General features: G+C 72.7%; 94 protein-coding genes and 4 pseudogenes (2 of these 98 running past the window's edge). 47 read left to right on the forward strand and 51 right to left on the reverse strand.

Translation table 11 applies throughout. The features are described from left to right. The 3 genes from ACWCPW_RS01200 to ACWCPW_RS01210 form a co-directional block, all read right to left on the reverse strand. Positions 1-711, reverse strand: the beginning of a protein-coding gene (locus tag ACWCPW_RS01200; protein WP_449759488.1) for a discoidin domain-containing protein. The gene continues 3,282 nt to the left of window position 1, outside the view; only the first 711 of its 3,993 coding nucleotides appear in the window; the start codon lies at positions 709-711; its stop codon lies off the left edge, out of view. Between the two features lie 1,116 nt (positions 712-1,827). Then, positions 1,828-3,189 (reverse strand): sensor histidine kinase, encoded by a 1,362-nt coding sequence (locus tag ACWCPW_RS01205; RefSeq protein ID WP_449759489.1) that lies wholly within the window; start codon positions 3,187-3,189, stop codon positions 1,828-1,830. 233 nt (positions 3,190-3,422) lie between these two features. Beyond that, positions 3,423-4,100 carry a response regulator transcription factor gene (locus ACWCPW_RS01210; protein ID WP_449759490.1) on the reverse strand — a complete coding sequence of 226 codons (678 nt, stop codon included), beginning with the start codon at positions 4,098-4,100 and terminating at the stop codon, positions 3,423-3,425. An 87-nt stretch (positions 4,101-4,187) separates the two neighbouring features. Here ACWCPW_RS01210 and ACWCPW_RS01215 point away from each other — a divergent pair, with 87 nt between their 5' ends. Then, a complete protein-coding gene (locus ACWCPW_RS01215) occupies positions 4,188-4,757 on the forward strand; it encodes a hypothetical protein (RefSeq protein WP_449759491.1) in 570 nt (189 codons plus the stop codon). Positions 4,758-4,790: 33 nt separating this feature from the next. Here ACWCPW_RS01215 and ACWCPW_RS01220 read toward each other — a convergent pair whose 3' ends face one another. The 5 genes from ACWCPW_RS01220 to ACWCPW_RS01240 all read right to left on the reverse strand — a co-directional run bounded on the left by ACWCPW_RS01220 (position 4,791) and on the right by ACWCPW_RS01240 (position 9,268). After that, on the reverse strand, positions 4,791-5,339 hold the full coding sequence (locus ACWCPW_RS01220) for a type 1 glutamine amidotransferase domain-containing protein (protein ID WP_449759591.1): 549 nt from the start codon (positions 5,337-5,339) through the stop codon (positions 4,791-4,793). 199 nt (positions 5,340-5,538) lie between these two features. Further along, a complete protein-coding gene (locus ACWCPW_RS01225; protein ID WP_449759492.1) occupies positions 5,539-6,213 on the reverse strand; it encodes a hypothetical protein in 675 nt (224 codons plus the stop codon). A gap of 30 nt (positions 6,214-6,243) precedes the next feature. After that, complete coding sequence (locus tag ACWCPW_RS01230; protein ID WP_449759493.1) at positions 6,244-6,945, reverse strand: LutC/YkgG family protein; 702 nt, start codon at positions 6,943-6,945, stop codon at positions 6,244-6,246. Then, positions 6,942-8,531, reverse strand: a complete 1,590-nt coding sequence (locus ACWCPW_RS01235) for a lactate utilization protein B (protein WP_449759494.1) — start codon at positions 8,529-8,531, stop codon at positions 6,942-6,944. The genes ACWCPW_RS01230 and ACWCPW_RS01235 overlap by 4 nt, the downstream gene beginning before the upstream one ends. Continuing rightward, positions 8,528-9,268 (reverse strand): (Fe-S)-binding protein, encoded by a 741-nt coding sequence (locus ACWCPW_RS01240; RefSeq protein ID WP_449759495.1) that lies wholly within the window; start codon positions 9,266-9,268, stop codon positions 8,528-8,530. The genes ACWCPW_RS01235 and ACWCPW_RS01240 overlap by 4 nt, the downstream gene beginning before the upstream one ends. A gap of 243 nt (positions 9,269-9,511) precedes the next feature. Here ACWCPW_RS01240 and ACWCPW_RS01245 point away from each other — a divergent pair, with 243 nt between their 5' ends. After that, a complete protein-coding gene (locus ACWCPW_RS01245; protein ID WP_449759496.1) occupies positions 9,512-10,255 on the forward strand; it encodes a FadR/GntR family transcriptional regulator in 744 nt (247 codons plus the stop codon). A 317-nt stretch (positions 10,256-10,572) separates the two neighbouring features. Beyond that, positions 10,573-11,760 (forward strand): phytanoyl-CoA dioxygenase family protein, encoded by a 1,188-nt coding sequence (locus ACWCPW_RS01250; RefSeq protein ID WP_449759497.1) that lies wholly within the window; start codon positions 10,573-10,575, stop codon positions 11,758-11,760. 169 nt (positions 11,761-11,929) lie between these two features. Here the strand turns inward: ACWCPW_RS01250 and ACWCPW_RS01255 are convergent, their stop codons facing one another. Further along, positions 11,930-12,325: an STAS domain-containing protein gene (locus ACWCPW_RS01255; protein WP_449759498.1), complete on the reverse strand. Its 396-nt coding sequence runs from the start codon at positions 12,323-12,325 to the stop codon at positions 11,930-11,932. A gap of 281 nt (positions 12,326-12,606) precedes the next feature. On the opposite strand from ACWCPW_RS01255, the gene ACWCPW_RS01260 reads away from it, so the two are divergent. Then, positions 12,607-14,337 (forward strand): SpoIIE family protein phosphatase, encoded by a 1,731-nt coding sequence (locus ACWCPW_RS01260; RefSeq protein WP_449759499.1) that lies wholly within the window; start codon positions 12,607-12,609, stop codon positions 14,335-14,337. Beyond that, complete coding sequence (locus tag ACWCPW_RS01265; protein ID WP_449759500.1) at positions 14,334-15,329, forward strand: cobalamin B12-binding domain-containing protein; 996 nt, start codon at positions 14,334-14,336, stop codon at positions 15,327-15,329. Before ACWCPW_RS01260 ends, ACWCPW_RS01265 begins: the two co-directional genes overlap by 4 nt. A gap of 174 nt (positions 15,330-15,503) precedes the next feature. Here ACWCPW_RS01265 and ACWCPW_RS01270 read toward each other — a convergent pair whose 3' ends face one another. From ACWCPW_RS01270 to ACWCPW_RS01280, 3 genes are all read right to left on the reverse strand, one after another. Next, on the reverse strand, positions 15,504-15,884 hold the full coding sequence (locus ACWCPW_RS01270) for an STAS domain-containing protein (protein ID WP_406295176.1): 381 nt from the start codon (positions 15,882-15,884) through the stop codon (positions 15,504-15,506). Positions 15,885-16,225: 341 nt separating this feature from the next. After that, the gene (locus ACWCPW_RS01275; protein WP_449759501.1) at positions 16,226-16,900 is read right to left on the reverse strand and encodes a peptidyl-tRNA hydrolase; all 675 of its coding nucleotides are present in this window, start codon (positions 16,898-16,900) and stop codon (positions 16,226-16,228) included. Between the two features lie 180 nt (positions 16,901-17,080). Then, positions 17,081-17,959 carry an alpha/beta hydrolase gene (locus ACWCPW_RS01280; protein ID WP_449759502.1) on the reverse strand — a complete coding sequence of 293 codons (879 nt, stop codon included), beginning with the start codon at positions 17,957-17,959 and terminating at the stop codon, positions 17,081-17,083. Between the two features lie 323 nt (positions 17,960-18,282). Between ACWCPW_RS01280 and ACWCPW_RS01285 the strand changes: the two genes are divergently transcribed. Both ACWCPW_RS01285 and ACWCPW_RS01290 read left to right on the forward strand, forming a co-directional pair. Continuing rightward, a complete protein-coding gene (locus ACWCPW_RS01285; protein WP_449759503.1) occupies positions 18,283-21,795 on the forward strand; it encodes an ATP-binding protein in 3,513 nt (1,170 codons plus the stop codon). 112 nt (positions 21,796-21,907) lie between these two features. Continuing rightward, positions 21,908-23,170 carry a phytanoyl-CoA dioxygenase family protein gene (locus ACWCPW_RS01290; protein ID WP_449759504.1) on the forward strand — a complete coding sequence of 421 codons (1,263 nt, stop codon included), beginning with the start codon at positions 21,908-21,910 and terminating at the stop codon, positions 23,168-23,170. An 83-nt stretch (positions 23,171-23,253) separates the two neighbouring features. On the opposite strand, the gene ACWCPW_RS01295 is transcribed toward ACWCPW_RS01290, so the two are convergent. Together ACWCPW_RS01295 and ACWCPW_RS01300 are read right to left on the reverse strand one after the other, a co-directional pair. After that, entirely contained in the window at positions 23,254-24,369 is a 1,116-nt protein-coding gene (locus ACWCPW_RS01295) for a hypothetical protein (RefSeq protein WP_449759505.1), read from the reverse strand. Positions 24,370-24,598: 229 nt separating this feature from the next. Further along, positions 24,599-25,090, reverse strand: a complete 492-nt coding sequence (locus ACWCPW_RS01300; RefSeq protein ID WP_449759506.1) for a hypothetical protein — start codon at positions 25,088-25,090, stop codon at positions 24,599-24,601. 661 nt (positions 25,091-25,751) lie between these two features. On the opposite strand from ACWCPW_RS01300, the gene ACWCPW_RS01305 reads away from it, so the two are divergent. The 3 genes from ACWCPW_RS01305 (at position 25,752) to pssA (ending at position 29,347) form a co-directional block, all read left to right on the forward strand. Then, a complete protein-coding gene (locus ACWCPW_RS01305; RefSeq protein WP_449759507.1) occupies positions 25,752-27,452 on the forward strand; it encodes an N-acyl-D-amino-acid deacylase family protein in 1,701 nt (566 codons plus the stop codon). Between the two features lie 394 nt (positions 27,453-27,846). Further along, a complete protein-coding gene (locus tag ACWCPW_RS01310) occupies positions 27,847-28,512 on the forward strand; it encodes a phosphatidylserine decarboxylase (RefSeq protein WP_406300211.1) in 666 nt (221 codons plus the stop codon). Next, a complete protein-coding gene (pssA, locus tag ACWCPW_RS01315; RefSeq protein ID WP_395869092.1) occupies positions 28,499-29,347 on the forward strand; it encodes a CDP-diacylglycerol--serine O-phosphatidyltransferase in 849 nt (282 codons plus the stop codon). The genes ACWCPW_RS01310 and pssA overlap by 14 nt, the downstream gene beginning before the upstream one ends. 121 nt (positions 29,348-29,468) lie before the next feature. On the opposite strand, the gene recD2 is transcribed toward pssA, so the two are convergent. Beyond that, the gene (gene recD2, locus ACWCPW_RS01320) at positions 29,469-31,724 is read right to left on the reverse strand and encodes an SF1B family DNA helicase RecD2 (protein ID WP_449759508.1); all 2,256 of its coding nucleotides are present in this window, start codon (positions 31,722-31,724) and stop codon (positions 29,469-29,471) included. Between the two features lie 160 nt (positions 31,725-31,884). On the opposite strand from recD2, the gene ACWCPW_RS01325 reads away from it, so the two are divergent. From ACWCPW_RS01325 to ACWCPW_RS01335, 3 genes are all read left to right on the forward strand, one after another. Next, positions 31,885-32,313 carry a type II toxin-antitoxin system Rv0910 family toxin gene (locus tag ACWCPW_RS01325; protein WP_395869094.1) on the forward strand — a complete coding sequence of 143 codons (429 nt, stop codon included), beginning with the start codon at positions 31,885-31,887 and terminating at the stop codon, positions 32,311-32,313. A 179-nt stretch (positions 32,314-32,492) separates the two neighbouring features. After that, entirely contained in the window at positions 32,493-33,830 is a 1,338-nt protein-coding gene (locus tag ACWCPW_RS01330) for a M16 family metallopeptidase (protein WP_449759509.1), read from the forward strand. Continuing rightward, positions 33,827-35,194, forward strand: coding sequence for a M16 family metallopeptidase (locus ACWCPW_RS01335; protein ID WP_449759510.1), 1,368 nt, complete (start codon positions 33,827-33,829; stop codon positions 35,192-35,194). The genes ACWCPW_RS01330 and ACWCPW_RS01335 overlap by 4 nt, the downstream gene beginning before the upstream one ends. Before the next feature lie 33 nt (positions 35,195-35,227). On the opposite strand, the gene ACWCPW_RS01340 is transcribed toward ACWCPW_RS01335, so the two are convergent. After that, complete coding sequence (locus ACWCPW_RS01340; RefSeq protein ID WP_449759511.1) at positions 35,228-35,899, reverse strand: hypothetical protein; 672 nt, start codon at positions 35,897-35,899, stop codon at positions 35,228-35,230. A gap of 77 nt (positions 35,900-35,976) precedes the next feature. Continuing rightward, complete coding sequence (locus ACWCPW_RS01345; protein ID WP_395869101.1) at positions 35,977-36,390, reverse strand: ankyrin repeat domain-containing protein; 414 nt, start codon at positions 36,388-36,390, stop codon at positions 35,977-35,979. A 168-nt stretch (positions 36,391-36,558) separates the two neighbouring features. On the opposite strand from ACWCPW_RS01345, the gene ACWCPW_RS01350 reads away from it, so the two are divergent. Together ACWCPW_RS01350 and ACWCPW_RS01355 are read left to right on the forward strand one after the other, a co-directional pair. Further along, a complete protein-coding gene (locus ACWCPW_RS01350; protein ID WP_449759512.1) occupies positions 36,559-37,404 on the forward strand; it encodes an arylamine N-acetyltransferase family protein in 846 nt (281 codons plus the stop codon). Between the two features lie 4 nt (positions 37,405-37,408). After that, positions 37,409-38,080: an O-methyltransferase gene (locus tag ACWCPW_RS01355; protein WP_449759513.1), complete on the forward strand. Its 672-nt coding sequence runs from the start codon at positions 37,409-37,411 to the stop codon at positions 38,078-38,080. 99 nt (positions 38,081-38,179) lie between these two features. Here ACWCPW_RS01355 and ACWCPW_RS01360 read toward each other — a convergent pair whose 3' ends face one another. Both ACWCPW_RS01360 and ACWCPW_RS01365 read right to left on the reverse strand, forming a co-directional pair. Beyond that, on the reverse strand, positions 38,180-41,023 hold the full coding sequence (locus ACWCPW_RS01360; protein ID WP_449759514.1) for a hypothetical protein: 2,844 nt from the start codon (positions 41,021-41,023) through the stop codon (positions 38,180-38,182). After that, positions 41,020-42,417, reverse strand: a complete 1,398-nt coding sequence (locus tag ACWCPW_RS01365; protein ID WP_449759515.1) for an SWIM zinc finger family protein — start codon at positions 42,415-42,417, stop codon at positions 41,020-41,022. The genes ACWCPW_RS01360 and ACWCPW_RS01365 overlap by 4 nt, the downstream gene beginning before the upstream one ends. Before the next feature lie 487 nt (positions 42,418-42,904). Between ACWCPW_RS01365 and ACWCPW_RS01370 the strand changes: the two genes are divergently transcribed. Then, positions 42,905-43,771, forward strand: coding sequence for a helix-turn-helix domain-containing protein (locus ACWCPW_RS01370; protein ID WP_026219056.1), 867 nt, complete (start codon positions 42,905-42,907; stop codon positions 43,769-43,771). A gap of 60 nt (positions 43,772-43,831) precedes the next feature. On the opposite strand, the gene ACWCPW_RS01375 is transcribed toward ACWCPW_RS01370, so the two are convergent. The 3 genes from ACWCPW_RS01375 to ACWCPW_RS01385 form a co-directional block, all read right to left on the reverse strand. Next, entirely contained in the window at positions 43,832-44,068 is a 237-nt protein-coding gene (locus ACWCPW_RS01375; protein WP_020554482.1) for a DUF397 domain-containing protein, read from the reverse strand. Between the two features lie 419 nt (positions 44,069-44,487). Then, complete coding sequence (locus ACWCPW_RS01380; RefSeq protein WP_402238949.1) at positions 44,488-44,943, reverse strand: ATP-binding protein; 456 nt, start codon at positions 44,941-44,943, stop codon at positions 44,488-44,490. Between the two features lie 384 nt (positions 44,944-45,327). Next, complete coding sequence (locus tag ACWCPW_RS01385; RefSeq protein ID WP_449759516.1) at positions 45,328-46,398, reverse strand: hypothetical protein; 1,071 nt, start codon at positions 46,396-46,398, stop codon at positions 45,328-45,330. Positions 46,399-46,686: 288 nt separating this feature from the next. Here ACWCPW_RS01385 and ACWCPW_RS01390 point away from each other — a divergent pair, with 288 nt between their 5' ends. From ACWCPW_RS01390 to ACWCPW_RS01415, 6 genes are all read left to right on the forward strand, one after another. After that, entirely contained in the window at positions 46,687-47,706 is a 1,020-nt protein-coding gene (locus ACWCPW_RS01390; RefSeq protein ID WP_449759517.1) for an acyl-CoA dehydrogenase family protein, read from the forward strand. Then, entirely contained in the window at positions 47,706-48,863 is a 1,158-nt protein-coding gene (locus tag ACWCPW_RS01395) for an acyl-CoA dehydrogenase family protein (RefSeq protein WP_449759518.1), read from the forward strand. Before ACWCPW_RS01390 ends, ACWCPW_RS01395 begins: the two co-directional genes overlap by 1 nt. A 183-nt stretch (positions 48,864-49,046) precedes the next feature. Then, complete coding sequence (locus ACWCPW_RS01400; RefSeq protein WP_449759519.1) at positions 49,047-51,485, forward strand: serine/threonine-protein kinase; 2,439 nt, start codon at positions 49,047-49,049, stop codon at positions 51,483-51,485. A gap of 147 nt (positions 51,486-51,632) precedes the next feature. Next, positions 51,633-53,273, forward strand: coding sequence for an extracellular solute-binding protein (locus ACWCPW_RS01405; protein ID WP_449759520.1), 1,641 nt, complete (start codon positions 51,633-51,635; stop codon positions 53,271-53,273). Between the two features lie 291 nt (positions 53,274-53,564). Then, positions 53,565-54,728, forward strand: coding sequence for an FAD-binding oxidoreductase (locus ACWCPW_RS01410; protein ID WP_449759521.1), 1,164 nt, complete (start codon positions 53,565-53,567; stop codon positions 54,726-54,728). A gap of 86 nt (positions 54,729-54,814) precedes the next feature. After that, complete coding sequence (locus ACWCPW_RS01415; RefSeq protein ID WP_449759522.1) at positions 54,815-57,091, forward strand: FdhF/YdeP family oxidoreductase; 2,277 nt, start codon at positions 54,815-54,817, stop codon at positions 57,089-57,091. 68 nt (positions 57,092-57,159) lie between these two features. On the opposite strand, the gene ACWCPW_RS01420 is transcribed toward ACWCPW_RS01415, so the two are convergent. Further along, positions 57,160-58,347 (reverse strand): FAD-dependent oxidoreductase, encoded by a 1,188-nt coding sequence (locus tag ACWCPW_RS01420; RefSeq protein WP_449759523.1) that lies wholly within the window; start codon positions 58,345-58,347, stop codon positions 57,160-57,162. Between the two features lie 175 nt (positions 58,348-58,522). Here ACWCPW_RS01420 and ACWCPW_RS01425 point away from each other — a divergent pair, with 175 nt between their 5' ends. Both ACWCPW_RS01425 and ACWCPW_RS01430 read left to right on the forward strand, forming a co-directional pair. Further along, complete coding sequence (locus ACWCPW_RS01425) at positions 58,523-59,731, forward strand: carboxylate--amine ligase (RefSeq protein WP_449759524.1); 1,209 nt, start codon at positions 58,523-58,525, stop codon at positions 59,729-59,731. 18 nt (positions 59,732-59,749) lie between these two features. Then, a complete protein-coding gene (locus ACWCPW_RS01430) occupies positions 59,750-60,553 on the forward strand; it encodes a glycoside hydrolase family 16 protein (RefSeq protein WP_449759525.1) in 804 nt (267 codons plus the stop codon). 34 nt (positions 60,554-60,587) lie between these two features. On the opposite strand, the gene ACWCPW_RS01435 is transcribed toward ACWCPW_RS01430, so the two are convergent. From ACWCPW_RS01435 to ACWCPW_RS01465, 7 genes are all read right to left on the reverse strand, one after another. Continuing rightward, positions 60,588-61,427, reverse strand: a complete 840-nt coding sequence (locus ACWCPW_RS01435; RefSeq protein WP_449759526.1) for a polysaccharide deacetylase family protein — start codon at positions 61,425-61,427, stop codon at positions 60,588-60,590. Next, positions 61,424-61,768 (reverse strand): hypothetical protein, encoded by a 345-nt coding sequence (locus tag ACWCPW_RS01440; RefSeq protein WP_449759527.1) that lies wholly within the window; start codon positions 61,766-61,768, stop codon positions 61,424-61,426. Before ACWCPW_RS01440 ends, ACWCPW_RS01435 begins: the two co-directional genes overlap by 4 nt. Beyond that, positions 61,765-64,698, reverse strand: coding sequence for a glycosyltransferase (locus tag ACWCPW_RS01445; RefSeq protein WP_449759528.1), 2,934 nt, complete (start codon positions 64,696-64,698; stop codon positions 61,765-61,767). Before ACWCPW_RS01445 ends, ACWCPW_RS01440 begins: the two co-directional genes overlap by 4 nt. Beyond that, complete coding sequence (locus ACWCPW_RS01450) at positions 64,695-66,071, reverse strand: hypothetical protein (protein WP_449759529.1); 1,377 nt, start codon at positions 66,069-66,071, stop codon at positions 64,695-64,697. The genes ACWCPW_RS01445 and ACWCPW_RS01450 overlap by 4 nt, the downstream gene beginning before the upstream one ends. Beyond that, positions 66,068-67,549 carry a glycosyltransferase family 2 protein gene (locus ACWCPW_RS01455; protein WP_449759530.1) on the reverse strand — a complete coding sequence of 494 codons (1,482 nt, stop codon included), beginning with the start codon at positions 67,547-67,549 and terminating at the stop codon, positions 66,068-66,070. The genes ACWCPW_RS01450 and ACWCPW_RS01455 overlap by 4 nt, the downstream gene beginning before the upstream one ends. Next, on the reverse strand, positions 67,546-68,355 hold the full coding sequence (locus tag ACWCPW_RS01460; RefSeq protein ID WP_449759531.1) for a glycosyltransferase family 2 protein: 810 nt from the start codon (positions 68,353-68,355) through the stop codon (positions 67,546-67,548). The genes ACWCPW_RS01455 and ACWCPW_RS01460 overlap by 4 nt, the downstream gene beginning before the upstream one ends. Before the next feature lie 328 nt (positions 68,356-68,683). Continuing rightward, positions 68,684-69,988, reverse strand: a complete 1,305-nt coding sequence (locus tag ACWCPW_RS01465; RefSeq protein WP_449759592.1) for a DUF5685 family protein — start codon at positions 69,986-69,988, stop codon at positions 68,684-68,686. Positions 69,989-70,122: 134 nt separating this feature from the next. Here ACWCPW_RS01465 and ACWCPW_RS01470 point away from each other — a divergent pair, with 134 nt between their 5' ends. Then, positions 70,123-70,665, forward strand: a complete 543-nt coding sequence (locus ACWCPW_RS01470; RefSeq protein WP_449759532.1) for an arsenate reductase/protein-tyrosine-phosphatase family protein — start codon at positions 70,123-70,125, stop codon at positions 70,663-70,665. 125 nt (positions 70,666-70,790) lie between these two features. Next, the gene (locus tag ACWCPW_RS01475) at positions 70,791-71,672 is read left to right on the forward strand and encodes an acyl-CoA thioesterase (RefSeq protein ID WP_449759533.1); all 882 of its coding nucleotides are present in this window, start codon (positions 70,791-70,793) and stop codon (positions 71,670-71,672) included. A gap of 13 nt (positions 71,673-71,685) precedes the next feature. On the opposite strand, the gene ACWCPW_RS01480 is transcribed toward ACWCPW_RS01475, so the two are convergent. After that, the gene (locus tag ACWCPW_RS01480) at positions 71,686-72,030 is read right to left on the reverse strand and encodes a YkvA family protein (protein WP_449759534.1); all 345 of its coding nucleotides are present in this window, start codon (positions 72,028-72,030) and stop codon (positions 71,686-71,688) included. A gap of 17 nt (positions 72,031-72,047) precedes the next feature. Continuing rightward, positions 72,048-73,427 (reverse strand): NADP-dependent succinic semialdehyde dehydrogenase, encoded by a 1,380-nt coding sequence (locus ACWCPW_RS01485; RefSeq protein ID WP_449759535.1) that lies wholly within the window; start codon positions 73,425-73,427, stop codon positions 72,048-72,050. A gap of 164 nt (positions 73,428-73,591) precedes the next feature. Between ACWCPW_RS01485 and ACWCPW_RS01490 the strand changes: the two genes are divergently transcribed. Next, complete coding sequence (locus ACWCPW_RS01490) at positions 73,592-73,927, forward strand: glyoxalase superfamily protein (protein ID WP_449759536.1); 336 nt, start codon at positions 73,592-73,594, stop codon at positions 73,925-73,927. 32 nt (positions 73,928-73,959) lie between these two features. Here the strand turns inward: ACWCPW_RS01490 and ACWCPW_RS01495 are convergent, their stop codons facing one another. Next, the gene (locus ACWCPW_RS01495; RefSeq protein WP_449759537.1) at positions 73,960-76,959 is read right to left on the reverse strand and encodes an NACHT domain-containing protein; all 3,000 of its coding nucleotides are present in this window, start codon (positions 76,957-76,959) and stop codon (positions 73,960-73,962) included. Positions 76,960-77,224: 265 nt separating this feature from the next. Then, entirely contained in the window at positions 77,225-77,875 is a 651-nt protein-coding gene (locus ACWCPW_RS01500; protein WP_449759538.1) for a TetR/AcrR family transcriptional regulator, read from the reverse strand. 98 nt (positions 77,876-77,973) lie between these two features. Here ACWCPW_RS01500 and ACWCPW_RS01505 point away from each other — a divergent pair, with 98 nt between their 5' ends. From ACWCPW_RS01505 to ACWCPW_RS01535, 7 genes and pseudogenes are all read left to right on the forward strand, one after another. Beyond that, positions 77,974-78,633 carry an FMN-dependent NADH-azoreductase gene (locus ACWCPW_RS01505; protein WP_449759539.1) on the forward strand — a complete coding sequence of 220 codons (660 nt, stop codon included), beginning with the start codon at positions 77,974-77,976 and terminating at the stop codon, positions 78,631-78,633. Continuing rightward, positions 78,633-78,953 carry a DMT family transporter gene (locus tag ACWCPW_RS01510; RefSeq protein WP_406295243.1) on the forward strand — a complete coding sequence of 107 codons (321 nt, stop codon included), beginning with the start codon at positions 78,633-78,635 and terminating at the stop codon, positions 78,951-78,953. The genes ACWCPW_RS01505 and ACWCPW_RS01510 overlap by 1 nt, the downstream gene beginning before the upstream one ends. Positions 78,954-79,359: 406 nt before the next feature. Then, the gene (locus tag ACWCPW_RS01515; protein WP_449759540.1) at positions 79,360-81,924 is read left to right on the forward strand and encodes an ABC transporter permease; all 2,565 of its coding nucleotides are present in this window, start codon (positions 79,360-79,362) and stop codon (positions 81,922-81,924) included. Between the two features lie 10 nt (positions 81,925-81,934). Next, a pseudogene (locus ACWCPW_RS01520) lies at positions 81,935-82,339 on the forward strand (histidine kinase); the annotation flags it as partial. A 142-nt stretch (positions 82,340-82,481) separates the two neighbouring features. After that, complete coding sequence (locus ACWCPW_RS01525) at positions 82,482-82,799, forward strand: ATP-binding protein (RefSeq protein ID WP_449759593.1); 318 nt, start codon at positions 82,482-82,484, stop codon at positions 82,797-82,799. Further along, positions 82,796-83,446: a response regulator gene (locus ACWCPW_RS01530; protein ID WP_449759594.1), complete on the forward strand. Its 651-nt coding sequence runs from the start codon at positions 82,796-82,798 to the stop codon at positions 83,444-83,446. The genes ACWCPW_RS01525 and ACWCPW_RS01530 overlap by 4 nt, the downstream gene beginning before the upstream one ends. Before the next feature lie 126 nt (positions 83,447-83,572). Next, positions 83,573-85,045 carry a TerD family protein gene (locus tag ACWCPW_RS01535; protein WP_449759541.1) on the forward strand — a complete coding sequence of 491 codons (1,473 nt, stop codon included), beginning with the start codon at positions 83,573-83,575 and terminating at the stop codon, positions 85,043-85,045. A gap of 57 nt (positions 85,046-85,102) precedes the next feature. Here the strand turns inward: ACWCPW_RS01535 and ACWCPW_RS01540 are convergent, their stop codons facing one another. Together ACWCPW_RS01540 and ACWCPW_RS01545 are read right to left on the reverse strand one after the other, a co-directional pair. After that, the gene (locus ACWCPW_RS01540) at positions 85,103-85,792 is read right to left on the reverse strand and encodes a hypothetical protein (RefSeq protein ID WP_449759542.1); all 690 of its coding nucleotides are present in this window, start codon (positions 85,790-85,792) and stop codon (positions 85,103-85,105) included. A gap of 51 nt (positions 85,793-85,843) precedes the next feature. Next, on the reverse strand, positions 85,844-86,446 hold the full coding sequence (locus ACWCPW_RS01545; RefSeq protein WP_449759543.1) for a TetR/AcrR family transcriptional regulator: 603 nt from the start codon (positions 86,444-86,446) through the stop codon (positions 85,844-85,846). A 135-nt stretch (positions 86,447-86,581) separates the two neighbouring features. Here ACWCPW_RS01545 and ACWCPW_RS01550 point away from each other — a divergent pair, with 135 nt between their 5' ends. Together ACWCPW_RS01550 and ACWCPW_RS01555 are read left to right on the forward strand one after the other, a co-directional pair. Next, positions 86,582-86,893 carry a 4a-hydroxytetrahydrobiopterin dehydratase gene (locus ACWCPW_RS01550; RefSeq protein WP_449759544.1) on the forward strand — a complete coding sequence of 104 codons (312 nt, stop codon included), beginning with the start codon at positions 86,582-86,584 and terminating at the stop codon, positions 86,891-86,893. 182 nt (positions 86,894-87,075) lie between these two features. Further along, on the forward strand, positions 87,076-87,624 hold the full coding sequence (locus ACWCPW_RS01555) for a hypothetical protein (protein WP_449759545.1): 549 nt from the start codon (positions 87,076-87,078) through the stop codon (positions 87,622-87,624). 75 nt (positions 87,625-87,699) lie between these two features. Here ACWCPW_RS01555 and ACWCPW_RS01560 read toward each other — a convergent pair whose 3' ends face one another. From ACWCPW_RS01560 to ACWCPW_RS01570, 3 genes and pseudogenes are all read right to left on the reverse strand, one after another. Next, positions 87,700-88,734, reverse strand: coding sequence for an agmatine deiminase family protein (locus tag ACWCPW_RS01560; protein ID WP_449759546.1), 1,035 nt, complete (start codon positions 88,732-88,734; stop codon positions 87,700-87,702). A gap of 125 nt (positions 88,735-88,859) precedes the next feature. Further along, positions 88,860-89,144: pseudogene (locus ACWCPW_RS01565) on the reverse strand (urease subunit gamma); the annotation flags it as partial. 125 nt (positions 89,145-89,269) lie between these two features. Next, positions 89,270-89,887 carry a TetR/AcrR family transcriptional regulator C-terminal domain-containing protein gene (locus ACWCPW_RS01570; protein ID WP_449759547.1) on the reverse strand — a complete coding sequence of 206 codons (618 nt, stop codon included), beginning with the start codon at positions 89,885-89,887 and terminating at the stop codon, positions 89,270-89,272. A gap of 215 nt (positions 89,888-90,102) precedes the next feature. Between ACWCPW_RS01570 and ACWCPW_RS01575 the strand changes: the two genes are divergently transcribed. Both ACWCPW_RS01575 and ACWCPW_RS01580 read left to right on the forward strand, forming a co-directional pair. Next, complete coding sequence (locus tag ACWCPW_RS01575) at positions 90,103-91,605, forward strand: APC family permease (protein WP_449759548.1); 1,503 nt, start codon at positions 90,103-90,105, stop codon at positions 91,603-91,605. Next, positions 91,602-93,194, forward strand: coding sequence for an amidohydrolase (locus ACWCPW_RS01580; RefSeq protein ID WP_449759549.1), 1,593 nt, complete (start codon positions 91,602-91,604; stop codon positions 93,192-93,194). The genes ACWCPW_RS01575 and ACWCPW_RS01580 overlap by 4 nt, the downstream gene beginning before the upstream one ends. A gap of 109 nt (positions 93,195-93,303) precedes the next feature. Here ACWCPW_RS01580 and ACWCPW_RS01585 read toward each other — a convergent pair whose 3' ends face one another. After that, entirely contained in the window at positions 93,304-93,963 is a 660-nt protein-coding gene (locus ACWCPW_RS01585) for an HAD family hydrolase (RefSeq protein ID WP_449759550.1), read from the reverse strand. Positions 93,964-94,041: 78 nt separating this feature from the next. Next, entirely contained in the window at positions 94,042-94,542 is a 501-nt protein-coding gene (locus ACWCPW_RS01590) for a VOC family protein (protein ID WP_449759551.1), read from the reverse strand. Positions 94,543-94,851: 309 nt separating this feature from the next. Here ACWCPW_RS01590 and ACWCPW_RS01595 point away from each other — a divergent pair. Next, positions 94,852-95,283: pseudogene (locus ACWCPW_RS01595) on the forward strand (helix-turn-helix transcriptional regulator); the annotation flags it as partial. A 126-nt stretch (positions 95,284-95,409) separates the two neighbouring features. Here the strand turns inward: ACWCPW_RS01595 and ACWCPW_RS01600 are convergent. Beyond that, positions 95,410-95,919, reverse strand: a complete 510-nt coding sequence (locus tag ACWCPW_RS01600; RefSeq protein ID WP_406295275.1) for an inorganic diphosphatase — start codon at positions 95,917-95,919, stop codon at positions 95,410-95,412. A gap of 246 nt (positions 95,920-96,165) precedes the next feature. Here ACWCPW_RS01600 and ACWCPW_RS01605 point away from each other — a divergent pair, with 246 nt between their 5' ends. Both ACWCPW_RS01605 and ACWCPW_RS01610 read left to right on the forward strand, forming a co-directional pair. Next, positions 96,166-96,948 (forward strand): enoyl-CoA hydratase/isomerase family protein, encoded by a 783-nt coding sequence (locus ACWCPW_RS01605; RefSeq protein WP_449759552.1) that lies wholly within the window; start codon positions 96,166-96,168, stop codon positions 96,946-96,948. Between the two features lie 193 nt (positions 96,949-97,141). Beyond that, positions 97,142-98,608: an amino acid permease gene (locus tag ACWCPW_RS01610; RefSeq protein ID WP_449759553.1), complete on the forward strand. Its 1,467-nt coding sequence runs from the start codon at positions 97,142-97,144 to the stop codon at positions 98,606-98,608. 21 nt (positions 98,609-98,629) lie between these two features. On the opposite strand, the gene ACWCPW_RS01615 is transcribed toward ACWCPW_RS01610, so the two are convergent. Further along, positions 98,630-99,622 carry a DUF5996 family protein gene (locus ACWCPW_RS01615; protein WP_449759554.1) on the reverse strand — a complete coding sequence of 331 codons (993 nt, stop codon included), beginning with the start codon at positions 99,620-99,622 and terminating at the stop codon, positions 98,630-98,632. A 154-nt stretch (positions 99,623-99,776) separates the two neighbouring features. Between ACWCPW_RS01615 and ACWCPW_RS01620 the strand changes: the two genes are divergently transcribed. Continuing rightward, positions 99,777-100,859 (forward strand): FAD-dependent monooxygenase, encoded by a 1,083-nt coding sequence (locus ACWCPW_RS01620; protein ID WP_449759555.1) that lies wholly within the window; start codon positions 99,777-99,779, stop codon positions 100,857-100,859. 231 nt (positions 100,860-101,090) lie between these two features. Here the strand turns inward: ACWCPW_RS01620 and ACWCPW_RS01625 are convergent, their stop codons facing one another. Then, positions 101,091-102,071 carry a zinc-binding dehydrogenase gene (locus ACWCPW_RS01625; RefSeq protein ID WP_449759556.1) on the reverse strand — a complete coding sequence of 327 codons (981 nt, stop codon included), beginning with the start codon at positions 102,069-102,071 and terminating at the stop codon, positions 101,091-101,093. A gap of 207 nt (positions 102,072-102,278) precedes the next feature. Here ACWCPW_RS01625 and ACWCPW_RS01630 point away from each other — a divergent pair, with 207 nt between their 5' ends. Both ACWCPW_RS01630 and ACWCPW_RS01635 read left to right on the forward strand, forming a co-directional pair. After that, entirely contained in the window at positions 102,279-102,995 is a 717-nt protein-coding gene (locus ACWCPW_RS01630) for a DNA alkylation repair protein (protein WP_449759557.1), read from the forward strand. 179 nt (positions 102,996-103,174) lie between these two features. Further along, a pseudogene (locus ACWCPW_RS01635) lies at positions 103,175-103,676 on the forward strand (Type 1 glutamine amidotransferase-like domain-containing protein); the annotation flags it as partial. Between the two features lie 266 nt (positions 103,677-103,942). Here ACWCPW_RS01635 and lysA read toward each other — a convergent pair. The 5 genes from lysA to ACWCPW_RS01660 all read right to left on the reverse strand — a co-directional run bounded on the left by lysA (position 103,943) and on the right by ACWCPW_RS01660 (position 109,727). Next, positions 103,943-105,274 (reverse strand): diaminopimelate decarboxylase, encoded by a 1,332-nt coding sequence (gene lysA, locus ACWCPW_RS01640; RefSeq protein WP_449759558.1) that lies wholly within the window; start codon positions 105,272-105,274, stop codon positions 103,943-103,945. 37 nt (positions 105,275-105,311) lie between these two features. Next, on the reverse strand, positions 105,312-105,962 hold the full coding sequence (locus ACWCPW_RS01645) for an SAV_915 family protein (protein ID WP_449759559.1): 651 nt from the start codon (positions 105,960-105,962) through the stop codon (positions 105,312-105,314). Between the two features lie 241 nt (positions 105,963-106,203). Beyond that, positions 106,204-107,013: an aldose epimerase family protein gene (locus ACWCPW_RS01650; protein WP_449759560.1), complete on the reverse strand. Its 810-nt coding sequence runs from the start codon at positions 107,011-107,013 to the stop codon at positions 106,204-106,206. A gap of 10 nt (positions 107,014-107,023) precedes the next feature. Then, the gene (locus tag ACWCPW_RS01655) at positions 107,024-108,565 is read right to left on the reverse strand and encodes a class I adenylate-forming enzyme family protein (protein WP_449759561.1); all 1,542 of its coding nucleotides are present in this window, start codon (positions 108,563-108,565) and stop codon (positions 107,024-107,026) included. A gap of 202 nt (positions 108,566-108,767) precedes the next feature. Continuing rightward, complete coding sequence (locus tag ACWCPW_RS01660) at positions 108,768-109,727, reverse strand: hypothetical protein (RefSeq protein WP_449759562.1); 960 nt, start codon at positions 109,725-109,727, stop codon at positions 108,768-108,770. 247 nt (positions 109,728-109,974) lie between these two features. Between ACWCPW_RS01660 and ACWCPW_RS01665 the strand changes: the two genes are divergently transcribed. After that, on the forward strand, positions 109,975-110,403 hold the full coding sequence (locus tag ACWCPW_RS01665) for an SRPBCC family protein (protein ID WP_449759563.1): 429 nt from the start codon (positions 109,975-109,977) through the stop codon (positions 110,401-110,403). A gap of 141 nt (positions 110,404-110,544) precedes the next feature. Here the strand turns inward: ACWCPW_RS01665 and ACWCPW_RS01670 are convergent, their stop codons facing one another. Next, positions 110,545-111,462 (reverse strand): YncE family protein, encoded by a 918-nt coding sequence (locus ACWCPW_RS01670; RefSeq protein WP_449759564.1) that lies wholly within the window; start codon positions 111,460-111,462, stop codon positions 110,545-110,547. Positions 111,463-111,650: 188 nt separating this feature from the next. On the opposite strand from ACWCPW_RS01670, the gene ACWCPW_RS01675 reads away from it, so the two are divergent. Then, the gene (locus ACWCPW_RS01675; protein WP_449759565.1) at positions 111,651-114,026 is read left to right on the forward strand and encodes a transketolase-like TK C-terminal-containing protein; all 2,376 of its coding nucleotides are present in this window, start codon (positions 111,651-111,653) and stop codon (positions 114,024-114,026) included. Positions 114,027-114,110: 84 nt separating this feature from the next. Here ACWCPW_RS01675 and idi read toward each other — a convergent pair whose 3' ends face one another. Then, a complete protein-coding gene (gene idi / locus ACWCPW_RS01680) occupies positions 114,111-114,662 on the reverse strand; it encodes an isopentenyl-diphosphate Delta-isomerase (protein WP_449759566.1) in 552 nt (183 codons plus the stop codon). A gap of 221 nt (positions 114,663-114,883) precedes the next feature. On the opposite strand from idi, the gene ACWCPW_RS01685 reads away from it, so the two are divergent. After that, positions 114,884-115,343, forward strand: partial view of a hypothetical protein gene (locus ACWCPW_RS01685; RefSeq protein ID WP_449759567.1) — the 5' portion only. The gene runs 122 nt beyond the window's last position; 460 of the gene's 582 nt are visible here — the first part of the coding sequence; it begins with the start codon at positions 114,884-114,886; the stop codon falls past the right edge of the window.

A 115,343-nucleotide genomic window follows, 5' to 3' on the forward strand; every position in this document is an offset into this window, starting at 1 on the left:
CTGGGTCCGGCGCTCCCACCCGGCGGGCAGCTTGAGCACCACCTTGTTCACCCCGACCGAGGCGCCGAGATCGGCCCGGATCCATTGCGGCAGCGCGTTGTTGGCGCTCTCCCAGTAGCTCGCCTGATCGCCGTCGCCGGCCTTGGCCGCCGTGTACGGCGAGTTGGCGCTGCTCGCGGTCAGCGTCCCGGCGAGGGCGAGGTTGGTCGTCGAGTCGGCCGCGGTCTCGACGCCGAGTTCGGCGAGTTGCGCGGCGGGCGCCTTGCTGTTCCCGGTGACGTCGACCCGGACGAATCTGGTCCGGGTGGCCGGGAAGCGGATCCGCACGGTGTTCGCCGAGGCGGGCTCGAAGGTGTAGGCCGCCCGGCCGACGATGGTCTTGAAGCTCGTGCCGTCCTCGCTGCCCTGCACGGCCAGCGTCTGACTGCGTGCGGCCCAGTCCTCGGGCAGCTTGAGGACGACGCCGTCGACGCTCGTGCTGCGGCCTCGATCGACCTGGACGGCCTGGGGGAACGTCGAGCCGGTGCCCTGCCAGTAGGTGTCCTGGTCGCCGTCGGCGACGGCCGCGACATCGGTATTCGCGAGCCGGGCCCGGTCGCCCGACCCGGCGGACGTCACGGCGCCGGCGGGCCCGACGGCGACGGCGAGCGCGAGCAGGCCGGTCGCCAGTGCGGCGGTGGCGGTTTTCGGGATCGGTGGTCTCGTCCTCATCGCATTCCTCTGTTCGGTTCTCTCGCGGGGGACTTGCACGGGAGGTACGGGAGGAGCCGCGCGTGGTCGGAGAGCGGGCCGGTGCGTGCCGGGGCAGGCCGAAGGCCGGGTCGGCATGTGCTCGACCGGATCGGGGTGATGGTGGAGCCGGTCCCGCCGGCGGTGGGCAACGCCTCCGGGAAACCGGCGCGTTCGGGTCACGGATCGGAATTTGCGGCCCTAGGCCGTAAGTTCCCAATAATCTGTGAGTTTTTTGCACTGCGCGAGATCAGAGTTACAGACGCGTTACGGACCCGTCAACGCTCCGATCCCGGCCGAGCGGACCCGGGACACGGCCTCGCGGGATCGACCGTCGCGCGCTGTCGACGCTTGCGTTCCACGGCCGCCGAGACCGCGCTGGCCGGCGGCCCGAACCGAGCCGCGACACCGCTCGGGCTCGTAAGCGGCCCGCAAGATTGCGGCGAAATTACGTTCCGCTTCCGCGAGTCGGCGATCTTGCCGGGGCCGCCCGGACCCGCCGAATCAGGCTGCGGTTCGGCGCGTTGGCGCCCACGACACCGGCGAGACCTCGTGATCGACGCGCGAAGCGCGGAGAGCGGCGGAGCCGCAGAAGTTGGGCTTCGTGGCCCGGAGCGAAGCGGAGGGACACGAAGCCCCGAGCGAGGGGCCGGCTTTTTTCTCGGAGGAGCTTGCGGGGGAAAGAAAAAGCGGTGCCTCGCGAGCCGGCGACGAAGTCGCCCCAAAAAAAGTCCCGACCCGAGAGTTTTCGCTCTCGGGTCGGGATGCCGTCGTGCCCCGGGTGGGGGTGGGGACACGAGCGGCCGGGGATGCGAGATCCCCGAACGGCTACAGACCCTGGGGGGGATTGGGCTGCGCCTGGGCCACTCGGAAAGGGGGGAGTCCCGTTGGTTCCGAATGGACCGTCGTTCTGAAGGCTAGTGAAAACCGTGGCCGAAGAACACCTGTCCACCCAACCCGATTCGACCCGAGGCAAGGGTTTAAGGCCCACATAAGGTTGGATCAAGGTCCAGGTGCCGGCGGGCACACGCGCCGTGACTCACAGTGAGAAAATCCCCGTTCGACACCCACGCGAACGAGTGGCGACACCGCCACCGCTCACCCCGCCCCCGGCCTCCGTCGCCCCCGCCGGCTCTTGCCCGCCCGCCGGCTGCGCCGGACCACCGACTCGGTCGTGCCCCCGCCCAGCCGCACGCTGATCTCCGCGCCGCCCAGTACCGAGCGGCCCAACCCCACCTCGCCGCCGGTGGCCTCCGCGAGCCGCCGGACGATGTCCAGGCCGAGCCCGGTCGAGCCGTCACCGCCCTGGCCGTGTCCGCGCCGCAGGGCGCTCACCGGGTCGGCGATCCCGGGACCGCCGTCGGCCACGAGCAGAATCACCGCGTCCCGGCCCGAGTGCAGGGTCACCGAGAACGGCACGCCCTCCTCGGTGTGCCGGAACACGTTGCCCAACATCGCGTCCAGGCCGGCCGCCAGGTCGCCCCGGGGCACCGGGACCCGCACCGGCTCGTCCGCGCCCACCAGTTGCCATGGTCGATCCTCGTCCTCGGCCAGCGCGGACCAGAAGTCCATGCGCTCGCGGACCACTTCGGCCGCGTCGCAGCCCACCGCCTCGATGGTCGCGCTCGATCGCCGCGCGGTCCGGATCAGTTCGTCGACCTCGCGCTCCAACTGCGCCACCGCGTTGCGGGTCTGCTCGGCCACCGGGTCCTCGCCCAGCGCCGCCGCGTTCAACCGCAGCGCGGTCAGCGGCGTACGCAGGCGATGCGACAGGTCGGCGGCCATCTCCCGTTCGTTGGCCAGCAGTTGCTCCACCCGGTCCGCCATCGTGTTGAACGACGTGGCGGCCTCCTGGAGTTCGGAAGGCCCCTGGGGCACGATCCGCGCCGCCAGGTCCCCGGTACCCAACGAACGGGCCGCCGCGGCCAACCCCCGGGCCGAGCGCACCACCTGCGCGCCGAGCCGGTCGGCGACCACCACCGAACCGCCGACCAGGACCACGGCCACCCCGGTGAGCACCAGCCAGGCCGTATTCACGCCGTGCTCCAGGTCGTCGTCCGGGACGTACACCTCGATCACGGTGATCCTGCCCTGGTCCAACAGCAACGGTTGCAACAGCGCCCACCCGCCGCCCGCGCGGACCCGGAACGAACGGGCCGACTCGCGCGCGGTGGCCACACTGTGCTCGCTCGCGCGCGGCCGACCCAGGACCGAACCGTCCGGGAGATGGATCGCGATCCGGCCGCCGGAGCCGGCCGGCACGCTCGCGATGGCCGGCTCCAGCGTCGCCCGGTCGGTCGTGATCACCAGCGCCGGCTGCAGCGCGGCGGCCTGCCGCTCGGCGTCGGTGAAGGTGCGGTCCGCGGCGATCTCCCGGATCACCAGGACCAGCGGAATCAAGAACGCGAGAGCGACCATCGTGGTGACCGCCAACGAGACCCGCACGAGCGTGCCCCGCACGCCCTTCGGCGCCCGCGGCGGCTTCTCCTCCCGCCCCGCCGGCCCACCCGCTCGACCGGAGGCACCCGCCCGACCCGAGGGGCCGACCCGGCCCGAGCCACTCGCCGGACCCGAGGCATCCACCGGGCCCGAAGCACCCGCCCGACCCGAGCCACCGGCCCGGCCCGAGGCTCCCGTCCGGCCCGCCGCGTCCCCCCGCCGACCCGCCGCCCCACCCCCGCGCGGGCCGAGCCTCACGCCGGCGGCTCCAGTTTCACCCCGACACCCCGCACGGTATGCAGATACCTCGGCTCCCGCGCCTTCTCGCCGAGCTTTCGGCGCAGCCAGGACAGGTGTACGTCGATGGTCTGGTCGTCGCCGTAGGACTGGCCCCACACCTCGGCCAGGATCTCCCGGCGCGGCACCACCGTCCCGGCCCGCGCGGCCAGGAACGCCAACAGGTCGAACTCGCGTCGGGTCAGTTCCAACTCCCGATCGTCCAGCCGTGCCTCCCGGCGCCGGACGTCGATGAGCAGACCTCCGACGCTGAACACGTCCGCCGTGGTCCGCCCGCGCGCACGGCGCAGCACCGCGGACAACCGCGCGCCCAGGTGTTCCCCGGAGAACGGCTTCGTCACGTAGTCGTCGGCGCCCGCGTTGAGCAGCCGGACCACCTCGGCCTCGTCGTCCCGGGCGGTCGCGATGATCACCGGGACGTCGGATATGCCGCGAAGCATCTTCAACGCCTCGGATCCGTCCAAATCCGGCAGACCGAGGTCCAGAATGACCACGTCGAAGGGGTAATGGGCGACTTCGCGCAGCGCCTCCAGGGCCGTTCCGACGCTGCGCACGGCGTGGGAGGACGACGTGAGGTATCGGATCAGCGCCGAACGTACGAATTGATCGTCCTCGACCACGAGCACCTGTGCCATGGTTCGGAACCGTACCCGTACTCTCCGCCCCGGCCGGCCCGGGAGGGGAAACACCGGGCCGGGGGCACAGGCGAGAGGATAGGGCTCGTGCGGAGGACCATCACGTCGATATCGGTGTGGCTCGCGGTCACCGCGATGGCCGTCGCGCTGTCGTGGTGGGGCGTGCGCAGCGTGCTGCGCGACACCGTGTTCGAGCCGCCGCGGGCGCCGACCCTGGTCGCCGGGGACGAACCGCCGCCTCCGGTGGACACCCCGTCGACGGCGTCCGGCACGGTGCCGACCACCGAGGAGCCGGACCTGATCTCGGCCGTCAACCGCACGCCGCCGCCGACCTCGTCGTCCCCGTCGCCGTCCGCGTCCTCGGCTCCGCCGTCGCCCAAGGCCGCGACGACGCCGGCCGCTCCGCCGGTCCGGTTCCGGGAGGGGCCGCCGGTCGCCGCGGTGCAGAGTTTCGAGGTGCGCGGCGGGCGGGCCTCGTTCCGCTACCAGGGCACCACCGCGACCCTGATCGCCGCGACCCCGAACTCGGGGTGGGCGGTCAAGGTGTGGCCGGGCAACCAGTGGATCCGGGTGGACTTCGTCAGCCGTGGGCGGACCTCGTCCGTGTTCGTGGTCTGGAACGGGCACGACCCGATCGCGTCGACCTACGAGGCCTGAGCACCCATCGCCGGGCCCGGGCGGCCCCGCGCGCTACCGGCTCTTTCCGGCCCGGGCGAACTCCGCCACCAGCGCCTTGTCGAACGCCGCCAGGTCGTCCGGCTTGCGGGAGCTGATCAGCGTGTTGGTGCCCGCCGTGCACACCACCACCGCCTCGTCGACCCAGATGGCACCGGCGTTCTCCAGGTCGGTGCGCAGGCTCGGCCAGGAGGTGAGCTGCCGCCCGCGCACGACGTCGGCCTCGACCAGGGTCCACAGCGCGTGACAGATCGCCGCGACCGGCTTGCCCTCAGCGAAGAAGCGCCGGATGAACTCCACCGCCTTGGGCTGGGTACGCAGGAAATCGGGGTTGGCCACCCCGCCGGGCAGTACGAGCGCGTCGAAGTCGCCCGACCCGACCGCGTCGATCCCGGCGTCGACGTGGAACGTGTCGCCCCGGTCGTAGCGGTCGAAGCCCTGTGCCTCGCCGGCCTTGGTGGAGATCAGCTTGGGCGATCCGTCGGCCCGTTCCACGGCCAGCCACGGCTCGGTCAGCTCCACCTGCTCGAAGCCCTCGGGGGCGACGAGGAATGCCACGGTCAAGCCCTGCAGCTCGGATGCCATGCGGGCACGCCCCTCCGTACGGAACGGTTGCAACGGTCGGCTCTCCGCCTGCCCGACCACCTCGGCCATAAACCCGGCCCCCACCTGCCCCCACCGGCCCCGGCAGGGTCGGCGGGGCCGGGCGAGCCCCACCCCAGGGCGTGTCTTCGATCCCCCGACGGGCGATCGAAGACACGCACTAAAGGTCTTCGAGCACCTCGGCCGCGGTCGCCCGCAGGCCCCGGGCGGCCCGCGTGGCCGTGTTGTACGCCTCGTCGCCGCGCCCGTCGGTGAACGCGTTGGCCGCCTGGATCAGGCCCTGGGCGCCCTTGAGCACGTCGACCGCCGCCGCGAGCAGCGCCTCGCCGCGCGCGTCCCGGCCGGCCTCGCCCGCCATCGCGGCGAGCTGCCGGGTGAGCACGGTCAGCCGCATGTCCACACCCCGCGCACCGGACAGCGGCGCCGGACGCGGGTCGCGCACGCTCGGCACGCCCTGGCGCGGACTCGACACGCCCTCCGGCCCCCCGCACAGCGCACACACCTCGCCCAACGCGAGCAGCCCACGCTCCGGGTGCCTGGGGCACGGCGCCGAGCGCGGCCGCGCGTCGGCCGCGTCCCGGGCCCGACCACGCCGCCTGCGGTTCTCGCAGAACAGACACTTGTCCCGCGCGTCCTCGTCGACCGGACCGTACGGATGCTCGTTGCACAACGTGGTCGGTACGGGCGCGGCCAACTGGCCGAGGAGTCGGCGGGTGTTCGCCAATTGCTCGGCGATCGCGTCGTATGCCTCGGGCGGGCTGGTGTTGCCCAGGAGGTCGACCATCTCCATCAGGTTCTTGGTCGAGCGGACGAGTGCCTTCGTATCAGGTGCCACGCCTATGGACTGTAAATGATCGGCGGGACATCACCGCACGATCAGGACTTCGAGGGTCCTGGGCCCGTGTACACCCTCGACCCGGTCCAGTTCGATGTCGCTGGTCGCGGACGGTCCGGAGATCCAGGTCAGCGGTCGGCCCGGGGTCAGCCGCTCCAACGCCTGCGGCACCGACGCGACCACGTCCCGCGCCCGAACCACGCACAGGTGCCAGTCCGGTACCAGGGTCAGCGCACGCCGACCCTGCCCGGGTCCCGCGTCGAGCACGATCGTGCCGGTCTCGGCGATCGCGACGGCCGACGCGGTCAGCACGCCGTCGGCGGCGTCCAACTCGGCGGTGGTGAGGTGGGGAGCGTGCGACCGGGAAGGAGGCAGAGGCCTGTTATTTGTAGGATCATCTGACAATTCGCCGATCGGGCCGTACGTCCAGCCATCCGGTACGCACACCCCCGCCGCCAACCCGGCCGTCCACGCCGTCGGCAGTCCGGCCGGCGTCACCACGCGGTGTGCCCCACGTCGCTCGACCGCGCCGGCGACGGCGTCCGCGAGCCCGCTCTCCGCGACCTCGTGCACGATCGCCCGGTAGTCGCGCAGGTGCTCGACGAACAGTTCGAGCACGCCCTCGACCACGTGGGCGCGCGCGTAGTCGCGCGGCACCGGGAACACCTCGTCGCGCGGCACGTCCACCAGCGCCCGCCGCACCCGGGCCAGAATCACCTCGCGCGAACTCATCGCCCCTCCCCCTCGCTCTCGTCCGCCCCGACACCCGGAGCGGCCTCGACACCCGGAGCGGCCTCGACGCCCGGGGTCGCCCCGACACTCGGAGCGGCCTCGACGCCCGGTGCCGACGAAGGCACCGGCCCCGCCGGACCGCTCCGCTCGCGCACCCACCAATCCCGGAACGACTCCGCCGGCACCGCCGGGATCGACCGGCTGTCCGTCCAGGCCGCGCCCGGGCCGGGCGCCCGCTTGGGGATCAGCCCGCGCGCGCGGGACGCGGCCCGCTGTACCCGGCGCAGCCGGCCCGGTTCGTCCAGCACCCACTCGGCCGCCCGCATCGCCGCCCGCTCGGCGCGGTGACCGCCGCCGTCGACCACCTGCTCACGCAGGTGCACCAGCACCTCGGGGATGTCGATCGCGACCGGGCACACCTCGTAGCACGCGCCGCACAGCGAGGAGGCGTACGGCAGGGACGCCGTCTGCTCGTCCACCCGGTGTTCGGCGATCCCGCGCAGTTGCGGCACCAGGATCGCGCCGATCGGCCCCGGGTACACCGAGCCGTACGCGTGCCCCCCGGTGCGCTCGTACACCGGGCACACGTTCAGGCAGGCCGAGCACCGGATGCAGCGCAGCGCCTGCCGGCCGGTGCGGTCCGCGAGCACGTCGGTGCGGCCGTTGTCGAGCAGGACCAGGTGGAAGTCCCGCGGCCCGTCGCCGGGCGTCACCCCGGTCCACATCGAGGTGTACGGGTTCATCCGCTCACCGGTCGAACTGCGCGGGAGCAGTTGCAGGAACACCTCCAGATCGGCCCAGGTCGGCACCACCTTCTCGATGCCGACCACGGAGATCAGCGTGTCCGGCAGGGTCAGGCACATCCGCCCGTTGCCCTCCGACTCGACCACCACGAGCGTGCCGGTCTCGGCGACCACGAAGTTCGCGCCGGAGACCGCGACTCGCGCGGACAGGAAGCGCTCGCGCAGGTGGCGGCGCGCGGCCTCGGCGAGCGCGGCCGGATCGTCGGTCAGGCCCGCCGGTGCGGGAACGCCCCACTCGCCCATCTCGCGCACGAAGATCTCCCGGATCTCGGCCCGATTGCGGTGGATCGCGGGCACCAGGATGTGCGACGGCAGGTCCTCGCCCAATTGCACGATCAACTCGGCCAGATCGGTCTCGTAGGCCCGGATGCCCTCGGCCGCGAGCGCCTCGTTCAGGGCGATCTCCTGGGTGACCATCGACTTGACCTTGACCACCTCGGTCTCGCCGGTGGCCTTGACCAGGTCGGCGACGATCCGGTTCGCCTCGGCCGCGTCGGCGGCCCAGTGCACGGTGCCGCCGGCGGCGGTGACCGCCGCCTCGACCGCGAGCAGGTGTTCGTCGAGTCGGCGCAGCGTGCGGTCCTTGATCGCCGCGCCGGCCGCGCGCAGTTCGGCCCAGTCGTCGAGTTCCTCGACCACCAGGGCCCGCTTGTCGCGGATGGTGCGGGTGGCCTTGCGCAGGTTGTGCCGCAGTTGCGCGTCGCCCACGGCGGCCCGGGCCGCCCGCGGGAACGGGGGCATGCCGACGAACGTGGCGCCCTTCGGCGGGACTGCCTTGCTCATGCCGGCTCCTTCTCGGTGGAGGCGAGGATTTCCGCGAGGTGCAGGACGCGCATCCCGGTGCGCTGACGGTCCATCAGGCCGCCGATGTGCATCAGGCACGAGTTGTCCGCGGCGCACAACACCTCGGCGCCGGTGCCGGCCGCGTGCCGGACCTTGTCGGCGCCCATCGCGGTGGACACGTCCGGGTTCTTGACCGCGAAGGTGCCCCCGAAGCCGCAACACTCCTCCTCGCCGGGCAGGCCGAGCAGTTCCAGGCCGCGCACCTCGCGCAGCAGCGCGGTCGGACGGTCGCCGAGCCGCATCAGGCGGCGCGAGTGGCAGGTGGGGTGGTAGGCGACCTTGTGCGGGAAGTACGCGCCGACGTCGGTGACGCCGAGCACGTCGACGATGAACTCGGTGAGGTCGTACACCTTCGGGACCACCGCGGCGACGGCGGCCGCGAGGGTGGGGTCCTCGGCTCGGGCCGCGGCGCGCGGGTGGTTGTCCCGGATCATCGCGCCGCACGACCCGGATGGGGTGACCACCGCGTCGTAGCCCGCGAAGGTGTCCGCGAACCGGCGGACCATCGGCTCGACGCGGGTGCCGTAACCGGTGTTCCAGTGCATCTGCCCGCAGCAGGTCTGCGCGAGCGGGAAGTCGACCGCGCAGCCCAGCCGCTCCAGAAGACGCACGACGGCCTGACCCGTGCGGGGGTACAGCGTGTCGTTCACGCAGGTGATGAACAGCCCGACGCGCATGCGGGCGGCCTCCTCGCGGATCGGCGGGTCCGACTCGGAGCCCGAGGTGGGGTCCGAGGCGGAATCCGACGCCGAGTCCGACGCCGAATCGTGTGGTCTGACCACACTGTGGTGTGCACACGCTAAGGGCATGTCATGCTGTGCCACAAGGCACGAGCGGCGACCCGGGCTGTGGAGCCCGACAAAACCCGCTGATCCGCTGAAACCCGCCGAAGTACCCCGAAACCGCCGAGGAGCCTTCCAGTGAACGACGGCCCGGACTGGCGACCGGTCAAGCGCGTGCGCGCGTTCGAGGAGGTCGTCGCGCAGATCGAGGAGCAGATCGCGACCGGCCGACTGCGCGCGGGCGACAAGTTGCCCGGCGAGCGCGCGTTGGCCGCCGCGCTGGGGGTCAGCCGACCGTCGGTGCGCGAGGCGATGCGGGTCCTGGAGGCGATGGGCGTCCTGGTCGCCAACACCGGCAGCGGTCCGGAGGCGGGCGCGATCCTGGCCGGATCCGCCGGGCCGGCGCTGACCGGCGTGCTCGGCCTGCACCTGGGACTGGCCAACTTCGCGGTGGACGACGTGGTGGAGACCCGGCTGCTGATCGAATCCTGGGCGGTCGAGGCCGCCGCGCGGCACGCGAGCGAGGCCGATCTCGACCGCTTGCGCACGATCGTGGCGGCGATGGACGAGCCGGACGTGTCGGCGGAGCGGTTCAACGAGCAGGACACCGAGTTCCACACCGCGATCGCCGAACTGTCCGGGAACGCGCTGGTCGCCACCTTCATGCGCGCGCTGCGCGACACGGTACGCCGGCACCAGCGCCGCGCCGTCGCCGAACTGGGCCCGGACACCGGGGCGTTGCGCGCGGACCACCGGGCGATCCTGGCCGCGATCGAGGCCCGCGACCCACGCGCGGCGGCCGAGGCGTTGGCCGTGCACCTGCGCCGCGCGTATCCGAACGTGGCCCGGGTGCGTCGGGACGCGAGCCCCCACGAAGGCTGACGAGTCGCCGTACCTCCGCCCCGGAGCCGACCCGTGCCCGCGCGTCACGTCGGGAGCCGACGCGTCGTGCCGTGTGCGTCCGGGGCCGGGCCGTCCTCGCGCGCCCGTCCCCGGCCGACCCGCCCCGGCCCGACCACCCGAAACTGACGAATCGTCACCCACCTTGTGGGTCAAGGCGATCCGCCCGAACGCAGCGGTGTGCCGGCGCGATCCGCCCGCCTCGGGCACCCGTTCGGGCAAACCTCGAAACGCTCTGGTAACCCACCTCGTTCGCCCGGCATACTGCGCGGCAACGTACAGCGCAGGAGGTCGCGAGGATGCTCGGGCACGACCGGATCGACGCGGAAACGTACCACCGGGACATCATCCCCGGATTGCTCATCGGCGAGCACGGCAGACGGGCCGAGGCGGGCCTGGCCGGGCTCGATCCGATCGGCATGCGGATCGGGGACGGCGCGTGGACGTATCGCCCGCACGATTCCCGGTTGCGGATCGTGGAGGGGATCGACGCGGACGCCGGCTGCGTGATCCGGCTGTCCCCGGACGCGTGGACCGATCTGGTCACCCTGCTGCGCACCGCGGCGGCACTCGCCATCGCGGGCGACGTGCGCACCGAACGCGGCAGCCTGGCCGACCTGTTCCGCTGGGAACCGGCGCTGCGCGCGCTCTATCAGGGCATCGAGATCTATCTCCCGCGTGGTACCGAGGTGTTCGACCGGCAGGGCCGAAAGGTGGACCCGGCCGCCGAACTGACGCTCGATCACTCGGATCGCGAACTCGCCGAGCACTTCACGGCGACCGGGGTGATGCGCGTGCGCGGGGTCTTCTCCGCCGCCGAGATCGCCGTGTTCGAGGCCGAGGTGGACCGGCTCGCGGCCGAGGCCCGCCCGGACGACGACCGGTCCTGGTGGGCGGAGCGCGAGAGCGGCGAGCCGGTGTTGTGCCGGATCGTCTACGCGAGCGAGCGTTCGGCTCCGATCGGCGCGCTGGCGCGCGATCCGCGGCTGGTCCGCCTGGCCACGCTGATCCACCCGGACCTGGCCGCGTCCACCGACCGGATGGAGGGCATCTCGGTCCTGCTCAAGCCGCCCGGCCGGCTCAAGGGCCTGGCGAACATCCCGTGGCACACCGACTGCGGGCTGGGCGGCCACCACATCATGTGCCCGTCGGTGGCGATCGGCATCCAACTGACCGGCTCCAGCGCCGACACCGGCTACCTGGAGGCGATTCCGGGCTCGCACGGCCGCACCTGTCCGCAGCCGAGGGCCGAGGACCTGGCCGACCTGCCCCATCTCGCGGTGCCCACCGATCCCGGTGACGTGACGGTGCACATGGCCGACGTTCTGCACGCCTCCCCCGCTCCCGCCGGCGAGGGCGGGCGGCGCACGATGTACGTCACCTTCCACCCGCCGACCCTGTTCGAACACGTCGGCCCGGGCGAGGCGGTCAACGACCTGATCCGCAGTCGTACCGCGAGCGAGCTGGACGCCGGGCTGGGCCGCTGAGTCCGGACGCGTCGGCTCCGGCGCGGGCGGCCGGGGGCGGGCGCGAGGGGATCGGCCCGGCCGATCGGGCAGCCGTGACAGGCCCCGCGCGTGGCGCGAACACGCGTTCGGGGCAACCGACTTCACCGTTACGGGATCCGTCCGCGGCCGGATCCGCGGCGGCCCCCGCTCAGCGGTTCGGCGTGGCGTGCACGGTCGCGCATTCCACCCGGAGGATGCGGTCCAGATGGGTGATCCGCAACACCCGTGCGGGTTGCGGTCCGACGCCGCACACCACGATGTCGCCGTCCCGATCGCGCAGGCGGCGGTAGCCGTACACCAGGCTGCCCAGACCGGACGAGTCGATGAACGGCACGCCCGTCAGGTCGATCCGCAGGCTGTGCGCGCCCTCGTCGACGAGGCGGTCCACCGCCTGCCGGAACATCGGCGCCGCCGTCATGTCCATGTCGCCGTACACGGACACCGTGCCGCCCAGGTCGGCCTCCAGCGCGACGTGCACGACGCAGGGTCTGGCCGTGAACGATGTGTGATCGACGTCGTCCGGTGGGAGATCGTCAAGGCTCATATGGAGCGCTCCACCTGATCAAGTGTCGGTTTCGGTCGCGCGCCGCACGACCGCTCGGTACGGTTCGCACGTCTCGGGAGGAAACCCCACATCCGTCCCGAAACAACAAGACCGCATCGGCACCCTACTCGCCGAGTCGGCCCCTCGTGGACCGTCTTCCCCTATAGGTGTGATTCCGCCGGAACCCACACACCGGCGCCCGTCGCGGTCGTACCTTGAAGGTTGCGCGAGCGCCGGCGCGAGCCGGCTCGAAACGCACGGACGCAAGGGATTCCGTAGCCATGACCGGACAACGCCCCTCCGGCGACGAGCGGGGCAGCGACACGCAGGATCCGACCGCCCGTCGACGAACCAACGGTTTCAAACCGCCGGGTGCCCCGGACGAGCCCGCGCCGCCCGCGTGGTCGCCCGCCGAGGTGCTGGACGAGAGCGATACCGGCGTGGTCGTCTTCACGGCCGAGGGCACCGTGCGCTATCTCAACGCCGCCGCCGTACGGCTCCTGCCGGAGTGCGTCGTGGGCACGGCCTATCCCGCGCTGCCCGCGACCGGGACCGCCTGGCACGGCGAGCTGGACGACCGGCGCGTACGCGGCCGACGGGCGGTGCTGGGCGACGGCCACTACGTGTGGTACGTCCAGGACACCACCGCCGAACGGCGGCGCGAGGACACGCTGTTGGCCGAGCGCAGGCGCAAGGTCTTCCTCGCCGAGGCGGGCCGGATGTTGTCCGCGACCACCAATCCGCGCCGGCTCACCGATCTGGTCACCACGCTCCCGGCGGGCGAACTGGCCGACTGGGTCGCGCTGTCCGTGCCCAGCATGGAGGACGGCCGGCTGCGCACCACGTACGCGCCCGGCTCCGGCACCCCGATCGCCCGGGTGACCGGCGGCCTGGGCACCGCGTGGACGGCGCCGGCGGGAGTGGGCCGGGTACTGCGCACCCGACGCCAGGAACTGCATCCGCTGATGGACCGCGCGTTGCTGCACCGACTGGTGCCCGACGAGGCGGTCGCGGGCCTGATCGCGGTGGACGCCCGGTGCGCGCTGGTGGTTCCGGTGCCCACCGACGACGACGCGCCCTCCGTACTGACGTTCGTGCGCTCGGCGACCTCCGACCCGTTCACCGAGGAGGAGATCTCGCTCGCCGTCGACTACGCCGAGCGGGTGGGCGTCGCGCTGCGCACGTCGCGCCTGTACGTCGAACAGGACCGGCGCACCATGCTGTTGGCCCAGGCACTGGTGCCCGGCCCGTTGCCGGAGGTGCCCGGCGCACGAATCGCCGCGCGCTACCGACCGGTCTCGCTGACCGACGGCCTCGGCGGCGACTTCTACGCCGTGCACCCGACCCCGGTCGACGGGACGTGGGCGTTCTCGGTCGGCGACGTGTGCGGACGCGGCACGCCCGTGGGCATGTTCAGCTCGCGATCGTTGCTGATCCTGCGCACGGCGGCGAGCGCGGGTTGCGCACCCGCGCATCGCATGGCGCTGCTGGACGCGGAGCTGACCCTCGGCGACCCCTCCCTCGTGCTGACCGCGATCACCGGCGACTGCTCGGTGCACCCGGACGGTTCGGCGCTGGTCCGGTTGACCTGCGCCGGGCATCCGCCGCCGCTGTGGATGGATCCGGCCGGTCGGGTGCAGGCGATGGAGTTCACCGATCCGCTCGTCGCGGGCATCCCGGGCACCGTGTTCGGGATGCGCGAACTGCCGCTGGCGCCGGGCTCGACGCTGCTCTTGTACAGCGACGGCGTCACCGAGGCCCGCGACCCGGACGGCGAGGCCTACGGCGTACGGGCGTTGCGGCACGACCTGGCGTCCTGCGCGGGCATGCCGGTGGACGCGCTCGTGGAACGCCTGGAACAACGGTTGATGGCACACCTGGGCGACGCCCCCGTCGTGGACGACGTGGTCCTGCTGGGCATTCACATCCCCTACCGGGACGACGACGAGACGTTGCCGAACCTGGTCGAGCCCGACGGCCCGACCCCACCCGAACACCCGGACGGCGAATGACACATGTGGTCTCCGACGAACTCGACCTGTTCCTCGCGTACCTCGGACGGGCGGACGAGGTCGAGGCGCTGACCCTGGTCCGGAACCTGCTCGGCAAGGGCGTGCCCGGCGATCGGGTGCTGACCGAGTTGGTGATCCCGGCGCTGCGCGAGGTGGGCGAGCGGTGGGCGACCGGGGAGTGGACGGTGGCGCGCGAACACTCCGCCTCGCACGTCGCCGGTCGTGTCGTGCGCCTGGTCACGGACGCGACGCCGCGGCCGCGGTCCGAGGCCCGGGTCGTGGTGTGCTGCGCGCAGGGCGACTGGCACGGGCTCGCGACCACGATCCTGGCCGCGCTGTTGCGGGTGCGCGGGATCGACACGACGGTCCTGCCCCCGGGCACCGGCGCGGGCGAACTGGCGCGCATGTTGCCGGACTCGGGGGCGGGTTCGGTCGCGCTCGGCTGTACGGTCTCCACCGCGCTGCCGGGCGCGCGGGCGATGGTGGAGGTGGCCCGCCGGGTCGGTGTACCGGTCCTGGTCGGCGGCCCCGGCTTCGGCCCGGACGGCCGCTGGGCGGGCCTGATCGGCGCGAACGGCTGGGCGGCGGACGCCCGAGGGGCCGCCGACACGCTGGCCGGCCCGAACTGGCCCGCGGTCACCACCCCGGCCCCGCGGCTGCGCCACCTCCCGGACGCGGCGCACGACGGCGTCGGCCTGCTCCGTACACCGCTGGTGGCGGCGGGCATGTCGGCGCTGGTGCAGATCGAGGGTGAGCGCTCGGACACCACGATGCGCGACGGCCTGGCGACCGCCGTCGACGCGCTGGCGGTCTCCCTGTTCGTCGACGACCACGTGCTGTTCGTCGACTTCACCCGATGGTTCGCCGACGTCCTGGGTCACCGCCACGTCCCCGGGGAGGCCCTCGCCGCCGCGTACCGCGCCTTCGCCGCGCGCCTGACGCACGTCCCCGGAGCCGGCGCCACACTCACGGCGGCGGGCACGGTGTTGTAGGCCCGGCCGACGGCCGAGACGGCCCGAGTGCCGGCGGATACTCGCCCCAATCCGGCTCTTTCCGCTGTCGATGCACGACCCGGACAACTCCCGGAACCCGCCCGGTACCGCGATGCGCCGGGCACGGCGGCCTCGCGAACTGCTCGGCCGGGCAGGGCGTCACCCGGCGTCGGGTCAGCCCGCGGCGCTCAGGTCCTCGTCCGTCGGGGCGTCCTCGCACAGGGCCTCGTCCAGGTCGGGGTGCACGTCGAAGAGCCGGCGCAGGCCCAGGGCGGTGAAGACGCGGTTGACGTGGTGGTCGTTGTTGCTGGGCATCACCAGGCGCAGGGTGCCGCCGGTGGAGCGGAGCAGGCGGCGGGCGGCGACGAGCGTGCCGATGCCGGTGGAGTCGAGGAATTCCACTTCGGTGAGTTCGAGGACGATCCGATGGTCGCCGTCGGCGACCGCGTGTCTGACGTGTTCGCGGAGCTCGGGGACGACCGCGTAGTCGACCTCTCCGAGCACATGCAGCACGGTCCAGCCCTGGAGATCTTCCTTGATCACCTGAAGAGTCACGCGCCGGCAGTCCCCTCGCCCATGGTGTCCCGTACTCGCGCGGCAGGATGCCCGGAACGCTCGGCGACCCGTCCCCCATCGGATGCGCCGACGGATCCGGGAGGGTCCTGGACGCGGCTCGGGAGCCGGGTGGTCGGCCCGGCCTGTGACCTACCGTAGTGGGCCGCGGGAGCCGAGGCAGTGACGATCCGGTCACGTACGGATCTCGGTTGCAGCGTACACGGATCATCCGACGCCACTCCGGCAACAGCGCCCTCCGCCCCATCGGTACGCACGTGATGACGCAACGTCACATCCGACTGCACGTCAGCACCCGCCCACCGCACGCACGACGGCGCGGCTCAGCGCGGCGGCCACGGTACGTCCGCGACCACCGTGCACGAACCCGGCGCGATCTCGGTGAAGCCCGCGTCCCGGACGACTGGCCGACCGCTCGTGGTCAACGCGGGCCACGCGGCCGGGTTCGCGGTCCGCACCGCGAGGTCGAAGTCGCGCGCCGCCCACTCCTCGCGCCCGGCCGGGTCCAGCCCCAGCCACGCGAGATGGCTGCCGTGCCCCACCTGGGCCATGGCCTTGCCGGCGGTCATCTCCAGCGCCGGGTTCAGCCACAACACCGGCTGCCCGGGCGCGGCCGGCGGCGGCGCGGCGGGCTCGTCCAGGTCGGTGCCGGAGACCTGCAACTTGGCCAGGTCCTTGGGCCACGCGTCCAGCGGGATCGGCGGGTACACCCGAACCTCCGCCGTATGCCGGGCCACCGTGATCCCCGGCAGCGTGTTCGCCCGCCGCCACTCGCCGCCCCGGGCCCGCCGGACCACCTTGCGGATGCGGTGGCCCTGCCAGGCCTCGACCACCTCGTGCCACTCGCCTTCGGGGTCGGTCGACCTCGGGTCGGCCAACAGGACGAGGACCGCTCGCGCGGCGGCCTCCAGGGCGTCGGTTCGGGCCGGCGGGTCGTCCTTCTCGATGTGCGCCACGAGGGGGAGGACGTATTCGATGGTGCTCACGGGGTCGATCATGCCTTGCTCGGGGCCGCACGGCCTCGTCGGGAGTCCCGGGTTTCGTGGACGGGTTGCCGTTGCGGGTTGGTTGCGTCGGGTGTTTTTGCCCACCTGCCCAACCGTTGCGTCGGGTGCGGATGGTCGCGTTTCATCGGCCTCGGGGCCGAACCGGTGGCGCCCCGAGGCCGGTGGGTTTCGTCAGGCTTCGAGGGCTCTGGTGGTCAGGAAGCGGGCGATGATGCCTATGGCCTCCTGGGATTCGGGCATGGTGGGGTCGATGGCGGGCCAGGCGTGCGGGACGTCGGGGACCAGGTGCGCCTGCACCGGGACGCCGGCCGCGGCCGCCCGGCCGGCGAAGGCGGTGGCGTCGCCGAGCAGCGCCTCGTGGCACGAGGCCAGGAGCAGTACCGGCGGGAGCCCGGACAGGTCGGCGAACAGCGGGGACGCCAACGGGTCGCCCGGATCGTGCAGTTGCAGGTAGACCTCGGCGGCCTCGCGCAGCGCCTTCTTCGAGATCAGTTGGTCGGTGGACGCGTTCGAGTCGTACGTGGGCTTCGTCACGGTCAGGTCCACCCACGGGGACAGCAGGACCACGCCGGAGGGCAGCGGTACGCGGGCGCCCCGGGCCGCGACCGTCAGCGCCGCCGCGAGCCCGCCGCCCGCCGAGTCGCCGCCCACGAACGGGGCGAGGTCGCCGTCCTCGCCCGCCGCCACGATCGCGTCGTACACGCTCGCCACGTCGTGCAGCGCGGCCGGAAACGGCTCCTCCGGTGCGAGCCGGTATTCCACCAGTACCACCCTGGCCCGCGCCGCCAGCGCGATCCGCGAACCGACGCCCAACCAGCCCGCGGCGTCGCCCATCCGGTAGCCGCCGCCGTGGAAGTAGAGCAGCGTCAGCGCGGGATCGGGCACCTCCAGGAACGTGCACGGCACGCCGCCCACCAACTCCTGACGCACCGTCACCCCGGGCTCCGGGTCCTGCCGATACGCCACCGTGCCGCGCCGCCGCGCGTCCAGTTCGTCCGACGCCGCCCGCCCCTCGCGCACCGGTGGCAGGTTCCAACCGTCCAGGCTCATCCGTACCCCTCCCCAACCGAAACCCGGGTGCCCACGCGCCCGATGACCACCTGACGGGTGCCCCGATACCGGATCACCCACGCCCCCGGGAGGATCGGCCGCGCCGATCGGCGCGCGAGAAGTCCCATGGGGCTGGAAGCCTCCGGCAAACCCGGGTACGGATCAAGCGATTCGCCGGGTTGTGACATGGGGCCGGCGCAATTGGCCGCCGGGTGCACCCTTCGGTTCGTACCATGTGGCGCGCGGGGTCCTTCGAACCGCTCCCGGACAGGCGCCGGGGAATCGGTTGTCGCGAAGACGACAGCAGGAGGGGGGTCCGTCACATGGTGGTCCGGGTACGTGTTCTCGGCCATGTCTGCGTAGACGGCCCCGCGGGCCGCGCCGCGGAGGATCTCCTGGGCGGACCGCAGGCCCAACTCGTATTCGCCGCGCTGGCCCTGGGCCGCCGGCATCCGGTGCCGCGCGAGGAGTTGGCCGCGCTGTTGTGGCCCGAGCAGGCGCCCAAGTCGTGGGAGGGCGCGCTGCGCGGCGTGCTCAGCCGGGTGCGCGGCTTCCTGGGCCAGGCCGGGTACGACGCGTCCTCGGTGCTGCGCCACCGGGCCGGCTGCTACGTGCTGTCCCTGCCCGAGGGCACCGAGGTCGACGTGGAGGCGGCCGAGAGCGCGCTGATCGAGGCCGAGGCGCTCGCCGTGCACGGCGCGTTCGCGCAGGCCCGGTCCCGGGCGCACGACGCGCACGAGATCCTGGCCCTGCCGTTCCTGCCCGGACAGGACGGCGACTGGGTCAACGAGCGGCGTACCCGCTGGCGCTCGGCCCGGCTGCGCGCGCTCGCCGTGTCGGTGACCACCGAACTGCACCTGGGCCGGGCCGACGCGGCGGTGACCCGGGCCGCCCAACTCGTCGACCTGGACCCGTTCCGGGAGAGCAGCCATCGCCTGCTGATGACCGCGCACGCGGCCGGCGGCGACCGCGCGGCGGCGCTGCGCGCGTACGAACGATGTCGACGGCTGCTCAACACCGAGCTGGGGGTGGGGCCGTCGCCGGAGACCGAGTCGGCCTTCCTGCGCCTGCTCGGCGACGCCACGCCGCAACCGCTGCCGGTGCCCGCGCCCGCCGCGCGCTTCGCGTCGCCCACGCCCGGCGGGGACGCGCCGCCCGCCCCGGCCCCCACCCGCTCGGCGCACGACGTGTTCCCGCACGGCGCGCCGGGGCCGATCGTGGGCCGCTCGGCCGAACTGCGCCTGCTGGAGGAGTCCGTGCGGGCCGAGGTCGGCTCCCGCGTGCTGCTCGTCAGCGGCGACGCCGGGATCGGCAAGTCGTTCCTGTTGAGCGAGTTCGCCACCCGGGCCGGCCACGACGCGCTGGTGCTGACCGGGCGCAGCGACGAGGGCGTGGCGGCGCCGTTCCAACCGTTCGTGACGATGTTGCGCGCGCACCTGGCCGAGGTCGCGGCCGAGGAGCTGCGCGAGCGGGTCGGCGACCTGGGTGGCGAGTTGCACCGGCTCCTGCCCGAACTACCGCTGGAGCCGGCCGGCCTGATCCAGCCTCAGGGACCGCCCGACTCGGACACCGAGCGCTATCGGCTGTTCGAGGCGGTGGCGGGGGTGTTCCGGCACGCGGCGGCCGAGCGCGATCTGGTGCTGCTGCTCGACGACGTGCACTGGTCCTCGACCTCGACGATGCTGATGTTGCGGCACGTGGCGCGGGCCCTGATCGGCACCCGCGCGGTGATGGTGATCGCCTACCGCGACACCGGGCTCGGCTCGGTGCATCCGATGACCCGGCTGATCGCCGACCTCTACCGCGACCTGCACCCCGTGCACGTGCCGCTGGGCGGCCTGGACGTGGCGGCCCTGGTCGAACTCGCGCACGTGCTGGCCGGCCCGCTGCCGCCGCGCGCCGAGGGTGTGCGGGCGCACGTGCTGCGCGAGCTCAGCGACGGCAATCCGCTGCTGGCCACCGAGTTGTTGCGCCAGTGGGCGGATGTCAGCGACTGGTCGGCACTGGGCAAGAGCGTGCCCGCGGACGTCCCGCGCCGGGTGCGCAACGTGCTCCGGCAGCGGCTCCTGGGCCTGCCCCAGTCCACCCTGGAGGCGCTCACCGTGGCCGCCGTGGTCGGCCCGGCCTTCGACATCGACCTGGTCGCGGCGGTGCACCCGGGCGGTTTCGACACCGTCGTGGACGCCCTCGACGACGCGGAGCGCGCGCACGTGGTGCGGGCCGAGGAGACCGAGCGTCCGGGCCGCTTCACGTTCGTGCACGCCCTGGTGCGCTCCACCCTCTACCAGGAGTTGCCCACCGCGCGTCGGCTGCAACTGCACCGCAAGGTCGGTCTGGCCCTGGAGGCCCGCGGCGACCGGGACGCGCATCTTCCGGAGCTGGCCCACCACTTCCGGCTGGCCTGCCGGTTCGGCGAGGCCCGGCGCGCCTTGGACTACGCGTGGCGCGCGGGCGACGAGGCGCGGGACGGCGGCGCGTTCGAGGTCGCCGCCGAGCACTACCGGCAGGCCCTGGAGGTGCTGCCGATGGTCGGCGATCCGGCCCCGGAGACCCGCTGCGACCTGCTGCTCTCGCGCGGCGCCGCGCTGGACCGGTGCGGCGATCGGCGCTGCCGGGAGGTGCTGCGCCGGGCCGCGGAGGAGGCCCGAGCGCTGGCCGATCCGCGCCGGCTGGGCCGGGTCGCGCTGGCCATGGTCCGCCTCGGGCAGGTCTATCAGGTGGGCGTGGACCTGGAGTTGGTCGCGCTGTTGCGCGAGGCGCTGGCGGCCCTGCCGATCGCGTCCGGGCTGCCCGCCGACAACGCGCTGCGCTCGCTGCTGCTGGCCGCGCTCGCGGTGGCGCTCACCTTCGGGCACGATCGCGAGGCCCGGCTGACCATGCTCTACGAGGCGCTGGACGCGGCCCGCGAATCGGGCTCGCACGACGCGCTCGCGCAGGGTCTGGAGGCGCATCACCTGGCCGCGTCCGGGCCGGACCTGGTCGACGAGCGGCTGCGGATGAGCAGCGAGTTGACCGTGCTCTCCGGGCTGACCGGGGATCAGGAGTCGCTGTTCCGCAGCCACTTGAACCAGGCCTACGACCTGGTGGTGCGCGGTTCGATCCCGGCCGCCGAGCGCGAGTACGCGCAGGCGCAGCGGGTGGCCCGGCGGTTGCGGCACCCGTGGTTCACGTGGGAGGTGCTGATCTACCGCTGCGGCCTGGAGTTGCTGCGCGGGCGGACCGCGCGGGCGAGCGACGTGCTGGCGGACGCGCTGCGGCTGGCCCGGCGGTCGGCGCTGCCGCGCGAGGCGGTGCGCTCGTTCAACCTGTCGCAGATCCTGGCGGTGCGCTGGGAGCAGGGCCGGTTGGGCATGATGGCGCGCCGGGCCGGGGTGGCCGCCGGGTGGTCGCGGGACGTGTCGTGGTGGCGGGTGCAGGCGTGCTGGGCGGCGTCCGCGTCGGCCGATCCGAAGTCGGCGCGCGAGGAGTTCCACACGTTGTGTGTGCCGGGCTTCGCGACGATACCGGTGGACCTGTTGTGGACCGGCTCGCTGATGCGGCTGGGCGAGGTCGCGATCGAACTGGGCGATGTGGAACGCGGCCTGCTCGTGAGCGAGGCGCTGAGCCCGTACGCTGAGCATCTGGACTGGACCGGCTCCTCGCTCGGCCCGGTGCGCCGGGTGCTCGGCGGGCTGGCCGCGATCGTCGGCGACGGGGTCGCGGCCCGCGCGCAGTTCGAGGCCGCGTACACCCGATGCGTCGAACTGGGGCTGCCCGGGCACGCTGAGCGAACGCTCGGGGACGCCGTGCGATTGCTCGGCGAGCCGTTGGACACCGGCGCCTCCCCGCTTCGCTGACTGGCTGTCACCTTGCGCTTTCGCGCTGCTCTGACGCTGTTCTGACGCTGTTTGCCTACCGTTGGTGACGACCCGGCCGGTGTGCCGGGTGCGGAACGGGGAGGACGGGGCAATGGGGATTTCGGGCGCCGGATCAGCGGTGGCGCACGACGCCGACCGCGGCACGTTCAGTGTGTTGGGTTGGCCTGTCGTGTGCTTCGAGTCGTTCCATCGTGTGGAGTTGCCACGCCGCCTGGAGGGCGGTCTCGGCGAGCGGGTCGCGTGGGACGTGGCCGGCCGGGCCCCGATCGCGCTGTGCATGCCCGACGGGCAGGCGTACAGCTATGTCGAGGATCGCGGCGAGGTGCGGATCGTGCCCGGGGTGAGCGCGGACGCCGAGCTGGTGGTCGAGCTCGAATCCGGCGCGTGGCAGGACTACCTCTACGAGTTGCGCACCAGTCGGGGGCTGGTCGAGTCGCACGCGGTGCGGTTCGTGCGCGGCGAGTTCGCCGACTGGGACGTGTGGGAGCCGGCCATCCGCTGCATGTACTCCGGCACCCCGATCTATCACCCCGAGACGTTGGACCTGCGCGACCTCGCCGATCGTCCGATCGACCTGCACCGCGACTTCACCACCCGGGACGAGCCCGACGACATGGCGCATTTCCTGCGCGCCACCGGCTACCTGGTGGTGCGTCAGGTCTTCGACGCGGACCGGGTCGAGGAGTTGGCGGGCGAGGTGGACCGGATCCGGGGCCTGTGCCGCGAGGGTGACCGCGGCTCGCTGTGGGCGGACGGCCCCAACGGGCTGCGCTCGCCGTACCGGTTGACCTACCTGGGCATGCGCTCGCCGCGGATCGCCGCGCTGGCCGACGACCCGACGGTGCGCATGTTGTGCGGCCTGGCCGGCCAGGACGTGGTCGCGGTGACCGACCGCGACTCCGGACAGATCGCGGTTCTCAAGGAGTTCGGCACCGCGCCCGAACCGCTGTCCATCCCGGACCTGCCCTGGCACAAGGACTGCGCACTCGGCGGTTGTCCGATCACGTGTCCGCGGGTGCACGTGGGCATCCGCCTGGACGCGGTGAGCCAGGACAGTTCGCAGTTGTACGCGCTGGCCGGCTCCTGGGGCACGGTCGCGCACGAGCGGTACACGCCGGCCCAGTGGGAGAACCTGCCGGTGGTCGGCATCACCACCGAACCGGGCGACGTAACCGTGCACATGGGCTGCGGCCTGCACGCGGGCCCCGCCGCCACCGGCACGGCCCGCCGCCGCACCCTCTACGTCCAGTTCGACAACCCGCGGATCTTCGACGTCACCAACCCCTACGAGACCTACGAACAGGTGATCCCCGGCTACGGCAGCGGCGACCTGCTGACCATGTCCCGCATGTAGCCCGCGGTCGGGCTCGCGAGCGGCCCGCGGACGGTGCGGGCGCACCTCGCCGGATTCGCCCGGGCCGGGCCCGTCGACGGTGGTCAGCGGGGGTGGCGGGCGGTGACCCTGGCCTCGATATCGGCTTCCAGGGAGGCTTTGGCGCCCTCCCGGTCGGTGACCGTGACCTCGATGGTGAGGGCGCCGGTCTTCGGGTCGAGGTCGAAGGTGATGCGCCAGGAGGTGGGTTTGGTGATGCCGAGTTCGCTCTGGGCCTCGCGGACCAGGGCGGGCAGGCGCTCGTAGGGGATGGCGTCCAGGTCGATCGCCGCGCCGGGTCGGGCCGGGGTGCCCGGGATGCCGCGTACCGCCATGACGTGTTCCTCGATGGTGAGTTCGGAGGCGCTGCCGGTGCGCATCCCCTTGATCAGCGATCCGGCCGCGCGCCGCATCTCACCGTCGTCCAGCATCGCCCGCGAGCTCGCCGTCCCGCTGACCGTCGAGGTCGACGTCGAGATCGTCGGCCACGAGAAGCTTTCGGACGTGGTCGTGGTCGTGGAGGAAGTCGAGGATGTCGTCGTGGACTCGTCGACCGCGGCGAACAGGTCGGCGCGCAACGGCAGGACCACGAGCGCGGCGCCCAGCAGCAGGCCCACCGTGCCGAGCAGACAGAACGAGCCCGTGTCCCGGGGGCCGGCGACCAACGCCGACTCCGGGGCCGAGTCCACCGATTCGGTCGCCGCCCGGCGCGCCCACGCCTCGGTCGGCTCGGTGACGATCTCGACGTCCCACGGCTCGTCGGGGCGGTAGCGCACCACCACGACACCGCGTGGCCGGTAGTCGGGGATGTCGACCAGGTTGATGTCCTGGCGCGTCTCGACCCGGTACGCCGACCGCTCGTCCGGTGCCACCGTCAGCACGAACTCGACCGGCACGTTGGCCGACTCGCCGCCGATCGCCCGGCGGCTCTCGATCACGGCCAGCGCGGGCCGGGCCGGCGTGCGCGGATTCCGCGCCCGGTGGATGCGCCCCGCGACGGAGACGCCGATCACGTTGAGCACGAACAGCGCCACACCGAACGCGGCCACGGGCCACCGCTCGAGAATCGCCCCGACCACGAAGCAGGCCAGCGCGACGCCGATCACCCCGCCGGACAGGAATCCGGACATGGCGGCCTTGAGCCGCACGCGTGCGGGACCGCGGGTCTCGATGATCGCCATGGCGGCGATTGTGCCGGGCCCGGATGGACGGCGAAAGGCGCGCGGGCGAACTGCGGATCGGCGTCCCCGGGACGTGGGGAGATCCCCCGATTCCGCCCCGGGCGGCGGTGAGTCGGCTCACGACCTTCTGGTGCCCGCCGCCGCGGCCTCGGCCGAGTTCCGCGCGTCCGCGCCGGTCGGCCGCCGCGCCGCCCGCGCGCCCGGCCGACGACCTCACCCGCCCCCCGGATCAGTGCCGGACCGCGTGGCCGATCTCCGCCTTGTTCGCGTCGGTCAGCTTCCGGTTGCTCTTCGCGGTGCCCTTGGCCTGGGTACCGGCCTCGACGTCCTCGATGTTCATCACGATCGCGTCCAGCAGTTTGCCGCCCGCGTCGCGGAACTCGACCGAGAGCGTGTAGTCGACGGTCTTGGCGGTGTTGTTGACGACGGTGACCTCGGCGACGGTGCGGTCGCCGTCGGTCCGGATCGGCCCGACCGAGGCGTCCGCCGTCGCGTCCAGGCCGCCCTTGATCTCCTTCAACTTCGAGGCCGCGGCGGCACTCGCGGAGGACAGCGCGTCCTTCGCGTCCGAGCCCGCCGAGTTCAGCGCCGACTCGATCGCCGTGGGCACCGCCTTGCCGTCGCCGCCGCCGTCGTTGTCGTCGCCGCACGCCGCCGAGGTCAGGACCAGCGCGGCGGCGATCGACAGCGCGCCGACGGTACGGACGTACTTGCTCGCCATGTTCGTCGCTCCTCGCGTGGGTCGTCGCGGGGCCGACTCGGGCACCCGCGTACGAACAGCACGAATGTCCGCGTATCGGGCCGGCTAAACGCGCGGTCGGGCCGCCGAGCTTCTCGGTTCGGCCTTTGCACGGGATGCCTGCCCGAATGCCGGCACCTGACCGCGAACTGCCGGAACTGCTCGGCGGCGCCCGCTGGTTCGGCACCGACGCGGGCTCGGCGTCGCGGTACGACCCGGCCCTGCTCAAAGCATCCGCCGCCCGATCCCCCGCGCCCGACCCAAGGCGGCATCGGCGGGCCGGTGCTCCGGTCGACACGCCCGACCCGACACGCCCGACCCGCCACGCCCGATCCGGCAAGCCCGACCACCAAGCCCGATCCCGCCGCGCTCGGGTCACGCGGCGGGATCGGGCGTCGTCATGCCCGGCCGAACACGCCCGAGTCGACTCCGACACCCACGCTCGGGCCCACGTCCACGCACCCGCACCCGCACCAACCCGACGCTCCCCTTGAATAGTTCACCAGGTTAAGTTACAACACGTAACGTAAATCCCGAGGAGCGCGCCCGTCCCCGAGACTCGCCGCCGGCGCTCGCCCGCCCGGAATCGGTGGCACCGATCCGGCATTCGTGATTCCGGCACAAGTAATAGGGAGAACAGCCCATGGCCGATCTGCTGGTACGCGGAGGAACCGTCGTGGACGGAACGGGGGCCGCCCCGATCCGAGCCGACGTGCGGATCAGGGACGGGGTGATCGTCGAGGTCGCCCCCGACCTGGCCCCGAACGGCGGCGCCGAGCGCGTCGTCGAGGCCGCCGGCGCCTACGTCGCCCCCGGCTTCATCGAGGCCCACACGCACGTCGACGGCGCCATGTGGTGGAACCCGGACCTGGACCCGCTGCCCGCCTACGGCACCACCACGGTCGTCTTCGGCAACTGCGGCATGTCGGTCGCACCCCTGCGGGAGAGCGCGCGCGGACCCGTACTCGACCTGTTCTGCTTCCTCGAGGACCTCCCGCTCTCCGCCTTCCAGGACCAGGTGCCGTGGACGTGGGAGCGCTGGCCGGAGTACAGCAGCGCGGTCAAGGGCCAGGCCGTCGCGGTCAACGTGGCCGGCTTCGTCGGGCACCTGACCCTGCGCACCACGGTGATGGGCGCCGAGGCGTCCTGGTCGCGCGCGGCGACGCCGGAGGAGATCGCCGAGATGGCCGCACTGCTCGACGAATCGTTGACTCATGGAGCAATTGGTTTGTCGACCAATGTGTTCGACAAGGACCGCTACCTCGAACCGGTACCGACCCGGTTGGCCGAGGACGACGAGTTCGAGGCGCTCGCCGACGTACTCGCCCGACACCCCGGCGCGACGCTCCAGATGATCACCCGGTTCAACGAGCCGGAGAGCATCGACGCCGATGTGGAACGATTCGCCCGAATCTGCAAGCCGCGCGGGATCCGCGCCCAATGGACCGCCATCCCGTCCACCGTGCGCGAGGACTACCTGCGGGAACAGACCATCGCGCTGCACCGCCGGCTGCGCGCGGACGGCGTCGACTTCTGGCCCAATGTCCCGCATAAGCCGCTGGAGCCGTTCTTCAACTTCGAGCGCGCGCTCACCTTCCAGCGGGTGGCCGCCTGGAACCACTGGATCAACGGTCCGGCCGAGACCAAGCTCGCCACGCTCGCCGATCCGCAGTGGCGGGCGCGGGCCCGCGAGGACTGGGACAACCGGGTCTCGTCGTCGACATCTCGACTGGATCGCCCCGAGTCGCTGATCTTCGCGATCTCCGAGACCGGCCACGGCCCGCTGGACATCTCGCTCAAGGAGTACGCGGACCGGGAGGGACTGCACATCTCCGACGCGCTGGCCACCTGGATCGGCAACAACGGCATCCTGTCCTGCCTGCGCGGCATCCCCGACGCGTTCGACGAGCCGGTTGTGGCCGGCCTGTTCAACGAGCCGCACACGCTGACCAACATCAACGACTCGGGCGCGCACCTGCAGCTCTTCTGCGGTTCGGGCGAGAACGTGTACCTGCTCACCCGGTACGTGCGCGACACCGGCCTGATGCGGGTCGAGGAGGCGGTGCACAACCTGACCGGCAAGCTCGCGGGCTTCTTCGGCCTGGGCGACCGCGGCGTGATCGCGCCGGGCCTGGCCGGCGACCTGGTGGTGTTCGCGCTCGACGAGATCGAGGTGCGGCCCGAGGAGAAGCGCTACGACAACCCGGACGGGTCGTGGCGGTTCACCCGGGGGCCGGCCGGCGTACGGGCCACCATCGTGCGCGGGGTGCCCACCGTGCTCGACACCGAGCCCACCGGAGAGCGGCCGGGCACCATGGTGGGACTGGTTTCGCGGCCCGACTGACGGAACGTCACACAAGCGCGCTTACCCTTGAGGTACGGCGGTGGGTTCACCGACCCACCGCCGTGTCACGTTTTTGTGACGATCCACCCTAGGCGGTGTCAAGCGACACGAGCCGACGGGACGCTACGGCCAACGTGATCGATGCCACGGACCGCGTACGGGGAGCGGACCCGGGGCCTCTTCACAGCAGGCATGCGCGGAGGGCAACCTTGTGGACACGGGCAACCGCTTCCACGGCCGAAAAAAGCTCGAACAGCGTCCGAATTGCGCTGTTTTGGGCGGAACCGGCACGCCAGGAGCGATCACCGCCGGAAGCGCGATGGCCCTCCGTCTAGGTAGCATCCGCCGAGTGCCGCCCGTTACCGACGGGCACGCCCCCCGACAAAGGTTCTCGATGAGTGACGATTCCCCCTCGCCGGCATCGGCGGGGTACGCGCAGAGGCAGCAGCCGCGCCTGGCAAAGGGAGCTTCTCCCTGGCTCGTGCCGACGGCTGTGACCGGCGCGTTGACCGGCTTGGCAGCACTGCGCAACCGGCGCTGGGCCTTCGCGGCCGTGCCGACGCTGGCGCTCACCGGTGGCATGCTGTGGTTCTTCCGTGACCCGGAGCGCACCATCCCCACCGACGGCGTGATCGCCTCGGCCGATGGCGTGGTCCAGAGCATCGACGCCTGGCCCGACGGCCGCACTCGGATCGCGACGTTCATGAGTCCGTTGAACGTGCACGTGAACCGTGCGCCGCTCGACGGCGTCGTGAAGTCCGTGGAGCACAAGGCCGGCGGGTACGTCCCGGCGTTCAACAAGGAAAGCGAGCACAACGAACGCGTTGTGTGGATCTTCGACACCGCGATCGGCGACGTGGAGCTGGTGCAGATCGCCGGCACCGTGGCGCGCCGGATCGTGCCGTACCTGGAGCCGGGTACCGAGGTCGCCTGCGGCGACCGGATCGGGCTGATCCGGTTCGGTTCGCGCGTGGACGTGTACCTGCCGCCGGGCATCGAGCCCGCGGTGACCGTGGGACAACGGACAACGGCGGGAGAGACACGTCTTGACCGGGACTGATTACGACGATACGGCCGACCTGGAAGCCCCCGAACTGAACATTCTGGGCACCCCGGTCGAGGACGATCCGCAGGCGTGCCTGTCCGCGCGGATCTCGGTCGCGGACGTACTCACGCTGGGTAACGCGGCGAGCGGCTTCATGGCGATCTACTTCCTCGCCTGCTCGGTCATGGCGCAGCGCGGCGGCGACGTCGGCGTGTCGGCCGAGCGCAGCATGGCCGCGGCCGTGGTGCTGATGCTGATCGGCGCGCTGTGCGACCTGTGCGACGGCATGGTGGCGCGCAAGTTGCGGATGTCCTCGCTGGGCGCGCAGTTGGACAACCTCGCGGACGTGATCACGTTCGGCGTCGCACCGGCGTTCTTCGTGGTCACCTGGGCGGCCGTGCCGTTGAACACCGGGCAGGCGCCCGCCGCCGTCCTGGTGGCGCTGTCGGTGCTGATCGCGGGCGTACTGCGGCTGGCGAGATTCGCGACCACTCCGGGGCGTCCCGGGGTGTTCCAGGGCATGCCCATCCCGATGGCCGCGATGACGGTCGTCTCGATCGTGCTGCTCGACCTGCCGTTCACGCCCGCCGCGGTGCTGATCGTGGCCGTGTCCGGGTTGATGGTGAGCCGGATCGAGTACCCGAAGCCGCAGGGCAACATGGCGATCCTGGTGATGGCCGGCATCGGTCTGAGCATGAGCTGCCTGATCGCCTGGGCCGCCGACGCGCCGGGCAGCGAGTGGATGCTCAACATGGGCGCCACCACCCAGGTCACCCTGGCGCTGCTCGTCCCCGCGATGGCGATGGCCCGCAAGGGCGTCGAGCGCATCGGCCTGCGGATGATCCGCTAGCCGTACCGCGACCGAGAACGCGAAGCGCCGTCACCCTCCGGGGTGGCGGCGCTTCGCGTCGTCCGGGCCCGCGGGGCCACGCCGGGCGATCCCGCCTCGGACGATCCCGCCCCGGGCGGTGTCATCTCAGCCGGTGTGCCAGCCCGGTGAACCGTTTGCCCGCCGAGACGGTACGCACCGCCTGGCCGAGCGCGCGCCGCGATCCGACCAGGACCACGAGCTGCTTGGCGCGGGTGATCGCGGTGTAGAGCAGATTGCGCTGGAGCATCATCCAGGCACCCATGGTGACCGGGACCACCACCGCCGGATACTCGCTGCCCTGCGAGCGGTGGATGGTGACCGCGTACGCGTGCGACAGCTCGTCGAGTTCGGCGAAGTCGTAGTCGACCTCCTCGTCCTCCTCGGTGCGCACCACGAGCTTCTGTTCCTCGGGGGAGAGTGCGATCACCACCCCGCCGGTGCCGTTGAAGACGCCGTTCGCGCCCTTGTCGTAGTTGTTGCGGATCTGGGTGACCTTGTCGCCGACCCGGAAGGTGCGCCCGCCGAAGCGCTTCTCCGGCAGGCCCTCGCGGGCCGGGGTCAGCGCCTGCTGGAGCAGCAGGTTCAGGGCGCCGGCGCCGGCCGGGCCCCGGTGCATCGGGGCGAGCACCTGGATGTCGCGGCGCGGGTCCAGGCCGAATCTGCGCGGGATGCGGCGGGCCACCACGTCCACGGTGAGTTCGGCCGCGTCCTCGGTCTCCTCGGCGGGGAAGAGGAAGAAGTCGGTCAGGCCGTCGGTGATCGGCGGGCGGCCGGCGTTGATCCGGTGCGCGTTGGTCACCACGCCGGACTGCTGGGCCTGGCGGAAGATCTGCGTCAGCCGGACCCGGGGCACTCGCTCGGCGGCGAGCAGGTCGCGCAGCACCTCGCCGGCTCCCACGCTGGGCAACTGGTCGACGTCGCCGACGAACAGCACGTGTGCTCCGGTCGGTATCGCCTTGATCAGCTTGTTGGCCAGCAGCAGGTCGAGCATCGACGCCTCGTCGACCACGACCAGGTCCGCGTCCAGCGGCTTGTCCTGGTCGTAGGCCGCGTTGCCGCCCGGTTGGAGCTGCAACAGGCGGTGCACCGTGGCCGCCTCACACCCCGTCAGCTCGGCCAACCGCTTGGCCGCCCGGCCGGTGGGCGCGGCCAGGATCACCTTGGCCCCGCGCGCACGGGCGAGTTCGACCACGGAGCGCACGGTGAAGCTCTTGCCGCAGCCGGGGCCGCCGGTGAGCACCGCGACCCTGCTGGTCAGCGCGAGCCGGACGGCCTGTTCCTGTTCGGCCGCCAGCGCGGTGCCGGTGCGGGCGCGCAGCCAGGCCAGCGCCCGGGTCCAGTCCAGTTCGGCGAACGCGGCCAGGCGGTCCTCACGGGCGCCCAGGAGGGCGCGTACCCGGCCCGCGAGCGAGAGTTCGGCGCGGTGGAAGGGCACCAGGTAGACCGCCTGGACGGGATCGCCCTGGGTGCCGGAGACGGTGACCGGCCCGGGCAGTTCCTCGCACACCACCCCGTCCTCGCCCACCAGCTCGTTCAGACAGCGCACTACGAGATCGGAGGGCACGTCCAGGATCTTCACCGCCTCCGCCACCAGGACGTCGGCGGGCAGGTAGCAGTGGCCGCTGTCCGAGCCCTCGGACAGCGTGTACTGCAATCCGGCCTTGATCCGCTGCGGCGCGTCGTGCGGTATCCCGACGGCCTTGGCGATCGCGTCGGCGGTCTTGAAGCCGATCCCCCACACGTCCGCGGCCAGGCGGTACGGCTCGGTGCGCACGACGGTGATCGACGCGTCGCCGTACTCCTTGAAGATGCGCACGGCGGGTGAGGTGGAGATGCCGATGCCCTGGAGGAAGACCATCACCTCCTTGATCGCCTTCTGTTCCTCCCACGCGGCGGCGATCAGCTTGGTCCGCTTGGGGCCCAGGCCGGGCACCTGGATGAGCTGCGTGGCGTCCTCGTCGATCACGTCGAGCGAGCGCACGCCGAAGTGCTCGACGATCCGGTCGGCGGTCTTGGGACCGATGCCCTTGATCAGTCCCGAGCCGAGGTAGCGCCGGATGCCCTGCACGGTGGCCGGCAGCACGGTGCTGAACGAATCGACCTGGAACTGCTTGCCGAACTGCGGGTGGCTGCCCCAGCGGCCGCGCATCCGGATCGACTCGCCCGGTTGGGCGCCGAGCAGCGCGCCGACCACGGTGAGCAGTTCGGTGCCGTGCCGGCCGGTGTCCACCCGGGCGACGGTCCAGCCGTTCTCGTCGTTCTGGTAGGTGATGCGCTCCAGGACGGCTTCGAGAACGGCCCCTCCCCCGGCCCCGCTTTCGGCCCCGGGCGGCATGCCCGGCAACGTGCCTGTCATAGCGCCCGAGACTAGCCAACCGGGGTGACAGTAGAACTAGAACACGTTCTCTTTATGCTCGTCGACACCATTGACTGTGTCACATAACGGCGGTACGTTCCGGGGACTCCATGCTCCGAGCCGCAAGCTCCCGCAGCTCAAAGACCGTTAGGACACACGCATGCCCGTCATCAACGAGCAGGTCGAGATCGCTGCCGGCCCCGAGGCCGTGTGGGCGAAGCTGACCGACTACAGCGTCTTCGGCGAGTGGATGGTCCCGCACGTCGAGTTCCCCAACGGCGCCCCGGAGAAGCTCGAAGCCGGCGTGACGTACGACGAGAAGATGAAGCTGATGGGCTTCCCGGCGGACATCAAGTGGACGATCAAGGACGTCGAGGCGGGCAAGTCGCTGGCCCTGGACGGCAAGGGCCCGATGGGCGTCATCATGACCGAGGTCTTCATCGTCGAGGCCGCGGGCGAGGGTTCGGTGCTGCGGATCGAGTCCGAGGTCAAGGGCGGCGCGGTGCAGATGATGGCCGGCAAGGTCACCAAGGCCACCCAGGAGGCGCTGATCGAGTCGCTGGCGAAGTTCGCCGCCCTCGTCAAGTAACCCGCGCGCACCGCGCGCGGCCGTCGCCGCCCACCCGGCGACACCCCACGACGACCATCCCCCGGTGAGCGCACCCGGGCGGATGGTCGTCGCGCGTACGGGGTGCGCCCGCTCGGCGCGTTCGCCTGGAACAATGGCGATCCGTCACCGAGCGCCGCGACCCCCTGGAGGAACCCGACGTGCCGTCGACTTCCGCCCACTTCCCGTGGGCCTTGCACCGGACCAGGCTCGACAACGGTCTGCGTGTGGTGGTCTGCCCCGACAGCACGGTGCCGCTCGCCGCGGTCAACCTCTGGTACGACGTGGGCTCGCGGCACGAGGTCGAGGGCAAGCACGGCTTCGCCCACCTCTTCGAGCACCTGATGTTCGAGGGTTCCGCGCACGTGGACAAGGGCGGTCACTTCGCCGCGATCGAGGGCTGCGGCGGCGACGGCATCAACGCGTCCACCAGCGCGGACCGCACGAACTACTACCAGACGGTGCCCTCGGGGCAGCTCGAGCTCGCGCTGTGGCTCGAGGCCGACCGGATGGGCTCGCTCGCGCTGACCCAGGAGACCCTGGACAACCAGCGCGAGGTGGTCAAGAACGAGCGCCGGCAGCGCTACGACAACGTGCCCTACGGGACCTGGAGCGAGGAGATGATGGCCCTCGCCTACCCCGAGGGCCATCCGTACGCGACGTCCACGATCGGCTCGATGGCGGAGCTGGACAGCGCCGAACTCGCCGACTTCACCGCGTTCCACGAGACCTACTACGCGCCGGACAACGCGGTGCTGACCGTGGTCGGCGACGTACGGCCCGAGCACGTGGTGGCCCTGGCCGAGCGGTACTTCGGCGGGATCGCCCCGCGCGGCTCGTTCCCGCAGCCCACCCCGGCGCCGCTGCCGCCCCGGTTCGGGGCCGGCCGGCACGTGCGGGTGCATCGGGACGTGCCCGCGCCGCGGCTGTTCCTGTGCCACCGCGCGCCGCGCTTCGGCAGCCCGGACGCGGCCGCCTCGAGCGTGCTCGCGACGGCCGTGGGCCGCGGCCGGGGCAGCCGGCTGTACCGCGAGCTGGTCACCGCGCGCAATCTGGCCCAGGCCTCCGGCGCGTTCCTGTCCGCGTGGGGCCACCTGCACTTCGAATCGGTGCTGATGGGCTCGTGCGCGCCCAGTGAGGGCGTCGAGCCGGGCGAGGTGCTCGACGCCTACGTCGCGGTCTGCGACGAGGTCGCGCGCGAGGGGGTGACCGAGGCCGAACTCGATCGGGTCCGGGCCGTGTTGTCCGGCGACTGGCTTCGCGAGCTGGCCACCGCGGGCGGCCGGGCCGACGCGATCGGCCGGTTCACCACCCGCTTCGGCGACGCGGAGTCGATCCGCGACCACCTCGACGAGCTGCTCGCGGTCACCGCCGAGGACGTGCACCGGGTGGCCCGCGAACTGCTGCACCCGGAGAACCGGATCGTGCTGGAGTTTCGGCCCGAGGCCGTCGAAGCCGGTGCCGACATCGACACGAACGAGCCGGAGGCCGCCGCATGAGCGAGCACGTCGCGACCCGCCACACCCTGGTCGCCGAGCGACCCGCCGGCGCGGACCCGCGCCCGTACCGCTTCCCGGAGGTGCGCCGGGTCGCGGTGGCCGGCGGCGAGGTGATCGGCGCGCACCTGCCCGGACGCAGCCTGGCCTGGAGCAAACTGGTCATGGAGAGCGGCGCGCTGCACGAACCGGTCGGCCTGGACGGCCTGGCCCGGATCACCTGCTCGCTGCTCGACGAGGGCAGCCTGGACCGCGACGCGGACGCCTTCGGGCTCGCCATCGAGGCGCTGGGCGCGCAATGGCGGCTGGCGTGCGGCTGGGAGACCCAGGAGGTCGGCCTCGACCTGCCCGCCGATCGGCTCGGCGCGGGTCTGGACCTGATCACCGAGGCGGTCCGCCGGCCGGCGTTCGCCGACGCCGACGTCGAGCGCTTCCTCGCCGACCACGTGCGTTCGATGAAGACCTCCTGGGCCCAGCCCGGCACCCGCGCCGGACTCGCCTTCCGCCAAGCCCTGTTCGGCACCGACAGCCGCCTCGGCGGCCTGCTCGGCGGCACCCCGGACACGGCCGAGGCGCTGGACGCGGAGGCGATCCGGACCTTCCACGCGAGTCGGATGACCGCGCCCGGCAGCCTCGCGGTGGTCGGCGACCTGGACACGATCGACCTGGCCGCACTGGGTCGCACCGTCTTCGCGGGTGCCGGCGGCAGCACGTCGCGCGCGAACCCGGCCGCGTCCGCGGGCACCCCCTCGACCGAGCGGGCGATCGTGGTGGACCGCCCCGGCGCCGTGCAGTCGGTGCTCCGGATCGGGCACACCGCGGCGCCCCGCTCGACCCCGGACCTGATCGCCATCGAGTTGTTCGCCGACGTGCTCGGCGGCGCCTTCGGCTCCCGGCTCAACCACCTGCTGCGCGAGGTCAAGGGCTACACCTACGGCGCGCACGCGAGCTTCGGTCACGGGCGCCGCTCCGGCGCGTTCACGGTGTCCTCCTCCGTGCACACCGAGGTCACCGCCGCCGCGATCGTGGACGCGATCGGCGAGGTCCGCCGGATGCACGCGGACGGCGTCACGCCCGACGAACTCGCCGCCACACGCGCCCACTCGCTCGGCAGCATGCCGATCAACCTGCAAACGCCCGCGGGGATCGGCGGCCGACTGATCGAGGCGATCGTGCACGACCTGCCGGACGACCACGTCACCCGCGAGTACGCCGAGATCCTGGCCACGGACACGGACGCGGTCAACCGCGCCGCCGGCACCCATCTGCGCCCCGACGAACTCGCGGTGGTCGTCGAGGGCGACGCCGCGCGCATCGTCCCGGACCTGCGCGCGGCCGGCTTCGACGTGGTGATGTCCCGGGTGTGACGCCCGGGCGGGCCGCCCGTCGCGCCCGCCCGCTCACCCCTCCGCGACGAAGACCTGGCGATAGCCGCTCCACATCGCCGGCCCCAGGTCCTGCGGCACGTGCGGGGGGAGCGGCCACATCGGGCCGCTCACCTCGCACAGCACCACGTGCAGCCCCTCGCCCGCGTCGAACCAGCGCAGCCCCACCGCGCCGGGTGAGCGCAGCAGTTCGGCGACCGCCTCCTCGTGCAGCCAGCGCCCCATCGCGGTGCCCGAGCCGTGCGCGGTCAGGTGCAGCAGCTTGTCGCCGGCCGGGAAGAGCCGACCCGCCGACACGTTCGGCCAGCGCCGGATCTCCCGGCAGTCCAGACGCGACGAGGTGATCGCGCCGATCAGCTCGGGCGGCAGCGGGGTGCCCGCGGTGTCGTGCACGTCGCCACCACCGGCGGCGGCGAGCACTCCGACGTGCTTGAGGTCGTACAGCGTCAAGTGGCGCGCGGCGGGCGGCCCCGCCTCGGCCTCACCGTTGGCGAACGCCCCGCACAACACGAAGCGGCGGGCCCGACGGAAACCGGGCACCCGCAACAGGTCGCCGTGATGTCGGTCGCACCACGGGGAGAACGTCCCGTCCAGCGCCTCGGGCAGATCCGATCGCAGGTGCAACAGGCCCACGCCGCTGGGGAATCCGTCCAGATCGAGACGCGGGATCGCGGGTCGCTCGGACATCGTTCGTGCCTCCCCCGGTGTCCTCACGTCCGGCCGGCCCTGACGCAGGCGAAAACTGACGGAGGGTCATCCATTTGTTACCCACCGGTCGGGGAAAGCATGTCCTCCTTGCCGAACATCCGGGCCGCCTCGCGCGCGCTCGGCGTGCCCGCGTCGGGATCGGCGCCGGCCGCGACCAGCGCCGCGACCACGTCGCGCTCGCTCTTGAACACGGCACCCGCGAGCGGGGTCTGGCCGCGATCGTTGGCCCGGTCCGGATCGGCCCCCCGGGCGAGCAACGCGCGTACCGCGTCCGCGTGTCCGTGGTAGGCGGCGAGCATCAGCAGCGTGTCGCCCCGGTCGTTGGCCAGGTTCACCGGCAGGCCGGCGTCGACGTAGCCGCCGAGCGTCTCGGCGTCGCCGGTGCGCGCGGCCTCGAACAACCGCCCGGCCAGTTCCCGGATCCGCTCCTCGTCCTGCGCGGACGGCTGCTCCGGTTCCTGCTCGCTCATGACCTGCCTCCGAAAACGTGACGCCGTACGGGTGTGGCGGTCGAGCCGACACCGGGCCCGACCGGTTCCGAACCTATCGGGTGGCGCGCCGCGGCGGCGGTCCCGCCCGCGCCGGCGGGCGTGTGAGAATCGGTCCAGTTGCGGCCCCGGATCCGAAGGAGACGGCTCTTGCGCCATCTGCACCATCTGGACCTCGACGCCTACTTCGCCCGGATCGGCTGGTCGGGCGAGCGGGCGCCCACGTGGGCCACGTTGCGCTCGCTGCACTTGGCGCACGTGGTCGGCATCCCGTTCGAGAACGTCGAGATCGTCCTGGGCGGAGTGCCCTCGCTGGCGCCGGCCGACCTGGAGGACAAGCTGGTCCGCCAGGGACGCGGCGGCTACTGCTTCGAGCACAACCTCCTGTTCGCCGGGGTGCTGGAGACGCTGGGCTTCGGCGTCACCCGGTTGGCCGCGCGGGTGCGGATGGGCTCGGACGCGATCCGGCCGATGACCCACATGCTGCTCGCGGTCGAGGTGCCCGGCGAGGCGCACCCCTATATCGCCGACGTCGGCTTCGGCAGCGGCGGCCTGTTGGAGCCGCTGCCGCTGCTGCCGGGCGTGGCGAGTCCGCAGGGGGCCTGGCGGTTCCGGCTCGTGCGCGAGGGCGATCTGTGGCTGTTGCAGACCGTCTACGGCGGACAGGGCTGGTTCACCGTGTACGCGTTCACCCTGGAGCGCCGCGAGTCGGTCGACTTCGAGGTGGCGAACTGGTACGTCGCGACGCACCCGAGCTCGCCGTTCCGGCATACCCTGCGGGTGCAACGCAGCGGTCCGCACGAGCGCGCGTACATCCAGGACCGCCTGTTGACCGTGGTGCGCAGCGACGGCACCCGGGAGGAACGCGAGTTGAAGGACGACCACGAGGTACTTCGGCTCCTGGTCCACGACTTCGGCCTGCTGCTGCCCTGGGACACCGTCTTCCCCGCGCCGCCCGAGCGTGCGCACCCACCCGCGCGACCAGAGGAGAGCTGAGGCAATGTCCTTCGACAAGCAGGTGCAGGTCACCGCCGAGTTGTACGACTACGTCCTGGACCACTCGCTCGCACCGGACGAGGTCCAGCGCGGCGTGATCGAACGGACCAGGGAGATGGGCCGGTTCGCCGGGTTGCAGGTGCCCGCCGAGCAGGGCGCGCTGTTGACCCTGCTCTCGGGTGTGGTCCGGCCGAAGGTCGCGGTCGAGGTCGGCACGTTCACCGGCTATTCCGCGCTGTGCATCGCCAGGGGCCTGGCCGAGGGCGGCCGGCTGCTGTGCTGCGACGTGTCCGAGGAGTGGACCGCGATCGCCCGCGAGGCGTGGCGCGAGGCGGGCGTGGACGACCGGATCGACCTGCGGATCGCGCCGGCGCTGCAGACGCTGGACGCGCTGCCCTCGCACCCGCACATCGACCTGGCGTTCCTGGACGCGAACAAGGACGGCTACATCTCCTACTGGGAGGCGCTGGTCCCGCGGATGCGCCCCAACGGCCTGCTGATCGTCGACAACGTGCTCTACAGCGGCCTGGTGCTCAAGCCGGGCGGCGACCCGACGCCGGAGGCCGTGCACGCCTTCAACGAGCACGTGCGGGCCGACCCGAGGGTCGAGCCGGTGATGCTCCCGGTCGCGGACGGCGTCACGCTCGCCCGGGTGAAGGCTCTGGACGAGTTGTGAGCCGCGCGCCGGACGGGCCGTCATCGACCCGTCCGGCGCCCTCTCGCCGTGCGCCCACTTGGGGAGCGCTCGGCCGCCGGGCGCTCCCCCGCGGTCCGCTCAGACCCGGCCGGCCAGGATCCCGCGCAACCGCTTCGCCTCGGTGACCGCGCGGGAGCTCCCCTTCCGGTCGGCCAGCGCGTCCAGCCCCGCGATCGACACCGACCGTGTGCCGCCGCCGCCCGCGGCGCTCTCCGCGGCCACCGCCAGCGCGTCCGCGAGGCCCGTGGTCCTGGTACCGGCGAGCAGGTCGGGCAGGAAGCCGCTCAGCACGCCCCACACCGCCTCGCCCGCGCCGGCCCGGGAGGCCTCGCGCAACGAGGCGACCACGCGTGTGGTCTTCAGACCCCGGGTACGAACCGCCTCGCCGATGTCGCGGCCCAACGCGGGGGTGTCCCACGCGTCGCCCCTGGCGGCCAGGGTGACCAGCGCGTCCACCGCGGCGGTACGGTCCTCGGCCGCCTGTGCGCCCAGCGCGTAGGCCAGCGCGAGCGACATGCCCGATCCCAGCGGCCCGTGCGACTCGGCCAGCGCGGGCAGGATCTCCGCGCCTCGGCAGGTCCCGTCGATCCCGCGCTGGGTGCGGATCGCCAGGTGCGCGCCGAGCACGTCCCGGTCCCTCGGCAACACGAGCGGCCAGCAGTGCAGGTCCGGCTCGGTGGCCTCGGACCACCCCGGCTCGCGGGCGGCGGCACCCGGGTCGGAGAGGTCGTACACGGGCAGCGCGCTCTCGGGCACCGTGCCCTCCGGCCGTGTGTCGGGGTCGCCGGGGGCGATCAGCGCCAGCGGGCCGTCGAAGTGCACCCAGCCCCGGTCCCGATAGGAGAACTCGCGGTGGATCCGGTCGAAGCGCCGACGCTCGACGAACCCGGCCGGCGGGCCGCCCGCGGCCAGCACCCGGGCCACCCGCAGGCCGGCGGGCGAGGTGAGCCGGCCGGCCCGGGCGAGCACCGCGGGATCGATCTCGGCGGGCAGCCGCAGCAGTGCCTGGTCGACGTCACGCCGCCAGGGGCTGTGCCCGGACGCCTCGTACCGTTCCAGGCCCGCCACGAGCGCCTCAGGGGCCACGAAGCCGGTCGCGTCGGCGATCTCGGCCAGGTGCGGGCCGCCGCGCGGCGTCCGCAGCCGGGTGCCCACCTCGTACAGGCGCGCGAGCAGGAAGCGCTGCACCGGTTCGAGCCGCTCCACGTCCACCCTGGAGCCGGGGATCAGGTCGTGGTCGGAGGCCTCGGTGCCCTTGCCGAACAGGCTGCGGAACCAGCCGGATCGGGAGCCGCCGTAGCCGGTGGCGGCGGCCACCATCGCGCCGACCGCGCCCTGTACCTGATGGATGAACCACTGTTGTTCGACGATGTGCGCGTGCCGCTCGGTGAGCGGAAGCAGCGCGGTTCGCAACGCCTCGCGGTCGCGGGCGTGTTCGCGCAGCATCGCGGAGACGATCCGCTCCACCGCGAGCGGGTCGGTGTTGCGGCCGCGCGGGCTCACCCACGGGTTGGCGGTGCGGGCGAACATCACCGCGAGTTCCTCGACCAGTTCCTGGAGCGAACCGATCGGCGGCGGCAACTCGCGCACCGGCGGCGGCACGAGGACGAACACCGGGTCGGGCGCCGCGGCGGCGCTCTCGCCGATCAGCGCCGCCGCCTCCGGGCGCAACGCGTCGCCCAACAGCGGCAGTTGTTCGCGCACCTCGTCGCGCACGAGGGCGGCCTGGTCGGCCGGGAGCTTGCCGACGTGTTTGGTGATCAGCGCCAGCGCGCGCTCCTGGAGGTCGACGGCGACCGATCCGAAAGCGGTGCCCGCGGTGGCCAGCAGCAGGCCGGCGTGGTCCGGGTGGCGCTTGATCGCCTGGCCCAGCCAGGTGAGTTGGGTGCGGACGAGCTTCTTCTCGGTGCGAAAGAGCACGCTCCGGGCCGCCTCGGCGACGCGCTCCGGGTCCAGTCGGCCCGCCGCGTCCAGTCGACGCAGCACTTCCTGGGCCATGCCCGCCACCGGCGACGGCGCGTCCGGAAGCAACCGTAGATAGGAGTCGACGCGGGCGGCGAGCTCGTCGTCGGTGGGCGCCATCGCGTCGTGCACGCGAACGAAGGCGCGCAGTGAGCCCGGGCGTTCGCCACGCAGCAGGCGCGAGACGCAGCCGTCCAGCACGGTGTCCCGCTCGATCACCTTCGCGTCGGCGAGCTCGGCCAGGGTCGCACCCCAGCCCGCGAACCCGGTCCGGCTCCAGGACTCGTGGTTCTCCAGGAGTTGTCCGATGCCGGGGACCTCGAACAGCGCCGGCAGCAGGTCGGTGAAGTAGGGGTCGGCGCGCAGCCGTTCGGCGAGCGTGGGTCCGGTGCCGAAGGTCTCCCGACCCACCTTGTCCACCCAGCGGATCACGAATCCGGCCGTGGTCGGCGTGGGCAGGCCGCTGCCGCGCACCAGGGCGTCCACCACGTCCCAGTGGTTGCCCCAGGTGTCCACCGGCATCTTCGCGGCGAGCCGGTTGACGATGTCCGGTATCCAGGCCGGGTCGCGCTCGGCCAACAGCGTGTGCACGGCCTGTTCGCCGGTGTCCGGGCCCGAGGGCCAGATCATCTCCTCGCGGAAGAGCCACTGGGCGATCCCGGCGGGTCCACCCAGGCACGCCACGCCCACGTAGCGCAGCGTGCGCAGGCCGCGCGAGGAGGCCCGGAGCGAGCGGACCGCCTCCTTGTATCGCGGCACCAGCTTGCGGCGCTCGGCCTCGGTGCGCCCGGCGAACAGGGCCACGATCGGCGCCGAAGCCCCGCCCGCACGGTCCTGTTCGACCAGGGCCGCCTCGACCAGGGCCCAGGTGAGCGGCTCGCGGGCCTGTGGTGCGGCGCCGGTCGTCGGCTCCGTCCCGGTCGTCGGCGCGGTCCCCGTCATCGGCTCGGTCCCCGTCATCGGTTCGCCTCCTGCGGTGCGGGCGCCGTCGCGGTCGGGTCGGTGTGCGCCCGCCCGCGCACGATCTGCGTGGCGAGCAGATGCTTGCAGGGTCCGCGGCCGCCCCGGTATTCGGCCCACCAGCGACACGTGCAACTGCCCGCCCCGGCCAACCGCAGCCCGTAGGTGTACTCGCCGCTGCGCACGGTGGCGCTCTCCCCGGTCCCGGTCAGCGTCACGGCGCCCGCCGCGACCAACGCGTGCGCGTCCCGCAGCCGCGGGTTCATCCGCTCCACGCTGCCGGTGTCGTAGGGCAGCTCGCGGTGGTAGTAGGCCGCCTCCGCGACGTCGTAGCCGATCCGGCCGCCGGTGCCCAGGCGGACCAGCGCGGCCCGCACCCGCTCGATGTCGAGCCCGGATCGCGCGGCCAACTCGCCGATCTCGACCCGGGGTTCCCAGGCCAACAGGGCCGAGATCAGGTCGGCGTCCGCGGCGCCGGAGTCGGCGGCCAGGCCGGTGAGCACCGCGCCCTCACCGGAGAAGCCCCGAGCCGGGTCCGGGGACAGCGTCAAGGTCAGTCGCATGCCCGGCAGTTCGATCTCCCACGCGGACGACACCGCGCTGCTGCGCGCGTGCACCGCGGGTCCGTACACGCGGAGTGCGCGGGCGTGTCGCAGCAGCCGGGTGAGCGCCTGGAGCCGGTCCGGTCCGGGCAGGCACACCGCGCCCGGCAGCGGGCGGGCGGTCAGCCGCAGCGAACGCCCGGCCGGGACCGCCCACAGCGCCTGCCGGGCGCCGCGCGGCAGCGCCCGCAGGAAGCGCACCGCCTCGCCCGCCGCGAGTTCGGCGCGCAGGTCGAACCCGCCCGAGATCACCTGGACTTCGGCGAATCCGCGCAGCCAGCGCTCGGGCAGCGGGACCTTCTTCTCCACGACCGGCCCGTCGAAGGTGGTCACCGTCACGTCGTCGGGCCCGACCGCCAGGTGCAGCGGATCCGCGCCGCCGACCTTCGCGAGCGCCTCGCGCAGCGGCGCGTTGACGTCCACGTTGGTGGTGCCGGTGCCGAACATCTCGCCGTCGATGCCCGCGGGCAGTACGTCCAGGCGCGCGTGCACGCCGCAACACGCCGAGAACGACTCGAAGCGGAGCCGATCGCCGTTTCCGGTGACCACCGGGTCGAGCAGACCCGGGCGCATCGGTTGGTAGTAGCGCGCCGCCGCGACGTCGGCGACCGCGAGCAGCCCGCCCGCCGCCGCCTCGGGCGCGGTCAGGAAGCCGTCGAAGAAGCGCGGGAAGGGGGTCAGGCCGTGCGAACTCAGGCCGCCGCAGGTCTGCAGGCCCAGCGAGCGTTCGCCGTCGACGGCGGCCAGCTCGGACGATCGCAGATAGGTGAAGGAGTGCACCGGGGAGGACATGTGGAAACCGTAGACACCGCGTCCGACAGCGGGAGTCGACGCCGCGGCGCGCCGTCGCGGGCGCCGACACCGCCCGGACGGCCGTACTTTCACCGCGCCTTCGGGGCCCGGTCCCGGAGCCCTCGTGGGCGGTCCGGCGCGCCGCGCGCGCGTGCCTCGCGGGTCACCCGCACGGCGGCGGATGCGGCACGTGTCACGGATCGCGCGCGGAGCGTGCGTATCGGGCCGTTCGTTCGTCGGAAACATCCGGATTACCGGGCAGTAGAGGGGGATTCGCGGTGCCGCGGCATCGATTAGGTGGTATCACCTGTGCGAGCATGGGCGGCTGGGGCCCGGGGCCCGAACGTGACAAGCCGAACTGCGGCACACGGACGACTCGGGTGGGTGGTGGCACATCGTCAAGAGAGTGCTGTTGTAACCATGATCCGAGGACGCGTGGCAACGCGCCGGCATACTATGCGCTGGTCCATTCAGCCGGAGGTAGCAGATGCCCGCAACGCAGCCGGGGAGCGGCTCGACGGTTCGCCGTATTCTCCTCGGTTCCCAGCTTCGCCGTCTGCGCGAAGCGAAGGGGATTTCGCGGGAGGAGGCCGGTTACGAGATCCGGGCCTCCGAATCCAAGATCAGTCGAATGGAACTGGGGCGCGTCAGCTTCAAGGAGCGCGACGTGGCTGATCTCCTCACGATGTACGGCGTGGGCGACGAGACCGAGCGGGCCGCGCTCCTCGGCCTCGCGGCGGAGGCCAACGCCCAGGGCTGGTGGCACAACTACAACGACATCCTGCCGAGTTGGTTCCAGGTCTACGTGGGCCTGGAGGAGGCCGCCTCGGTGATCCGCACCTACGAGGTGCAGTTCGTGCCCGGCCTGCTCCAGACCCCGGAGTACGCGCGGGCCGTGGTGATCGCCGGGCAGCCGTCCGCGTCGGCGGCCGAGGTGGACCGGCGGGTGGGCCTGCGGATGCAGCGCCAGTCGATCCTGTACCGCGACAAGCCGCCCAGGCTGTGGGTCGTGCTGGACGAGGCGGCCCTGCGGCGCCCGATCGGCGGTCGGGACGTGATGCGCGATCAGGTCCGGCACCTGATCGAGATGGCCGCCCTGCCGAACGTCACGATCCAGATCATGCCGTTCCGGTTCGGCGCGCACGCCGCCGAGGGCGGCCCGTTCCTGTTGCTGCGGTTCCCGGAGAGCGACCTGCCGGACGTGGTCTACCTGGAACAGCTCACGAGCGCGCTGTATCTGGACAAGCGCGACGAGGTCGACGCGTACACCGAGGTCATGGACCGGCTGAGCGTGGACGGCATGCCGCCGGACAAGAGTGTGGACCTGCTGCAGCGAATCCTTAAGGAGAACTGAGGGTTCCGCTTGTGAACGCCCTCGGGCGGCCCACCCGGGCGGAGCGTCCCGGGCGGGTTCTCACGCCAGCAGGTTGTCGAAGTCCCCGTCCTTGACCCCGAGGATGAGCGCCTCGATCTCGGCGCGCGTATAGATCAGCGCCGGCCCGTCGGGGTGGCGCGAATTGCGGACCGCGACGTCGCCGTCCGGCAGTGCCGCCATTTCGACGCAATTGCCTTGCGAGTTGCTGCGGCGACTCTTCTGCCAGGTGACCCCGTCGAGCGCGGTCGCCGATACCCCGTTGTGCGTTGCCTGCATGACGCTTCTCCTGGACCTCTCGCCGAGCGACCCGACGGCGGTCGCCCGCCCCCCGGTTGCGGCACGTGTCGTTCCTTCGTCCCGGTCCGTCGCAATTTCTTCCAGAACCGGTCCGACTTACGCATGCACGTGCATCTGACCATGCATATGCAGCGTACAACGGTGATGATAGCGCAGCCCGACTTCACTCACACGGGAGGGCTCATGCATTCCTCAAGGTTTCAAAGGAAGTGTAAAAGCTGCTTAAGCGGTGAGGGACGAAACGGGCGTAAGAATGCAGAAAACCCGTCGAAGGATCGACGGGTAAACGCTTGGCGCCCTAATTCGGTTGCCGCTTCCGAATGTGAATTAGAACTCTCCACAAAGCTGCAACGCGATCTCGCAACGCAATGCGGTTCGCATGCTGCGGAACGTGTTTGTCAGGCCGGTATCTCGAACATCGCCCAGACGACCTTTCCGGTGCGTCGACCCATGCCGTCGAGCGGGAACCAGCCCCACGAATCACTGAAACAGCCGACCAGGTACAGGCCCCGCCCGGACTCCTCGTCCTCGCCGCCGGCCTGGGTCTCCGGGAGGCTCTCACCGGGATCCTGGACCGCGCACATGACGCGCTCGCCCTTGCGCAGGAGCGCGAGTTGGATGTTGTGCGCCACGTCGGTCGCGTCGTCGCGGCCGGCGCCCAGTCCGTGGCACAGCGCGTTGGTGACGAGCTCGGACACGACCAGGGCGAGGTCGTCCTCGAGGCAGGCGGCGCCCCAGCCGGCGAGCACCGACTGGGTGAAGTCACGAGCGGCCTTGACCGACTCGCGACGCGCGGCGAGGGCTTGTATCGCGATATCGGATGTTGGGCCCATATCCCCGGCCAGAGGCTCCATCCACTGAAACGTCGACGTCCGGAACCCTGCGGGACTCGCGACGGTCATCCGTGCCTCCGAGCGGGTACTGGTCCCCGGCCTGTTGGGAACGCCGCCAGAGGACTCGCCTCACAGAGCGTCCATGCACATGCGCGTGCACATGCACACACTTCATTATGAGGATGCCGACCCCAACTGCAAGACCGGATGCACGTGCATCGACGATTTCTGCGTCTGCACCACGCCGATGCACGTGCATTTCGATCGACCAACGATCACTTTCCGTCCGGATCCCGGACATATCAGTGAACCGGTCTTTTCCCGCTTTTGGTCCTACCCAGGGAATAATCCGGACAATCTACGCGCACGGTGGTCGGCCCGCTCCCGACCGTGCGCGCCGGGTGGTCAGACCGACGCGCCCGAGGGCTGCCTCGGCGCGCCCGCGCTCGGCTCCTCGGAGCCGGTCCCGCGCCCTGTGAACTGGATCACCATTGCCGAACCGGCAAGCAGGAACACCGCCAGACCCGGGCCGAACAGCAGCCACGGCATGACCGACACCTCGGTGTCCTTGTCCGGGATGCTGTCCGCGTTCTCGAAGGTGTCGATGTTCGCCCCGATGTTCTCCACGAGCGCGTCGAACTTGGCCAGGATGCGATCGGTCTCCACCAGCCCCTTGCCGACCTTGGGGTACTGGGTGGCCAGCTCGGCGGTGAACTGCGGCACCGGCTTGCGCAGCAGCGCGGCCATCGACGGGATCGACTTGGTCTTCATCCCGACCGCCATCTTGCCCAGCGTGTCCAGGTCGTTGTGCGCCTGCTGGTATCCGGCGTCGGTGAAGGTCGGCCGGAACGCGGTGAACATCTTCTCGGACGCCTTGGTCTTGCCGATCACGCCGGTGGCGAAGACACCGATCACCATGCCGAGTCCGACCACCGCCGCGAGCGCCAGACACACCGTGCTCAGCACGACCCTGGTGCCGACGAAGGAGAACAGCAGACCACCCGCGCCGACCACGAGCAGCACGATGCCCGGGATCAGATAGAGGTACGTGACCGCCGTGTTGGGCGCGTGGGCCGTCGGAATGTCGTCGGCCTGGCGGAAGTTCCCGGCCTGCGCCTCCATCGTGCCCGCGAGCTTGTTGAACCGCGGCATGATCGTGGGCAGTTCCTTGAGGCCCTTGCCGACCTCGGGAGCGGTGACCCCCATCAGGTTGATCAACGCCGGCGTGGTGATCCCGGCCTGGCTCGCGAGACCGGGCAGCGTCTCCGCCTGGAGCTGCGCGAGCATCTCGTTCATCGTGACCAGGTCGGTCCGGCTCTGCGCGATCGCGGCCGGGGTGAAGGCGGGGCGGAAGTCATTGGTCAGATCGTCGACAGCCTGCGTCTTCTTCGGCAGGCCGGCGGCCAGCGGGAAGATGATCAGGGCCGCACCCAGCAGGGCGATCAGCACCAGCGCCACGTGGCGGTATGCACGCACAGCGGGTTCTCCCTTCGCTTTCCGTTATTCCTCGGATCGTATGGGTGATCATCGCGATCACCGGGGACCCGCACGGCGGAAAGCAACTGTTCTCGTTGTTTGTCACTCGGGCAGCCGATCTTCGCAAAGAGCAACCCGCCAGTCAGCTACTGGCAAGTAATGTCATGGGATCGAGATCTCCGGCACATCGGTCACTTCGGCCGACGACGCCATGGATCGGTGTACCGCCAGGGGCTAGCGTGCGCTCGCCGGCTCGTGCGAGCGGCGAGGTGTGAACGGAGGTCGCCGGTGGATCTTGAACCGACGGAGGATCAAAAGGCGGTACGGGCCGCTTTTTCGGAGTTCTTCACGGACCGATGCCCGATTTCCGTGGTCCGTGCGGCCGAGCCGCTGGGATTCGCGGCCGACCTGTGGCGACGATTGGCCGCGATGGGCGCGCCCGGGATGGCGCTGCCCGAACGGGTCGGCGGCGGCGGGGCCGGCCGGCTGGATCTGACCCTGGTGTTGCACGAGGCCGGCCGGGTGCTGGCGCCGGTGCCGCTCGGCGGCCACCTGGCCGCGTCCCGGCTGCTGCTCGACACGCCGTGGTGCGCGGAGGCGGCCGAGGGCACGGTGATCGCGGCGCCCGCGCTGCGGCCCGCCGTGGACGGTGTGGCCCGCCTGGTGCCCGGCGGCGCGGTCGCGCACGTCGTGGTGGCCCTGGACGAGGACGAACTGGTCGCCGTCCGCGGCGAGCCGCCGATGACCGCCCCGGTCAACCACGCCTGCGCCCCGCTGGCCGACCGGTACGTGCGCGACGACCGGGGCGGGCGGGTGGTGCTGGCGACCGGCGAGGAGGCCGCGCGGCGCTACGCGGCCCTGCGCCGCGAGTGGCAGTTGTATACGGCGGCCACGCTGGCCGGACTGGCCGAGCGCGCGTTGGAGATCGCCGTGGCGTACACGCTGGAGCGCGAGCAGTTCGGCAAGCCGATCGGCGCGTTCCAGGCGGTCCAGCAGGGGTTGGCCGATCTGGTCGGGCCGCTGGACGGGATCCGGCTGCTGGCCGCGCGCGCGGCGTGGTGCGCCGACGAGGGAGATCCGGCCGAGGCCGCCCGGCTCGCCACGATGGCGTTCCTGGCCGCGACCGACGTGGCGCGCACCACGACCTATCGCGCGGTGCACTTCCACGGCGGATACGGGGTGACCCTCGAATACGACATCCAGCTCTACTTCCGGCGGGCCCGCGGCTGGCCACTGGTCCTGGGTGATCCGGACGAGGAGTACCAGCGCCTGGCCGACGACCTCTTCGGACCCGTGGGGAGCCTCTGATGGACTTCGAGCCCAAGGAATCGGTCGAGGCGTTCCGCCGGTGGATCCGGGCGTTCGTCGCGGAACACCTGACCGAGGAGATGATCGAGCGGGCCCGGCGCACCGGCACCTTCCACGACTGGGAGTTCCATCGCGCGCTGGCCGCGACCGGGGTGATCGCCGAGGGCATGGCCGGGCCCGGGCGCAGCACCGGTCGCGATCCGTTGGAGTTGTACGTCTTCTTCGACGAACTGGGGCTGGCCGACGCGCCGTTCTTCGGACTGGCCAACACGATGCTGGTGGCGGGCATCGTCGAGCAGATCGGCAGCGCGTTCCACCTGGCCGAGGTGCTGCCCCGGTTCCACCGCGGCGAGGCGATCGCGGCGCTGGGCTACAGCGAGCCGGGTTCGGGATCGGACGTGGCGGCGGCGGCCACCCGCGCGGAACGCATCCTGGGACACCCCGAGGACGAGCCGGTGTGGCTGGTGAACGGTCAGAAGATGTTCACCACGCTCGTGCACGAGGCCGGCTACGTGATCCTGCTGACCCGCACCGACCCGGACGTGGCCAAGCATCGCGGTCTGACCATGTTCCTGGTGCCGATGGACCTGCCGGGGATCTCCTTCCAGCCGGTGGAGACGATGGGCGGGGACCGCACCAACATCACCTACTTCACCGACGTCAAGGTGCCGGACCGCTGGCGGCTCGGCGAGGTCGACGGCGGGTGGGGCGTGATGAAGGTGGCGCTGGCCTACGAGCGCGGCGTGTTCGGCAACATGAACCAGGGCGTGTCGCTGCTGCGGCGGTTCACCCGGTGGGCGGCGGATACCGGGGCGATGGACGACACCTCGGTGCGCAAGCGGCTCGCGCGGATCGCGATCGACAACGAGATCACCGCGCTGCTCGCGTTGCGCCCGGCGCTGATCGCGAGCGCGGGCGGGTTGCCGACCACCGAGGGGTCGATCGCCAAGCTGTACGCGAGCGAGTCGTACAACCGCGCCGCCGAGGCGTGCCTGGACATGGCCGGGCCCGAGGGGCTGCTCGGCGAACCGGGGGACGCGTGGTTCGTCGACCACGCCGCGCGGGACGCTCCGGTGACCACCATCTACGGCGGGACGAGCGAGATCCAGCGCAACAACATCGCCGAGCATCGCCTGGGGCTGCCCCGGGCCCGGTAGCGGACCGGTCGGCGCCACCCGGGCAGCGGGTCACCCGGTGGCGCCGACCGGTGACGCGCTGCCCGGTGTTTACGGATATGGCGGGCACGGATGGCGGGCGGCCGAACGGGTGGCCGGATCACCGGCCGCTTCATGGCAGACTTCGGCACCGTTCACACCGGTGAGCGAAACGGAGTTTCAGCCATGCGGCCGCTGCACGACGAGGACCCTTCGAACATTGGCGCCTACCGATTGGTGGGCCGCCTCGGTGAAGGGACCACGGCTCGGACCTATCTGGGCGCCGCGCCCGACGACGCCCCCGTCGTCGTGCGGGTGATCCGGGCCGACCTCGGGCGTGATCCGGCGTTCCGGGCCCGATTCGGCGAAGAAGTGGACGCCGCGCGGCGGTTGGCGGGCCCCGGCACGGCGATGATCCTGGACGCCGACATCACCGGCCGTCAGCTCTGGTACGCCACCACCCACCTCGCGGGCCCGACGCTGGCCGAGACGGTCCGCCGGCACGGTCCGCTGCCCGGCCATTCGCTGCGCGTACTCGCCGGTGAACTGGCCGGGCTGCTGGGCCGGTTGCACGCGGTCGGGCTGTATCACGGGCGGCTCGACCCCGGTGCGGTGCTGCTCGCCCCGGACGGCCCCCTGCTGCCGCAACTGGGGATCGCACACGGGTCGACCGGCTCGTCGGTGACCGCCGACGGCGTGGTGATCGGCACCGTGCTCGACTCCCCCGGTTTCCGTTCGCCCGAGCAGGTACGGGATCTGACGGTGGGTCCGCCGACCGACGTGTTCTCGCTCGGGTCCGTGCTCGCGTTCGCCGCGACCGGCACCGGGCCCTTCGACCACGCCGGCGCGGGTTCCGCCGCCGACCGGGTCGCCGAGGGCGAGCCCGAACTCGGCGACGTACCGGCGTCGTTGCGCAACCTGATCGCCGCCTGTCTGGTCAAGGACCCGACTCGACGCCCCGGCCCCGAGGAGGTGGTCCGGGTCGCGGCCGGGACCCCGGGGCCGACCTGGCTGCCCTCGGCGACCGCCGCGTGGGTGGCCGAACGGGTGGCCAACCCGTGGGAGCCGCCCGAGCCGATGCCCGGCAGCGAGCCGTACGCGGCGGGCACCGTACCCGCCCCGCCGCCCGGCAGCGAGCCCGAGCCCGCTGTGCCCGCCGAGCCCGAGCCCGCGCCGGCCGAGATGCCGACCCCCTCGGCGGCGCCCGGCACACCCGAGCCCGCTGCGCCGCCCACCCGGGAGCAGCCGCCTGTCCGCACCCGCCGGGCCGGCTCCCGGGCCAAGTCCCGCCGCGGTTTCCTGGCGGTCGCGGCCGGCGCCGCCGTGGTCGGCGGCGGGGCGGCGGCCTGGGCGCTGAGCCGGGGCGGCGACTCGTCGCCCAAGGCCGCGCCGAAGCAGCCGGTGCCGCCGCCGAGTCCGGCCCGCTCGTCCGGCCCGAGCGCGCCCGCCGCGGTCCAGGAACTCACCGTCTGGACCACCGAGAACCTGCTGCCCGCCGCGATGCTCGGCGATCTGGGACTGGAGTTCGGCAAGAGCGGTTCCGGGGTGCGCCTGAGCAGCCGGCTCCAGCCGAGGGCCGGCTACACCCAGACCCTGGAGCAGGCGCTGCGCGCCGGTCGCGGGCCCGACGTGTTCGAGTTGGACCTGCTCGCGTTGGCCCGGTTCAAGGCGGCCGACCTGATCATGGACCTGACTCCGCATCAGAGCCGGTTGGACGCCGGCACCTGGTTCCCCGCCGTGCGCGCCTCGGCCACCTCCGCGGGCCGGCTGATGGCGCTGCCGCTGGCCGCGAACGTGCCGGTGGTGCTGTACGACAAGGGGCTGTTCCAGGCCGGGCAGGTGGGGGTGCCCACCGACCGGGTGACCTGGGTCGCGGACCTGGAGAAGCTGCGCCTGGCCAACGCGACCAACCCCGACTACCGGGCGCTGTACGTACCCGGTGGGGCCTGGCCGGTCCTGGCCTCGTGCGTGTGGGAGGACGACGGCACGATCGCGGTCCAGGAGGGCGACGCGTGGCGCGGCACGCTCGACCTGCCGGGCTCGGTCGAGGGGGCCAGGTTCTTCCGGCACCTGCAGTCCTACGCCGCGGACGCGACCGGTGTGGGCAACGACGACCCGGCCGTCGCGGCCCGGGTCGCCAAGGGCAACATCGCGTCCGCGATCGCCGATTCCACGCTCTACGACGCGGTGGTGGCGGCGAATCCGGCGCTGCGCGCGGTGCTGGGCGCGTTCCCGATCCCGGGCCGGACCGCCGGCAAGCCGGCCGCGGTCGGGGTGCGCGGCACGGTGCTCGCGGTGAACGCCGCCAGCCTGTTCAAGGAGGCCGCGATCGATCTGCTGGCGCTGGTGGCCACCGAGCGCTGGCGCGCGCGGATCGCGGCCCAGGGCCGGTTGGTGCCGGTGCGCACCGGCCTGGACCGGTCCGTGCCGCCGGACAACCCGATGATCCCGGCCTCGGTCGCGGCGCTGCCCGTGGGCGGGCGGGCGTATCCGGGGGCTCCCGGGTGGTCCGAGCGCCCGTTGGCCGAATTGTCCCGGCAGACGCTGGCCGGCAGTGATCCGCTGGCCGGCGCGGCGGCGGCGAACGGCATCGTGGCCCGCGAGTTCGGTGTGGCACCGGCCTGACGGATCTCCCGGACGGTTCCCTGCGGATCCCCCCGGGGGGCCCGACGGCCCCCCGGGGGATCCCGATGGATCTCCCGGCGGTGACGGAGAGTGCCCGCCCTAGGGTTTGCGCACGCCCCCTGTCCCGCAACCCGGAGGAGCCGCACCGTGCCGTCGTGGAACGACGACCCGCAGGCGTCATCGCAGGACGACCCGTCGGCCAACCCACCCCCTCGGCCCACGTACGCGCCGACGGCCGTGCCACAGCCCCCGCAACACCAGCAGCCCCAGCAGCCCCAACATCCGCAGTACCCGCAGCACCCGGGCGGCCCGCCGCCGCAATACCCCGCCGGCCCGCCGCCGCAGTACCCGAACATGCCGCCGCCGGGTTGGGGGCCCGCTCCGCCGCCGCCCGGCGGCGGTTCGTCCCGACGCAAGGTGATCGTGGCCGGCTCGGTCGCGGCGGCCGTCGCGGCCGTCGGCGGTGTCGCCGCGTGGTTGCTCACCCGCGACGACGGCAAGACGGCCGCGCCGCCGGGGCCCGACCCGACCTCCGGGCCGCCGGCTCCCCCGGCCCCGCCGGCCACCGCGGGGCCGCCCACCGCCGAGAGCGGCCCGTACACCCTCACGCTGTGGCTGGAGAAGCTGCTCACCCCGGGTGTCGACCAGGCCCGGACGAACGCGGACCTGGCCGCCGCCCTGCTCAAGGCGGATCCGTACGGGACCGCCCGGGCCGAGGTCCACGACACCATCGACGCCCGAAGGCTGGACACCGCGATCGCGGCGGGCAGCGGTCCCGACGTCTTCCAGGCGCAGACCCTGGGCCTGGCCCGTCGGGTCCGACGCGGTGATCTGCTCGACCTGACGCCGTACGCCGCCCGGTTGAACGTCGACGCCTGGCATCCCGCGGCCCGGGCCGCGTGCACGTTCGACGGCAAGCTGTACGCGCTGCCGATGGACGTGTACGCGCCGGTGGTGGTCTACGACAAACGGCTGTGCGACCCGGCCGGGTTCGTGGTGCCGCGCACCCGCGACGAGTGGCTCGCCCAACTCGACAGGATCAAGGCCCATCACGCGGGCAACCCGAACATCGAGGCCCTGCACCTGGCCGGCAAGGCCTGGCAGACGCTCGCGGCCTGCCTGTTCGAGGACGGTTGCGAGATAGCCGTAGCCGCGAACGAGCGCTGGACGGGCCGGCTGGGCAGTCCGGCCGGCCGTGCGGGGGTCGCCTTCTTCCAGCGGCTCCAGGCGTACTCCACCGCGGCCAAGAACGCCGAGGAGTTCCAGGACCCGGCGGGCTCGATCACCGCCGTGCTCGGGAGCGGCCGGGCGGCGATGATGATCCAGCCCGACTGGGTCTTCCCGTCCGTGCTGCGCACCGCGCCCGAGACGGCGCGCAACCTGGCCGCCTTCCCGATGCCCGGCCGCGACCCGGGCCGGCCCGGAGCGGTCGGCGTGTGGGGCGGAGTACTGGCCGTGTCCGCGAAGACCGCGCATCCGGCGGGGGCGGTCAACCTGCTCCGGGTGCTCGCCTCGGCGACCTGGCAGGAGCGCTGGGCGAACGAGAACGAGATGCCGCCCGCGCTGGCCGGCCTGACCACCACGTCGGGCACGGCGAACCCGATGCGGGCGGCCACCGTGGCCGCGCTGGCGCAGGGGCGGAACTATCCGCAGGCGCCCGGCTGGTCGTCCGCCCCGCTCAAGACCCTCGCCGAGGACGTGCTGGCGAAGGGGGTCGACCCGGACACGGCGGGCCGGCGCGCGGACGCGATGATCGCCGCCACGTACGACAAGGACCTTCAGGTCTGATCGCGCGTCGGGCCCACGAGTCGCCCCGACCGTACGCGGCGCCCGACGCTCGATCGGAGCGTCGGGCGCCGGCCGGTCCGACCGCGCCGTCACCCACACGGCGCAAGAAATCCTCAAGCGTAAGCCCGCCGCGGCCACCCGCGGCGGGCTTCCCGGATTACCCACCCTCCGCATTCGAGCCGCCGCATACCGTCGGGTACTTCCCCTTTCGGGTGACCGGCGGTTTCCGGATTCGGCAGTACATGTCCGGCCGCCGGGTCGCTCTCCGAGCACACGAGGATGCGGTCCGCCATGTCCGGAAGTCCCGATCCCTCCCGGGCCGATCTGCTCCGCGGCAGCCTCCGGGCCGTCGCCCCCACCGCGCACGATCTGGTCTCGCACTTCTACGCCCTGCTGTTCCTGCAACGCCCCGATCTGCGCGACCTGTTCCCGCCGGCCATGAACCTGCAGCGCGACCGCCTGCTCGCCGCGCTGTTGCGATTGGGCGCGGGCGGCGACGAGCCGCACGAGTTGCGCCGCTTCCTGCGCCAGTTGGGCCGGGACCACCGCAAGTACGGGGTCCTCGACGAGCACTACGACGCGGTCGGCAGCGCGCTGATCGGCGCGCTGGCCCGCTACCTGGGCACCCGCTGGACGTCCGAGCTCCAGGCCGCCTGGCTGGAGATGTACACGTGGGCGGCGGAGGTGATGATCGAGGCCGCCGCCGACGACGCCGAGGAGGCGCCGCCCTGGTGGGACGCGGTGATCACCGCACACGAGCCGCGCGGGCGGGACATCGCGGTGCTCACCGTCCAGCCGGATCACCCGCTGCCCTACCACCCGGGCCAACACGTCACGGTGGAGACGCCGTGGTGGCCGAGGATATGGCGGCACTACTCGATCGCGAACGCCCCGCGCGTGGACGGCCGACTCGAACTGCACGTGCGCGCGGTGCCCGCCGGCTGGGTGAGCAACGCGCTGGTACACCGTGCCCGGGTCGGCGACCACATCCGCCTGGGCCCCGCGCGCGGCGGTCTGGTGTTGCGCGGCGAGACCCTGCGCCGCACGTTGTGCGTGGCCTCAGGAACCGGTCTGGCGCCGATCAAGGCGCTGGTCCAGCACATGGCGCAGCGTCAGTTGGCGAACCGCGCCCACGTGTTCATCGGCGCGAAGTACGGGGTGGACCTGTACGACCTGAACGCGCTGTCCGCGATGGCGGAGGTGTACCCGTGGCTGAACGTGATCCCCGCGGTCACCCACGACCGCTCGTTCGCCGGCGATCAGGGCGCGCTGCCGGACGTGCTGGCCCGGTACGGCCACTGGCACGACCACGACGTGTTCGTCAGCGGATCCGCGGCCATGGTCCGGGCCACCACCCACCGGCTGACCGGCGAACTGGGGGTGGCGCCGCAGCGGCTGCACACCGAGAGCCTGGACGAGATCGCCCAGGGGTCCCGGCTGCTCCAGGGCTGCTGAGCTGCGGACACGCGGCGGTGAGGGCGTAACGTACGGACGACAGGGTCGTGTCGAAACGGCCGGTTTCGAGCAGCAGGAGCGCCCGCATGGTGAGCAAGCCGCCCGTGGACGACATCGGGGACGAGGGCTTGGTGGTCGGCCCGCCGAAGGAGTACGCGGCCGGTCTGCCGGCCGTCGCCTGGTCGCTGCGCCATGCCGGTCGCCAGATGGGGGTGCGACGGAGCCTGCTGACCCTGGTACAGGTCAACCAGAAGCAAGGCTTCGACTGTCCCGGGTGCGCGTGGCCGGAACCGGAGCACCGCAGCGTCGCCGAATTCTGCGAGAACGGCGCGAAGGCGGTCGCCGAGGAGGCCACCGTGCGCCTGGTGGGCGCGGACTTCTTCGCCGCGCACCCGGTCGCCGAGCTGGCCGGGAAGTCGGACTACTGGCTGGGCCAGCAGGGCCGGCTGACCGAGCCGATGTACCTCGCCGAGGGCGCCTCGCACTACGCGCCCATCTCGTGGGAGGACGCCTTCAAAGTGGTCGCCGAGGAGTTGGCGGCGCTGGACTCGCCGGATCAGGCGGCGTTCTACACGTCGGGGCGCACCAGCAACGAGGCCGCGTTCGTGTACCAGTTGTTCGTGCGCGCGTTCGGCACGAACAACCTGCCGGACTGCTCCAACATGTGCCACGAGTCGAGCGGCTCGGCGCTGACCCAGACGCTCGGCGTGGGCAAGGGCAGCGTGTCGCTGGAGGATCTGTATCAGGCGGATCTGATCTTCGTGGTGGGCCAGAACCCGGGCACCAACCATCCCCGGATGTTGTCCGCGCTGGAGAAGGCCAAGCAGGCCGGCGCCTCGATCGTGGCGGTGAACCCGTTGCCCGAGGCCGGGCTGCTGCGGTTCAAGAATCCGCAGAAGGTCACCGGCGTACTCGGTTCGGGCACACAGTTGACCGACGAGTTCGCGCAGATCCGGGTGAACGGCGACCTCGCGCTGTTCCGGGCCCTGAACCGGCTGCTCCTGGAGGCCGAGGACGCCGCGCCGGGCAGCGTGCTCGATCGCGCGTTCATCGACGAATACACGCACGGCTTCGATGAGTTCGCGGCGGACGTGCGGACCACGCCGTGGGACGACGTGCTGGAGGCGACCGGACTGACCCGCGAGGGGATCGAGCGCATCCATCGGCGCGTGCTCGACTCGCGGCGGATCGTGGTGTGTTGGGCGATGGGCCTGACCCAGCACAAGAACTCCGTGCCGACCATCCGCGAGGTGGTCAACTTCCTGCTCCTGCGCGGCAATGTGGGCCGGCCGGGCGCGGGGGTGTGTCCGGTGCGCGGGCACAGCAACGTGCAGGGCGACCGGACGATGGGCATCTACGAGAAGCCCTCGACGGCGTTCCTGGACGCGTTGGAGAAGGAGTTCGGCTTCGCCCCGCCGCGCGCGCACGGGCACGACGTGGTGGACGCGATCCGGGCGATGCGCGACGACGCGGTGCGGGTGTTCGTCGCGGTGGGCGGCAACTTCGTCTCCGCGACGCCCGACACGGCGGCCACCGAGGCCGCGTTGCGGGCGACCCGGCTCACCGTCCAGGTGTCCACCAAGCTCAACCGCTCGCACGCGGTCACCGGGCGGCGGGCGCTGATCCTGCCCACCCTCGGTCGCACCGAGCGGGACCAGTTCGTCACCGTCGAGGACTCGATGAGCGCGGTGCACATGTCGCGGGGCAAGCTGCCGCCGGCCTCCGCGCACCTGCGCTCCGAGGTGGCGATCGTGTGCGGGCTGGCCGAACGTGTGCTCGGCGAGCGGGTATCGGTGCCCTGGCGCGACTTCGCCCGCGACTACGACCTGATCCGGGACCGGATCGAGCGGGTGATCCCGGGCTTCACCGACTTCAACCGCCGGGTGCGCGAGCCCGGCGGGTTCGTCCTGCCGCACGGCCCGCGCGACGAGCGCAGGTTCCCGACCACGACCGGCAAGGCCAACTTCTCCCGCAACGACCTCGCGGTGCTGCGGGTGCCGGCGGGCCGGTTGATCCTGCAGACGGTGCGCTCGCACGACCAGTACAACACCACGATCTACGGCCTCGACGACCGCTATCGCGGGATCAGGCAGGGTCGCCGGGTGGTCTTCGTGAACCCGGCCGACCTGCTCGAACTCGGCATCGCGGACGGCTCCTCGGTCGATCTGGTCAGCGAGTGGCAGGACGGCACCGAACGGCGCGCGCCGTCGTTCAGGGTGGTGTCCTACGACACCGCGGCGGGCTGCTGCGCGGCCTACTTCCCGGAGACCAATGTGCTGGTGCCGCTGGACAGCACGGCGGACGAGAGCAACACACCGACCTCGAAGTCGATCGTGGTCCGGCTGGAGCCGCATACGCACTGAGCCGGGCCGTGCTCGAACGAGCGCCGGGCGGACCCGGGTCCGCCCGGCGTTCGCCGGTGCCCCGCCGGCTATCCCTGGAAGCGGGCCGCGAGCACGGCCGCCAGTCGGCGGGAGGCGAAGCCGGTGCCGTGCACGAAGCGGACCACCGGGCCGAACGTGGCGGCCGCGGGCGGGCCGCTGACGTACAGGCCCGGCACGGTCGTCTCGAACGCGGCGTCCAGTGCGGGCAGTCCGGCCACCGTTGCGATCCGCCGCCGCACGTGCGGCGCGAGGAAGCCCAACGCGGCGAGGTCTACCCGATAGCCGGTCGCCGCGAGCACGTGGTCGGCGTGCACCTCGCGCTGGTATCCGGTGCGGTCCCGAAGCAACATCCGTGCCCGTCCGTCCGGCTCGCGGCGGGCCCCGACGACCGTCTGCGCGTCCCGGACCGGGACCCGCCCGTCCAGGCGGTCCCGCAGCCACCACGCGGCCGAGGGCCCCAGGATGCGCCGGGCCAGGTCGACCCGCACACACGCGGGCAACAGCCGGAACGCGGCCGGCCCGCGCGCCGCGGCGGCCACCGACCACCCCTGGCCCAGCGGCGAGTCCGGGGTCAGCCGCCGGATCCGCCCCGGCACGGGCGGTGTGCCGAACCGCACCCGGTCGGCCCGGCCGAACACCCGCACCCGCGCGGCGCCGCCCTCGTGCAGCAAGGCCGCGCTCTCCAGCGCCGATTGGCCCGAGCCGATCACCACGATGTCCCGGTCCGCGCCCAGTTCGGCCAGGTCCGGGTGCTCGGCGGGGTGCGAGACCAGGTCGGTGCCCAGGCGTTCGAGCACGGGCGGCACGTAGCGATGCGCGGCGAGCCCGGTGGCCAGCACGACCGCGTCCACCTCGACCTCGGTGTCGTCCTCGCGGCCGAGCACGAAGCCGTTCCCGGCCGGCTCGACGCCGGTGATCCGCACCCGCTCCACGTCCGGCACGAGGCGATCGGCGAACCACCGACCATAGGCCGCGAAGGTCTCGCGCGGCACCGGCTGATCCCCGGTGGACGGCCGCTCGCCCCGGGCACGTTGGAAGGCGGCCAGGCCGAATCCGGGTCCGGGCGCGGAGATCGAGGACGCGTCGGGTCGGGATTTGAGCAGCATCCCGGCCGGCATGTGTCGCCGCCAACTCTCCATGGGTTCGCCGAACACTCGGGTGGTGACCCCGAGTCGGCGCAGGTGGGCGGCGAGCGAGAGGCCGTAGGGGCCGGCTCCGACGATGGCGACGGTCATGACGATGTCCTTCGGTGTTCGATATTCGGTCTTCGGCGTTTGTTCTTCGGTGTTCGGTGTTCGGTGTTCGGCCGGTGCTCGGTGCTCGGTGCTCGATGTCCCGTACGAATTGTTGGCTTATCCGGTGAAAAGTCGGTTCGCGCTGCTAGAAAGGTCCGGACGGGGAGGCGACGACATGGGCGGGCGAGGGGTCGAGCTGGATCGTTCGGTGCCGGCGCTGCTGTTCAAGGTCGGCCGCTATCCGCTGCACCAGGGTTCGGTGGGCGCGGTGCGCTCGCTCGGCCGCGCGGGGGTGGCGGTGCACGCCGTGGTCGAGGACGCGTTCACCCCGACCGCGCTCTCCCGGCATCTGCGCGCGCGGCATGTGTGGCCCACGACCGGCCTGGAGGACCCGGTGGCACTGGTCGACCGGTTGTTGTGGATCGGACGCCGATTGCCCGCCCGCGCGGTGCTGGTGCCCACCGACGACGAGGCCGCGCTGCTCGCCGCCGGCGCGCAGGACCGGCTCGCGGAGTGCTTCCTGCTGCCGAAGGTCGACCCGGAGCTGCCCGCCGACCTGGCGGACAAGCGCGGGCTGTACCGGCGCTGCCTGGAGCACGAGGTTCCCGCTCCGGACACCCGCTTCCCCGCCGATCGCGAGCAACTTCTCTTCCATGCAAGAGAGTTGGGGTACCCGGTGGTGGTCAAGAACCTGGCGCCGTGGGATCGGCTGCGCGCCCCGGTGGTGCCCGGCACCACCCTCGTGCGCGGCGAGCGCGCCCTGCTCGCGTCGGTCGGCGCGCCGCGCGGGGTGCTGTTGCAGGCGTATGTGCCGCGCGAGAGCGCGCAGGACTGGATCGTGCACCTGTACGCCGCGCCCGACGGCGGGTGCGCGCCGGTGTTCACCGGTCTCAAGCTGCGCTCCTGGCCGCCGCACGCGGGAGTGACCACGTACGCACGGGCGTTGGCCAACCCGGGGCTGGCGCGCCGTTCCGCCCGTCTGTGTCGGGCGATCGGCTATCGCGGGCCGGCCGACCTGGACTGGCGGCTGGACCTGCGCGACGGGCGGTACAAGCTGGTCGACTTCAATCCGCGCGTGGGCGCCCAGTTCCGCATGTTCGAGACCGATCGCGGGTTGGACGTGGTGCGCGCGCTGCATCTGGACCTGACCGGACGCGCGATCCCGACGGGAGTCCAGCGCGAGGGCCGGCGCTACGTCGCGGAGCATCTCGACATCGCGGCGTGGGTGGCCTACCGGGGCCGGGTCGGGGTGGCCCGGCAGCCCGGATACCCGCCGGTCCGGGGCGGTCTGGAACCCGCGTGGCTGGCCTGGGACGATCCGCTGCCCGCCGCCGCGACGGCGGTCCGCGCGCTGGCCGCGGCCGTACGCCGGTGCGGGCGCTGAGGGCGTCGGATGCCGACGATGCGGTCGCGAGCGACGCGGCGGGCCCGGCGGGCACTCGCGCCGGCGCTGGCGGCCGTGCTGCTCGCGGCCTGCGGGTCCGGTCCGCCCGCCGGACGCCGGCTGTTGTTCGCCGAGGACTTCACCGGCTCCGCGTTGGCCGCCGGGCGCTGGGTGACCTGCTATGACTGGAACGTGGACGGCTGCACCAACGCGGGCAACCGCGAACAGCAGTGGTACCGGCCCGAACAGGTGCGCGTCGGCGGCGGCCAGGCGGTGCTGACCGCGGTGCGCCGGCCCACACGCGGCGCGGACGGCACCGTGTACCCGTGGGCCTCGGGCATGTTGTCCACCGGGCGGCCGAGTTGGAACGGTCGGCCGCGCTTCACCTTCACCTACGGTCGGGTCGAGGCCGAGCTGTCGATGCCGCGCGAGCCGAACTCGTTCCCGGCGTTCTGGCTGATGCCCGCCTCCCGGTACACGCCGCCCGAGCTGGACGTGGTCGAACTGATCGGGCTCGACGGCCGGGCCCGGTCCACGGTGCACTGGCGGGGTGCGGACGGTCGCCCCGACGCGTGGGTGCACGAGTCGCCCGCGCGCGACTGGTCCGGCCGCTTCCACCACTTCGCGCTCGACTGGACGCCGGAGCGGCTGACCTGGTGGATCGACGGTGAGCAGGTGTTCACGGTGACCGATCCGGCACGGGTGCCCGACGAGCCGATGGAGGTGCTGTTCACGCTCGCGATGGGCTACCCGGACCCGGTGCCCGACCACGTGCGCACCGCCGAGTTGCGAATCCGGTCGGTACGGGTGTGGGCGCGCTGAGCGGGGGCCGCACGGCGGCGGGCCGGTCACCGGGTCACCGGGCCCGGCCGACCACCGGGTCGCGGTGTGCCTGCCAGGGGTCGGGGTGTCCGCGCCAGCGCGCCCGGGTCTGCCGCCAGGCCCGCCAGCCCAGCGTGGGCAGTCCGTCCCGGAACGGCGCGACCCGGGTGCCGGTACCGGCCAGCCAGGCGTCCAGGCGGGCCGCGCCGGTGTCCGCGCGCACCAGCAGTCGGGAGATCCGCCAGGGGTCGTCCTCGCGCGAGCTGTGCGCGTCGCGCACGGCCATCGCGGTGCGAAAGCCCGCGTGCCGGACCGCCTCGCGCACGGCGGCGTTGTTGTAGCCGAACGGGTAGGCGAACGAGGTGACCGGGCGTTCGAGTTCGGCTTCGAGCCGCTCCCGCGAGTCGGTGATCTCGCGGTGCATCAGCTCGATCGGCAGGGTGTCGAGCTCGCGGTGTGTGCAGCCGTGCGCGCCGATGGTCAGGCCCGGCGCGTCGGCGATCCGGCGCAGGCCGTCCCAGGTGAGCATCGCGGCGGGCGGCAGCGGTGGCCGCAGGGTGGGCCACAGCGCGTCGGTGGTGACGTAGAGCGTCGCGGGCAGGTTCCGCTCGACCAGTTGCGGCAGCGCGTACCGGGCGAAGTCGGCGTATCCGTCGTCGAAGGTGATCAGCACGCTGTGTCGGGGCAGGTCGCGCCCGCCGTGCAGGGCCTCGGTGAAGCGGTCCAGGCCCACCGGGACCCGGCCGCTGGCCAGCACCCGGTCGAGTTGCCGGCCGAACTCGCCCGGGCCGATCGTGAACGGCGCGATCCACGGCGGCGGATCGTCGCGTACGCAGTGGTAGAGCAGCACCGGAACCGCGGTCTCGGATCTCATCGGAATTCCCTTCGGGACGCCTGCGTGTGCGCGACGGTGCGGATCAGCGCCGCGGTGGTGGTCAGGCCCGCGAGCGTGCCGAGCACGCGGGGAGCGGAGAAGGCACCGGCGAGCAGGTACGCCTCGGCGGTCAACGCGCCCAGCGCGGCGCTGCCGGCGACCGAGGTCACCGCCGTGGCGAGCGCGGTCGTACCGTCGCCGGCCACCGCGTAGCCGGGTCCGAGCGCGAGGAACGCGACCACCACGAGCACCCGCAGCGGGTGTTCGGCGGGCAGTTCGAGCGCCCCGAACGCGAGCCAGCCGGCCGCGGCGGGCAGCACCGCGCGGATCGGGCGGGTCACCGGGCGGAGCCGCTTCGGGCCGGGGCGCTTCGGGCCGGGGCGGCGGGCTGCGGCACGGTTCGCTGCGGCGCGGCCTGCGGTGGCACGGCTTGTGGCGGCGCTGCCTGCGGTGGCACGGCTTGTGGCGGCGCGGCTTGCGGTGGCATGGCTTGTGGCGGCGCTGCCTGCGGTGACGCGGCCCGCCGTGGCGTTGCCCTCGGGTCGATCCGGTAGATCACCGCGTCCCGGTCGCGCAGGAGCACCGTGAAGCGCGGCGCGGTGGCGAGCGTGTGGTCCATCCGGTTCAGCGCGCCGGCCGGCAGCAGGCCGGTCTGGTCGCACACGGCCCGTTGCCCGGCGGTCAGGAACAGGTACGCGGTGCTGCCCGGGTACTCGTCGGCCAGCGCGGTCAACCCGGCGACCGGATCGCGCACGACGCCCTCGCGCAGGGCCGGGGTCTCCATCGCGAACCAACGGTGCTGCTGCTTCTCGTAGTCGGCGTAGGCGCCGGGGAAGTTGTTGGTCGCCGCGACGATCAGGTCGCCGGGCGCGGACACCGACGCCAGCCACCGCCGGGCCGCGATCTCGCCGTCGACGAAGTGGTTCTGCCGCTCCTTGCCGTAGTAGCCGAAGACGAATCCGGTGAGCAGCAGCGCGAACACCACCGGCAGCAGGATCGCGCGCGGACGCGGCCGGCCCCGGTCGCCGAACAGCGGTGCCGCCCACGAGGCGATCAGGAACGCGACCGCCGGCAGCGCGAACAGGTAGACCCGGAAGATGATCTCGCCGCCGTACGCTCCGGCCGCCAGCAGCGGCAGTGGCGCGATCGCCAGCAGCGTGGCGGGCGAACGGCGCAGCCGTGGGCAGCGGATCAGCGCGGCGGCGGCGAGCAGCACGACCCCGGCGGTCAGTGCGCGGTCCACCCTGGCGACCAGCACCTGTCCCGGTTCGGCGGTGCCCAGATTCACCATCCCGGCGTGCGCGTTGGCCTGGAAGTCGCCGAACTGGGCCCAGGAGGAGCCGAATTGCTCGAAGAGGAAGGGCCGGGCGATGGTCAGGTCCCAGCCGAGCACGGCGACCGCGGTGAAGCCGAGCAGCGGCAACGCGATCTGGCGGTGCGCGCGCGAGCAGGCCAGCGCGCCGGCCGCGACCGCCAGCATCAGCGGGGTGAGTTGATGTGCCGTCACCACCGCGAGTACCAGCGGCGCACACAGTCCGAAGGTGGCGAGCGGGCGCCGATCGCGGTCCAGGGCCAGCGCCAGAATCGTCACGTAGAGCACGAACGCGAAGGTCTGCGGCGCGAAGTAGTCCTGACCGACCCACGCGGTGCAGAAGTAGATCCACACCGCCGCCCACACGATCCGCCGATTGCGGGTGAACGTGCGGTACAGCAGGACCAACGGGCCGATCAGCAGCAGGTCGAAGGCGAGCGGCGACCACGCGGCGATGGTCAGCGCGTCAGGCGCGCCGATCGCCTCGACCGCCGCGGCGGCCTCGGCGAAGAAGCCCGGCCACTGGTGGTACGGCGCCAACTCGCCCGCGTTCGGCAGGGTTTCACCGGTGCGCAGGAACTGGTCGACCACCTCGACGTGCTTCCAGGCCCACGCGTAGCGCAGGTGCTCGTAGAGCACGGCGGGCGTCGCGTGCAGCATGGTCACCAGGGCGCAGGTGTACAGCGCGTACCGCGGTGCCCGGGCGGCCCGGTCGAGCAGCGTCGCCGCGAAGCCGGCCGTGAGCAGGGCAAGCGCGCACCAGTACAGCGTCGGCAGCACGTCCAGCAGGCCCAGGCCGCCCATCCGGTCCACCGCGACCGGCATCCGCACCGCGAGCACCCACAGCAGTGCCGCGATCGGCAGCGCGAGCAGGCCGAACGCGCGAAGGGCGAGCGCCGGCACGGTGGGCCGCGGGTCCTGGCCCAGCCCGCGCAGCCGCCCGGTCGCGTAGCCGAGCGCGGTGGTGAGCACGCCCAGGACCACGGCCGGGATGGTGGCCTTGGGCGGTGCGGCGTCCGGCGCGAACGGGCGGACCAGGGCCCGCGGGATGGTCGAGGCCAGGTAGGAGCGCTCGGACGCGAGCGCGGTGCCGGTGCCGGTGTGTCGGCTGACCGCCGCCTTGGACAGCCCCTCGGCCCAGCAACGCGCCCGGAAATAGCGCCACGTGGTGCGTGCGGCGGGAACGCGGTGGCGGACCACGGCGGCCGGTTCGTAGCCGATCCTGCCGCCGCGGTGCCGGGCCGCGGCGCGGATGCACAGCTCGGTCTCCTCGCAGCCCAGCGGGCGCGTGCCGACCCGGCCCAGGTCGGTGCGGAACCCGCCGATGTCGAGCAGGACGCCGCGCCGGAAGGACATGTTGGCGCCGATCAGGTTGCGCACCGGCGCGGCGTGTTCGGGCATGCCCCGGTAGGTGCAGCCGACCACCCAGTCGAACTCGGCCGGGAACCAGGCCGGGCGTCCGGTGTCCCAGCTCGGTCGGATCCGGCCGCCGACACCGAGCACGTTCGGGTCGGCGTAGCCGTCGAGCAGGCGCATGGTCCAGTCGGGTTCGGCCGCCGCGTCGTCGTCGAGGAAGGCCACGATGTCGCCGTGCGCGCCCTCGACGCCGGTGTTGCGGGCCCCGGAGAGGCCGCGCCGGCCCCGGTTGCGCAGCACGGTGACGTCGGGGAACTCGCGGGCCGCGCGGCAGGCGAGTTCGTGGCAGTGGTCGGCGACCAGGATCGTCTCGGCGGGTGGCTCGTCCTGGGCCCGGATCGAGGCGAGCGCCGCGGTCAGATCGTCCCAGCGGTCCATCGTGTAGGCGCAGACGATCACCGTCAGGGTGGGCCTGGGGGGTGTGCGGTCCGCCGGCGGAACACAGTGGCGGGCGCCGGCCGCCCGGGCCCGGCGTACGGCCGCCTCCTCGGCCCGGATGGCGACCCAGGCCAGGCGCCTGGTGCGCGGTGGGGTCTCCGTCATGCGGGCCTCCCGGGGGTGGTGGGCAGCCAGACCCGGCGGGCGGCCAGCAGGGCGAGCGCGGTCGCGGTCTGCGCGGCCAGCCATGCGACGCCGGCGCCGAGTACGCCCAGGACGGGCAACAGGACCACGGTCAGGGTCAGTACGGCCGTCGCGAGGCCGGCCTGGATGGCGACCACCACGCGCATCCGGCCGAGCACGCGGCAGGCGCTGATCGCGGTGGACACCACCAGGTGCGGGAGCGCGGACAGAGCGAGCAGTTGCAGGAGCGTGGAGCCGTTTCGGGCGTAGCCCGGGCCGAACACGCGCAGCACGAGCGGCGCCCCGACAACGAGAGCAGTGATCGCAAGCGCGAGCAGCGCTCCGGTATGTCGAAGCACCCGCCGACAACCGGCGGCCGGGCCGGCACTGTCGCCGGCCGCCTCGACCAACAGGGACGCGCCCATGTTGAGACTGATCAGGTAGAGCGTGTTGGCGACCACCCACGAGAGCGAGAAGTAGGCACTCTCCCGGGCGCCGGCGTGCTCCAGCACGATGATCGGCGGCAACGTGGTCGCGGCCGACCAGCACAACGTACCGAGGTAGTCGGACCCGGCGTAGCGCACGATCGAACGCCCGGGCGGCACCCTGCCGGCCGGTCCCGCTCCCGGGTTCGCGCCCCGGTCCGGGTCCGCGCCCGCTTCGCCGAACCCGGCTCCCGCCTCCGCCGCCCCCGCCCCCGCCGGCTCGCGTCGGCGGGTCGGCAGCAGTCGCGCGAACAGCCAACCGTCCACCACGACCAGGGTGGTCACCAGTGCGAGCGTCCAGGACATCAGGATCCCGAGGGTGGGCAGCAGGCCGGCCAACGCGGCGACGAATGCGATCTTGGCGATGGCGAAGCCGCTGTTCTTGCCCACCACCAGGCCCGGTCGGCGCAGTCCGGTGAGCGCGCCGTCCTGGAGCGCGAACAGCGCGTACGCCACGGTGGTCGCCGCGAAGCAGCAGCCCGCCGCCGGTTCGCGCAGGAAGCCCAGGCCGGGCGCGCACACCGGGATCAGCGCGAGGAAGCTCGACACGGCCACCAGCGTGGCGCCGAACGCGGCGGCGTAGGCGGCCCGGATCAGCGCGCGCCGGTCCCGGTCCGCCTGCGGCAGGAAGCGCACGAGTACGTTGCCCAGCCCGAGTTGGCCGAGCCCCGACAGCAACATCAGCGCGGACACGGCGGCGTAGCTGCGGCCCACCGTCGCGTCCCCGTACCACCGGGTGGCCAGCGCCCAGTAACCCGCCCCGAACGCCGAGGTGACCAGCGAACCGACGGTCAGCACATGGCCGTTGCGCAGCAGCGGGTCCACCCCGGGGCGGATGCGGATCGGCCGACGGAGCTGGGCCTGCGTCACCGGGCTCGCTCCGGGTGTTCCCACGGTGGACGCACGCCGTGCACACGAACGCGGGCGTGCAGGTAGGCGAGCGGACCGGCGGCGAGCGCGCGGCGCTCCAGCCCGGCCAGGCGGGCGGGCCAGGGGGCTTCGGGGCGGCCGGGCGTGCGGGTGCGGGTCAGCGCGTACCGGAGGCCGCCGGGCACCCGGCGGGCGAGTGCGCCGAAGGTACGGGGTTCGCGCAGTACGGCGGCGGTCAGATAGGCGCCCAGGCCGGTGCCGTACCCGCGCACCTGGTGCACCACCGCGGCGGGATCGGCCCGGTGCCGGTGCCAGATCAGCGCGCCGGGTTCGTAGCCGATCCGGTGGCCGCGCACGATGGTGCGGAAGAACGCGAGCAGGTCGTCGCCGCCGCGCGCGGGCGTGCCGACCCCGGTCGCCGGGTCGAAGCCGCCCATCGCGCGCAGCGTGTCGGCCCGAAAGGCCATGTTGGCACCGGAACCGAAGCGTCCGGCGGTGAACGGGAACAGCGGATCCGCCGGCGGCGCCTGGGCGTCGTACAGCACCGGTTCGAATCCCTTGGCGTAGCCCGCGTGGTGGTGCAGCATCAGTTGCGCGGGGGTGCGCAGTTCGGCGGGCAGGATCAGCCCGGTCACGCACGCGGGCCGACCGGCTCGGGTGAAACCGGCGACCAGGCCGGCGACCCAGCCGGGGTCGGCCAGCACGTCGTCGTCGGTGAACGCCAGCAGTTCGCCGGTCGCGGCGGCGATGCCGCGGTTGTGCGCGAGCGCCAAGCCGACACGCGGTTCGCGGACGTAGCGCACCAGGCCCGCGCAACCGCCTCGGACCACGCTCGCGGTGCGGTCGGTGGTGGGCGCGTTGTCCACCACGATCAGTTCGAGGTCGGGATAGGTCTGCCACAGCAGGGTGCGCAGGCACGCGGCGAGCAGTTCGGGCCGCTCCCGGGTCGCCACGATCACGCTGACGCGCGGTGTCTCACGGCGCCCCGGCGGTTCGGGGGCGTGGTCGGGTCCGGCGGGCGCGCCGAATCGGGCGCGGGCCGCGGCGATCAGGCGGTCCGGGTCCGCGCCGGGCACGTCGACCCCGGACAGGGACGGGTCGGCCCCGTCCGGATCGGCCCCGGGCGGATCGAGTTCCAGCAGGCCCACGGGTGTGCCGTTGTGCCGGACCAGCGCGAGCACGGCGCCGGCGGGGCAGTCGGCCGGCCGGCCGTCGGGAGTGCTCAGGCGCGGCGCGGCGCCGGCGGTCAGGTCGAGCACCCGCACGTGTACGAGATCGTTCGGGTCGGCGGGCCGTTGTCCGCGGTCGGCGGCCGAGCGGCTCGGCGCGGCCGGGCGCGGGATGAACACGGGGGTCGGCGCGGCGGCCGGCTCCGGGTCGGACGTCGGATCGTTCCGCTCCGCCGGGCGCTGCCTCGGGATCAGCGGCAGCGGATCGGGGTCGGGCCTGCCGGGCTCCGGTTCGGGTCGCGGGGTCAAGCGTCCTCCCTCGGACGGACCGCACGCGCGCCGGCGTGCTCACGCAGCACGGTGCGCAGCACGCGTTGCCCGTCGCGCAGTGCGTTGAGGTTGGATCGGCCGCTGCGGCGCGGAAGTTCGAGGCTGGGCACCTCGGCGATGCGCAGCCCGGCGCGAAGCGCGCGGACGATCATCTCGGCCTCGATCTCGAAGCCGGTCGAGCGCAGGTCGAGGTGCTCCAGGAAGCACCGCCGGAACGCGCAGAAGCCGTAGCACAGATCGGTCAGTCGGTAGCTGTAGAGCCGGCTCACCAGCGCCATCAGCGCGTGGTTGCCCAGGCTGCGCAGCGTGGTCAGGTCGAGCGAACCTCCGCCGCCGACGAACCGGGAGCCCTTGACGAAGTCGTAGCCGTTGGTCAGGAAGTGCACGTAGTGCGGGATCTCCTGCGGCGACATGCTGCCGTCGGCGTCGATGGTGACGATGATGTCGCCGGTCGCGTGCCGGAATCCGGTCCGCAGCGCGCTGCCCTTGCCGGGGCCGGACTGCGGGATGACCCGGGCCGCGGGCAGATAGCGGCGGGTGATCAGCGAGGTGGCGTCGGTGGAGTCCCCATCGATGAGCAGGACCTCGTCGACGCCTTCGGGTATCTGCTGGAGCACCCAGGGCAGGTTGCGCGCCTCGTTGCGGGCCGGCACGACCAGGGTGACCCGGTCGCGCGGCACCGGGTCCGGTACCGACTGCCCGGCGCGCAGCGGTGTGCCGCCGGGCAGTTCGGCGATCCGGGGCAACGGACGTGTCGCGTGTGCCGTGTGCGTCGTGTCGTGCATGACCGGCCCCCTCCCGTCTGCCGCGCGCCCCGGGGGGACACACGGCATCGGGCCGGCGAAACCGGCCCGAGATCGGTGACGCCGGGTGCCGATGGCACGACACCCGGTCATCGCTGATCGTGGTTGGGTGGCGAAAGCAGGGTCAATCGGACCGAAGATGCTTTGCCAAGACGTTACGGTTGGGCGTTTTTACCGTCGAATGCCAGTTCGGCTATTTTTTGCGCTTATCAGGGCCTTGCCCCCTCGCGGTTCGGCAACTTTTCACGCCCGTCGGGGTGTTGCCGGACGCGACGCCGGGCGTCCGACGCACCCGAACGGCGAGGGTCGATCAGCACGAACAGTCGCACGAGCAACATTCACCGCATTCACAGCAGTTGCCGCAGCACTCACAACCGTCGCAGCAGTCCCCGCAGTCGCACTTGTGGCAACAGCCCTGGCGCTCCCGGCCGGTGCACGGATCCTCGAACGTCTCCCGGCAGCACCACTGGCACGTGCAGCACAGCCCGGCCCAGATCGCGCACGCGACGAACACGTTGTGGCCGCCGGGCGGCGGAGGCGGCGGAGTCGGGCCACCGGGCGGACCCCACGGGCTGTTCGGGTCGTACGGGCTGCCCGGCGGCTCCTGGTTCGGCGGTTGCGGGTAGGGCGGTTGCCGGTTCGGCCACGAGCCCTCGGGCCGGGCGGCCAGGCGTCGTTCGGGCCGCTCGCCGTGCTTGGCGCAGCCGTTGCCGTGCTTGCCGCCGACCGAACACGACGGCGACTCGACCGGGAAACCCGCGTGCCGGAAGGACCGGTCGATCGCCTCGTCGACCTCGTGGACGAGCAGCCGGTGGGCGAGCACGCCGTCGACGAAGTCGACCTCGGCCAGCGCGAGCCTGATCCCGGTCGCCGCGTCGCGGCACAACCGGTGCGCCTCGTCCGGCCCGGTACCGGTGGCGAGCAGCGGGTTCCAGGCCCCGGCCGCGCGGTCGGCGTGGATGTCCTCGACCGCGTCGAGCAGGTGCGCGAGCCGACCGAACAACCGGCCCGCCTCGGCCAACGACTCGACGTTGTCCGGCCGTTCGGCCAGCAGCGCGGTGTGCGCGAACGCGGCGGCGGTCGCCGTCTCGGTGGGCTCGGTCACGGTCAGCACGGACACGCCCGGCCCGGCCGACGCCTCGACCTCGACCTGCCGATCCACCGCCTCGACCATCACGGCCGTGTCGAAGCCCACGTCCGACGCGGCGTCCGCGCCCTGGCGGGCCCAGCGCTCGGCGACCCGGCGCGCGCCGCCCGCCACCGCGCGGCGCTTGTACACCCCGTCGCCGTCGTCGATGTGGTCGCGCATCTTCGCCGACGCGAGCACCAGCGACACCGCGCCGGCCAATCGCGCGCCCTCGCCCATCGCGACCTCGGCCCGGCGCATCGCGCGCAGCGGGCACGGGCCGGCCTTGCGCCGGCCCTCCGCCGCGGGTCGCGCGGACTGCCCCTCGACCAGGACCGAGATGATCAACCCGTCGTAGTTGGTGGCGATCCGCGCCGCCTGTCCGTGGTCGTCCCGCAACGCGAGACACATCCCGCACAGGTGGGCCATCCACTCGCTCTGCAACTTCTCGGTCAGCCGGTGCCGGCACGGCCGGATGATCCCGAACAACCCCTCGCCCCATTTCCCTGCGCCGTTCCGCCCCCACAGGCGAGTCAGCCTACTGATCACCCGTCAGCCCCGTTCGGGTTCCGGGCCCGGGGTGGGGCCGGCCGGGCAACCCGCGGCCCCTTAGGATCCGCCGCGTGACTGCATCGATACTGGTCGTCTGTAGCGGGAACATCTGTCGCTCCCCCGTGGTCGAGGCGATGCTGCGGCACCGACTGACCGGCTCGGCGCTGCCGGCCGAGGTGTCCTCGGCGGGCACCATCGACTGGAACGCCCGGCCGATGGCGGACAACAGCGTGCTGGTGCTGGTCGAGTACGGGATCGACCCGGGCGCGCACCGCAGCCGCAAGCTCACCGTCGACCTGCTGCGTACCGCCGACGTGGTGATCGGCATGACGCGCGAACACCAGTGGGCCGTCGAGGCGCTCGCCGCCGACGCCCTGCCGCGCACCTTCCTGCTCGGCGAACTGGTGCGGTTGGGCGAGAAGTTCGGCCCACGCGGCGAACTGCCGCTCGCCGACTGGGTGGCCCGGGTGGACGACCTGCGACCGGCGAACCGAATGGCCCGACCCGCCGACGAACTCGACGACCCGATGGGCGAGCCGATCGAGTCGTTCCGGGTGATGGGCACCCGGGCCGACGACCTCACCGCGCGGCTGGCGGGGCTGCTCACGCGCTGATCCGCACGCCGTCCACCCTCCAAGATCGGCGGTCCGGGTCGAGGGCGGCATCACCGGCGGCCGGTCGGCCGGGTCGATCGTGAAGTCGTTCCTGGGTGCGACGGGCCGAGCGGCGGTAGTCCATCATGGGCAGCGTGACCGAACACGATCTTGCCGACGAGGGCCCTGGCCGGGCCGAGACCTTCCTCGACCTGCTGCGCCTGGAGCAGATCGAGGAGAACATCTTCCGGGGCTGGTGCCACGCCGGCGCGCCGCTGCGCGCCTTCGGCGGCCAGGTCGCCGCGCAGGCCCTGGTGGCGGCGGGCCGCACGGTGGTCCCGGACCGACACGTGCACTCGTTGCACAGCTACTTCCTGCGGCCCGGCAGCACCACCGCGCCGATCGTGTACCAGGTCGACCGGGTCCGGGACGGGCGCTCGTTCGCGACCCGGCGGGTGACCGGCGTACAGCACGGCGCGGCGATCTTCACCCTTTCGGCGTCCTTCAAGGTCGCCGAGGAGACCCCGGAGCACCGCCGCGCGATGCCGGACGTGCCGCTCCCGGAGGACCTGCCGGACCCGTACGAGAAGTTGTCCGCCGAGGAGCGCGCGCACTACGAGGAGTCGCAGACCCGGCTGCTGATGGACCTGCGCTTCGTCCCACAGGACAAGTCGCCGGGCACCCACATCGTCGACGGCATCCCGCACCAGCGGGTGTGGATGCGCGCCGCCAAGCAGTTGCCGGACGACCCGCTGCTGCACGTGTGCGGGCTGACCTACATGTCCGACCTGACCCTGGCCGGCACCGCGGCCCGGCCGTACATCACGAATCCGGCCAAGCTCCAGATGGCCTCGCTGGACCACGCGGTGTGGTTCCTGCGCCCGTTCCGCGCCGACGAGTGGCTGCTGTTCGCCCAGGCCTCGCCGTCCGCCCAGGACGCGCGCGGGCTGGCCATGGGCGAGTTCTACAACCACGACGGCGTACTGGTGGCCTCGGTCGTCCAGGAAGCGGTGATCCGCCAGCGGTAGCGGCGCGGGTCGGTCACGGCGGCGTGGGTCTTCCGGCCGGGCCGCGGTGCGGCCGGGTGAGCGCGTCCACACCGAGCCGCGCGCCCGCGCGGACCCCGCCGGCCCGGCCGAGCTCGCGCAGTGCGTACAGCAGCACCGCGATGTCGTCGATCAGGATCGGGTCGGGCAGCAGGTCCACCGGGCTGATCGCGTAGATCAGCGCGCCGAGGAACAGCGCCCGGTCGCGCGTGGTCGCGTCCGGCCCCCGCACCAGCCGCCAGGTCCGCAGCAGCCTGCGGACCAGCACGACCACGATCACGAGCGTCACGACGAAGACGACCGCCGCGACGCCGAGCACGATCCACACCCAGGTGTCCACGTGGGTCGTGTGCCCCGTCAGGCGCCGCCCACCCAGACCGTCTTCGCGTTGCAGAACTCGCGGATTCCCTCCCGGGCGAGTTCGCGCCCGTACCCGCTGGTCTTGATCCCGCCGAAGGGCAGCTCGGGGTAGGACGTGACCATGCCGTTCACGAACACCGCACCGGCCGCCAACTCGGCCGCGCAGCGCTCCTGTTCGGCCTCGTCCTCGGTCCAGGCGTTGGCACCGAGGCCGAACGGGGTCGCGTTGGCGAGGTCGATCGCCTCGTCCAGGTCGGCGACCCGGTACAGCCCGGCGACCGGGCCGAACACCTCCTCGCGGTACATCCGCATCTTCGGGGTGAGCTCGGCGACCACGGTCGGCGGGTAGTACCAGCCGGGACCGGCGGGCCGCTCGCCGCCGCACAACACCCGGGCCCCCTTGGCCTTGGCGTCCTCGACCTGGGCGCTGACATCGCGTACGCCCTGCTCCTGGGCCAGCGGGCCCACGTCGGTGCCCTCGGCGGTCGGGTCGCCGACCCGCAGCGCGGCCATGTTCGCGGTGAAGGCCTCGGCGAACGCCTCGTACACGTCGGTGTGCACGATGAACCGTTTGGCGGCGATGCAGCTCTGCCCGTTGTTCTGGGTGCGCGCCTTGGTGGCGGTCTTCGCGGCGGCCTCGATGTCGGCGGAGGGCAGCACCAGGAACGGGTCCGAGCCGCCCAGTTCGAGCACCGTCTTCTTCAGCTCGCGCCCGGCGATCGCCGCGATCGAGCGCCCGGCGCCCTCGCTGCCGGTCAGCGTCGCGGCCACCACGCGCGGATCGCACAACACCCGCTCGACCAGCTTGGACCCGATCAGCAGGGTCTGGAAGGCGCCCTCGGGAAAGCCGGCCCGGGTGAACAGCTCGCCCAGGTACAGCGCGGTCCGCGGCACGTTGGACGCGTGCTTGAGCAGGCCGGTGTTGCCCGCCATCAGCGCGGGCGCGGCGAAGCGCATGGCCTGCCAGAGCGGGAAGTTCCACGGCATCACGGCCAGCACCGGACCGAGCGGCTCGTAGCGTACGTACGCCCGCCGCGCCCCGACCGCGCCGGCGTCGGCCGGCTCGTCGGCCAGGAACCCCGCCGCCCGCTCGGCGTAGAACCGACACAACCGGGCGCACTTGGCCACCTCGGCCTCGGCGGCGGCGAGCGTCTTGCCCATCTCCGCCGTCATCACCGCCGCGACGTCGAGCTTCTCCGCGTCGAGCAGGTCCGCGGCCCGACGCATGGCCGCGGCGCGCACGTCGTACGGGTCCCGCCGGTGCGCCCGGAACACCTCGTCGGACCGCGCCAAGCGCGCCTCGATCTCGCCTTCGCCCAGTTCGGCGAACTCCTCGAGCGTCTCCCCGGTCGCCGGATTGACGGACGCGATGGCCATGAGAGCCTCCAGATACGGCGGATGCGAAAGGCGAGGGCGGCGACGCCGAACCCGATCGGCGCGCCCCCGCTCGACCCGTTACCCACACCGCACCGGCTGACACAACACCCCGATCGGCCCGGTGCGCCGACCGCCTGTCACCGCGGCCTGGCAGCATGCCCGCCATGAACGAACAAGCCATCCCGGTCCTGCGCGTGGCCGACGCGGCCGAGTCCGTCGCCTGGTACGCCCGGCTGGGCTTCGTCCGGGAGTGGGAGCACCGCTTCGAACCCGATCTCCCCGCCTTCGTCGAGATCGCCAGGGGCGATGTGCGCCTGTTCCTCAGCGAGCACACCGGCGACGCGACGCCGGACACGCTGGTCTACCTTCGGGTCGCCGACATCGACGAGGTGGCCCGGGAATTCGGTGTCCCGGTCGAGGAGGCGCCGTGGGCCCGGGAGGTTCACCTGAGCGACCCGGACGGCAATCGGCTGCGGTTGGGCACGCCGAGGCAGGAGTGAGCCCGGGACCTCGGATCGGCCGGGCGGTGGCTTCACTCCATGCCGACCTTCAAGGTGATCCGACCGCCGGCGACGTGTTCGGCGAGCGCACCGAGATGCCCGAGTTGACGTTCGTCGACCCGGAGCCAGGTCAGGTCCGGAAGGTCGGCGAGGGGACTCAGGTCGGTCACGGGCGCGCCGCAGATGCCGACCGTGCGCAGGCGCGACAGACCCGCCAGCGGGGCCAGGTCCGTCACGGGCGATCGATCCACGTACAGACAGTCCAGGACGGGCAACCCGCGCAACGGAGCCAGGTCCGCAACCCGGGTGTGGATGATGCCGAGCGTTTCCAGCCTCGGGTACTTCGTCAGGCTCGACAGATCCGCGATCGCCGTGTCGTGCAGATACAGGTCCCGCAGATTCGGGACGTCCGGCAGTAGCTCGGCGTCGTCCAGCGGCTCGCGGTTGAAGTGAAGGCCGGTGATCCAGGGAAACCGTGCCAACATCGTTCGATCGGAGAGTTGCCCGCACCCGAGGGACAACGAGACGACGTGGGGCACTTCCACCAGCGGACCCAGATCCGTGATCCGGGTGTCCACGATGGAGAGCGAGACGAGGTTCGGGAGCGCGGCGAGAGCTCGTGCGGGGATTTCCGACGTCTCGGCGGGCAGTTGAAGGGTGCGCACGTCGGTGCGGCCGGCCAGGAGCGCCAGAGTCGCCGGATCCGGAATCCGCAGATGCAGGTCCGCGAATCCCACGTGCTTCAACACCGCTTCGTAGTATTGCTCCCGATCCGTCACCGCGCTCCAGGCCGTGACCAGGTCCAACCGGATCGCGAACCATTCCCGGTCCCGAAAGCGAGCCAGCAGCGGAATCACGACGTCGCCGCCGATCTCCGAGGCGGTGTGCAGGATCCTTCGCGTGTCCTGGTCGCAGACGTGTTCGTTCCGGGTCAGGTCGACGAGCAGATCGACCACGAACTCGCCCGCGGCGGCCAGGTTCCGGGCCGCGTCCCAATCCCTGGGCGGCAGCAGGTCCGCCGTCGCCTCGCGGAACCGGTCCGCCCGCTCCGGATCCACCATCGCCGCCGTCGACACACACGCGGCGCCCAGCAACCACAGCCGATCACGGTGCACCGGGTCCGCCTGCGCCCGCGCGATCAGGCCGTCGAGCAACTCCCGCTGCCGGGACGGGTCGTCCTGGGTTCGGCCGACCGCCATGATCAACACGTCGTGGTAGAGCGGATCGTGCGCGTGGTTGATCAGGTGGTCCAGGTGCTCGGCACGGACGATCTCCAGTGCCGCCAGGTAGTCCTGGAAGCTCGCGTGGCCGAACTCGAAGACGCCGGACTCGGGTTCCTGGAGCAGCCCGCTCCGGGCGACCAGACTCTCCAGCACCTCCTCGGCCGTGTACGGCGGCTCGACGGTCTGCCGGAACCGGGTCAGTACGTCGGCCACACACGCCGTCGCGACCCGTCGGGTGATCGATCGGCGGCCGTTGAGCGTCATCCACATCGCCAGGGCGGCCAGCACCTTCTCCGCCTGGGTCGGCTGGAGCCGGACTCGACTCGTGGTGATCCGCCGGGCGCGTTCGCGACCGCCCAGCAGCATCGCCATGGCCGAGCGGTACAACTCGGTGCGGCCCTCGGGGAGGGCTTGGTCCGCGTACCGGTGCAGCGCGCACATCAGCGCGCACAGCAGGGGGTTCGTGCCGAGCCGGGTCAGGTCCCGGCGGCTGTCCAGGGTGCGCTTGAGCCGCTCGGCGCACTCGGCCAGTTCGTCGGGGTCACCGCACTGGGCCCGGTGCCAGCGGTCCACGAACAGCGCGACCTGCGCGCTCGACATGGCCTGGAGCTCCCCCGCGACGAAGCCCGCCCGGCGCAGCCGCCGGTGCCGCCGCTCGGACAACACCCTGGGCCGCGAGGTCACCACGTAGGCCGCGTCGGGGTAGTCCACGCACAACTGTTCCAGCCAGTCCAGCGCGTCCGCCCGGTGTCCCTCCGGCAGTTCGTCCACCCCGTCGACGAAGACCACCGCCCGCCCGTCGCGCATCCGGCGCGCCGCCCAGCCCGCGGGCTGCTCGCTGCCGAGCGTGGAGCCGGAGGCGGCGACGAAGTCGGCCGGTGCGGGCAACACCAGTCGATCCTCCGTGACCATGGTGCGCAGCTTCAACAGGAACGGCACCCGGCCGGTCCAGGACGCCAGTCTGGCCGGCAGGTCCCCCGAGGCCACGTGTACGGCGAGCCGGCGCAGCAGCGTGCTCTTGCCGGATCCCGCCGGGCCCTCGAGCACCATCCGGTCGCTGCGCGCGAGGGCGTCCTCCAACAGGCTGCGGGCGGTGTCCGCCTGCGCGCCGTCGTCGTCCCACCGCCGCCGGGGCTCGCGCCGGGTCTGCACGACCAGGCTCACATAGGCCGTGGTCAGCTCGTACGTGCTGTCCTGGGGGTCGAGTTCGGTGACCCCGAACAGCCGGGCCTGATCCAGCCTGACCCGCAGACCCGCGCGGTAGCGCCGGTCGAACGTGTCGTCGACGTCCTCCTCCGCCGGCACCCGGCGCAGCAACTCCGCCTGGCCGACCGCCTGTTCCATCACGGTGCGGGCCAGGAACTCCGGCTGTTTGGTGAAGAAGTCCACGATGTGCGTACAACACTCGCCCAGGAGTGCGTCGAACAGCGGCGTCCCGGACTGCGCCGACCCCCGCGCGCGGGCGGCCAACCGCGACCGCAGCACGGTCGAGTCCAGGCCCGCGGCCTGTACGTCGTCCATGGTGACCGCGTCGCCGAGCGTGGCCACCACCGCCGCGACGATCAGTTCGCCGTCGGCCGGTTCCAGTCGGGCGAAGTCCCGTTCCACGTCGGTCAGTCGCCGGGTCAGGGTGCGCGTCAGTCGTTCCACGTCGGCGACGCCGACCTCGCGGCGTACCCGGCGGCGCGCGACGCGCCCACCCATCCGGACCGGCGCTTCGACCAGTCGCGCGCCCGGGGGCACCGAGGTCAGTCGCCGCAGCGTGCTCGTGATCGCCGTCGCCAACAGGCGTCCCTGTACCGGATCCACCACTCGTCCCGCCTCCCGAGCCGACCGGAAACCCGAGTATGTCGCGATCGGCGATGATCGCGTGGGGATATCCGATCGGGCCGGCCGAGACGGTGCTCGATCGTGCTCGGACCTCCCCGTCCAACCGGAACGCCGGCGCCGCTCCCGGCCTGCCCGAGCGCCGGATCGGCGGGTCGACGACGCGCCCGTCGCGAAGCCGGAACATCCCGGCGCTCACCCGCCCGTCCGGATGCGCCGCGGCCACCCGGGTCGGCGCCCGGCTCGTTCACGATCGGGGGTCGGCGTCCGGCCGCACTCGTGACCGGTCCCCCGCCAGGACGCCCCTGGCCAGTTCCGCCAGCCCTCGCTTGATCCGCTCCACCGAGATGCCCTGTTCGCGCTGTCGCCGGTACACCTCCGGGGCCAGCGGCGCGAGCAGCGTGTCGGCGAGCGCCTCGGGGTCCGCGCGGTCCGCCGCCAGGATCCGCACATGCGTGTACCAGAAGCCGTACGCGCCGGTCCGGTAGCGCGCACTGCCCGTCTCCGCGCCCAGGAGCAGGTGCACGTGCCGCTCCAGCAGGTCCACCATCGCGGCGTAGAAGGCCGCCAGGCGCTCGGCCGGATCGATCTCGTCCGGGCCCAACGGCGGCGCGCCGCGCAGGATTCGGTGCTGCAGGTCGTGCTCGTGCTCGTCCAGCAGGGCGCGCGCGATGGAGGCCCGGTCGGGATAGCGGCGGTACAGCGTACCGCGGCCGATGCCCGCCGCCTTGGCGATGTCCTCCATGGTGACCTCGGCCGGATCGCCGGCCGCGAACAGTTCCTCGGCCGCGGCCAGGACCCGGGCCCGGTTCCGGGCGGCGTCCGCGCGCTCCCGGGGCCGGGCCGCACCGTCCGCGGCGACCGGAAGGCCCGTGAGCAAGTCGGTGCGTTTCGTCATGATCCCCACCCTAACGACAAGTGGACAGCCTGTCCACTTAGCTGTTACGGTCCTCCCATGAAAGCGGACGACCCGTCCACTTAACCTCGGGAGCCACCATGCCGCACCTCCTCCACCTCGACTCCAGCGCCCGCGCCGACTCCTTCTCCCGGACGCTGGGCGCGGCCTTCGCCGACGCGTGGCGTTCCGCGCAGCCGGACGCCGAGTACACCCACCGCGACCTGACCGCGCGCCCGGTGCCGCCGATCGACCAGGCCTGGACCGAGATCTGCGACACGATGTTGCGCGAGGGCATCACCGAGATCGCCGACTACCCGCGAGCGGTCCGCACCCCCGAGCAGCGCAAGGCGTGGGACGTGGTCGAGCCGCTGCTGGCCGAACTGGTCGCGGCGGACGTCGTACTGATCGGCGCGCCGATGTACAACTTCGGCGTGCCCGCCCAGCTCAAGAGCTGGATCGACCAGGTCACCTTCCCCAAGATGTCGCTGGCGCCGCGCCGATTCGTGGTCGCCTCGGCCCGCGGCGGCTCGTACCTGCCGGGTACCCCCCGGGCGCCGTTCGACCACCAGACGCGCTACCTCGTCGACTTCTTCACCGGGCACTACGCGATCTCGGACGCGATCGTGCTCGGTACCGAACTGACCAACTCGCTCGTGGACCCGACCCTCGCCGAGCGCCGGGACCTGCATCTGTCCTCGCACGCGGACGCGCTCACCCGCGCCGCGGAACTCGGACGCTCACTCGTGGAGGGGTACTGATGGCCTGGTTGATCCTGCTCGGAGCCGGCCTCGTCGAGGTCGTGTGGTCGCAGAGCATCAAGCCCACCGAGGGATTCACCAAGCCGCTGCCGACGGTGATCTGCTTCGTGCTCGGCGCGACGGCCGTCTACCTGTTGTCGGTAGCGATGCGCGACCTGCCGGTGGGTACGGCGTACGCGGCGTTCACCGGAATCGGCACCGTCGGCGCGATCACGCTGGGCATCACCGTTCAGCACGACGCGCTCAGCGCCGGGCGGATCGCGGCGCTCGCGCTGATCGTGGGCGGCCTGGTGCTGGCCCGGCTGACCTCGACCGGGTGAGCCGTGGCCTCGACCGGGTGAGCCGCGACCACGACGGCGAGCCGGCGAAGCGCGACAGTGCCGGCGGGCCGACGACGCCGGACCGGAAAGCGGGTCGACAACCAGGGACAACAAAGGACGAGGAGGACGCAACTTTGGTGACAACGCCGCGCACCTTCGCGGCTATCGAGCACACCCGACCGACCCGAAGGCTGAGGAGGTGTCAGGATCCCCATGCCAAGGAGCCCTCCGCATGTCTCCCGGAAACCGCCGGCGCCCCCCGACCACGACTTCCGCGTCGAGCGGCGCCGGCGCACCCCGCGCGTGCCGGCGCGTCGATCGCGACGATCGGGCCGGGGACGGCGCGTCGGGTACCCGGACCCTGACCGGGCGGCACTTCGCCCGGTCCGCGAAGTAGGGCGCCGCCGTGCTGAAGGCGACGCTGCGCAGCTTCCTCGCACACAAGGCCAGAATGATCCTGTCCGCGCTCGCGATCCTGCTGTCGGTCGCGTTCGTGGCGGGCACCCTGATGTTCACCGACACGATCGGCAAGACCTTCCACGAGCTCTCCCGCACCGCCGCGGCGGACGTCACCGTCAGGCCCGAGTCGGAGTTCCGCGAGGACCGGCTCGGCCGCACCGGGCAACAGCCGACCCTGCCCGACACGACCGTGGCCGCCGTGCGCACGGTGCCCGGCGTCGCCGACGCGCATCCGGACGTCTCGGTCACCAACGTGATCCTCGTCGACGGCCGGGGCAGGAAGATCGGCCTGACCTCGGAGCCCCAGGTGCGGGCCGCCGACTGGTTCCCCGACAAACAGTCCCGCGTCGAACTGACCAAGGGCCGCGCACCGCGGGGACCGAACGAGATCGTCCTGGACAGCGACGCGGCCGACCACAACAGGGTCGCGGTCGGCGACCGGGTGCGTGTGATCGCCGCGCCGGGCGCGTTCGACCCGACCGTGGTCGGGCTGGCCGACTACAAGACCATCAACCCGGGCGTGACCCTGCTCTTCCTGGACGGCACCGCCGCCCGCGAACGGCTGCTGGGCAAGCCGGACGTGATCACCTCCGTGTCCCTGACCGCCGGGTCCGGCGTCGACCAGAGGGAGCTCAAGGCCCGGGTCGCCGCCAAGCTCGGCGCGGGCTTCGAGATCAAGACCCGGGAGGAGGAGGCCGACGACGCCTCCGCGGACCTGGGCCAGGCGCTCGACGTGATCAAGTACGCGCTGCTCGGCTTCGCGGGCGTCTCGCTCCTGGTCGGCACCTTCCTGATCTTCAACACCTTCTCCATGCTCGTCGCCCAACGCACCCGCGAGCTGGGCCTGATGCGCGCGATCGGAGCCGGTCGGGCCGATGTGAACCGCTCGGTGCTCGTGGAAGCACTGCTGCTCGCGGTGGTCGGCTCCACGCTGGGCCTGCTCGGCGGATTCGCGCTCGGGCAGGGCCTGCTGACGCTGATGGGCGCGGTCGGCGTCGACCTCGAGGGCACACCGCTGGAAGTCAAGCCCGCGACGCCGGTCATCGCCTACGCGGTGGGTGTCGTGGTCACGGTGATCGCGGCCTACCTGCCCGCTCGCCGGGCGGCCCGGGTGAGCCCGATGGCCGCGTTGCGCGAGGCCGGCGCCCCGCCGGCGAAGTCGCTGCGCGGACGGGCGATCGGCGGCGGCGTGGTCACCGTGCTCGGCGCGATCGCGCTGGCGATCGGCGCGTCCGCGACCAGGCTGGACCCCGCCCATGGGCTGGCCCTGGGGGCCGGACTGATCGGCACCCTGGTCGGGTTCATCGTGCTCGGGCCGGTATTGGCCCGCCTGGTGATCCCCTGGCTGACCGGGACGTTCCCGCGCCTGTTCGGCACGGTGGGCCGGCTCAGCCGGGAGAACGCGCTGCGCAATCCGCGCCGCACCGGCGCCACGGCCGCCGCGCTGATGATCGGCGTCGCGCTGGTCGCCTCGTTGTCGGTGGTGGCCACGTCGATGAGGGACTCGGTGGGCAGGCAGATCGACCAGCGCCTCGGCGCCGACTTCACCCTCGAGAGCACCGGCGGGCTCGCCTTCGCTCCGCAGGTCGCGGAGGCGGTGCGCGAGGTGCCGGGCGTGAGCGACGTGGTGCGCCGGCGCGACACCGAGGCGAAGGTGCTCTTCGACGGGTCGAGCGAGACCATCTCGGTGACCGGGGCCGACCCGGGCATCGATGCGATGATGAAGCAGAAGTACACCGCGGGCAGCGCAGCCGACGGACTGGCCGCGGGCCGGATCGCACTGCCCAAGTCGTACGCGAGCCGTCACCACCTCGGCGTCGGCGACACGGTGACCCTGCGCACCCCCAACAACAGGAGCGCCGAGCTGCGGGTCGGCGCGGTGATCGACGACAGCGGGATCGGGATCGCCGACGCGGGCACCGGCATGGTCGGCCTGGACACGTTGAGCAAGCTGGTCCCGGAGCTGCTCGACTCGGTGATCATGACCAACACCGCGGACGGATCCGAGAGTTCGCGGGTACGGGCGGCCCTGGACCGCGCGCTCGAGCCGTTCCCGCAGGCGCGACTGCGTGATCAGGCGGATTACAAGCAGACCGTGCGGGACCAGACCGACCTGGTGCTCCACATGATCTACGGCCTGCTCGGACTCGCGATCGTCATCGCGATCCTGGGTGTGGTGAACACGCTGGCCCTGTCCGTGATCGAGCGCACGCGCGAGATCGGACTGCTCCGGGCGATCGGCGCGTCGCGGGTCCAGATCCGGCGGATGATCCGGCTGGAATCGGCGGTGATCGCGGTGTTCGGCGCGGTGCTCGGGCTGGTGCTCGGGGTGGGTTGGGGTGTCTCGGCGCAGCGCATGTTGGCGTCCCAGGGACTCGACGTGCTGACCATCCCATGGCCGACGATCGTCGGGGTCGTGATCGGCGCGGGCGTTGTGGGCCTGCTGGCCGCGCTGCTGCCGGCCCTGCGGGCCTCGCGGATGAACGTCCTGGCCGCGATCTCCACGGAATGATCCTCCGTCGATGATCGACACCACCGCGACCTCCGACGGTGCGCCGGCGTCCCTCGTCGGCGCTCGGTCGGCCGCGGCCCCGCGACCGGTGGCCGCCGCCAACGCGCCGACGCTGACCGCCGTCCTGCTGCCGGCGCTGCTCGGCCTCTACCTCGCCGGCCGCCGCCGGAGGCGCCTGGACCGGGCCGAACGGGCCGAGCGCGAGCGCGCGTTGCTTCTCGAGTGCGCGCGGATACGGGAACGGGCCCGGATCGCGGACGAGACGCACGACGTGCTCGCCCACCGGATCGGCCTGATGGTGCTCCAGGCCGGCGCCCTGCGCACCCGGGCCCGGGACCGGGACGTGTGCGCGTCGGCGGAGGAACTGCGTCCGGCCGGTTGTCGGGCGCTGGAGGAATTGCGCGGTCTGGTCGCGGTGACCCGGTCGGAGCGGCAGGTGGGTTCGGTGCCGGCCGCGCCGTGCGCGGTGCTCGACGTGTCGGATCTGGTGGCCGACGCGCGCGGCCGGTGTCCCGGTCGACCTGATCATCCTCGGTCGGCCGCGGCCGACCTCGCCGGTGATCGGCCGGGCCGCCCGTCGGGTCGTCCAGGAGGCGCTGACCAACGCGCGCGGGCACGCGCCGGGCGCGGTGGTGGGCGTCCGGCTGCATCACCTGGGCGACGAGGTGCGGATCACCGTGCGAAACTCGGCTGCCGACCGGGCCGCCGAGGTCGCCCCGGGCACGGGCGGCAGCGGCCTGCTCGGTCTGCGCAAGCGGGTCGAGCTGATGTCCGGCACGCTGCGTACCGGCCCTTTGCCGGACGGCGGCTACGAGTTGCTCGCCGTACTGCCGGCCGGCGCACCCGCCACGACCACCACCGGAGACCACGCATGATCCGCGTCCTGCTCGTCGACGACGAACGTATGGTGTGTGCCCACCTGCGCACGATTCTCGGCGTGGCCGACGACATCGAGGTGATCGGCGAGGCGTACGACGGCGCGGAGGCGGTCGAGTCGGTCCTGCGCCATCGGCCCGATCTGGTGCTGATGGATCTGCACATGCCCGGAGTGGACGGGTTGACCGCGATCGAGGAGATCGTCGACCTGCCGAACGCGCCGCGGGTGATCGTGTTGACCACGTTCGGACTGGAGCAGTACATCCTGCGCGTGTTGCACGCGGGCGCGGCCGGGTTCCTGCTCAAGGACACTCCGCCGGAGGACCTGATCGGCCTGGTCCGGGTCGCGATGGACGGGCACACCGTGCTGTCCCCGGCGGTGACGCGCGACCTGGTCACCGCCTCCTCGGGGCGCAACGCGGCGCGCGAGCGGGCGGCGGCGGCCGTCGCGTCGTTGACCGAGCGCGAAGTCGAGGTGCTCACCTGCATCGGCGAGGGGCTGTCCAACGCGCAGACCGCCGAGCGCCTGTTCCTGAGCGAGACCACCGTCAAGAGCTACGTGTCGCGGATGCTCGCCAAGTTGGGTTGTGCGAACCGCACCCAGGCCGGTCTGCTGGCCTACGACGCGGGCCTGATCCGCCGCTGACCGGGCCGATCGGGGGCGCGGGTCGGCGAGTCCACGACTCGCGCGGGCTCGCTGCGGCGGGCTCGCCCGCTCGGTAACCTCGGAGGCGTCCGGCCCGGGTCGGATCCGCGAACCGGAGGAGTGCGCATGTCGGTGACGCTCGCGAAGGGTGGCAACTGCCCGTTGGCGGTGGCCGCCGTGCTGGTGGAGGTCGCCTCCCAGGCGTCCGTGGACGTCTCGGCGCTGCTGCTCGCCGGGTCCGGAAAGGTGCGCTCGGACGCCGACTTCGTCTTCTACAACCAGCCGACCGGGCCCGGCGTCCGGCTCCGGTCGGGCGAGCCGGGGCGTCCGGCGGCGGTACAGGTGGACACCGCGGCGGTGCCCGCGGACGTGCGGACCATCGTGGTGGCGCTGAGCCTGGACGACGGTCCCGGCGCCCCGGCCACCTTCGGCGGGACGGCGCCGCCCACCGCGACCGTGCGCGACGCCGCCGGCGAGGCGCTGGTCACCTTCACGCCGAACGGGTTGGGCCGGGAGACCGCGCTGGTGCTGCTGGAGTTGTACCGGCGCGGCGGCGCGTGGAAGGTGCGCGCGGTCGGCCAGGGCTACGCCAACGGACTCGCGGGCATCGCCACCGACTTCGGCGTCGCCGTCGACGACGAGCCGACCCCCTCGCCCGAACCGGCCGGCGCACCGACCCGGCCGCAACCGCAAGCGCGGACCCGACCGCAGGCTGCGTCCCCGACGCCGGCCGCCACGCCGCCGCCGACCCAGGCCACGACGCGCCCCCTGACCCCGACGTCCGAGGCCCCTCCGGCGACGGCAACGACGACGCCGACGCCGACCGCCCCGCTGTTGCCGCACGAGCCGCCCAGGTCCGCCCCGATCCCGCCGCCGATCCCCCGGCGCCCGGTGACCGTGCAGCCCACCCCGGCACCCGCACCGCCGCCGCCCCCGCCGCCGCCGGCCCCGGCCCCGACGCCCGCTCCGACCTCGGCGAGCACCGCCCCGCTCCCGGTCGGCGCACCCCAAACGGGCGGCCCGATCAATCTCGACAAGGGCCGGGTCAGCCTGCGCAAGGATCAGACGGTCTCGCTGGTCAAGACCGGTGCGCCGCCGTTGACCCGGATCCGGATGGGCCTGGGCTGGGACCCGGCGAAGTCCGGAAGCAGCATCGACCTCGACGCGTCCTGCATCGCGTTCGACGCGCAGGGCAAGAAGGTCGTGACCGTGTGGTTCATGAAGCTGTCCGGCCTCGACGGCGCGATCGCGCACTCCGGCGACAACCTGACGGGCGACGGCGAGGGCGACGACGAGTCGATCGTGGTCCGGCTCGACGCGCTCCCGGCCCGGGTCACCGGGCTCGTGTTCACCGTGAACTCGTTCCTGGGGCAGAAGTTCACCGAGGTCTCCCGCGCCTTCTGCCGCCTGGTCGACGACACCACCGACGCCGAGTTGGTCCGCTTCGACCTGTCCGCCACCGAGCCGCGCACAGCCGTATTGATGTGCAAGCTGGTTCGCGAGGGCCCGGCGTGGTCGATGACGGCGCTCGGGCGCTTCGCCGACGGCCGTACGGTGCGCAAGCTGGTGGATCCGGCCCGCGAGGCACTCGGGCACTGATCGGGGCTCGGCGGTGCGCGAACCCCCGACGGACGGGCGGCGCCCGCCCGCGCGGGGTCACGGGCAGTGTTCGCCGTACTTGACCACGCCCACCTCCACCGTGTCCGACACCGGTGCTCCCTCGGGTGGCCGCTGGGTGCACACCACCCAGTGCGTCTCGATCAGCACCGGCCGACTCCCGCCCAGGTCCCGCGCCTTGACGTGCGTGTCACCGCGCAGGGCCCGGCGCACGACGGTGACGCCGCGGCCCTTCAGGTCGGGCATCCGGCCGTCGACCACCTTGGGCTCGGCGGTCGGCGCGGTACCGGCCGGGCACTTCTCGTCGTGCCGGACCACGCCCAGGTCGACCCGGAGTTCGGTGGCCAGCGGCCCCGGCCCGGGACTTTGGTCGCACACCTTCCAGTTGCTGAAGACGAACTGCCGGCGTCCGCGCCCGCCCGCGTCGTGCGAGGTGACGAACCGGTAGCCGGCCCGCCGGGCGCCGTCCCACGCCTGTTGGAAGTCGGCGCCGACCAGGTCGGGCAACACGTGCTTGGGGACCGGCGACGGCTTCGTCGGCGGGGTCGGCGACCGGACCGGCGCCGACTCGGCGGGCGCCGCCGCCGTGGCCGCGACCCGCGCGCCCTCGACCGGCGCCGAACCGGTGCGATCCGCACGGTCCCGGTGGACCAGCCCGACGATCACCAGCACCGCGACGACCGCACAGATCACCCCGAGCCGCCGCCTCGGGTCGCGCCACCACGTCATCCCCCCACGATGCGGCCGAACGCGCCGAAATGGGAGCGATTCGCCCGCCGATCACCTGTTCGTGTGGTCTACACCCGATTCCGGAAACGCCTCGCGGACCGCGAACTCGCTCGCCTGGCGCACTATCTCGGCCCGCGAGGGGCCGGGCGCGCCGATCACGATCCGGGTGGCCAGCCCGTCCAACAGCGCGTGCAGGCGCAGCACGTACCCGTCCGGGTCCGGGTGCGGCCCGATCATCGCGCGCAGGTCCGCGATCCACGGCCCCTCGATCTCCGTGCTCGCGGCCAACACCTCCGGGTCGCCGAGCGCGCGCGTCCACACCTCCAGCCACAACGTCCAGCGCGAGTCGGCGCGCTCGTCGGGCAGGTAGAGGTCGATGTAGCCGGCGAGCCGTTCGGCGGCGGGAACCCCGGGCGCGGCCAGCAGCGCCCGCCGGCGCTCGGCGAACCCCTGTTCGCTCCAGCGCAGCGTTTCCACGAGCAGTTGTTCCTTGGACCCGAAGTAGTACGCGACGTGGCCGCCGCTGATCCCGATCCGCTTGCCCAGGCCCGCCATGGTCAGTTGGGCCAGGCCGTGCTCGGCGATCGCGTCCATCGCGGCCTGGAGCACCACCTCCCTGGGCTGTTCCAGCCGCTTGCGCCGTGTCCCCGCCATGCTCAGCACCCCTGGTTCGTTCGACGGCGGACCTCGCCTGCCGCCATGTTAGAACGTCGTTCAATACCGTGTCCGGCGAACCGACGCCGCCATACTGGCGGAAGGCAGCGCCCACCCCGACGAGAGGACTCAACCGTGGCACCCCAGCCGCTCACCGACGCCGAACTGACCAAGGCCCTCGCCGACCTCCCGGGCTGGCGGGTCGTGGACGGCGAGTTGACCGCGACCTACACGTGCGCCCGCGCGGACGTGCCCGCCTTCTACGCGACCGTCGCCGCCTCCGAGGACCAGGCGAACCACCACGCCCGGATCACCATCCTGTACGGCACCCTGTCCTTCGCGTTGACCACCCACGACGCGGGCGACCGGATCACCACCCTCGACGTCGAGTTCGCCACCCGCGTGGCGTCCTTCGCCGCCGCCCACGGGGCCACCCTCAAGGACTGAACGGGCGCGGGCGCCGCGCGGCGGGGCCGCGGACGGCGGAGGGGCGGCGCCCTCGGCCCCGCCCGCGCCGCGGCGTCGAGGCCGCGGCCGGGCGCCGCGACCGGGCAGTGGGCCACGCAGGCTTCACGCGGCGCTTTCCGGCCGTTCATCAAGACGACCGCAGCGGCGCCTAGCCTCCGAGCATGAGCACCGACGCATCGGCGTCCCATCCCGTCTCGACCACCGTTCGCGGTTGGCTCCTCCCGTTCGCGGGCGCCGGCTCGGCCGGATGGCTGATCGGGACGTACGCGATCCGCGCCGCCGCGCAGGGTTCGTGCGACGACTTCGGGCGACGCGGCTGCACGGGCGACGACTTCGGCCCGTCGCTGGTCGGCCTGGCCGGTCTGGTGCTGCTGCTGGTCCTGATAGCCGGCGCGGTCGCGGCCACGGCCGGACGCCGCGGGATACCCGCGTTCGCCGGTTCCCTGCTGTTCGCGGGCACGATCGCGGTACTGGCCGCGCTCGTGGAACCCGCGTCCGACGCCGGTTGGTACGTGCCGACCGCGACCACCGTCGCCCTCGCCGTCCTGCTGCTCGCCCTCGCCGCGTTCGGCGCGGGCGAGCGGGGCACGGCGCCGCCCCCCGCGTCGAACGCCGCCGGGCCCGCGGGGTCGGCCGAGCCGCTCACCTGCGCCGAGCCGCCCGGTCGCGGTCCCGGTCCCCACGGCACCGCGTCGACCGAGCACCGCTGACCACGCGCCCGCCGTACGACGTCGGCGCCCGGCGGTGCCGGCGGCGGGGCGACGCCGTCGCCCCGCCGCCTTCGCTCACACCTTCGGCTGCTGCTGCGTGATGCAGTGGATGCCGCCGCCGTTGGCGAAGATGTCGCGGGCGTCGACCAGTTCGATCGTGCGACCGGGGAAGAGCTTGCCGAAGGTCGCGGCGTTCTCCTCGTCGCGCGGGTCGTCGAAGGCGCACAGGACCACCGCGCCGTTGGCGACGTAGTGGTTGATGTAGCTGAAGTCGACCCAGTCGTCGTGCGCTTCGAGCACGGTCGGCGCCGGGATCTCGACCACTTCGAGCGGACGGCCGTGCGCGTCGGTGGAGGCACGCAGCAGCGCCACGTTCTCCTTGCCGACCTCGTGGTCCGGGTGCGCCGGGTCGGGCTGCACGTGTGCGAGGACCAGGCCCGGGCGGGCGAACGACGCGACGATGTCGATGTGCCCCCGGGTGCCGTACAGGCCGTAGTCGCGGGTCAGGCCGCGCGGCAGCCAGATCACCTTGCGCACGCCGAGGAACGCCTTCAGTTCGTCCTCGACCTGCTCCTTGGTCCACCCGGGGTTGCGGCCCTCGTCGAGTTGCACGGTCTCGGTGATCAACACCGTGCCCTCGCCGTCGACATGGATGCCGCCGCCCTCGTTGACCATCCGCGACGCGTACCGCCGGGCGCCGGCCGCCTCGATCACATGCTCGGCGATCTCCCGGTCGTGCTCCCACGAGGCCCACTCCTGGGCGCCCCAGCCGTTGAACACCCAGTCGGCGGCGGCAAGTTCACCCTGCGGACCGGTCAGGAAGGTGGGCCCGATGTCGCGCATCCAGGCGTCGTCCAGCGGCTGCTCCAGCACGGTCAACGGCCGGCCGACGTACCGCGCGACGGTGTCCGATTCGCCCAGATCGGTGATCAGCGTCACCGGCTCGTAGCGGGAGATCGTCTCGGCCACCCGACCCCACGCGGTCCGCGCCGTGTGCAGGTCCTCCTCGCCGAAGGTCTCGTTGCGGCTGGGCCAGGCCATCCAGGTGCGCTCGTGCGGCACCCACTCGGCGGGCATCGAGAAGCCGTCTGCGGCCGGGGTGTTGGTCATCGGGAAATCCTTCGGGAAATCGGGTCCCGCCGTGGATCCACGAACGGATCCGCGACGGGGCCACGGGAATGACGGGAGCCGCGCGCCGGGCGCGGTGATCCGGGGCGGAGCGGCGGTGGACCCGACACCGCCTCGACCTCGACGTCGGCCGGCGCGTCCACGACGCCCGGCAGCACGTCGGTCACGCCGAGCACCGAGCGCCCGGCCTCGATCGCGGCGGCGGACCGGGCACCGCCCCGGGCCGCCTCGCACCCGGTGTCCGCGATCGGCGCGGCGGCCTCGGGCACGTTCAGGAGCAGCCCTCGGGCCCGCCGCGCGTGGACCCGCCGCGCATGGGCCCGCCGCGCATGGGCCCGCTCGGCGGTTGTGAAGATCGGCAACCGATCCCGCCCGGTGGGCGTCGGCCGCATGCGCACCTCCGTATTGAATGGCGTTCAAACCGCATTGAACGCCATTCAATACCGACTGTCAACGCCCTCGGCGGGTGTCGGCCGACCGTTCCCGCGCCGGGCCCGCGGCCTCAGGCGCGGCTCGCTCAGCGGGCCAGGCGCGCCGCCAGACCGTCCAGGAGCAGCCGCAGCCCGGTCTCGAAACCGCGCTCGTCGAGCGCCCTCGGGTCGCTCGCGGCCAGCGAGTCGGCGAGCGAGGGATACTCGGCCCGGTAGTCCTCGACCGGCCGGACGAAGCCCTCGACGTAGGTCTCTATCACCGACCCGATCACGAGGTAGTCCAGCGCCGCGGACACCTCGGCCGCGTCGGCCGGGCTCAGGCCGATCCGGATCAGGGTGCGGGCGGTGGCGTCGTACGCGGCCAGCGCCTGCTCGGTGGACACCGGCCGGCGGGCGATCACCGGCAGCGCCTCGGGGTGGCGCAGGTAGGCCGCCCGGTAACCTCGGGCGAACGCGGTGATGCCGACCCTCCAGTCCGGATCCTCCAGCGGCGCGCGGTCGATCTCCCGGGTGATCACCACGGTGATCGCGTCCAGCAGCTCCTCCTTGGACGCCACGTGGTTGTACAGCGAGGGCCCCTGGACGTCCAGCCGGGTGGCCAGGGCCCGCATGGTCAGCGCGCCCATGCCCTTCTCGTCCACCAACTCGACCGCGGCCCTGGCGATCAGTTCGCGATCGAGTTTGGGGCGGCTGGGTCGACCCATCGTGCGTTCACCTCGTGCCGTTCGCGAGCACCGCCGTCGGTCACTCTGCGTCGCCAACCTAGCCCGAAGTCGCCTCTTCCCCTACACCCGGTCGAAGGTTAGGGTCCTCAAACTAACTAAGTAAGTTTTAACGTCCCCGTTGCGAGGTCCCGATGAACCACGGCACTTCTCGCCCACCGACGCCCGCCGCGTCGGTGTCGCCCACGTCGACCCCGGTGGTCGATCACGACGCCGAGCAACTCGGCGAACTGGGCTACGAACAGGAGCTCAAGCGCAGTCTGGGCGTGCTGGGCAACCTCGCCATCGGCTTCGCGACCGTCTCTCCCGTCGTGGGCCTGTACGCCGTCGCCCAGGTGGGCACCACCATCGCCGGTCCCGCGTGGGTGTGGGTGCTGCCGATCTGCCTGCTCGGCCAGGCGCTGCTGATGTGTGTGTACTCCGAGCTGGCCTCGCAGTATCCGATCGCGGGCGGCGCCTACCAGTGGGCCCGTCGCCTGGTCGGTCCCACGTACGCGTGGCTCGCGGGCTGGGTGGGCATGTGCGCGGTCGTGTTCGCCAACACCACGATCGTCTATCTGGGCGCGCCGTGGTTCTTCGCGCTCTTCGACGCCCATCCCACGCCGGGCCGGATCGTCGTGGTGGCCGCGATCTTCCTGCTGTGTTGTACCGCGGTCAACGCGTTCGGCATCGACGTGCTGCGCTGGGTACTCGCGGCCGGCATCGCGGCCGAGGCGCTCGCCTCGCTCGGGGTGGGCCTGGCCCTGCTGCTGCTCTTCCGGGAGAACGGCTTCGGCATCCTCACCGACACGATGGGCGCCGAGGCGCTCTCGGGCGGCTCGACCTTCTCCGCGATGCTCGCCGCGCTCGCGGTCGGCGGCTGGGCGTTCTTCGGCTTCGACGCCTGCGTGTCCTCCTCCGAGGAGACCAAGGACGCCGCCCGGCACGTGCCGAAGGCGATCTGGTGGACCCTGATCAGCGTCGGCGGCCTGGTCGTACTGAACGCCGTGGCCGCCGAACTGGCCCACCCCGACCCCGCCAAGGTGGTCGCGGGCGAGGACCTGGACCCGGTCACCACCGCCGTGGTGAACTCGTTCGGCTCGTGGTCGGCCAAGCCGTTCGTGGTCGTGGTGATCATCGCGTTCATCGCGTGCGCGCTCGCCTCCCAGGCCGCCGCCGCACGCTCGGTCTACTCGGTCTCCCGGGACGGCGTGTTGCCCGGTTCCCGGGCGCTGCGTGTGGTGAGCAAGCGGCAGGCGCCGATCGGCGCGCTGGTGATCACCGCCGCGATCAGTTGCCTGGCCCTGCTGCTCGCGCTGAACAGCGCCGCGATCGGCAGCCTGATCACCTTCGGCAGCGCCGCGATGTACCTCCAGTTCCTGCTGATCGCGCTGGCCGCGCTGATCGCCCGGCTGCGCGGGTCCTGGACGCCCGGCGGCCCGGTCCGGTTCGGCCGCTGGGGCACGCCGCTGAACGTGCTCGCGGTCGCCTGGCTGGCCTTCGAGTTCGTCAACATCGCGTGGCCGCGCGAACTCCTCGCCCCGCCCGGCGCACCGGCCTACCAGGTCTGGGCCGCCGTGCTCGGCATCGTCGTCGTGGTCGGCACCGGCGTGGCCTACCTGCTGGTCGCCCGCCCGCAGGACAAGGTGCGGGTGAGCGAGAGCTTCGCCGACCGCGGCGCCGACGAACCGACCCCGATTCCGCAGAGGAGCACCGTATGACCGCCGCGGACCTGGTGATCCTGGACGCACACGTGCTGACCATGGATCCCACCGCGCCCACCACCGACGCGCTCGCCGCGCGGGACGGGCGGATCGTCGCCCTGGGCGCCGACGCGCGGACGCTGATCGGACCGCGGACCGAGGTGATCCGCGCGCCCGGGAACACCGTCACCCCCGGGCTGACGGACTGTCATCAACACCCGGTGCTGGGTGCGGACACCACCCGCGGCGCGAACCTGGTCGGCGCGGTCACCCTGGAGGAGACCCGGCGCCGGCTGGCCGAACAGGCCGCGCCGTGCGGACCGGACGACTGGGTGATCGGTTTCGGCGGCGAGTACGCGGCGTTCGCCGGCCGCGCCATCCACCGCGACCTGATCGACGACGCCGTGGGCGGTCGACCGGCGTTCGTGTGGATGTCGGACAGCCACACCGCGCTGCTGAGCACGGCCGCGCTGCGGATCGCCGGGCTGACCGGCCCCCGCGAGTTCGCCGACCGCAGCGAGATCGTCTGCGACGAGCGCGGCCCCACCGGCGAGTTGCACGAGATGACCGCGTGCTTCCTGGGCTACCGGGCGGTACCGCCCATGCCGCGCGCCGAACTCCAGTCGCGGGTGGCGCAGTTGTTCGCCGAGCAGAACCGGCACGGGATCACCGGAGTGCACGTCCTGGACGACGGGCCGCGCACCGCCGAGACCCTGGCCGGGCTGAACGACGAACAACGGCTGACCACGCGTGTGCGGTTGGCGCCGTGGTGCCCGCCCGGCGACGTGGACAACCTCGCCGACCGGATCGGCGAACTGCGCTCTCTGGACGGCCTGGTCCGACTCGCCGCGGTCAAGTTCTTCGCCGACGGCGCGATCGACGGCGGCGGCGCGTGGTTGCACGAGCCGGACTGCTGCGGCCAGTCGCACAGATCGCAGTGGAAGGACTTCGACCGGTACGCCGAGGCGGTCGCGATCGCGGGCCGCGCCGGGCTGCCCGCCTGGACGCACGCGATCGGCGACCGCGCGGTGTCCCGGGCGCTGGACGTGTACGCCGAGCACGGCGCGCCGGCCGGCACCCGACACCGGATCGAACACGCCGAGGTGCTGAGCGACGCCGACGTGCCGCGCTTCGCCGCGCTCGACGTGGTCGCCTCGATGCAGCCGACGCACATGGACTGGTCGCTGCCGGACGGATCGGACAACTGGTCGCGCCGGGTCGGCCCGGAACGGGCCGAACAGGCCTGGCGCTACGCCGACATCCTGGCCGCCGGCGGCCATGTCGCGCTCGGCTCGGACTGGCCGGTCGCCGCGTTCGACCCCAGGCGCACGCTGGCCGGCGCGCAACTGCGCCGTCCGGCGGGCGAGCCCGACCGCGCGGCGTACGGGACCTCGGCCGGCATCTCGGCCCACCGGGCCCTGGCCGGCTACACGACCGAGGCGGCCTACGCGGCGGGCGAGGAAGCGGTGGCCGGTCGGATCGCGGTGGGCCGGCACGCCGAGCTGACCATGTTCGGCGGCGACCCGCTCACCTGCGCCCCGGACGATCTGCCGGAACTGCCGGTGACCGCGACGGTGGTCGCGGGTCGGGTCGTACATCGGCTCTAGGTGTGTCGTACATCGGCTCTGGGTGTATCGCCCACGGCGATCGCCGCCGCGACCCGGCCGCCCGACATCGGGCCGGGTCTCGGCGGCTCGGCGCCGGGTGCGCCCGCGCTCAGCCCCCGACCGCCCGCAACATGTCCGGCAGCGCGCGCATGTCGTCGAAGAGCACCGCGCCCGAGTCCGCCAGTCGATCCGCCCGGGTCAACCCGCCGACATAGCCGAACGCCCGCATCCCGGCCGCGCGGGCCGCCCGTACGCCGTAGGCGCTGTCCTCGATCACCACGCACCGGGCCGGATCGGCACCCATCTCCCGGGCCGCGTGCAGGAACAGGTCGGGCGCGGGCTTGCCCTCGGCGACGTCGTCCGCGCTGAACACCCGGCCCTCGAAGTGGCCGTGCAGCCCGACCAGCTTCAGGTTGCGCTCGACGCCGCCACGCGGGCCGTTCGAGGCCACGCAGCGTGGTCCCGGTATCTGCTCCAGGGCTGTGAAGATGCCGTCCACGGCGGTCAGTTCGGCGTCGAAGGCGGCCCGGTACAGGTGCCGGAACTCCTGGTGCCAATTCGGGTCGAGGCGCCGGCCGAGGCGCTCCTCGACCAGCGCCGTGTGCCGCTCGCGCGAGCACCCCACGAAGTGCTCGACGATCTCCTCCTCGGTGAACGCGCATCCCAGCGCGCCCAGCACCCGGGCGTCCACCCGCACCGCGATGCGTTCGCTGTCCACGAGCACGCCGTCACAATCGAAGATCACCAGATCGAACCCGGTCTGTGTCATACCGGGCAGCCTACGAAAGACGGGTTCGGACGGGCGGCCGGCGGCCGGGGGCAAAGTCACGCGGTGACCCCGCGGCGACTACTCGGTCGGCTTCGTCTCCGGGAAGAACTCCGCACCCTGGACGTAGGCCATCGCGGCGACGAACTCCGGGTCCACGAGCCGCCGTTGCACATCCTCGGGGGTGACGTCCTCGACTCGGGCCTGGATCCACCACAGGTTGCCGAACGGGTCGCGGACCCGCCCGACCCGGTCGCCGAAGAACAGGTGCGTCACGTCCGTGACCGACGTGCCGCCGGCCGCCACCGCGCGGCGGTGCACCTCGTCGGCGTCCTCGACATACAGCCGCAGGAACGAGGGCGGCGCGGGAGTCGCGGGATCGATGTCGAACATCATCACGACCGCGTCGCCGATCCGGATCTCGGCGTGGCCGATCCGGCCGTCCGCGCCGACGAACCGGGAGCCCGGCACCTCCTCGGCACCGAACGCGGCGCTCAGGTAGTCGATCAGCGCCGCCGTGTCGTGCGACAGGATCCACGGGGTGACGGTGGTGTAGCCCTCGGGAACGGTCTTGACGGTCATCTCGATGCCTCCGAAAGACGAGCGGGTGCGCGGGGAACCCCGCCGAGGCGGGAGTCGGGCGGCGCGGTGCGCGCCGTCCTCGTGTCTTCGACGCTATTCGCCATGTAGGTCGGATCCTGTCCTGAACAGCCGGCATTCTCCCGCCATGACCGCTGCCGCCCCCGCCCGTCTGGTGTTGCCGTCCCGGTTGCGCGGGCGGGTGCGGGCGGTGTCCGGCGCCACCGTGCCGCCGGCGATGCCGGTCCCGACGCGACGGTGGATCCCGAGACGCTCACCGTGCTCGCGGGCACCATCGCGCGGCAGGAGAAGGTGCGCTTTGGCGACCGCGCGGCCGACGGCCGGGAGAGAGCGCGGCTGATCGAGCCGAAGGCACTGGTGCCGGCCGGCCGCCGCCGGCACCTCGTCGGCTACGACGCCGACCGCGCCGACTGGCGCACGTTCCAAGTGGACCGGGTGCGCGAGCCGCGTCCCACCGGCGCCCGGTGTCCGGAGCGGGCCCTGCCCGACCCGGACGCCGCCGCCTACGCGGCCCGCACCCTGCACACCTCGGAGCCGGTGTACCGGGCCGACGTCACGCTGTACGCGTCGGCCGATCAGGTCACCGTGCGGCTCGGCGACGCCCTGGCCGGCGCCGCCGAGGACGACACCCCACGCCTGCGTCCGCCCGACGCCGACCGTTGCCGACCGACCGGCTGCGTCGACACGCTCGACTGGCTCGCGTTCCGACTGTCCATGCTCGGCTGTGGGTTCGAGGTGCACGACCCGCCCGAGTTGCGCGAGCACCTGCGCGCGCGTTGGGCGGGCGGGTCACCCGCGCGGCGGGCGACCCGCCCGGGTGAACCCGGCCGAAACCAGCGGCCCGCACGCTCACCGACCCTCGAACGGCCAATCCCCACTGTCCAGTTCGCGACGTTGGTAGGCCGCCACGATCTCCTTCTCGGCGGCGTCCCGCCCCTCCCAGTGCGAACCCTCCACCGATTTGCCGCGTTCCAGGTCCTTGTAGACCTCGAAGAAGTGGGCGATCTCGTTGAGCTGGAACGGTGGGACATCGCCGATGTCCTGTATCGGGTGTCTGCGCGGGTCGCGAGCGGGCACGCACAGGACCTTCTCGTCCGGGCCCTTCTCGTCGCTCATCACGAACATGCCGATCGCGCGACAGCGGATCAGGCAGCCGGGAAAGGTCGGCTCGTCCAGCAACACGAGCACATCGAGCGGGCCGCCGTCGCCGCCCAGCGTGCGATGCACGAATCCGTAGTCGGCGGGATAGGCGGTGGACGTGAACAACATGCGGTCGAGCCTGATGCGTCCCGTGCGGCGGTCCATCTCGTACTTGTTCCGACTGCCCGCGGGAATCTCCACGACGACGTCGAACTCCACGACGGCTCCTTAACGGCCTATGGATCAAGACCCGATATGCGCGGCATTCCGTATTCCTGACGTACCGTCGAGGACTTTCCCACGTCACCGGGCCGTTACGCACGTGAAGCACGGGACAACCGGGCCATCGGCACCCCTCGACCACCCGATCGCGCCGACCCTTGACTCGGTCAACTAAGTAAGGTTTCCTGTCCATCGCCCCACCGCACTCCCGCCCCGCCTCCGCACACCCCGTCAGGAGCAGCCGTGATCCGGATCGAGGACGCCGACCGCGTCAGGACCATCACCCTCGACCGCCCCGAAGCGCTCAACGCGTTCAACGAGGCGCTGTACGACGCGACCGCCGAGGCGCTGATCGACGCGGCGGCCGATCCCACCGTCGCCGTGGTGGTGCTGACCGGCGCCGGGCGGGCCTTCTCGGCGGGCACCGACCTGATCGAGATGGCGCAGCACAACAGCGGCACCAAGGTCAGGGGCAAGCACGGATTCGGCGGCATGGTCGATCGGCTCCAGGCGTTCCCCAAGCCGCTGCTGATCGCCGTCAACGGCCTCGGGTTGGGCATCGGCGCGACCGTCCTGGGCTTCGCCGACCTCGCCTTCATGGCCGACACCGCGCGGCTGAAGTGCCCGTTCACCTCGCTCGCGGTGGCGCCCGAGGCGGCGAGCAGTGTGACCTTCCCGGAGCTGCTCGGTCGGCAGAACGCGATGTGGGCACTGCTGAGCAGCGAGTGGCTGAGCGCCGCCGAGTGTCTGGAGATGGGCCTGGTGTTCAAGGTCTGCCCGGCCGACGAGCTGCTCGACGTGACGATGCGGCACGCGCGGATCCTGGCCGCCAAGTCGATTTCCTCGTTGATCGAGTGCAAGCGGGCGGTCCTGGAGGGTCTCGGCGACCGGATCGTCGATGCCCGCCGACGCGAGGACGCGGCGTTCGGGCGGCTGCTCGGCAAGCCCGCCAACATCGAAGCGCTGACCGCCTTCGCCGAGCGGCGCGAACCCGACTTCGCGGCGATCGACGCCCGCGAGGGCTGAGCACTCGGCGCGGCGCGCCGGCCCGGTCGGCGCGGTCCGGCCGGCCGGGGCCGAGCCCGGGTGAAGCCGGACCACCCTCCGTCCGCCCGGGCTCGAACATCCCTGGGTTGTCCCGGTTTGCCGGACGCCTCCGGAACTGCGGAATACTGTCTGCTCCGCACGACCGTTCCAGTCCCCAGGATCAGCGCCACCCATGAGCAGCCCACACATCCCAGGCAGCGCCGCCGACACCGCCCCCGGCGGGACCGAGACCGGCACCGGTTCCGGCACCGACCCCGGCGCCGAGGGCACCCACCACCTCGGTCACACCCTCAAGCCCCGGCACATGACCATGCTCGCGCTCGGCGGCGCGATCGGGGCGGGGCTGTTCGTCAGCACCGGAGCGGGCATCCACACCGCCGGCCCGGGCATCCTGATCTCCTACGCGCTCGCCTCGGTGCTGGTGCTGCTGGTGATGCGGATGCTCGGCGAGATGGCCGCGGCGGTTCCGCGCAGCGGATCGTTCTCCGAGTACGCGGGAGCCGCGTTCGGGCGCTGGGCCGGCTTCACCGTCGGCTGGCTGTACTGGTGGATGGTCACCATCGTGCTGGCCGTCGAGGCCTCGGGCGCCGCCGCCATCGCGCACGGATGGCTGCCGAGCGTTCCGATCTGGGTGTTCTCGCTGGTGATCATGCTCGTGTTCACCGGCGCCAACCTGCTCACGGTGCGCTCGTTCGGCGAGTCCGAGTTCTGGTTCGCGACGATCAAGATCCTGGCCATCGTCGGCTTCCTGGTGCTCGGTGTGCTGGCGATCCTGGGGTGGCTGCCGGACGCCGACGCGCCGGGCCTGGCCAACCTCACCGGCAACGGCGGCTTCCTGCCCAACGGCTGGGACGGGGTGATCACCGGCCTGCTCGCGGTCGCGTTCTCGTTCGGCGGCTTGGAGATCGTCACGATCGCCGCCGCCGAGTCGGACGACCCGGCGCGCAACGTGGCCCGCGCGGTGCGCACCGCGGTGTGGCGGATCCTGCTCTTCTACATCGGCTCGGTGGCGATCATCGCGACGCTGCTGCCATGGGATTCCGACCGGCTCGGCAGCCCGTACGTCTCGGTTCTGGAGGACATCGGCGTCCCCGGCGCCGCGCACGTGATGGACGTGGTGGTCTTCACCGCGCTGCTGTCCGCGCTCAACTCGATGTTGTACGGCGCCTCCCGGATGGCGTTCTCGCTGTCCCGGCGCGGCGAGGGGCCCCGGCGGTTGTCCCGGGTGGCGGGGAACGGGGTGCCCAGGACGGCCGTGCTGGCCTCCTCGGCGTTCGGGTTCGTGGCCGCGCTGCTCAACGTGTGGTGGCCCGAGCAGGTGTTCAAGCACCTGCTGAACTCGGTCGGCGCGATGTTGCTCTTCGTCTGGTTCGCCATCGCCGCGTCGCAACTGGTGCTGCGCCGCCGGATCGAGCGCGAGGACCCGGATCGGCTGCTGGTGCGGATGTGGGGCTTCCCGTACCTGACCTGGTTCGTGATGCTGGCCCTCGCGGCGGTGTCCATCCTGATGCTCTTCGACCACACCGCCCGCCCCCAGTTGCTCTCCTCGGTCGTCGTGGTGGCCGTCGTCCTGGCCTTCGCCCTGGTCCGCGAGGCCCGCCGCCGCGACCTGCGCAGACGCGCCAACGCGCGGTTCTGACCGGCCGGGCGGGGGCGAGGGCTACAGCCCGGCGCGGGCCAGCGCCTGGAGTTGTTCGCTCGTCGGGCACCAGTTGGATCGCATCTCGTCGGTCGGCCATCCCGCCAGGCTCGCGCTCGCGGCGAAGTTGGACTGGAGGTAGCCCAGCAGCGTGCGCCGCGGGTCCTCGGCCACCCGGACCACGTCGTAGTCCAGGGTCGAGCGCGAGCCGTCCGGCAGCCAGAGCGCCTCGCGCGGCGAGAGCGGTTGCTTCTCGACACCGTCCGGCTTGGGCGCGGCATACGAGTAGTAGGCCGGGTGGGGGACGTTCGGGTCGCCGGCCCAGAAGCCGAACGAGATCACCTCGTGCGAGTACGCCTCCGCGGTGACCGGGTCCACGCCGCGCATCGGCGGGTCGACCCGCTTGCCGGAGAACCGGGTCAGCGCGAGGTCGAACGAGTGCCAGAAGAGCTGTACGGGCGAGGTCTTGCCGTCGAACCAGCCCATGAACTCCTCGAACACGTCCGCCGACCAGGTCAGGATCCGCCAGAACCGCCACGCGTACTCGGCCTGGTAGGTCGCGTGCGCGGTGTCCTCGCGGAACGGCACGGTCAGGTGCGGGACGCCGAACGGTCGCTCCAGCAGCGGCACGTCGATGCCCAGCTCGGCCAGCACCCCGTGCACCGCGACGTCGAACTCGGTCACGCTCAGCCCGTCCACGAGCGCGATCTCGCGCACGTCGCCGCGATCGGTCCGAAAGACCACGCGGTGATCGATGAAGTCGAACGCGATGTCGAAGGCGACGCCGGCCACGGTCAGCCGGCGGGTGGTGAAGCCGCGCGCGTCCACCGTGAAGGTGATGTTCCACCAGTGGTTCTGCGGGTGACTCGCGGCGAGCTTGACCTTGCCGACGATCTGCGCGAACAGGTGCAGCGTGTCGAGGGTGTCCACCCACGCGTCGTACGGGAGTTCGGGAAGCCGCGGCGGGTCGGCCGGCCCGCCGGCCTGCGCGGGGTTGCTCGAAGGGGTGCCCATGTGCCGATTCTCGCCCTCGCGGGCCCCGCCCGTCCCGTTTTGCTCCGCCGTCCGGGCCGGCCGGGGCGATGGTGAGCCACCCCCCGAACGGGCGAGCGCGGCCGGAGCGTACCCTGCGTGCGACAACATCCCAACCACCTGTACAGGGGCACTCGTGCGCGTTGTCGTCGCCGGAGCCGGCATCGGTGGGCTGGCCACCGCCCTGAGTCTGCACGCGGCGGGGATCGCCGACGTGAGTGTGTACGAGGCGGTCGAGGAGATCCGCCCGCTCGGCGTCGGGATCCAACTGCTACCGGACGCGGTGCGAGAACTGGCCGAACTCGGCCTGTACGACGACGTCGCCGAGATCTCGGTGTCGATCGACGAGTCGGTCCGCCACGACCGGCTCGGCGCGCGGGTCCGGTCCGAACCGCTCGGATCGGCCGCCGGGCGCGCGTGGCCGCGGCTGTCGGTCCACCGCGGCGAGTTGCAGATGCTCCTGCTGCGCGCCCAACTGGCCTGGCTGGGCGCCGAGTCGCTGCGCACCGGCCTGCGGCTGAGCGGCTACGCGCAGACCGCGGACGGGGTCACCGTCGAGTTCACCGACGGTGCGGGCGAGATCGTCACCGATGTGGCCGACGTGCTGATCGCCGCCGACGGGATCGACTCGGCGGGCCGCTCGCTGATGTACCCGAGCGAGACGCCGCCGGCACGCGGCGGCCGGGTGCTGTGGCGTGGTGTGACGCCCGCTCCGACACTGCACACCGGTCACACGATGGTCACCGTGGAGGACGGCGGGCGCACGTTCGTCGCGTATCCGCTGCGGGCGGCCGAGGGCGAGCGCCCCGCGCTGCTGAACTGGATCGCCGGCCACCTCTCGGCGGGCCCACAGGCGGGCCCCGGCGACTGGAGTCGGGACGCCGAACTCGACACGATCCCGGCGCACTTCGCGGACTGGGACTTTCCCTGGCTGGACGTGCCCGCGGTGATTGCCGCGTACGAGTACCCGACGACCGATCGGGAGCCGCTGCCGAGTTGGTCCGACGGGCGGGTGACGCTGCTCGGCGACGCCGCGCACGCCGGGTTCCCGATCGACGGCATCGGCCGCGACGGGGCCTCCCGGGCGATCGTGGACGCGCGCGTGCTGGCCCGCGAACTGGCCGCGCACACCGATCCGGTGGAGGCACTCGCCGGGTACGAGGAGCGGTGCCGCCGGGCGACCACCGCACCCGATGTCCCGGGGTCGAGCGGGAGTTGAGCGGGCCGGCGCATCGGCCCGAGTCGGGCGGGCCTTCGTTCGTCGGACGCCGGCCGGGTGGAGCGGGCCGTAGCGCGTCGGCCCGGCACGGGCCGGGCCCGAGCGGGCCGGGCCCGAGCGGGCCGGGCCCGAGCGGGCCGGGCCCGAGCGGGCCGGCGCGCATCGGACGGGCGCGGGCCGAACACCGACCGGGGTCGAGCGGATCGCCGCTCGACCCCGCCCGGCGCCGGGTCACGGCAGCAGGACGACCTTGCCGACCGTCTGCCGGCCGGCCAGCGCGGTGTGCGCGGCAGCCGCCTCCGACAGCTCGAACGTGGTGACCGCGGGCCGCAGTTCACCGGCGGCGGCAGCCGCGAGCGCGGACTCGGCGAGCGCCTTGAAGCCACCCGGACGGTTCGCCATCCGCGGACCCAGCGGGTTCTCCACGGCCACCCCGGCGGCCGCGGCGCGCGTGTCCAGATCGGCGATGGCATCGCCCGAGGACCAGCCGAACGTCACGAGCCGGCCGCCCTTCGCGAGCAGGTCGAGCGCGTCCCCGCCGATCTCGCCGCCGACGCTCTCCAGGACCACCGTCACCGGCCGCCCGGCGAGTTCCTCGCGCACGCTCGCGGCCCAGTCGGCGGCGGTGTAGTCCACCGCGATGTCGGCGCCGGACGCGCGCGCCGCCTCGACCTTGGCCGCCCCGCCGGCCGCTCCCACCACGACCGCGCCGAGCGCGTGCGCGGCCTGGACCAGCAGCGTGCCCAGACCGCCCGCCGCGGCGGTGACCAGCACCACGTCCTCGGCGGTGATCGCGGCCACGTCCAGGATGCCCAGCGCGGTGCGCCCGGTACCCACCATCGCCACCGCGATCTCGGCCGGTACCCCGTCGGGCAGCGGCAGCAGCGCCTGGTCGTCGATGATCGCGAACTCCGCGTAGCCGCCGTTCCCGTTGCCCAGGTGGGCCACCACCCGCCGGCCGACCAGGGCCGGATCCACCCCGGCGCCCACCGCGTCCACCGTGCCGGCCACCTCGCGGCCGAGGGTGACGGGCAACTCCGGCTGCGGGAAAGGGTCTTGGGTGCGGCCCGAGCGCAGCATCACGTCGACCAGGTGGACTCCCGCGGCGGCCACCGCGATCCGCACCTCCCCGGGCCCCGGCTCCGGGGTCGCAACCTCCTCGTACCGCAGGTTCTCGGCCGGACCGAACTCGTTCAGGCGAATCGCGCGCATCGGACACTCCGGGGTTTGCTGGGACGACGGACAACGGACAACGGCTACGGGACGACGGCCGAACGGACCGGCCGATCCGGCGGGCTTGTCGCCCCGGATCCGGTGCGAACAGTCTCGAACCTCAAGTCCACTTCATGTCAAGCGACACGTCCGGGAATCCACCGAACGATCGTCGCCCGATCGACCGTCGAGCCGTACGGTGGGTGCGTGTTCGATGCCGAGGAAGCCGCCGCCGCACTCGTCGCCACGCTCGCCGCGCTGGGCACACCGGAGCGCGCCCGGGCGGAGAAGGCGTATCTGAAGAGCGATCTCGACTTCCTCGGCGTCACCGTGCCGGTGCTGCGCAAGACGGTCACCGCGACGGCCCGCGCCCGCCCGGAACCCACCCGGGCCGAACTCCTCGCCTGGGTCGACGCGTTGTGGGCCCGGTCGGTACACGAGAGCCACTTCGCCGCGATCGAGCTGCTGCGGCTCCAGCCGCGCGTGCTCACCCGCGCCGACCTGCCGCTCGTCGAGCGACTGATCCGCGAATCGGCGGGCTGGGTGTACGTGGACACGCTCGCGGAGAAAGTGGCCGGCGTCCTGATGGGTCGAGAGCCCGCGGACTTCGCCACCGCCGACGCGTGGGCCGCCGACCGGGACTTCTGGATCCGCCGGGCGGCGCTGCTGAGCCTGCTGCCGGGCATCCGCGCGGGCGCTCCCGACCTGGTCCGGTTCGATCGCTACGCGGACGCGATGCTGGAGGAGCGGGAGTTCTTCATCCGCAAGGCGATCGGCTGGCTGCTCCGGGAGATCGCCAAGCGGGACCCGGCGTACGTGATCGCCTGGACCACCGCGCATCGGGCCCGGATGTCCGGGGTGACGCTGCGCGAGGCGATCCGCCGGCTGCCCGCCGCCGACGCGGCCCGGTTGCGCACCGGCTGACCGCCGGCCCACGCACGCGCGGCACCGCCCCGAGCTACGGCCGGCCCCCCGCGCGTCGCGGCGCCGGCCCGCGCACGCGCGGCACCGCCGGCCGCGGGCGCCGACCCGGGCACCGTCCGGCACGGCAGGATGTCTCGATGACGACTCATCTGGTGGCCATGGGCGGCGGCGGTTTCTCGATGAACGACGGTGCCTCCGCGCTCGACCGGTACGTGCTCGACCTGGCGGGTCGGGCCCGCCCCAACGTGTGCTTCGTGCCGACCGCCTCCGGCGACGCGGACGGCTATGTCGACCGCTTCCGGCGCGCGTTCGAGCGGCTCGACTGTACGACCGGGCACCTGAGCCTGTTCCGGCGCACCGGCGCCGACCTCGCGGACGAACTCGCCGACCAGGACGTGATCTACGTCGGCGGCGGCTCCACCGCGAACCTGCTCGCGCTGTGGCGCCTGCACGGCCTCGACACCGCGCTCGCGGCCCGGGCCGCCGCGGGCGACCTGGTGGTGTGCGGTCTGAGCGCGGGCGCTGTGCTGGTTCGAGGGCGGCATCACCGACTCGTACGGGCCCGGGCTGCGCCCGCTCGCGGACGGCCTGGGCTGGGCGCGGGGCAGCGCCTGTCCGCACTACGACGGTGAGGCCGAACGCCGCCCGGCGTACCACGCGGCCATCGAGGCGGGCCTGCTCGCGGCGGGCCACGCGCTGGACGACGGCGCCGCGATCCACCTCGTGGACGGCCGGGTGCACGCCTTCGTCGCCGAGCGGCCGAACGCGCACGCGTATCGCGTCGAGCCCGGTCCGGACGGTGTCCACGAGTCGGCACTGCCGATGACCATGCTCCGCGCATGACCGGGCTCCGCGCATGACCAGCCCCCGAACCGGCCCGCCGCGCCCCAGCCCCCGAACCGGCCCGCCGCGCCCCGCCGCCGCGTGGCCGGCCCGATGGGTCGGGATCAGGCTCGGGGCTCGCTGCCCGTGTCCCTGGCCAGGAGGTCCTCGATCCCCTCGCGGCGGAGCAGCACCCGGGTTCGGCCGTCGCGGACCGCGACCACCGGGGGGCGGCCGACCAGGTTGTAGGTCGAGGCCATCGACTGCTGGTACGCGCCGGCGGCCGGCATCGCGAGCAGGTCGCCGGGGTGTACGTCCTCGGGCAGTTCGACGTCGGCCGCCAACACGTCGCCCGACTCGCAGTAGCGGCCCACGACGGTGACCCGTCGGGTGCCCGCCGCGCCGGGTCGGCCGACCAGGCGCACGGTGGTGCGGGCGCCGTACAGGGCCGGCCTCGGGTTGTCCGCCATGCCGCCGTCCACCGCGACGAACACCCGGTGCGCGGTGCGCTTGACCACGAGCACCCGATACAGGGCCACGCCCGCCGGACCGGTGATCGCCCGGCCGGGCTCGACGATCAGTCGCGGTACCGGCAGGCCGTACAGCGCGCATTGGCGATCGAGTTGCCGGCGCACGTCGACCGCGAACGCCTCGATGTCCAACGGATGTTCACCACTGCGGTAGGCGATGCCGTGGCCGCCGCCCAGGTTCAGTTCGGGCAGCACGATCCCGTGTCGGTCGCGCAGTCCGGCCAGGAACTCGACGAGCGTGGCGACGGCGGCCAGCCAGGGCCGCACCGAACCGATCTGCGATCCCAAATGGCAGTGCAGTCCGGTCGGTTCCAGGTGCGGCTGGGCCACCACCCGCAGCACCGCGTCCTCCGCGTCGCCCCGCGCGATGGACAGGCCGAACTTCTGGTCCTCGCCGGCGGTCCGGATCGCGTGGTGCGCGCCGGCCTCGATCCCCGGCACCACGCGCACCATCACCCGCTGCCGCTGCCGGGGTGCCACCAGCGCGGCCAACCTGGCGATCTCGGCCGGGTTGTCCAGCACGATCCGGCCCACGCCCAGGCGCAGCGCCGCACGCAGTTCGTCCGCCGACTTGGCGTTGCCGTGCAGGATGATCCGTTCGCCGGGCATCCCGGCCAGGGCGGCGAGGGACAACTCGCCCGCCGAGCAGACGTCGAGCCCGAAGCCCTCCTCGCGCAGCCAGCCGACCAGGCCGCGGCACAGGAACGCCTTGGCGGCGTAGGCGATCTCGACGCCGGGCAGCGCGCGGCGGTAGGCCCGGCAGGTGTCCCGCACGTGCTGTTCGTCCAGTACGTACAGCGGTGTCCCGAACCGCTCCGCGAGTTCGGCCGAGGTCAGGCCGCCGATCGCGAGGTCCCCGGCGTGCTCCCGCGTCGAGCGCGGCCACACGGCCGCGTCCGATACCGGCGCCGCAAGCGTGACGGACATGGCAACTCCCTTGTGCACGAGCATTGGTGGCGGCAGGTCAGCCGAGGAGGGACAGCACGACGAGGAGTACCGCGACGACGACGGTGGTGCGCGGCACACCGAGCGATTGTGGATCCCACACGGATCGGGACGCCCCTGACGCCCGGGACGACCCGACGCCCGGCGCGAGCCCGCCGACGCTCGGGCCGAGTTGGAGCCGAGCGGGCGAGAGCGCCCGCGCGGAAGCGAGCCCGGCGGCGGCCGGCGGGCGCGGAGCCCCGGCGACCGAGGCCCGGTCGATCGCGACCGGCGCGACGACCGCACCGACCACGCCGGGGGTACCGACCACACCGGCCGCTCCGACGGCTCCGACCGCCCCCGAGTCCCGGGCAACCCGCTCGCCCACCGGCTCCTCGTGCCGCACCGGCGGTGCCGAGAGTCCCGGATCGACCAGCACGCGCTCGCCCCCGACCTCGTCGGCGAGCGAGCGCACCGCGCCCGCCCCGAGTCGGATCCACTCCTGATCGGCGCCCAGCACCGCCCGCAACCGCGCCACCGACGTGAACGCGACCACCACCCGGGCACCCAGCGGATCCCGGCACAGCCGGACCACCCGGGCCCCCTCCACCGACCGCACCGGCACGATCAACACGCGCCGAGCGGTGGTCGTAGAAGCGGGTTCCCCATCGGTGATCAACACATCCGACACGACAGCCTCCGAAGTCCGGCACCGCAGCCGACCGCGGGCCCTGACTCCGACGTTACGACCGCCCATACCGGGCAACCCCGCCCCTACCGCGCCCTTGATCATCCCCGGGCCGTTGTTGACGCCCCCCCTGACGCCCGCCGGCGAAATCCCCGGAATTCGCCCCGCCTCGTCGCACCTCGTCCCACCTCGTCCCACCGGAGCCCGGCCCCCCGGAACCCCCGACAGGTCCCCGCTCCCGGCCCTACTCCGCCCCCGACCAGGCCCACCTCGTCGTAGCCACCAGCGGGTCCCCCGGCCGCACCAGGTGGGCCGCCGGGCCCACCAGGCCGTTCGGCGGGCCCGTCTGGGGCTCGACGCACAGGTGGTCCCGCGGCAGGTCGTACACCACCGTGTAGTCGCAGTCCGAGGTCATCCGCAGCCGCAGCGCGCCGGGCCACTCCAACGTCGCGTCGACCCCGCCGGGCGTCCCGTAACAGTCGTCCCGAGGCCCCGGCAGCGGGGGTATCCGGCGCCCGGTGGGCAGGTAGTCGGCGCCGCGCTCCTCCTGCCACTCGGGGGTGAAGGACAATTCCAACGGACCGCCGACACCCAGCCGCCGCCGAAACCACGGATGCCACCCGGCCTGCGCCGGAAACGTCGCGGCCTCGGACTCGATCCGCAACACCGTGACCAGCCCGTCGGGCGTCAGGGTGAAGTCCTGCTCGACCCGGCCGGCGAACGGCCACGGGTCGGTCAACGCGAACTCGAAGACCGCCGACGCGGCGTCCTCCGCGATCTGCTTCCACGCGCCGCGACAGCCGAGCCCGTGCAGCGCGTGCGGCGCCGCGTCCGCCGGGAACTCGTGTATCGCGCCGTCGAATTCGAACCGGGCCCCGCCCATCCGTCCGACCCACGGCACCATCGGATAGCTGCCCCACTCCTCGGGCCGTTCGCCCTCGGTCCGCAGCAGTTCGAGCCCGCGCACCCGCAACGAGCCGAGCCGGCACCCGGCGTCCGGCAGAATCAGCGCCTCGGCGCCTTCGGAACGCAACCACACTTCGCCGTCGATCATGGTCGGCAGATTACGCGTAGCGCTCCCGAAGCTGCTTCTTGAGCACCTTTCCGGACGGATTCCGCGGCAGCGCCGAGACGATCTCGATACGCTCCGGGAACTTCTGCCGCATCACTTCCCGAGTGCCCAGGAAATCCCGCACAGTACGCAGATCCGGCGGAATCGACGGGTCGCTCGGCACGATCACCGCGCACACCATTTCGCCGCGTTCGGAATCCGGCAGACCGATCACGGTGACCTCGGCGACGGCCGGATGCGCGTCCAGCAGGTCCTCGACCTCCTTGGCACTGATCGTCTCGCCCTTGCGCAGGATGACGTCCTTCAGGCGCCCGGTGACGTACACGTTGCCGTGCTCGTCCACTCGGCCCAGGTCACCGGTACGCAACCGCCCGGCCTCGTCGAACGCCTCGGCGTCCAGGCGCGCGTCCACGTATCCGCGCATCACCTGCGGCCCGCGCACCCGCAGTTCGCCCTCCGCGCCGACCGGCACCGGCCGCCCGTTGGGCCCGACCACGGTGGCCTCGACCCCGTGGGTGGGCCGGCCCTCGGCCCGGGCCAACGCGTCGTCCGGGTCGTCCGGGCCCGCCATGGTCAGGATCGGCGCCTCGGTCATCCCCCAACCGGCCAGTACGCCCGCGCCGCCCAGTTCGCGCTTGATCGCCTCGTGCAGCCCGGGCGGCTTGGGCGCGCCGCCGCCAGGGCAACTGCGCAGGTGCGGGAAGAGCGGGTCGCCGGCGGGCCGGCGGCGCTGCGCGGCCAGCCAGGCCTGGTGGAAGACGGTGCCCGCGCCGGCCAGCGTGACCCGCTCGCGGCGCAGCAGGTCGGGCGTCTCCTCCGGGTGGAAGACCTCGGTCAGGATCATCGTGACGCCGTGCGTGAGGGCCGCGGTCAGCCAGGTCGTGCAGCCGCCGATATGCGCGAACGGGAAGACCAGCGCGACCCTGTCCCCCTCGCGCGCGCCGATCCGGTCCGCCATGCCGACGCCCGCGGCCATGATGCTCGCGTCGGTGTGCCGCGCGCCCTTGGGGTCGGCGGTGGTCCCGGAGGTGTAGAAGTACCAGCGCACCGGGGCCTCCTCGGGCGTTCCGGGCACCGGCGGCGCGGGCGGCAGGTCGGCCGGATCGCCGGTGGGCAACGGGCCGTCCAGGATCAGCAGTTCCAGACCGGGCACCCGGTCGCGCACCCGACGGGCCAGTTCCGGGTAGTCGTAACCGCGCCACACCGGCGGCACGATCAGCATCGAGGCACCGGTCTGTCGGGTGACGAAGGCGAGTTCGCGTTCGCGGTGGATCGGCATCATCGGGTTCTGCACGACGCCGAGCCGGGACAACGCGCCGACCAGGACCACGGATTCGAGCCGGGTGGGCAACTGCCAGGTGACCGTGTCGCCCGGACCCAGCCCCTGGGTGTGCAGGAACGCCGCGAAGGCCTCGGCCGCGTCGCGGAATTCCCGATGGGTCAACCGCCGACCGTGCTCGTCGACCAGCAGTTCGCCGTCGGGCGTTCGGGCCGCCCGCGCCTCGATGGCCGCCCAGAGGCTCGTGTGTGTCACCGTCGTGCCCTCCTCGCCCCGCCCGGCCCGTACCCGGACGGCGTCGCCGCGCCCGTCCCGCATACCTATCAGGAACGGTCGCGACCCGACAGGGCGAGCACACCGGGCCCGACCGGGGCGAGCGCCCACCGAGCGCCGATCGCGCACGGGTAGCGGACCCACCGGTCCGCGAAGTCCGACGCGGCACGCGCGGGCGCTGGGCTCACAGGTACAGGAAGTGCGGTGACACCACGATCACCGAGGGCACCAGCAGCGCCGCCGCGGTCAGCAGTCGCAGTCCCGCGGAGGCGACCGGTGCGCCCACCCGGACGCCCGCGACGGCCACCTCGGGCTGCGCGGTCGCCTGGGCCTGGTGCACGGCCAGTTCCTCCTGGCGCTGCTGCGGCCACGCGAAGCACGGGCAGAACGGCCCGCCCGCCTGCCCCGGCCCGGACAGCTTGACGATCGCCCGGCGCAGATTGACCCGCGCGATCGAACCGCGCACGTCCGCGTCCGCCGCCTTCTCCGACAGTTCCGCCGCGTGGTCGGCCCACTCGCCGAAGAAGCGCACCATCGGGTAGGCGTCGGCGAGGGTGTCCGCGCAGACCATCCACTGCGCGTCCCGCCGGCGCAGGTGCCCGGCCATGTGGGTCAGCACCGCGTTCAGCTCCTCCGGGCGGAGCAGGTCCAGGGCGCGGGTGGTGGCCTCGACGCGCGGCGGCCGGGACGGCAGCAGCACCAGGCGCGGCGCGTCGTCCTCGACGATCACCAGGCGCGGCCGGCCGCCGGCCTCCTCGTCGAGCAGCGGGGCGCAGTTCTCCAGCCGGTCCAGTTGTACGCGCAACGCGCGCCGGTAGTCGCGGGTCGCGCCCGCGCCCCGGCGCCAGCCGAACCCGACGATCAGCAGCGCCAGCAAGGCGACGACGATCTGCACGACCAGCGGCACGTGCGGCATGCCGATCCGGGGGGCGAAGCCGGCCGCCCGCATCGGGGCGAGCCACAGGTCGGGCGTGTAGACGGGCACCGCCAGCGCGAACGACACGAGTACGCCGCCGGCCGCGGCCCGCCACGCGCGTTGTACGTGGCGCGGGCCGAAGCCGCTGCGTTCGGCCCGGCGCAGGACGCGAGGCGCGGTCACCAGGATGGCCGCCGCGAAAGCCGTCAGCACAAGTCCGTACAACACGTCCTCGCCGTCCCTTTCTCGCCTCGTCGCTCCCGTGACCCGTCCGGCCCTGCAACGGTTCTAGGCGCCAAGTGGTTTCCGCGTCCAGGAGACAGGCCACATCGGTCGGGTGATTTATTCGGCCGACACCAACCACCCGGTGGTATTGCGGACCCGCACGGACCCGGATCGAATCGGCGGGAAAACCGAATCGAATCGCATCGTCCCATCTCCACGCGCGTAATTCCGAACCGACAGGAGTTCCTTCATGCACGAGTTCTCGCGTTCCGCTGTGATCGCCGCCACACCGGACAAGGTCTGGGCGGTCATCGGCGACTTCGGCGCCCTCGGCGACTGGCACCCGGTGGTGCCGCCGAGCACGATCGAGGGCGGCGGCGACGCCAACACCCCGGGCGCGGTACGGGCGTTCGCGATCGACGGCGAGGTGCTCTCGCGCGAGGAACTGATCAGCCACGACGCGGACGCGCACCGGATGACCTACCGGCTGATCCAGGTGCCGGTCGCGGTGTCGAACTACGTGGGCACGCTCGCGGTGCACCCGCACCCGGACGGCAGCGAGGTGGTCTGGTCGGCCGCCTACGAGGGCGAGGCGGACGTGGTGGAGACCGTCGAGGCGGTCTTCGCCGAGGGCACCTACGGCGCCGGCCTGGCCGCCCTCCGGGAGCGCTTCGCGTAGCGCCGGTCCGGGGCGGGCTCCGGCCGCGAACCGCCTCGGGTGCCCCGACCGGGAGTCGGCGGCGCCCGAGGCGGCGTCACACCCGGGTCCGGCCGGGCACCCGCGCGCCGTCGTCACCGACCCCGCCCCGAATGCCGGCGATCACGGCGACGGACTCCGGCCGATCGGCACCGAGTACACGATCGTGTCACTGTCCGTGTCCACGATCGACGCGACCACGAAGTCCCCCGATCCCGCGTTGAGCACCACGACGCGGGTTCCGCCCGAAGTGACCTCGACCGCCGCGGCGTTCGGCGTGTCGACGCTCCCGATCGGCTCGCGCGTGGCCGGGTCCACGATCCGCAGGTCCCGTGCGCCGTCGGGCACCACGTACAGCCGGGAGCCGTCCGGGGAGACCGCGACGTCGGTGGCACCGCCCTCGATCGTGATCGTGCCCAGGCAACGCAGCGTGACCGCGTCGAGGATGGACACACCGCCGGCGCCGGCCACGTACACGCTCGCGCCGTCCGGCGAGCACACCACCGCCCGGGGCGCCTTCGCCGTGCCCACGAGCGTGGCGCCGGTGTCCGGGTCGAGCGCGGTGACCAGGTCCTCGGCGAAGCCGGCCAGGTAGAGCCGGTCACCGGCGGGAGCCGGCGTCACCGACGTGGCCGGGTGCGGCACCGGGAGGCTGCGCACCACCGTGTTCAGCGTGGGACTGAGCACCTCGACGGTGTTCGACGCGAAGCCGCGGTCGGCGGGCGGACAGGACGCGAAGTACACGGCGGCGCCGTCGGGGGCCGCGACCGGCGAGCGCGGCCAGGCCGCGGCGATCCGGCCCAGCACCACCGGCGTCTCGGTGTCGATCACGGTGATCACGCCCCGCTCCGGAGAGGTGACGTACACCGATCCGCCGGCGACCGCGGGCGGCCCGAGCGCACCGGGAACGTCGATGGTCGCCACCGCCGTGCCGGTGACCACGTCCAGGACGGTGACCGTGTCGGACCCGTGGTCGGTGACGTACGACCGAAACGTCTCGGTCGGCGGCGATCCGCCGGGTATCGCGGTCGGCTGGGCCATGGCATGCCTCCGGAGGCGTCGGGACGATCCATCGGGTGAGTGCGGTGGCGCTCGAAACAGACCAACAGCACCGGGACGCGCTGTCAATGGACGGATACGTGCAGCTACCGTGGACCGTGCGCGCGTATCGCATGGTGAGACGATCGCCGTATGCTTCGGCCACCCCGATCGATCTTGAGGTGACGACCATGCATCGCAGCGACACGGACCACGCCGCGGCCGCGCTCGGTATCGACCTGCCCGTCCTCGAAGCAGTCCAGCGCCGCATCCTGTGGCTCGCGACGCGCATCGTCGACTCCGCCAACCACGACCGGCCGAACGCGGACGGCATCAAGGTCGGCGGCCACCAGGCGTCCTCCGCGTCGTTGGTGTCCGCGATGACCGCGCTGTGGTTCGCCCACCTCGACGGTCCGGACCGGATCAGCGTCAAGCCGCACGCGTCCCCGGTCTTCCACGCGATCCAGTACCTGCTCGGCAACCTGGACCGGGCCTACCTGACCACGCTGCGCGCCAAGGGCGGGCTCCAGTCGTATCCCTCGCGGACCAAGGACCCGGACCGCGAATGGGTGGACTTCTCCACCGGTTCGGTCGGGCTGGGCGCCGCGGCGCCGTTGTTCGGCGCCGCCGCCCGGCGCTATGTGGACGCGCATTTCGGCCCGCGCCCGGCGTCCCGCTTCGTCGCGCTGCTGGGCGACGCCGAGTTGGACGAGGGCAACATCTGGGAGGCCATCGCCGACCCGGCCACCCAGGGCCTGGGCAACGTGATGTGGCTGGTCGACTTCAACCGGCAGTCGCTGGACCGGGTCGTGCCCGGTGTGCGGATCGACCAGTGGCGCGGCCAGTTCGAGGCTGCCGGCTGGCACGTGGTCGAGGTCAAGTACGGCCGCCGGCTCCAGGCCGCGTTCGACCGGCCCGGCGGCGCGCCGCTCAAGGCGTGGATCGACGCGATGCCCAACGAGCAGTACCAGGCCCTGTTCGGCCTCGCCGACGCGGACGTGCGCGCGCACTTCCTGGACGGCGCGCCGGCCGACGTCGCGGACACCGTCGCCGACGTGCCGGACGCGCAGTTGCACGCGCTGGTCACCGACCTGGGCGGGCACGACATCGCCGCGCTGCTGGACGCCTACCGGCGCTGCGACGAGGTCACCGACCGGCCCAGCGTGGTGTTCGCGTACACGGTCAAGGGCTGGGGACTGCCGCTGGCGGGCAACCCGCGCAACCACTCCGCGCTGCTGAGCACCGAGCAGGTGGCCACGCTGCGCGCCGAGCACGGGCTGACCGAGCGCACCGAGTGGGACCGCTTCGACGCCGCCACGCCCGAGGGCATCCTGGCCGGGCAGCGCCGCGAGCACCTGTCCCGCGCGCCCAAGCCGGGCCCGCTCGGCGTCCCGGTCACCGCCTCGACGAATCAGCGGATGACCAAGCCGGTGTCCACCCAGGAGACCTTCGGCCGGGTCCTGGTCGACCTCTCCCGCGACCCGGCGCTGGCGCCGTACCTGGTGACCACCGCGCCCGACGTGGCCACCTCGACCAACCTGGCCGGCTTCATCAACCGCACCGGGGTGTTCGCGCCCACCGAGCGCCGCGCGTGGTCCGGCGAGGGCGCGCTGAAGTGGGTCGAGGGCCCCGGCGGGCAGCACATCGAGCTGGGCATCTCCGAGATGAACCTGTTCCTGCTGCTGGAACAGCTCGGTCTGGCGGGCGACTTGTCCGGCCAGCCGCTGATCCCGATCGGCACCGTCTACGACCCGTTCGTGTGCCGCGGCCTGGACGCGTTCATCCACGCCGTGTACTCCGGTTCGCGATTCATCGTGGCCGGCACCCCCTCGGGCGTCACGCTCGCTCCCGAGGGCGGCGCGCACCAGTCCACGATCACCGCGTCGATCGGGCTCGAACTGCCCGGCACCACGCTGATCGAGCCCGCCTACGGCACCGCGCTGGACTGGCTGCTGTGCGACGCGGTGGGCCGGATCGCCGGCGGTCCGGATCACGGCGTCGAACCGGACAACGGGGCCTACTACTTCCGGCTGACCACCCGCCCGATCGACCAGGCGCCGTTCGAGGCCGCCCGGACCCGGCTCGGCGACGCGCTGCTGCGCCGCCAGGTGCTCGCCGGCGCGTATCGGCTCCTGGACGCGCCCGACCTGCCCGGCGCACCGACCGTGTACCTGGCCGCCGCCGGCGCCGTGCTGCCCGAAGTGCTGACCGCCGCACACGAGTTGCGCGACGAGGGGATCGCCGCGCACGTCGTGGACATCACCTCGGCCGACCGGCTCTACAGCGCGTGGCAGCGCACCCTGCGCCAGGGGGTGCGCACCGCGACCACGCCGTCCGCGCCGGGCGCGCTGCGCACCGCGTTCCCGCACCGGGCACCCGTGGTCACCGTGCACGACTCGTCCTCGCACACGCTCGCCTGGCTCGGCTCGGCGCTCGGCGTGCCGAGCGTGCCGCTGGGCGTGGACCAGTTCGGCCAGACCGGCCGGATCGAGGACCTGTACGAACTGCACGACCTGCTGCCCGGTTCGATCGTCAACGCGGCGCTCGCCGCGCTCTCGCTGGCCTGACCGAGAGCCCCCGCCGGCCCGTCACCGGGACGGGACACGCGAGGGGCGGGCCCGGTACGTCCGGACCCGCCCCTCGGCGCGTGCTCAGCGTGCGGCGAGTGCCGCGAGCGGCTCCCGGACCGGGTCGAGCACCGCGCTCAGCCACGCGGTGTGCTCGTGCTCGGCCAACCACGTGTCCAGATCGGCGAGCGGCACGTACGCGACGTCGTCGACCTCCTCCGGGTTGAGGCCGAGTCCGCCGCCGACCAGGCCGACGAAGAGGTGGTTGTACTCCTTCTCGACCAGGCCCGAGACCTCGTCGGTGACGTCGTAGGTCACCAGGCCGGCCGGTTCGAGCACGGTGGGCTTGACGCCCAGTTCCTCGGCCAGTCTGCGCAGCACCGCGTCCCGGGGCTCCTCGCCGGGGAACGGGTGGCTGCAACACGTGTTGGACCACCGGCCCGGCGAGTGGTACTTCGTCAGCGCCCGGCGCTGCATCAGCACCCGACCCTCGTCGTCGAGGAGGAAGACCGAGAACGCGCGGTGCAGCAGACCCGGCGGCTGATGGGCCTCCAGCTTCTCCGCGAGGCCGATCGTGTTCCCTTGTGGGTCCACCAACTCGACCATGACCCGACCGTCCGGCTGCTCCTGCGCCATGTGCTCTCCCTGCTGTTCGGCCTTGCCTGCACAGTATCCGGCGGGCGAGTCACGGATCGTCGATACCGCGCCGGCGCCCGCTACATCGTTGTCTGTACGCCGGGATCCGCCCTGCCGACGATCCCCGGGCGGCGCGCGCGGGAGAGGCTGGTGGGGTCCGTTCGCCGGCGCCGCGACCCCCTCGGGGCGCGCGCTCGGTCCACTCCGAGGAGGAGATCGCCGTGGTCGTCGCCATGATCGTGGTCTGCGAGGTGGGCTTCTGGGTGCTGATCGCCCTGGGCCTGCTGAGCCGCTACGCGCTGCGCCGCCGCCGGCTGAGCAACGTGTTCCTCTACAGCACACCGCTGCTGGAGTTGATCCTGCTCGTGGTCGCCGTGCTGGACCTGCGCAACGGCGCCACCGCCGGCGCGCGGCACGGGATCGCCGCGTTGTACATCGGCAGCACCGTGATGTTCGGCCACCGGGCGATCCGCTGGGTGGACCAGCGGGTGGGCTATCACTTCCTCGGCGGGCCGTTGCCGTGGCGACCGCCGACGCACGGCGTGGAGCGGATCCGCTACGAGGTGACCGAGTTCGCCCGCGTGGTGGGCGCGATGGCGATCGCCGCCGCGCTGGTCGGCCTGCTGATCCTGATCACCGGCGACGCGGATCGCAGCGAGGCCCTGGTCGGCACCTTCGGCA

Source organism: Embleya sp. NPDC001921 (genome assembly GCF_053594475.1).

Bases quoted from the DNA above. Each gene is read 5' to 3' on its own strand.
- ACWCPW_RS01395 (WP_449759518.1), top strand. From the start codon at position 47,706: ATGGACTTCGAGCCCAAGGAATCGGTCGAGGCGTTCCGCCGGTGGATC.
- ACWCPW_RS01445 (WP_449759528.1), bottom strand. From the start codon at position 64,698: ATGACGGAGACCCCACCGCGCACCAGGCGCCTGGCCTGGGTCGCCATC.
- ACWCPW_RS01420 (WP_449759523.1), bottom strand. From the start codon at position 58,347: ATGACCGTCGCCATCGTCGGAGCCGGCCCCTACGGCCTCTCGCTCGCC.
- ACWCPW_RS01475 (WP_449759533.1), top strand. From the start codon at position 70,791: ATGGGCAGCGTGACCGAACACGATCTTGCCGACGAGGGCCCTGGCCGG.
- ACWCPW_RS01285 (WP_449759503.1), top strand. From the start codon at position 18,283: ATGGTGGTCCGGGTACGTGTTCTCGGCCATGTCTGCGTAGACGGCCCC.
- ACWCPW_RS01610 (WP_449759553.1), top strand. From the start codon at position 97,142: ATGAGCAGCCCACACATCCCAGGCAGCGCCGCCGACACCGCCCCCGGC.
- ACWCPW_RS01625 (WP_449759556.1), bottom strand. From the start codon at position 102,071: ATGCGCGCGATTCGCCTGAACGAGTTCGGTCCGGCCGAGAACCTGCGG.
- ACWCPW_RS01250 (WP_449759497.1), top strand. From the start codon at position 10,573: ATGCTCGGGCACGACCGGATCGACGCGGAAACGTACCACCGGGACATC.
- ACWCPW_RS01580 (WP_449759549.1), top strand. From the start codon at position 91,602: ATGACCGCCGCGGACCTGGTGATCCTGGACGCACACGTGCTGACCATG.
- ACWCPW_RS01585 (WP_449759550.1), bottom strand. From the start codon at position 93,963: ATGACACAGACCGGGTTCGATCTGGTGATCTTCGATTGTGACGGCGTG.
- ACWCPW_RS01360 (WP_449759514.1), bottom strand. From the start codon at position 41,023: ATGACGGGGACCGAGCCGATGACGGGGACCGCGCCGACGACCGGGACG.
- ACWCPW_RS01430 (WP_449759525.1), top strand. From the start codon at position 59,750: ATGCGGTCGCGAGCGACGCGGCGGGCCCGGCGGGCACTCGCGCCGGCG.
- ACWCPW_RS01665 (WP_449759563.1), top strand. From the start codon at position 109,975: ATGCACGAGTTCTCGCGTTCCGCTGTGATCGCCGCCACACCGGACAAG.
- ACWCPW_RS01510 (WP_406295243.1), top strand. From the start codon at position 78,633: ATGGCCTGGTTGATCCTGCTCGGAGCCGGCCTCGTCGAGGTCGTGTGG.
- ACWCPW_RS01590 (WP_449759551.1), bottom strand. From the start codon at position 94,542: ATGACCGTCAAGACCGTTCCCGAGGGCTACACCACCGTCACCCCGTGG.
- ACWCPW_RS01345 (WP_395869101.1), bottom strand. From the start codon at position 36,390: ATGAGCGAGCAGGAACCGGAGCAGCCGTCCGCGCAGGACGAGGAGCGG.
- ACWCPW_RS01485 (WP_449759535.1), bottom strand. From the start codon at position 73,427: ATGGCCATCGCGTCCGTCAATCCGGCGACCGGGGAGACGCTCGAGGAG.
- ACWCPW_RS01230 (WP_449759493.1), bottom strand. From the start codon at position 6,945: ATGAGTTCGCGCGAGGTGATTCTGGCCCGGGTGCGGCGGGCGCTGGTG.
- ACWCPW_RS01300 (WP_449759506.1), bottom strand. From the start codon at position 25,090: ATGGCGAGCAAGTACGTCCGTACCGTCGGCGCGCTGTCGATCGCCGCC.
- ACWCPW_RS01535 (WP_449759541.1), top strand. From the start codon at position 83,573: ATGTCGGTGACGCTCGCGAAGGGTGGCAACTGCCCGTTGGCGGTGGCC.
- ACWCPW_RS01555 (WP_449759545.1), top strand. From the start codon at position 87,076: ATGAGCACCGACGCATCGGCGTCCCATCCCGTCTCGACCACCGTTCGC.
- ACWCPW_RS01560 (WP_449759546.1), bottom strand. From the start codon at position 88,734: ATGACCAACACCCCGGCCGCAGACGGCTTCTCGATGCCCGCCGAGTGG.
- ACWCPW_RS01650 (WP_449759560.1), bottom strand. From the start codon at position 107,013: ATGATCGACGGCGAAGTGTGGTTGCGTTCCGAAGGCGCCGAGGCGCTG.
- ACWCPW_RS01375 (WP_020554482.1), bottom strand. From the start codon at position 44,068: ATGCAGGCAACGCACAACGGGGTATCGGCGACCGCGCTCGACGGGGTC.
- ACWCPW_RS01310 (WP_406300211.1), top strand. From the start codon at position 27,847: ATGAGTGACGATTCCCCCTCGCCGGCATCGGCGGGGTACGCGCAGAGG.
- ACWCPW_RS01255 (WP_449759498.1), bottom strand. From the start codon at position 12,325: ATGAGCCTTGACGATCTCCCACCGGACGACGTCGATCACACATCGTTC.
- ACWCPW_RS01235 (WP_449759494.1), bottom strand. From the start codon at position 8,531: ATGAGCAAGGCAGTCCCGCCGAAGGGCGCCACGTTCGTCGGCATGCCC.
- ACWCPW_RS01425 (WP_449759524.1), top strand. From the start codon at position 58,523: ATGGGCGGGCGAGGGGTCGAGCTGGATCGTTCGGTGCCGGCGCTGCTG.
- ACWCPW_RS01400 (WP_449759519.1), top strand. From the start codon at position 49,047: ATGCGGCCGCTGCACGACGAGGACCCTTCGAACATTGGCGCCTACCGA.
- ACWCPW_RS01370 (WP_026219056.1), top strand. From the start codon at position 42,905: ATGCCCGCAACGCAGCCGGGGAGCGGCTCGACGGTTCGCCGTATTCTC.
- ACWCPW_RS01365 (WP_449759515.1), bottom strand. From the start codon at position 42,417: ATGTCCTCCCCGGTGCACTCCTTCACCTATCTGCGATCGTCCGAGCTG.
- ACWCPW_RS01670 (WP_449759564.1), bottom strand. From the start codon at position 111,462: ATGGCCCAGCCGACCGCGATACCCGGCGGATCGCCGCCGACCGAGACG.
- lysA (WP_449759558.1), bottom strand. From the start codon at position 105,274: ATGTCCGTCACGCTTGCGGCGCCGGTATCGGACGCGGCCGTGTGGCCG.
- ACWCPW_RS01275 (WP_449759501.1), bottom strand. From the start codon at position 16,900: ATGATCGACCCCGTGAGCACCATCGAATACGTCCTCCCCCTCGTGGCG.
- ACWCPW_RS01435 (WP_449759526.1), bottom strand. From the start codon at position 61,427: ATGAGATCCGAGACCGCGGTTCCGGTGCTGCTCTACCACTGCGTACGC.
- ACWCPW_RS01355 (WP_449759513.1), top strand. From the start codon at position 37,409: ATGTCCTTCGACAAGCAGGTGCAGGTCACCGCCGAGTTGTACGACTAC.
- ACWCPW_RS01500 (WP_449759538.1), bottom strand. From the start codon at position 77,875: ATGACGAAACGCACCGACTTGCTCACGGGCCTTCCGGTCGCCGCGGAC.
- ACWCPW_RS01335 (WP_449759510.1), top strand. From the start codon at position 33,827: ATGAGCGAGCACGTCGCGACCCGCCACACCCTGGTCGCCGAGCGACCC.
- ACWCPW_RS01260 (WP_449759499.1), top strand. From the start codon at position 12,607: ATGACCGGACAACGCCCCTCCGGCGACGAGCGGGGCAGCGACACGCAG.
- ACWCPW_RS01490 (WP_449759536.1), top strand. From the start codon at position 73,592: ATGAACGAACAAGCCATCCCGGTCCTGCGCGTGGCCGACGCGGCCGAG.
- ACWCPW_RS01280 (WP_449759502.1), bottom strand. From the start codon at position 17,959: ATGAGCCTGGACGGTTGGAACCTGCCACCGGTGCGCGAGGGGCGGGCG.
- ACWCPW_RS01290 (WP_449759504.1), top strand. From the start codon at position 21,908: ATGGGGATTTCGGGCGCCGGATCAGCGGTGGCGCACGACGCCGACCGC.
- ACWCPW_RS01545 (WP_449759543.1), bottom strand. From the start codon at position 86,446: ATGGCGGGGACACGGCGCAAGCGGCTGGAACAGCCCAGGGAGGTGGTG.
- ACWCPW_RS01530 (WP_449759594.1), top strand. From the start codon at position 82,796: ATGATCCGCGTCCTGCTCGTCGACGACGAACGTATGGTGTGTGCCCAC.
- ACWCPW_RS01570 (WP_449759547.1), bottom strand. From the start codon at position 89,887: ATGGGTCGACCCAGCCGCCCCAAACTCGATCGCGAACTGATCGCCAGG.
- idi (WP_449759566.1), bottom strand. From the start codon at position 114,662: ATGGCGCAGGAGCAGCCGGACGGTCGGGTCATGGTCGAGTTGGTGGAC.
- ACWCPW_RS01675 (WP_449759565.1), top strand. From the start codon at position 111,651: ATGCATCGCAGCGACACGGACCACGCCGCGGCCGCGCTCGGTATCGAC.
- ACWCPW_RS01240 (WP_449759495.1), bottom strand. From the start codon at position 9,268: ATGCGCGTCGGGCTGTTCATCACCTGCGTGAACGACACGCTGTACCCC.
- ACWCPW_RS01415 (WP_449759522.1), top strand. From the start codon at position 54,815: ATGGTGAGCAAGCCGCCCGTGGACGACATCGGGGACGAGGGCTTGGTG.
- ACWCPW_RS01615 (WP_449759554.1), bottom strand. From the start codon at position 99,622: ATGGGCACCCCTTCGAGCAACCCCGCGCAGGCCGGCGGGCCGGCCGAC.
- ACWCPW_RS01295 (WP_449759505.1), bottom strand. From the start codon at position 24,369: ATGGCGATCATCGAGACCCGCGGTCCCGCACGCGTGCGGCTCAAGGCC.
- ACWCPW_RS01540 (WP_449759542.1), bottom strand. From the start codon at position 85,792: ATGACGTGGTGGCGCGACCCGAGGCGGCGGCTCGGGGTGATCTGTGCG.
- ACWCPW_RS01325 (WP_395869094.1), top strand. From the start codon at position 31,885: ATGCCCGTCATCAACGAGCAGGTCGAGATCGCTGCCGGCCCCGAGGCC.
- ACWCPW_RS01210 (WP_449759490.1), bottom strand. From the start codon at position 4,100: ATGGCACAGGTGCTCGTGGTCGAGGACGATCAATTCGTACGTTCGGCG.
- ACWCPW_RS01410 (WP_449759521.1), top strand. From the start codon at position 53,565: ATGTCCGGAAGTCCCGATCCCTCCCGGGCCGATCTGCTCCGCGGCAGC.
- ACWCPW_RS01460 (WP_449759531.1), bottom strand. From the start codon at position 68,355: ATGCACGACACGACGCACACGGCACACGCGACACGTCCGTTGCCCCGG.
- ACWCPW_RS01265 (WP_449759500.1), top strand. From the start codon at position 14,334: ATGACACATGTGGTCTCCGACGAACTCGACCTGTTCCTCGCGTACCTC.
- ACWCPW_RS01340 (WP_449759511.1), bottom strand. From the start codon at position 35,899: ATGTCCGAGCGACCCGCGATCCCGCGTCTCGATCTGGACGGATTCCCC.
- recD2 (WP_449759508.1), bottom strand. From the start codon at position 31,724: ATGACAGGCACGTTGCCGGGCATGCCGCCCGGGGCCGAAAGCGGGGCC.
- ACWCPW_RS01380 (WP_402238949.1), bottom strand. From the start codon at position 44,943: ATGGAGCCTCTGGCCGGGGATATGGGCCCAACATCCGATATCGCGATA.
- ACWCPW_RS01505 (WP_449759539.1), top strand. From the start codon at position 77,974: ATGCCGCACCTCCTCCACCTCGACTCCAGCGCCCGCGCCGACTCCTTC.
- ACWCPW_RS01305 (WP_449759507.1), top strand. From the start codon at position 25,752: ATGGCCGATCTGCTGGTACGCGGAGGAACCGTCGTGGACGGAACGGGG.